This is a genomic window from Bacillus sp. FJAT-29814, assembly GCF_001510715.1.
In the GTDB taxonomy this organism is placed as follows: domain Bacteria; phylum Bacillota; class Bacilli; order Bacillales; family Cytobacillaceae; genus Neobacillus.
The window spans coordinates 115343-230685 of the sequence record NZ_LMTJ01000004.1; the positions used below are offsets into that span (position 1 = coordinate 115343).

The 115343-nt window shown below is 48.3% G+C and carries 114 protein-coding genes and 2 pseudogenes; 25 read left to right on the plus strand and 91 right to left on the minus strand.

Annotation, left to right across the window (positions count from 1 at the left end; translation table 11 throughout):
- Window positions 1-277: 277 nt before the first annotated feature.
- On the minus strand, window positions 278-2449 hold the full coding sequence (locus tag AR334_RS10825) for an EAL domain-containing protein (protein WP_066309726.1): 2172 nt from the start codon (window positions 2447-2449) through the stop codon (window positions 278-280).
- Between the two features lie 612 nt (window positions 2450-3061).
- Between AR334_RS10825 and AR334_RS10835 the strand changes: the two genes are divergently transcribed.
- From AR334_RS10835 to AR334_RS10840, 3 genes are all read left to right on the plus strand, one after another.
- Entirely contained in the window at window positions 3062-4687 is a 1626-nt protein-coding gene (locus AR334_RS10835) for an SWIM zinc finger family protein (protein WP_066309730.1), read from the plus strand.
- Window position 4688: 1 nt separating this feature from the next.
- Window positions 4689-4826 carry a hypothetical protein gene (locus tag AR334_RS30145; RefSeq protein ID WP_216638023.1) on the plus strand — a complete coding sequence of 46 codons (138 nt, stop codon included), beginning with the start codon at window positions 4689-4691 and terminating at the stop codon, window positions 4824-4826.
- A 405-nt stretch (window positions 4827-5231) separates the two neighbouring features.
- Window positions 5232-8354, plus strand: coding sequence for a DEAD/DEAH box helicase (locus AR334_RS10840; RefSeq protein WP_066309738.1), 3123 nt, complete (start codon window positions 5232-5234; stop codon window positions 8352-8354).
- A gap of 168 nt (window positions 8355-8522) precedes the next feature.
- Here the strand turns inward: AR334_RS10840 and AR334_RS10845 are convergent, their stop codons facing one another.
- The 5 genes from AR334_RS10845 to AR334_RS10865 form a co-directional block, all read right to left on the minus strand.
- Window positions 8523-8837 carry a hypothetical protein gene (locus AR334_RS10845; protein WP_066309742.1) on the minus strand — a complete coding sequence of 105 codons (315 nt, stop codon included), beginning with the start codon at window positions 8835-8837 and terminating at the stop codon, window positions 8523-8525.
- Window positions 8821-9123 carry a hypothetical protein gene (locus AR334_RS10850; RefSeq protein WP_066309749.1) on the minus strand — a complete coding sequence of 101 codons (303 nt, stop codon included), beginning with the start codon at window positions 9121-9123 and terminating at the stop codon, window positions 8821-8823. The genes AR334_RS10845 and AR334_RS10850 overlap by 17 nt, the downstream gene beginning before the upstream one ends.
- A gap of 181 nt (window positions 9124-9304) precedes the next feature.
- Window positions 9305-10399: a 3D domain-containing protein gene (locus AR334_RS30630; protein ID WP_066309752.1), complete on the minus strand. Its 1095-nt coding sequence runs from the start codon at window positions 10397-10399 to the stop codon at window positions 9305-9307.
- A 382-nt stretch (window positions 10400-10781) separates the two neighbouring features.
- Entirely contained in the window at window positions 10782-11030 is a 249-nt protein-coding gene (locus AR334_RS10860) for a hypothetical protein (protein WP_066309755.1), read from the minus strand.
- A gap of 130 nt (window positions 11031-11160) precedes the next feature.
- Window positions 11161-11598, minus strand: coding sequence for a hypothetical protein (locus AR334_RS10865; RefSeq protein ID WP_066309758.1), 438 nt, complete (start codon window positions 11596-11598; stop codon window positions 11161-11163).
- A 255-nt stretch (window positions 11599-11853) separates the two neighbouring features.
- Here AR334_RS10865 and AR334_RS10870 point away from each other — a divergent pair, with 255 nt between their 5' ends.
- The 8 genes from AR334_RS10870 (at window position 11854) to AR334_RS10905 (ending at window position 19889) form a co-directional block, all read left to right on the plus strand.
- Window positions 11854-12639 (plus strand): transporter substrate-binding domain-containing protein, encoded by a 786-nt coding sequence (locus AR334_RS10870; protein WP_066309761.1) that lies wholly within the window; start codon window positions 11854-11856, stop codon window positions 12637-12639.
- Window positions 12640-12645: 6 nt separating this feature from the next.
- Entirely contained in the window at window positions 12646-12774 is a 129-nt protein-coding gene (locus AR334_RS30635) for a hypothetical protein (RefSeq protein WP_301337162.1), read from the plus strand.
- Window positions 12749-13396 carry an amino acid ABC transporter permease gene (locus tag AR334_RS10875; RefSeq protein ID WP_066309764.1) on the plus strand — a complete coding sequence of 216 codons (648 nt, stop codon included), beginning with the start codon at window positions 12749-12751 and terminating at the stop codon, window positions 13394-13396. Before AR334_RS30635 ends, AR334_RS10875 begins: the two co-directional genes overlap by 26 nt.
- 50 nt (window positions 13397-13446) lie before the next feature.
- Complete coding sequence (locus AR334_RS10880) at window positions 13447-14169, plus strand: amino acid ABC transporter ATP-binding protein (RefSeq protein WP_066309773.1); 723 nt, start codon at window positions 13447-13449, stop codon at window positions 14167-14169.
- A gap of 306 nt (window positions 14170-14475) precedes the next feature.
- Window positions 14476-15159 (plus strand): response regulator transcription factor, encoded by a 684-nt coding sequence (locus AR334_RS10885; RefSeq protein WP_066309776.1) that lies wholly within the window; start codon window positions 14476-14478, stop codon window positions 15157-15159.
- A 1-nt stretch (window position 15160) separates the two neighbouring features.
- Complete coding sequence (locus tag AR334_RS10890; protein ID WP_066309779.1) at window positions 15161-16162, plus strand: sensor histidine kinase KdpD; 1002 nt, start codon at window positions 15161-15163, stop codon at window positions 16160-16162.
- 458 nt (window positions 16163-16620) lie between these two features.
- Complete coding sequence (locus tag AR334_RS10900; RefSeq protein ID WP_066309789.1) at window positions 16621-17304, plus strand: ABC transporter ATP-binding protein; 684 nt, start codon at window positions 16621-16623, stop codon at window positions 17302-17304.
- Complete coding sequence (locus AR334_RS10905) at window positions 17301-19889, plus strand: ABC transporter permease (RefSeq protein ID WP_066309795.1); 2589 nt, start codon at window positions 17301-17303, stop codon at window positions 19887-19889. The genes AR334_RS10900 and AR334_RS10905 overlap by 4 nt, the downstream gene beginning before the upstream one ends.
- Window positions 19890-20439: 550 nt before the next feature.
- On the opposite strand, the gene AR334_RS10910 is transcribed toward AR334_RS10905, so the two are convergent.
- Window positions 20440-20622 (minus strand): hypothetical protein, encoded by a 183-nt coding sequence (locus AR334_RS10910; RefSeq protein WP_066309798.1) that lies wholly within the window; start codon window positions 20620-20622, stop codon window positions 20440-20442.
- Complete coding sequence (locus tag AR334_RS30355) at window positions 20612-21256, minus strand: single-stranded DNA-binding protein (protein WP_082692899.1); 645 nt, start codon at window positions 21254-21256, stop codon at window positions 20612-20614. The genes AR334_RS10910 and AR334_RS30355 overlap by 11 nt, the downstream gene beginning before the upstream one ends.
- Window positions 21257-21536: 280 nt before the next feature.
- On the opposite strand from AR334_RS30355, the gene AR334_RS10920 reads away from it, so the two are divergent.
- The gene (locus AR334_RS10920) at window positions 21537-21968 is read left to right on the plus strand and encodes a YwpF-like family protein (RefSeq protein WP_066309801.1); all 432 of its coding nucleotides are present in this window, start codon (window positions 21537-21539) and stop codon (window positions 21966-21968) included.
- 103 nt (window positions 21969-22071) lie between these two features.
- Window positions 22072-22326, plus strand: a complete 255-nt coding sequence (locus AR334_RS10925; protein WP_066309805.1) for a hypothetical protein — start codon at window positions 22072-22074, stop codon at window positions 22324-22326.
- Between the two features lie 42 nt (window positions 22327-22368).
- Here AR334_RS10925 and AR334_RS10930 read toward each other — a convergent pair whose 3' ends face one another.
- The 6 genes from AR334_RS10930 to AR334_RS10960 all read right to left on the minus strand — a co-directional run bounded on the left by AR334_RS10930 (window position 22369) and on the right by AR334_RS10960 (window position 27057).
- Entirely contained in the window at window positions 22369-22746 is a 378-nt protein-coding gene (locus tag AR334_RS10930; protein WP_066309812.1) for a hypothetical protein, read from the minus strand.
- 231 nt (window positions 22747-22977) lie between these two features.
- A complete protein-coding gene (gene fabZ, locus AR334_RS10935) occupies window positions 22978-23412 on the minus strand; it encodes a 3-hydroxyacyl-ACP dehydratase FabZ (RefSeq protein WP_066309815.1) in 435 nt (144 codons plus the stop codon).
- A 105-nt stretch (window positions 23413-23517) separates the two neighbouring features.
- Window positions 23518-23901, minus strand: a complete 384-nt coding sequence (locus tag AR334_RS10940; protein ID WP_253701279.1) for a DNA-directed RNA polymerase subunit beta — start codon at window positions 23899-23901, stop codon at window positions 23518-23520.
- Between the two features lie 284 nt (window positions 23902-24185).
- Entirely contained in the window at window positions 24186-25187 is a 1002-nt protein-coding gene (locus tag AR334_RS10945) for a rod shape-determining protein (protein WP_066309825.1), read from the minus strand.
- A gap of 479 nt (window positions 25188-25666) precedes the next feature.
- Window positions 25667-25942: a sporulation transcriptional regulator SpoIIID gene (spoIIID, locus tag AR334_RS10950; protein ID WP_066309827.1), complete on the minus strand. Its 276-nt coding sequence runs from the start codon at window positions 25940-25942 to the stop codon at window positions 25667-25669.
- 548 nt (window positions 25943-26490) lie between these two features.
- Window positions 26491-27057, minus strand: a complete 567-nt coding sequence (locus tag AR334_RS10960; RefSeq protein ID WP_066309831.1) for a dihydrofolate reductase family protein — start codon at window positions 27055-27057, stop codon at window positions 26491-26493.
- 144 nt (window positions 27058-27201) lie between these two features.
- Between AR334_RS10960 and AR334_RS10965 the strand changes: the two genes are divergently transcribed.
- Window positions 27202-27540, plus strand: a complete 339-nt coding sequence (locus AR334_RS10965; protein ID WP_066309833.1) for an MGMT family protein — start codon at window positions 27202-27204, stop codon at window positions 27538-27540.
- 340 nt (window positions 27541-27880) lie between these two features.
- Here AR334_RS10965 and AR334_RS10970 read toward each other — a convergent pair whose 3' ends face one another.
- On the minus strand, window positions 27881-29941 hold the full coding sequence (locus AR334_RS10970) for a penicillin-binding transpeptidase domain-containing protein (protein ID WP_253701280.1): 2061 nt from the start codon (window positions 29939-29941) through the stop codon (window positions 27881-27883).
- A gap of 445 nt (window positions 29942-30386) precedes the next feature.
- On the minus strand, window positions 30387-31274 hold the full coding sequence (locus AR334_RS10975) for a M23 family metallopeptidase (RefSeq protein ID WP_066309839.1): 888 nt from the start codon (window positions 31272-31274) through the stop codon (window positions 30387-30389).
- Window positions 31275-31448: 174 nt separating this feature from the next.
- On the opposite strand from AR334_RS10975, the gene AR334_RS10980 reads away from it, so the two are divergent.
- Window positions 31449-31877 (plus strand): VanZ family protein, encoded by a 429-nt coding sequence (locus AR334_RS10980; RefSeq protein WP_066309842.1) that lies wholly within the window; start codon window positions 31449-31451, stop codon window positions 31875-31877.
- An 88-nt stretch (window positions 31878-31965) separates the two neighbouring features.
- On the opposite strand, the gene AR334_RS10985 is transcribed toward AR334_RS10980, so the two are convergent.
- From AR334_RS10985 to AR334_RS11015, 8 genes are all read right to left on the minus strand, one after another.
- Window positions 31966-32928, minus strand: a complete 963-nt coding sequence (locus tag AR334_RS10985) for a nuclease-related domain-containing protein (RefSeq protein WP_066309845.1) — start codon at window positions 32926-32928, stop codon at window positions 31966-31968.
- Window positions 32929-33516: 588 nt separating this feature from the next.
- Window positions 33517-34563 (minus strand): stage II sporulation protein D, encoded by a 1047-nt coding sequence (spoIID, locus tag AR334_RS10990; RefSeq protein WP_066309851.1) that lies wholly within the window; start codon window positions 34561-34563, stop codon window positions 33517-33519.
- A 277-nt stretch (window positions 34564-34840) separates the two neighbouring features.
- Window positions 34841-34996, minus strand: coding sequence for a hypothetical protein (locus AR334_RS29485; RefSeq protein ID WP_156431260.1), 156 nt, complete (start codon window positions 34994-34996; stop codon window positions 34841-34843).
- Window positions 34997-35024: 28 nt separating this feature from the next.
- Window positions 35025-36338 (minus strand): UDP-N-acetylglucosamine 1-carboxyvinyltransferase, encoded by a 1314-nt coding sequence (gene murA, locus AR334_RS10995; RefSeq protein WP_066309853.1) that lies wholly within the window; start codon window positions 36336-36338, stop codon window positions 35025-35027.
- 32 nt (window positions 36339-36370) lie between these two features.
- Complete coding sequence (locus AR334_RS11000; RefSeq protein ID WP_156431261.1) at window positions 36371-37237, minus strand: YwmB family TATA-box binding protein; 867 nt, start codon at window positions 37235-37237, stop codon at window positions 36371-36373.
- Between the two features lie 304 nt (window positions 37238-37541).
- Complete coding sequence (locus AR334_RS11005) at window positions 37542-37775, minus strand: DUF1146 family protein (protein WP_066309865.1); 234 nt, start codon at window positions 37773-37775, stop codon at window positions 37542-37544.
- Window positions 37776-37956: 181 nt separating this feature from the next.
- The gene (locus tag AR334_RS11010; RefSeq protein WP_066309872.1) at window positions 37957-38136 is read right to left on the minus strand and encodes a hypothetical protein; all 180 of its coding nucleotides are present in this window, start codon (window positions 38134-38136) and stop codon (window positions 37957-37959) included.
- 122 nt (window positions 38137-38258) lie between these two features.
- Window positions 38259-38579, minus strand: a complete 321-nt coding sequence (locus AR334_RS11015) for a general stress protein (RefSeq protein WP_066309876.1) — start codon at window positions 38577-38579, stop codon at window positions 38259-38261.
- A 131-nt stretch (window positions 38580-38710) separates the two neighbouring features.
- Here AR334_RS11015 and AR334_RS11020 point away from each other — a divergent pair, with 131 nt between their 5' ends.
- On the plus strand, window positions 38711-39049 hold the full coding sequence (locus AR334_RS11020; protein ID WP_066309879.1) for an IDEAL domain-containing protein: 339 nt from the start codon (window positions 38711-38713) through the stop codon (window positions 39047-39049).
- 91 nt (window positions 39050-39140) lie between these two features.
- Window positions 39141-39395, plus strand: a complete 255-nt coding sequence (locus AR334_RS11025; protein WP_066309882.1) for a GlsB/YeaQ/YmgE family stress response membrane protein — start codon at window positions 39141-39143, stop codon at window positions 39393-39395.
- Here AR334_RS11025 and AR334_RS11030 read toward each other — a convergent pair.
- The 3 genes from AR334_RS11030 to AR334_RS11040 form a co-directional block, all read right to left on the minus strand.
- The gene (locus AR334_RS11030; RefSeq protein ID WP_066309889.1) at window positions 39392-39607 is read right to left on the minus strand and encodes a hypothetical protein; all 216 of its coding nucleotides are present in this window, start codon (window positions 39605-39607) and stop codon (window positions 39392-39394) included. The two genes, AR334_RS11025 and AR334_RS11030, sit on opposite strands and share 4 nt — an antisense overlap.
- Window positions 39608-39691: 84 nt before the next feature.
- Window positions 39692-40525 carry a protein-glutamate O-methyltransferase CheR gene (locus tag AR334_RS11035; RefSeq protein WP_066310755.1) on the minus strand — a complete coding sequence of 278 codons (834 nt, stop codon included), beginning with the start codon at window positions 40523-40525 and terminating at the stop codon, window positions 39692-39694.
- A gap of 182 nt (window positions 40526-40707) precedes the next feature.
- A complete protein-coding gene (locus tag AR334_RS11040; protein WP_082692901.1) occupies window positions 40708-43608 on the minus strand; it encodes a CHASE3 domain-containing protein in 2901 nt (966 codons plus the stop codon).
- 168 nt (window positions 43609-43776) lie between these two features.
- Here AR334_RS11040 and AR334_RS11045 point away from each other — a divergent pair, with 168 nt between their 5' ends.
- The gene (locus tag AR334_RS11045; RefSeq protein ID WP_066309901.1) at window positions 43777-44241 is read left to right on the plus strand and encodes a Dps family protein; all 465 of its coding nucleotides are present in this window, start codon (window positions 43777-43779) and stop codon (window positions 44239-44241) included.
- Window positions 44242-44547: 306 nt separating this feature from the next.
- Here the strand turns inward: AR334_RS11045 and AR334_RS11050 are convergent, their stop codons facing one another.
- From AR334_RS11050 to AR334_RS11070, 5 genes are all read right to left on the minus strand, one after another.
- Window positions 44548-45681, minus strand: coding sequence for a PP2C family protein-serine/threonine phosphatase (locus tag AR334_RS11050; RefSeq protein ID WP_066309906.1), 1134 nt, complete (start codon window positions 45679-45681; stop codon window positions 44548-44550).
- Between the two features lie 155 nt (window positions 45682-45836).
- The gene (sigB, locus tag AR334_RS11055) at window positions 45837-46634 is read right to left on the minus strand and encodes an RNA polymerase sigma factor SigB (protein WP_066309910.1); all 798 of its coding nucleotides are present in this window, start codon (window positions 46632-46634) and stop codon (window positions 45837-45839) included.
- Window positions 46600-47082: an anti-sigma B factor RsbW gene (gene rsbW, locus AR334_RS11060; RefSeq protein ID WP_066309913.1), complete on the minus strand. Its 483-nt coding sequence runs from the start codon at window positions 47080-47082 to the stop codon at window positions 46600-46602. Before rsbW ends, sigB begins: the two co-directional genes overlap by 35 nt.
- 4 nt (window positions 47083-47086) lie before the next feature.
- The gene (locus tag AR334_RS11065; RefSeq protein WP_066309920.1) at window positions 47087-47398 is read right to left on the minus strand and encodes an STAS domain-containing protein; all 312 of its coding nucleotides are present in this window, start codon (window positions 47396-47398) and stop codon (window positions 47087-47089) included.
- Between the two features lie 159 nt (window positions 47399-47557).
- Window positions 47558-48430, minus strand: a complete 873-nt coding sequence (locus AR334_RS11070) for a magnesium transporter CorA family protein (RefSeq protein ID WP_066309923.1) — start codon at window positions 48428-48430, stop codon at window positions 47558-47560.
- Between the two features lie 260 nt (window positions 48431-48690).
- Between AR334_RS11070 and AR334_RS11075 the strand changes: the two genes are divergently transcribed.
- A complete protein-coding gene (locus AR334_RS11075) occupies window positions 48691-48960 on the plus strand; it encodes a hypothetical protein (protein ID WP_066309926.1) in 270 nt (89 codons plus the stop codon).
- 101 nt (window positions 48961-49061) lie between these two features.
- Complete coding sequence (locus AR334_RS11080; protein ID WP_066309928.1) at window positions 49062-49748, plus strand: TrkA C-terminal domain-containing protein; 687 nt, start codon at window positions 49062-49064, stop codon at window positions 49746-49748.
- 75 nt (window positions 49749-49823) lie between these two features.
- Here AR334_RS11080 and AR334_RS11085 read toward each other — a convergent pair whose 3' ends face one another.
- Both AR334_RS11085 and AR334_RS11090 read right to left on the minus strand, forming a co-directional pair.
- On the minus strand, window positions 49824-51122 hold the full coding sequence (locus AR334_RS11085; RefSeq protein ID WP_066309931.1) for a hemolysin family protein: 1299 nt from the start codon (window positions 51120-51122) through the stop codon (window positions 49824-49826).
- 84 nt (window positions 51123-51206) lie between these two features.
- Entirely contained in the window at window positions 51207-52703 is a 1497-nt protein-coding gene (locus AR334_RS11090; RefSeq protein WP_066309939.1) for a mechanosensitive ion channel, read from the minus strand.
- A 267-nt stretch (window positions 52704-52970) separates the two neighbouring features.
- Between AR334_RS11090 and AR334_RS11095 the strand changes: the two genes are divergently transcribed.
- The 3 genes from AR334_RS11095 to AR334_RS30150 are packed head-to-tail and all read left to right on the plus strand — an operon-like array spanning window position 52971 to window position 54476.
- Entirely contained in the window at window positions 52971-53219 is a 249-nt protein-coding gene (locus tag AR334_RS11095; RefSeq protein ID WP_066309945.1) for a hypothetical protein, read from the plus strand.
- 51 nt (window positions 53220-53270) lie between these two features.
- Window positions 53271-53441 (plus strand): CsbD family protein, encoded by a 171-nt coding sequence (locus AR334_RS11100; RefSeq protein WP_066309947.1) that lies wholly within the window; start codon window positions 53271-53273, stop codon window positions 53439-53441.
- Between the two features lie 48 nt (window positions 53442-53489).
- Window positions 53490-54476, plus strand: coding sequence for a general stress protein (locus AR334_RS30150; protein ID WP_082692903.1), 987 nt, complete (start codon window positions 53490-53492; stop codon window positions 54474-54476).
- Between the two features lie 98 nt (window positions 54477-54574).
- Here the strand turns inward: AR334_RS30150 and AR334_RS11110 are convergent.
- The 46 genes and pseudogenes from AR334_RS11110 to AR334_RS11345 form a co-directional block, all read right to left on the minus strand.
- Window positions 54575-54874, minus strand: a pseudogene (locus AR334_RS11110) (diguanylate cyclase); the annotation flags it as partial.
- A gap of 103 nt (window positions 54875-54977) precedes the next feature.
- The gene (locus AR334_RS11115) at window positions 54978-55574 is read right to left on the minus strand and encodes a hypothetical protein (protein WP_066309955.1); all 597 of its coding nucleotides are present in this window, start codon (window positions 55572-55574) and stop codon (window positions 54978-54980) included.
- A gap of 368 nt (window positions 55575-55942) precedes the next feature.
- Window positions 55943-57463, minus strand: coding sequence for an NADH-quinone oxidoreductase subunit NuoN (gene nuoN / locus AR334_RS11120; protein WP_066309957.1), 1521 nt, complete (start codon window positions 57461-57463; stop codon window positions 55943-55945).
- A 6-nt stretch (window positions 57464-57469) separates the two neighbouring features.
- Complete coding sequence (locus AR334_RS11125; RefSeq protein ID WP_066309961.1) at window positions 57470-58975, minus strand: NuoM family protein; 1506 nt, start codon at window positions 58973-58975, stop codon at window positions 57470-57472.
- Window positions 58972-60840: an NADH-quinone oxidoreductase subunit L gene (gene nuoL / locus AR334_RS11130; protein ID WP_066309964.1), complete on the minus strand. Its 1869-nt coding sequence runs from the start codon at window positions 60838-60840 to the stop codon at window positions 58972-58974. The genes AR334_RS11125 and nuoL overlap by 4 nt, the downstream gene beginning before the upstream one ends.
- A 64-nt stretch (window positions 60841-60904) precedes the next feature.
- On the minus strand, window positions 60905-61219 hold the full coding sequence (gene nuoK, locus AR334_RS11135) for an NADH-quinone oxidoreductase subunit NuoK (RefSeq protein ID WP_066309967.1): 315 nt from the start codon (window positions 61217-61219) through the stop codon (window positions 60905-60907).
- Complete coding sequence (locus tag AR334_RS11140) at window positions 61216-61740, minus strand: NADH-quinone oxidoreductase subunit J (RefSeq protein WP_066309969.1); 525 nt, start codon at window positions 61738-61740, stop codon at window positions 61216-61218. Before AR334_RS11140 ends, nuoK begins: the two co-directional genes overlap by 4 nt.
- On the minus strand, window positions 61737-62156 hold the full coding sequence (gene nuoI / locus AR334_RS11145; RefSeq protein ID WP_066309974.1) for an NADH-quinone oxidoreductase subunit NuoI: 420 nt from the start codon (window positions 62154-62156) through the stop codon (window positions 61737-61739). Before nuoI ends, AR334_RS11140 begins: the two co-directional genes overlap by 4 nt.
- 106 nt (window positions 62157-62262) lie before the next feature.
- Window positions 62263-63267, minus strand: a complete 1005-nt coding sequence (nuoH, locus tag AR334_RS11150; protein WP_066309980.1) for an NADH-quinone oxidoreductase subunit NuoH — start codon at window positions 63265-63267, stop codon at window positions 62263-62265.
- The gene (locus tag AR334_RS11155; protein WP_066309983.1) at window positions 63267-64367 is read right to left on the minus strand and encodes an NADH-quinone oxidoreductase subunit D; all 1101 of its coding nucleotides are present in this window, start codon (window positions 64365-64367) and stop codon (window positions 63267-63269) included. The genes nuoH and AR334_RS11155 overlap by 1 nt, the downstream gene beginning before the upstream one ends.
- A 3-nt stretch (window positions 64368-64370) precedes the next feature.
- Window positions 64371-65747 (minus strand): NADH-quinone oxidoreductase subunit C, encoded by a 1377-nt coding sequence (locus tag AR334_RS11160; protein ID WP_066309988.1) that lies wholly within the window; start codon window positions 65745-65747, stop codon window positions 64371-64373.
- 3 nt (window positions 65748-65750) lie between these two features.
- The gene (locus AR334_RS11165; RefSeq protein WP_066309991.1) at window positions 65751-66263 is read right to left on the minus strand and encodes an NADH-quinone oxidoreductase subunit B family protein; all 513 of its coding nucleotides are present in this window, start codon (window positions 66261-66263) and stop codon (window positions 65751-65753) included.
- On the minus strand, window positions 66254-66628 hold the full coding sequence (locus AR334_RS11170) for an NADH-quinone oxidoreductase subunit A (protein WP_066309994.1): 375 nt from the start codon (window positions 66626-66628) through the stop codon (window positions 66254-66256). Before AR334_RS11170 ends, AR334_RS11165 begins: the two co-directional genes overlap by 10 nt.
- A gap of 849 nt (window positions 66629-67477) precedes the next feature.
- Window positions 67478-67882 carry a F0F1 ATP synthase subunit epsilon gene (locus tag AR334_RS11175; RefSeq protein WP_066309997.1) on the minus strand — a complete coding sequence of 135 codons (405 nt, stop codon included), beginning with the start codon at window positions 67880-67882 and terminating at the stop codon, window positions 67478-67480.
- Window positions 67883-67903: 21 nt separating this feature from the next.
- Window positions 67904-69325: a F0F1 ATP synthase subunit beta gene (atpD, locus tag AR334_RS11180; RefSeq protein ID WP_066309999.1), complete on the minus strand. Its 1422-nt coding sequence runs from the start codon at window positions 69323-69325 to the stop codon at window positions 67904-67906.
- Between the two features lie 84 nt (window positions 69326-69409).
- The gene (gene atpG / locus AR334_RS11185) at window positions 69410-70267 is read right to left on the minus strand and encodes an ATP synthase F1 subunit gamma (protein ID WP_066310001.1); all 858 of its coding nucleotides are present in this window, start codon (window positions 70265-70267) and stop codon (window positions 69410-69412) included.
- A 96-nt stretch (window positions 70268-70363) separates the two neighbouring features.
- Window positions 70364-71872, minus strand: coding sequence for a F0F1 ATP synthase subunit alpha (gene atpA, locus AR334_RS11190; RefSeq protein ID WP_066310003.1), 1509 nt, complete (start codon window positions 71870-71872; stop codon window positions 70364-70366).
- Between the two features lie 24 nt (window positions 71873-71896).
- On the minus strand, window positions 71897-72433 hold the full coding sequence (locus AR334_RS11195) for a F0F1 ATP synthase subunit delta (RefSeq protein WP_066310006.1): 537 nt from the start codon (window positions 72431-72433) through the stop codon (window positions 71897-71899).
- Window positions 72430-72987: a F0F1 ATP synthase subunit B gene (atpF, locus tag AR334_RS11200; RefSeq protein ID WP_066310011.1), complete on the minus strand. Its 558-nt coding sequence runs from the start codon at window positions 72985-72987 to the stop codon at window positions 72430-72432. Before atpF ends, AR334_RS11195 begins: the two co-directional genes overlap by 4 nt.
- A gap of 137 nt (window positions 72988-73124) precedes the next feature.
- The gene (gene atpE / locus AR334_RS11205; protein ID WP_053368380.1) at window positions 73125-73337 is read right to left on the minus strand and encodes a F0F1 ATP synthase subunit C; all 213 of its coding nucleotides are present in this window, start codon (window positions 73335-73337) and stop codon (window positions 73125-73127) included.
- A gap of 53 nt (window positions 73338-73390) precedes the next feature.
- Complete coding sequence (gene atpB / locus AR334_RS11210; RefSeq protein WP_066310012.1) at window positions 73391-74101, minus strand: F0F1 ATP synthase subunit A; 711 nt, start codon at window positions 74099-74101, stop codon at window positions 73391-73393.
- 27 nt (window positions 74102-74128) lie between these two features.
- The gene (locus AR334_RS11215; RefSeq protein WP_066310015.1) at window positions 74129-74500 is read right to left on the minus strand and encodes an ATP synthase subunit I; all 372 of its coding nucleotides are present in this window, start codon (window positions 74498-74500) and stop codon (window positions 74129-74131) included.
- A 6-nt stretch (window positions 74501-74506) separates the two neighbouring features.
- Window positions 74507-74725, minus strand: coding sequence for an AtpZ/AtpI family protein (locus tag AR334_RS11220; protein ID WP_066310017.1), 219 nt, complete (start codon window positions 74723-74725; stop codon window positions 74507-74509).
- A gap of 387 nt (window positions 74726-75112) precedes the next feature.
- Complete coding sequence (locus AR334_RS11225; protein ID WP_066310021.1) at window positions 75113-77392, minus strand: S8 family serine peptidase; 2280 nt, start codon at window positions 77390-77392, stop codon at window positions 75113-75115.
- A 329-nt stretch (window positions 77393-77721) separates the two neighbouring features.
- Window positions 77722-78351 (minus strand): uracil phosphoribosyltransferase, encoded by a 630-nt coding sequence (gene upp, locus AR334_RS11230; protein ID WP_066310024.1) that lies wholly within the window; start codon window positions 78349-78351, stop codon window positions 77722-77724.
- Between the two features lie 173 nt (window positions 78352-78524).
- Window positions 78525-79766, minus strand: a complete 1242-nt coding sequence (gene glyA, locus AR334_RS11235) for a serine hydroxymethyltransferase (RefSeq protein ID WP_066310026.1) — start codon at window positions 79764-79766, stop codon at window positions 78525-78527.
- A 146-nt stretch (window positions 79767-79912) separates the two neighbouring features.
- Entirely contained in the window at window positions 79913-80479 is a 567-nt protein-coding gene (locus tag AR334_RS11240) for a TIGR01440 family protein (protein ID WP_066310061.1), read from the minus strand.
- A 12-nt stretch (window positions 80480-80491) separates the two neighbouring features.
- The gene (rpiB, locus tag AR334_RS11245; protein WP_066310065.1) at window positions 80492-80938 is read right to left on the minus strand and encodes a ribose 5-phosphate isomerase B; all 447 of its coding nucleotides are present in this window, start codon (window positions 80936-80938) and stop codon (window positions 80492-80494) included.
- Window positions 80939-81093: 155 nt separating this feature from the next.
- A complete protein-coding gene (locus AR334_RS11250; protein WP_066310068.1) occupies window positions 81094-81537 on the minus strand; it encodes a low molecular weight protein arginine phosphatase in 444 nt (147 codons plus the stop codon).
- A gap of 57 nt (window positions 81538-81594) precedes the next feature.
- On the minus strand, window positions 81595-82152 hold the full coding sequence (locus tag AR334_RS11255; protein WP_066310070.1) for a manganese efflux pump MntP family protein: 558 nt from the start codon (window positions 82150-82152) through the stop codon (window positions 81595-81597).
- A gap of 164 nt (window positions 82153-82316) precedes the next feature.
- Window positions 82317-83360, minus strand: coding sequence for an L-threonylcarbamoyladenylate synthase (locus AR334_RS11260; protein ID WP_066310075.1), 1044 nt, complete (start codon window positions 83358-83360; stop codon window positions 82317-82319).
- Between the two features lie 178 nt (window positions 83361-83538).
- Window positions 83539-83985 (minus strand): GNAT family N-acetyltransferase, encoded by a 447-nt coding sequence (locus tag AR334_RS11265; RefSeq protein ID WP_066310078.1) that lies wholly within the window; start codon window positions 83983-83985, stop codon window positions 83539-83541.
- 111 nt (window positions 83986-84096) lie between these two features.
- Window positions 84097-85095 carry an ABC transporter permease gene (locus AR334_RS11270; RefSeq protein ID WP_066310081.1) on the minus strand — a complete coding sequence of 333 codons (999 nt, stop codon included), beginning with the start codon at window positions 85093-85095 and terminating at the stop codon, window positions 84097-84099.
- Entirely contained in the window at window positions 85092-85961 is an 870-nt protein-coding gene (locus AR334_RS11275) for an ABC transporter permease subunit (RefSeq protein ID WP_172799209.1), read from the minus strand. Before AR334_RS11275 ends, AR334_RS11270 begins: the two co-directional genes overlap by 4 nt.
- A gap of 662 nt (window positions 85962-86623) precedes the next feature.
- Window positions 86624-87130 (minus strand): annotated as a pseudogene (gene spoIIR, locus AR334_RS30360) (stage II sporulation protein R); the annotation flags it as partial.
- 158 nt (window positions 87131-87288) lie between these two features.
- The gene (gene prmC, locus AR334_RS11285) at window positions 87289-88236 is read right to left on the minus strand and encodes a peptide chain release factor N(5)-glutamine methyltransferase (protein WP_066310088.1); all 948 of its coding nucleotides are present in this window, start codon (window positions 88234-88236) and stop codon (window positions 87289-87291) included.
- Complete coding sequence (prfA, locus tag AR334_RS11290) at window positions 88229-89302, minus strand: peptide chain release factor 1 (RefSeq protein WP_066310089.1); 1074 nt, start codon at window positions 89300-89302, stop codon at window positions 88229-88231. Before prfA ends, prmC begins: the two co-directional genes overlap by 8 nt.
- A gap of 657 nt (window positions 89303-89959) precedes the next feature.
- Complete coding sequence (locus AR334_RS11300; protein ID WP_172799210.1) at window positions 89960-90430, minus strand: hypothetical protein; 471 nt, start codon at window positions 90428-90430, stop codon at window positions 89960-89962.
- A gap of 272 nt (window positions 90431-90702) precedes the next feature.
- Window positions 90703-91332 carry a thymidine kinase gene (locus tag AR334_RS11305; protein ID WP_066310101.1) on the minus strand — a complete coding sequence of 210 codons (630 nt, stop codon included), beginning with the start codon at window positions 91330-91332 and terminating at the stop codon, window positions 90703-90705.
- Window positions 91333-91449: 117 nt separating this feature from the next.
- The gene (gene rpmE, locus AR334_RS11310) at window positions 91450-91656 is read right to left on the minus strand and encodes a 50S ribosomal protein L31 (protein ID WP_066310103.1); all 207 of its coding nucleotides are present in this window, start codon (window positions 91654-91656) and stop codon (window positions 91450-91452) included.
- Between the two features lie 190 nt (window positions 91657-91846).
- Entirely contained in the window at window positions 91847-93112 is a 1266-nt protein-coding gene (gene rho / locus AR334_RS11315) for a transcription termination factor Rho (protein WP_066310105.1), read from the minus strand.
- Between the two features lie 285 nt (window positions 93113-93397).
- A complete protein-coding gene (gene glpX, locus AR334_RS11320; protein WP_066310112.1) occupies window positions 93398-94357 on the minus strand; it encodes a class II fructose-bisphosphatase in 960 nt (319 codons plus the stop codon).
- A gap of 96 nt (window positions 94358-94453) precedes the next feature.
- The gene (locus tag AR334_RS11325; protein ID WP_066310115.1) at window positions 94454-95740 is read right to left on the minus strand and encodes a UDP-N-acetylglucosamine 1-carboxyvinyltransferase; all 1287 of its coding nucleotides are present in this window, start codon (window positions 95738-95740) and stop codon (window positions 94454-94456) included.
- A gap of 244 nt (window positions 95741-95984) precedes the next feature.
- Window positions 95985-96635, minus strand: a complete 651-nt coding sequence (gene fsa, locus AR334_RS11330) for a fructose-6-phosphate aldolase (protein ID WP_066310119.1) — start codon at window positions 96633-96635, stop codon at window positions 95985-95987.
- A gap of 118 nt (window positions 96636-96753) precedes the next feature.
- Window positions 96754-97611, minus strand: a complete 858-nt coding sequence (locus tag AR334_RS11335; protein WP_066310121.1) for a class II fructose-bisphosphate aldolase — start codon at window positions 97609-97611, stop codon at window positions 96754-96756.
- A gap of 313 nt (window positions 97612-97924) precedes the next feature.
- Window positions 97925-98302, minus strand: a complete 378-nt coding sequence (locus tag AR334_RS11345) for a response regulator (protein ID WP_066310127.1) — start codon at window positions 98300-98302, stop codon at window positions 97925-97927.
- 201 nt (window positions 98303-98503) lie between these two features.
- On the opposite strand from AR334_RS11345, the gene AR334_RS11350 reads away from it, so the two are divergent.
- Window positions 98504-99034 (plus strand): DUF2529 domain-containing protein, encoded by a 531-nt coding sequence (locus AR334_RS11350; RefSeq protein ID WP_066310130.1) that lies wholly within the window; start codon window positions 98504-98506, stop codon window positions 99032-99034.
- A gap of 112 nt (window positions 99035-99146) precedes the next feature.
- On the opposite strand, the gene AR334_RS11355 is transcribed toward AR334_RS11350, so the two are convergent.
- The 10 genes from AR334_RS11355 to AR334_RS11395 all read right to left on the minus strand — a co-directional run bounded on the left by AR334_RS11355 (window position 99147) and on the right by AR334_RS11395 (window position 113404).
- Entirely contained in the window at window positions 99147-100742 is a 1596-nt protein-coding gene (locus AR334_RS11355) for a CTP synthase (protein WP_066310131.1), read from the minus strand.
- A gap of 409 nt (window positions 100743-101151) precedes the next feature.
- Entirely contained in the window at window positions 101152-101727 is a 576-nt protein-coding gene (gene rpoE / locus AR334_RS11360) for a DNA-directed RNA polymerase subunit delta (RefSeq protein ID WP_066310132.1), read from the minus strand.
- A gap of 147 nt (window positions 101728-101874) precedes the next feature.
- Window positions 101875-102048: a hypothetical protein gene (locus AR334_RS29490; protein WP_156431265.1), complete on the minus strand. Its 174-nt coding sequence runs from the start codon at window positions 102046-102048 to the stop codon at window positions 101875-101877.
- Between the two features lie 159 nt (window positions 102049-102207).
- Window positions 102208-105468: a fused isobutyryl-CoA mutase/GTPase IcmF gene (icmF, locus tag AR334_RS11365; protein WP_066310140.1), complete on the minus strand. Its 3261-nt coding sequence runs from the start codon at window positions 105466-105468 to the stop codon at window positions 102208-102210.
- Between the two features lie 57 nt (window positions 105469-105525).
- Window positions 105526-106158, minus strand: a complete 633-nt coding sequence (locus AR334_RS11370; protein WP_066310143.1) for a TetR/AcrR family transcriptional regulator — start codon at window positions 106156-106158, stop codon at window positions 105526-105528.
- 141 nt (window positions 106159-106299) lie between these two features.
- Entirely contained in the window at window positions 106300-107439 is a 1140-nt protein-coding gene (locus AR334_RS11375) for an acyl-CoA dehydrogenase (RefSeq protein WP_066310146.1), read from the minus strand.
- Window positions 107440-107580: 141 nt separating this feature from the next.
- Window positions 107581-108711 carry an acyl-CoA dehydrogenase gene (locus tag AR334_RS11380; RefSeq protein WP_066310153.1) on the minus strand — a complete coding sequence of 377 codons (1131 nt, stop codon included), beginning with the start codon at window positions 108709-108711 and terminating at the stop codon, window positions 107581-107583.
- A gap of 87 nt (window positions 108712-108798) precedes the next feature.
- On the minus strand, window positions 108799-109650 hold the full coding sequence (locus AR334_RS11385) for a 3-hydroxybutyryl-CoA dehydrogenase (protein ID WP_066310155.1): 852 nt from the start codon (window positions 109648-109650) through the stop codon (window positions 108799-108801).
- Between the two features lie 186 nt (window positions 109651-109836).
- Window positions 109837-111024, minus strand: a complete 1188-nt coding sequence (locus tag AR334_RS11390; protein ID WP_066310157.1) for an acetyl-CoA C-acetyltransferase — start codon at window positions 111022-111024, stop codon at window positions 109837-109839.
- Window positions 111025-111292: 268 nt separating this feature from the next.
- Window positions 111293-113404, minus strand: coding sequence for a (Fe-S)-binding protein (locus tag AR334_RS11395; RefSeq protein ID WP_066310160.1), 2112 nt, complete (start codon window positions 113402-113404; stop codon window positions 111293-111295).
- A 186-nt stretch (window positions 113405-113590) separates the two neighbouring features.
- Here AR334_RS11395 and AR334_RS30365 point away from each other — a divergent pair, with 186 nt between their 5' ends.
- Window positions 113591-114946: a phosphatidylserine/phosphatidylglycerophosphate/cardiolipin synthase family protein gene (locus tag AR334_RS30365; RefSeq protein ID WP_066310163.1), complete on the plus strand. Its 1356-nt coding sequence runs from the start codon at window positions 113591-113593 to the stop codon at window positions 114944-114946.
- A 141-nt stretch (window positions 114947-115087) separates the two neighbouring features.
- Here AR334_RS30365 and AR334_RS11405 read toward each other — a convergent pair whose 3' ends face one another.
- Window positions 115088-115267, minus strand: coding sequence for an H-type small acid-soluble spore protein (locus AR334_RS11405; RefSeq protein ID WP_066310166.1), 180 nt, complete (start codon window positions 115265-115267; stop codon window positions 115088-115090).
- Between the last annotated feature and the right edge of the window lie 76 nt (window positions 115268-115343).

Below are 115343 nucleotides of genomic sequence, written 5' to 3' on the forward strand. Positions count from 1 at the left end.
TTGCAAGGGGCTATCCGGGAAATCGCAAGATTTCCTTATATCTACTTTTTCGTTGTGTTCTCTTTGTTTCAAAGATGTCGCTGGTTCGTCCTTCACAACCCCGCTCTATTCTCGGAATGGGTATATAACATACCCAGAGTCAAGTACACCTGCCAAGGTTCATTTTTCAATCATTATTCTTCGTTACGAATTGAGCAAATAAAGTTCGGGGGGACCCAAAAAAGAGGTAACTTTTCTCCATATTTGCAGAGAAAAGTTACCCCTTTTTAAGAACATCTCAGTAAGAGTTCTCTAGTAGTTTTTTAAATTCCTCCGCCGGTAGCGGCTTGCTGAACAGGTAGCCTTGGGCGCAGTTGCAATGGTATTTGCGCAGGATGTCGAGCTGGTCGGTGGTTTCGACACCTTCGGCGATGACGTTCAGGCCGAGGTTGTGGGCCATGAGCAGGATCGCGGTGGCGATGTTTTGATCGCAATTGCTGTTGGCGATATCCTGGACAAAGGATTGGTCGATTTTCAAGCTGTCGATTGGGAAGGTCTTCAAATAGCTGAGCGAGCTATAGCCGGTGCCGAAATCGTCAATGGAAATATTGACGCCGAGGTCCTTTAATTCCCGCAGAATTTTTGATGCGGTTTCGACATCTATCGTCATGCTTTCGGTGATCTCAATCGTCAGGTGTGCGGGGTTAATCCCCGTCTCGTTTAGGGCATCAGCAATCACAAAAGCCAAGTTCTTTTTGTAAAATTGGCGAATCGAGATGTTGACGGCCACCGACAAGTCGAGCCCCTCCTGCTCCCATGCCTTCAGTTGCCGGCAGGCGGTGTTCAGGATCCACTCGCCAATCGGCACAATCATCCCCGTTTCTTCGGCGATGGGGATGAAGCGGTCAGGTACAACATGGCCGAGCGTCGAATTTTTCCAGCGCAGCAGCGACTCGGCGCCGACTATGGTATTGGTGGAAAGGTTTATGATTGGCTGGTAATGGAGCTCAAATTCTCCCTTCTCCAGCGCTTTTCGCAGCTCCTTTTCGATTTCGTGACGGTCGTACAACTCCTTGTCCAGGACGGCGTCATAAAACTGATAGTTGTTGCGCCCTTTGTGCTTCGCCTTGTACATGGCAATGTCAGCCTTCCTGAGCAGGTCACCCACGGTATCGCCGTCAGAAGGATACAGGCTGATGCCGAGGCTCGTGGTGACAAACACCTCATTCCCGTCGACGATTAACGGTTCCTCCAACACATTAATGATCCGCTGGGCGATGCTTGCGGCCTCCTGTTTGCTGACATTATTTAGCAGCAGGGCAAACTCGTCGCCTCCCTGCCTTGAAGCCGTGTCCTCCTCGCGGATGGCGGACTGAAGCCTTCTAGCGACATGTTCCAGCACCAGGTCGCCCATGTTGTGGCCGAGCGTGTCGTTAATGATTTTAAACCGGTCGAGGTCAAGGTACATGAAGGCAATGGCTTGCTGCGGCTTGTCTGTATGCTGTTTAATTGCCTCCGTGGCTCTTTCGTCAAACAGCCGCCGTTTCGGCAGGTTGGTCAGCTCGTCATGAAAAGCCATAAAGTTGATTTTTTCCTCGGCTTGGTAATGGTGGACGGCTAAGCTTGTCAGGTGGACAGCTTTTTCGATGAGCTGGATATCGGCCTCGGTCGGTTCACACGGCTGGTTGTAATAGATTGAAAAAACAGCAATCGGCTCCTCCTGGCTGTTGAACACAGGTGTCGACCAGCTGGCTCGGAGTCCGCATTTGACCGCGATGTCCCGGTGCTTTTTCCATAAGGGGTCATTGGCGATGTCGCTGACGATGATTGGCCGTTTATGGTACGCAGCGGCGGCCGCCGCTCCCGACTCCGGACCGACGGGCAAATGGTTGATTTGCTTTGTGTAGGCGGCCGGAATCGACGGTGAAGACGCATTGACGAGGCTTGTGCCGTCTTGTTCTGTTAGATAGATCGAGCATATGCCATCATCGGAAACGAATTCAACCAGACGGATGATTTCGGCGAGCACATCGGTAAGCTTAGCTCCTTTGGCAATCATTTCAAGGACGTGATTTTGACCGTTCAGCATTGTTTCAAGGGTGTTCCTCTCGGTGACGTCGCGGACCATGCCGACGACGCCTTCGATTTTGCCCTCGACCCAGATCGGCACGGCGGTGATAAATAAGTCCAATGCTTTTCCATCTTTTTTATGAATGCTGATGTTAAAACGCTCGCTGACGCCTTCCAGAACGCGCTTGAAGTATTGAGTGGCCACTTCCGCTTCGTCCAGGTTCATTAGCTCGTAAAAGGACATCTGCAGGAGTTCTTGTTTGTCGTATCCGACTAGTTCGGCAGCCGCGTCGTTGACGAGGATGAATTTTCCTTTCAGGTCGAGCGCGTAGCAGGCGTCATGGTTATAATCGAACAGTGATTGATAGATATCCGATTTTGGGCCAATAATCGAGTTCATCTTACCGAATCCCCTCATGGTGAATTATTATTTAGTCTACTAAATTTTGTTAAGGTTATCAGTATTATGAGGGATTTGGATAGTGGGAAATTTTAGCGGGTTGAGGCGAGTCTGTGGTGCGCCGGATGCGAGGGTTAACAACTTTATCATTTTTTTGGTCAGTTTTTATATTTTATTGGTCGGTTTTTCAATTTTATTGGTCGGTTTTTCAATTTTATTGGTCGGTTTTGAGGTTTTATTGGTCGGTTTTGATATTTTTCTGGTCTACATCCCATAATGGGGCTAATTCTGTCAAACCCTCATAGATTATTTGTCGGAGTCAAGGCCTGCGTTCATTTTTCAAAAGGCTCTTGGGTTTGTCACTCCTCTAAAGGCCGATTTTTGGGTATAATAGAGGAATATGGATTTTTTGGAGGAAAGGGGCGGAGCGGCGCGCATGTGTATCTGTTGATTCAAGTTAAGGGGCAGGTATACTTTTTTATGGCTTGAATTAGGCTTGCTTAGCTCTGCTCACACCGCCTTTATTGGCAAGGTCTGATTGTTTGTATCATTTTTTTAAATATATAGGGTGCTGATACGCAGGATTATTTTTGAGTAGAGGAGGCGCGGACGATGGAGTCGTTTCCTGGGAGTGAGAAGGTTCAGGAGCTGGCGGATGAGCTGCAGGATTTGTTGATTGCGCATTCGTCGGAGGATGCGCGGATGGTCCAGAGCGGGATGATGTTGTTTCGGCAAGGGCTGGTAACGCAGCTGCGGTATGAGGGCGGCGAGTTTTATGCGACTGTGCAGGATGTGACGCCGGCGAAGGTGCGGCTCGATCCGGAGTTTCTCGGCTTGAGTGAGTGTTCGTGCCCGGGCGAGGGGCTGTGCCGGCATCAGCTGGCGGTGTTTTTTGCCGTGTATTCGAAGGTCGGCAGTGTGAGCGATTGGCTGGCGGAGTGGCGTGAGCCGGCGCGGGAGACGCGGTCGGCGGCGGTGATGGGGCTACAGATGGCGAAGGACCTGATGAAGGCCGGGCGGCTGCCGAAGCCGGATTACGACAAGTGGCTGCAGCTGTTTGAGTCGAGTTTCGATACGCTGGTGGGCGGCAAGAAGTATACGAATCCGTATGTGATTTCGGAGCTGTTCGGAATTTACCAGCGGCGGGTGATGGCGAGTGCCCCGATGGAGCAGGAGTGGCGCCAGTTGTATGGGCTTGTGGCGGCGGTTGTGTCGTTTCGGAAGCTCGCAGTGCTGACGGATGAGCTCGGGTTTGCCGAGGAGGCCGTGCGCCGGGCGTATGGGCATTGTTTTCATAATTTGTTGGATGATGCTGACGATTTGTCTGGAAAAATTAGTGCCCAGGCGCTGCCGTTTGCGTTTGATGCGTTTATTGAGCGGTTGAAGGATGAGGTGTTTGCGGCGCTGACGTGCAGTGCCGGGTTCGTTCAGGAGCGGGTGTATTTGCACCGGGTACTGTGGACGGAGGTTTTTCGGAAGAAAGAGTGGCGGCAGGAAGAGGCTTTGCGGATTGGCACGCGGTTGAAGGATTTGGACGACGAAGAGAATCCGCTGGCGCTTGAGGTGACGATGATTCATTTGTACTTCCTGCTCGACAATGATGAGCTGGCGTTGAAGCTGGCCGGGCGGATTGATGATCCTGCTTTGGTTCCGTTTATGATTTACTGGATTGATTTTTTCACAGTCGCGAAGGCATGGCGTCGTGTCGGGCCGGTGATTGACATGTTCTTGAGTAAGCTGAAGGGGTATTTGGAGCGGCTCGCGTCGTATCATAGCCGTTCGGCGTTTGTGCGCACGGCACTGCGGGCGATTTCTGGTTATTGCACGGAGAATGGGCGGTTCGAGGTGTTTGAGCGGGCGATGTTGAGCGGTTTGCCCTATAGTTATGCTGATTATGAGTACTTATTGTTTGAGCGCGGCGATTATGCGCGGTGGGCTGAGCTGCAGGCGTTTGTCGGGATGGAGTACGCCGACTTGCCGAAGGAACGGGTAAAGATGGTCGAGAAGGAACGGCCAGATTTGCTGCTGGGCATGCTGCATCAGGTCGCGCAGAAGGAGATTGATGCCAAGAATCGGAGTAGCTACCGGTTGGCAGTTCGGCACCTGAAGAAGCTGCGCACGCTGTACAAGAAGCTGAAACGGGTTGACGACTGGGAGTATTTTTTGGATGGGTTGATGGAGCGGACCAAAAGGCTTAGGGCGTTTCATGAGGAGTGTCAGAGGAGTAAACTTATATAGTGTGTTGGAAATGGTGTTATTGGTGTCAGGCACCGCCCGTGGACAGTTTGGCGATTTTGTCCACGTGGAGCGGACAGTTGGGGGTTGTGGGTTGAAGTTAGGTTTGATGCGGGCGGTACCTGAGGGCGGGCGAAAATAAAAGTGGGATTTGTGCAAATAAAACCCTAATGACTACATCTAATGCATAGAATTAGGTTTAGATTGTGGGTCTTGTAGAGTGCTCATTAGCAAAAAAAGAGTAATTTTTATCTTTTAAAGAGATTTCGGCAAATGCTGCTGCTAAATTCTTTAAAGATACTATTTTTAGAAAGTACATATTGGATACCCGCACTATTTTTTTGAGGAAGGTGCCGGTAAAGTGTTATAAAGTGCCGGTAAAATCGGAATATCGCCGGTAAAGTGCCCAAATCTGCCGGTAAAGGGTGCGATCTAGTCTGAAAAGAGAGAGTGTGCCGGTAAAGTGTTGAAAAGTGCCGGTAAAATGAAAAAAGCGCCGGTAAAGTACCTGTAAGCGCCGGTAAATGGCAAAAAGGAGCATGTTTCGATGCTTAGAACCAAGTTTTTGAAATTAAATACAACTAAATTAGCGGACGGCCGCTTTCTTCTTTCTGCTGAGGATGAGCATGGGCGGACGATGGCCCCGTTTCGGTGGAAGAACCTTGTGTTCAGTAGTCATGAGGAAAGTTTTTTCGGGACGGTGCTGGACGAGGCCGCGGTGGACGGTGTCGAGGGTGTGGCCGTGAATGGCTGGCAGCTTGTGTCGTTGTTTGCCAAGGAGTCGTTCAACCGCTTTCTTGAGTGGGACTGGAATGAGGAGTCCGAAATTTGCTTAGCGGCTGGCAACTCGCTTTATGAGGGCATCGTCGAAAAGGATTGGCATCCGGACTTTTCAGTGTGGGGACCTGAAGGCGAATTCCGCTGGAAGCTCCCCGAGCGGGTCAAGGATGAGTTTGGGCCCGAGTTTTGGGAACAGGATGTCGAGGATCCAGGGATTGAACACGAATCCCCCGCCCCAACTGCCCGCGAGTACATTTCCGATTTGTTCAACGAGGCGATGGATTCTTTTTTAACAAGAAATGCGGCGATGAAGGAGCTATTCGGGCCAAAGCTGGACCTGTTGAAAAAGCAAAACATTTCTGGTGTTGAGCTTGCGCGGTATTTTGATGAGGAAAGTTGGCTTGAGTGGGTCGGAATCAAGGAGAGCGATGCGCCATTTACGATTGGGCTGCGGCTCGATGAACCCGAGGACGGCGAGGGCGACTGGAGTCTGGATGTGTTTTTACGCGGAAAGAAAGATGTCGACCAAGTGGTGGATGTCGAGGATGTGAAGCGGATTCCCGCCAAGTGGCGGTCATTTTTGGATAAGGTGGACCGCGAGCAGGCCCGCTGGGTGCGGCTGATTCCATGGCTTGGCGATGACGCTGGGGATGTGGATGCTGAGGGGATTGCCCCGTTGAAAACCGAGCTGACCGAAGAAGAAGCGTGGATGTTTTTGACCGAGGCTAGCGAGACGTTGTTGGCGCTTGATGTCGAAATCCTCCTCCCTTCGTGGTGGCAGGCGATGAAAAATGCCAATTTGAAGGTGAAGGCGGCGGTCAAGGGGACCGGGAGTCACCGGCCGTCATTTGTAGGTTTACAGCAGATGTTAGATTTCAACTGGCGTTTTTCGATGAATGGCGTCGATTTGGACGAGGATGAGTTTAACAAGCTTGTCGAGGAAAAGCGTCGGCTTGTCTATATTCGCGGGCGCTGGGTGAAGCTGGACCCGCAGTTTATTCGACAAATTCAGGATTTGATGAAGCGGGCTGAAAAAGAAGGCTTGCATGTCCGCGATTTGCTTGAGCAGGAGCTGGTGGCGTCCGGCGAGGGTGAAGAGGATGCGGAGAATCCGAAGGCGTTCGCCAAGATTCAGATTGAACTGAACCGGCAGTGGAAGCAAATGATGAAGCAGTTGTCGGAGACGAACGAGGTGCCGATTGTCGAGGTGCCGGATGGGCTGAACGGCGAACTGCGGCCTTACCAGCAGCTTGGGATGAGTTGGCTTTGGTTCCTGCGGCAGTACGGGTTTGGCGCTGTGTTGGCCGATGATATGGGCTTGGGGAAAACCGTGCAGCTTATTTCGTATCTGTTAAAGGTGAAAGATGAAGTTGGCGATCAAATTGGGGTTGTGCTTGGTCAGGATGTTGGTGGCGGTGGAAGTAGCAGCGGTGTAGCTGACGTTGAGACTGTTGACATTGTGGAAAGTCAGCAAATGGTGCCTGACACCGATGGCGGTGTAGACACTGTTCCAAACGTGGAAAGTCATGTATTGGTGCCTGACACCGAGACAACTGACACCACGACTCAAGCCATCACCCCTCGTAAGAAGGGTTCTACTCCAACCACCCCATCGAAGGTGCCAACAAAGGCAGCGTTGATAATATGCCCTACTTCTGTTCTGGGGAACTGGCAGAAGGAGCTGGAGCGTTTTGCGCCTGAGATGAAGGTGCATTTGCATTATGGGTCGAACCGCCTGAAGGAGGATGCTTTTTCCAAGAAGGTGCAGGATGTGGATGTCGTGCTAACCTCCTATGGTTTAACCCATCAGGACTCTGAGGAATTGGAGTCGTTGCTGTGGAGCACGATTGCGATTGATGAGGCGCAGAACATCAAGAACGCTCAGACCAAGCAGTCGAAGGCAGTGCGCAGGCTGCGTGGCCGCCATCATATCGCGCTGACAGGGACCCCGATGGAAAACCGGCTGTCCGAGCTTTGGTCGATTTTTGATTTTACCAATCACGGCTATCTCGGAAGCTTGGGACAGTTCCAAAAGCGGTTCATCATCCCGATTGAAAAGGATGATAAGAAGGATAAGATTCAGCAGCTTCAGTCGTTGATTCGCCCCTTCCTGTTACGCCGGACGAAAAAAGATGAAGAGGTTGCGCTTAATTTGCCTGATAAACTCGAACAGAAAGAGTATTGCCCGCTAACGGCCGAGCAAGCATCACTGTATGAGCAGCTGATTCACGATACGTTTGAGCAAATTGAAAAACTGACCGGCTTTGAGCGCAAGGGGTTAGTGTTGCAGATGCTTAGCCGGTTGAAGCAGCTGTGCAACCACCCTGCTCTCTATTTGAAGGAAAAGTCGGCGGGACGGCAGCTGTTGGACCGTTCCAATAAATTGGAGAAGCTTGTTGAGCTGGTTGATGCGGTTTTGGACCAGGGCGAAAGCTGCCTGATTTTTACGCAATATATCGAAATGGGCGAGATGATTCGGAGTACGGTGAAGAAGAAGTTTGGCGTGGATGTGCCGTTTTTGAACGGGAGTGTTTCGAAGACACAACGTGATGCGATGATTGAGCGGTTCCAAAATGGGGAGTTTCCGGTGTTTTTGCTGTCGCTGAAGGCGGGCGGAACCGGATTGAACCTGACTGCGGCCAATCACGTCATCCACTACGATCGCTGGTGGAATCCGGCTGTCGAAAACCAGGCGACGGACCGGGCCTACCGGATTGGGCAGTCACGCTTTGTGCATGTCCACAAGCTCATCTGTACTGGCACACTTGAGGAAAAAATCGATGCCATGCTTGAGAAAAAACAATTCCTCAACGATCAGATCATCCAGAGCGAAAACTGGATCACCGAGCTTTCGGATGATGAATTGAAGGATTTAGTGTATTTGGGGTAAGAGATTTGGACAGTGGCTTTACGGACCACTGTCCTTTTTTGAATATCTTTTGGAATATTATAATGTAGACCAAGAGGATTGATTTTTGTAGAAGCAATGTAGCTAGAGGCTTGTCAAAGTTGTTATAAACATGGAGAATCCTTAGTTTTAAATATTGTAAACATATTCTTAATCTTCATCGGGTTCTATGCCCCAAAATATTTGCACTGTTTCCTCCGTATTTGCGTAATAACAAGCATCAATAAAAACTCTTTTTTGTTCATCTGAAACTCTATAAATTATTACAACATTATTAATCAGAATCCAAAAATACCCGTTTAGGTAGAATCCAGGGTAATCAGCAACCCCAAATGCCTTTTTCCGTGGTTCTTTAGATAAAATATTTTTCGATTTACTATAAACCATTTTATGATTAATATTAAATAACCTTGCTAACGCTTGGACGGCTGCTCTACTCCAACTAACTCTAAATTTCACTTCCATTACCAGCAGCCTCTTTTATTAATCTCATAAATTCTTCCTCATCATCTATATAATCATCATCAGATTCTTTAGATGATTCACTAAGCTGTTTTAAAACACCCTCGTTACTAAAGATTAAATCGGTCATTTTTCTTTTTTGTATTTCTGAAAAATCACCTCCATTCTTTTCTTCTAATTTCACCGAATAACCAAATTCATTTTCTATAACCATTACAAGCTCTTCAAGGTCGATTTTGTCCTTGCCCTTGACTATTTTTTCAAAACGTTCCCTGGTTATATATTGCATATGAACATCCCTCCAATTTCCAATATTATACCACGAAATATTGTGATAGACACTTCACATGAAAGTTTGTCTATATAGGGAGGCTAATTCTCCGAAAAACGCTTCCTTTCTTTCAATCAGAGAATTTTTAATATAAAAGGACCCAGCCTGAACCGGGTCCTTCAAATTATTTCTATCGATATTAGTCTAAGATTACAATTTTAACCGTTTTTCTTCCCCACTGAATGGCTTGGGCATAGGTTGGCATGAGTACGTCGATTTTGTGGCCTTTGATGGCGCCGCCTGTGTCGCCGGCGATGGCCACTCCGTAGCCTTCCACCCAGACTTTTTTACCGAGCGGGATGACTCTTGGGTCGACTGCGATTAGCTTCATGTTCGGATTGGCCGCGATATTATAGCCCAACTTTGTGATGGACCCGGACTCTTCCGGACTGTAAGCGGTTGCGGAAACGTATAGTTCTTGTCCCGAAATGGCCGCTCCACCCCCATCATTTGTTGCTGATGCAACCTGTGGCCTAGGCTGTGGCGCCATGGCTGCCTGGATATTGGCAATTTGGGATGCGACTGCCGCCTTTTCCTTTTCGGCTAGTGCAACCTGCTGTGAAATCTGATCATATTTTTCCTGCGCTACAGCTAGTGTCTGCTGCTGTTGCTGCATGTTGTTGTCAAGCTCGGCCTGCTGGCTGGCTAAGGTTTGTTGATGTTCTTCTAATACCTGCTCCTGCCGATCAATCACTTGCTTGTCCTTTTCAATCTGCTGCAGGTCTGTCTTTTGTGCTGTTAAAATATCTTTATCCGCATCCATCAGTGCTGATGCCGCACTGGCACGCTTCAGGAATTCGGCAATGCTATCGGATTCAAAGAAAATGCTGATCATTAAGTTGACATTGTCATTTTGCTGGAGCGCCACGGCCCGCTTTTTCATGATGTCATTACGGCCAAGGATTTTATCCTCCAGGACGACAATTTCTTCTCTTTTTTGTTGGATGAGCCTGTTAACCTCATCAATTTCTGCTTGCGTTTTGGCCATTTCTTCTTTGTTTTTTGAAATGGAATTATATAATGAATCGAGTTCTGCCTGGATTTTCTTTATTTCTTGATTGACAGCTTGCTGTTGGTCCCTTTGTTCTTCTAGCAATCTTTGTTTCTCTTGAAGCTGCCTATTTGCATTATGTAGGGCTTCATTATTGGTTTGTGCATATGTAACGGCTGTGCCGGTTCCACATAACACGAATGTAAGTACCACGAGAACTATGCGCTTAAACGTATGCTGCATACACTTCTCCCTCCTTATATGTCAGTTATAACAGAAAAACGTGCCTGTTATGTTACAAAAACATTAAAATAACATCACAAATAGACCTAAAACTGCAAAAAACAACCAAAAAATGGATAAAATGTGGCGTTTTGGGAAGTAATTTGGTAATAAATAGGGGGTTAGTGGGGATAGTCGCATTGGTACAGTGTAAATGTCGCTATTGGTGTCAGGCACCACTCGTGGACATTTGTCCGTGTGGGGTGGACAAATCCTTTTGCAGTTATATAACAAGATGGTAATAAACAACAAGCCGAAAGGTTCCGGCTGAAAACCGGAACCTTTCGGCTTGTTGCAGGGTAATTCTAGGAGGGAATCTTGCGCAAATTAATAGGAGTTAGGGTTAGCTCTCCTCTGATAGTTTTCTTAGTTCTTCGACTGAATAAGGTGTATGTTTGGCAACCTCTGATAACGGCAACCCGCTAGCCAACAGGCTCCTTACAACTGATAAAACTCCCTTCTCCCTAGCATCTTCCAACCTGCTTCGCTCGTCTGATAGGGCCTTTTCCCTTAGTTCATATTCCCGTCTTGTTTCTGGGGAGGCGCTCAGCCGGTTCAGTTTTTCTTCCGCCTGATTCAGAATTCCGTCCATGCATATAACCTCCTTCAACAATTTTCCGAAATATCCTCTTTTAAGAATAATAGCCAGCGATGCAGTGGATTATTCAGGTCGTGTACTATTTACTATAATGTCGGAGTTTCTATTTTGATTCTAAACCACTTCAAATCTTAACCCTTATTTTACCATAAACCTTCCGTTCATCGCTTTCCCTAAGTTGTTTTGCCGCTGACAGGTTGCGTACCTTGATTCTTTTTGGAAAGCAGGTTTGGTGCACGGGATATCTCAACAGGAATGAAACCCATGGTCCCTCCTGTACAACAAAGTGGCCCAGTGCTTCAAAAATTTCCGCTTCAGGTACTTCACATTCGGATTCAACTTTTAATGAATACTGGTTAAAGGTAATGTGGAAATTCATATTACAAAAATAAATCGGCTCTTTTTCAATGTCCCTAAGGGGGATATATTGATAAGAAGAATTTGTTAACGAGGCTGACTGATGTGATAGTTTGATAGCATCTGAAAAATTAGGTTTCCTACTAACCGTCCATTCTTTGCTGCTGGTTACGTCTCCGATAAACACCAGGAATACATCATCCATTCAACACCTCCAAATTATGACATAAACATACATTTCTCCTAATTATTCGACCAAATTCTCCAATCTCCTTTCCTGTAAAAATGACGTTTTCGTGTCATTTCAATCGTACAGTGCGCAACTTGATGAGGGTGTGAATGTTGCGCCCATGTAATCCCCCGGCAATCGTAACCGGGGAGTTTTTTTGGCATTTTTCAAAACTGGCTTACATAGGAATACAAAGAGGGATGTCCAAATTTTAAAGGGGGAATTTTTCAAATGAAGCATGTTGGAAAAGGATTGCTCATTGTTGTGTTGATGTTTGTGCTCGCAGCCTGCGGGGGCGGCGGCAGTTCGTCCAGCGGAATGAAGCTGGTGGAGGACGGCAAGTTCACGTTTGCGGCTTCCGGTGAGTTCAAGCCATTCAGCTATGTGGCGAACGACGGCACGATGTCCGGATTTGACATCGATGTCGCCGAGGCAGTTGCAAAGGAGCTAGGCCTTGAACCGGTTCAGAAGAAATTTAAGTTTGGCGGAATTGTCGAAGGCGTCAAGTCTGGCCGCTTTGATGCCGCTGTCGCCAGCCATACCATTACGGAGGAACGCTTAAAAGCGGTAAATTTCTCTATCCCCTACTACTACTCAGGCCCGCAAATCTTCGTACGCCCGGACAGCACCGTTCAAACCCTCGATGACCTAAAGGGCAAGGAAATTGCCGTTTCAAAAGGATCCACCTATGCGGAAATGGCCGCGAAAGTCACGGATAACATCATTCTCCTCGACAGCGACGTCGTGGCGCTTGAGGCCCTGAGCAAAGGCAAGCACGACGCGGTCATCACCGATTTCGTCACCGGGAAGGAAGCGATCGGCGCCGGAATGAAGATTGTCGGCAAGGATATGCTGGGCCGAAGCGAGCAGGCAATCGCGGTCGCTAAGGGCAACGACAAGCTGCTTGAGGAAATCAACAAAGCCCTCGAAAAGCTTCGCAGCAACGGCACCCTGACAGTCATCAGCAAGCGCCACCTCGGCGAGGACATCACACTGGATCCAGAGAAGCAGGAGTAATTGGAAATGACCCGAGTTGGCGTGAAAAATGGCGAACCGGAACCAAGAGTAATTTTCACCCCAGGGCGAATCGGCGTATTTGCCCTTTTTTCAAAGAAAGGAGTGTGTCATGAACTGGCTGCAAAAGTTTATTGATTCCTATCCCGTGTTTTTGAAGGGCATGCTGCTGACGTTCGAGCTGACCGTTGTGGCCATTTTCTTCGGCATTTTTGTCGGGCTGTTCTTTGCTTTTTTAAAAATTTCCAAAATCAAACCGCTCGAGTGGATTGCCGACACCTACATCTTTCTCGTCCGTGGCACGCCGCTCATTGTCCAGATTTTCGTATTCTACTATGGTTTGACATCGCTGAATATGTCGCAGTTTCTCGCTGTCGTGCTCGGCCTCGCCTTCCACAACGGTGCCTACATCGCCGAGATTTTCCGCGGGGCAATTCAGTCAATCGACCCCGGGCAGATGGAGGCAGGCCGCTCGCTCGGGATGAGCGTCAAGCTCACGTACCGGCGCATCATCATGCCCCAAGCGTTTCGGCGCGCGATGCCGCCGCTCGGCAACCAATTTATCATCGCCCTGAAGGATTCGTCGCTCGCCGCGTTCATCGGAATGTACGAGCTGTTTAACGTCGCGACCACCTTCGGCTCCAACACTTTCGACTACATGACCTACCTACTGGTCGTCGCGGTTTACTATCTCATCCTGGTGTTTATTTTCTCAGTATTGTCAAACCGGGTGGAGAAGCGACTCGCTGTCAGCGATTGAGAGCGGTGGCCGAATCTAGAGATGAGCGTTTACGAAAGGAGGTTTGCACAATGATAAAGGTAGAAAAATTGAATAAATCATTCGGCGATTTGCATGTGCTGCACGACGTCGATTTGACTGTGAACGAACGCGAAGTGGTGTGCCTGATTGGTGCCAGCGGGTCTGGAAAAAGCACACTGCTCCGCTGCCTCAATTTTCTTGAGGTCAAGGATAGCGGCACCGTCACCATTGCCGGCGAGGTAATTGAGCCCGATACCCATAACCTCGATCAGGTCCGCTCCCGGGTCGGGATGGTGTTCCAGCACTTTCACCTGTTCCCGCATATGACTGTGATTGAAAATATTATCGAAGCGCCCATTCATGTGAAAAAAATCCCTCGTGATCAGGCTTTGCGTGAGGCAAAGGAGCTGCTTGCGAAGGTGGGCTTGAGCGACAAGGAAAATGTCTACCCCGGCAAGCTGTCTGGCGGACAAAAGCAGCGGGTCGCCATCGCCAGGGCACTCGCGATGAAGCCCGAAGTAATGCTGTTTGACGAACCAACATCCGCCCTCGATCCCGAGCTCGTCGGCGAGGTCCTGGCCACAATGAAAAAACTGGCCTTGGAGGGCATGACAATGGTCGTGGTCACTCATGAAATGGGCTTCGCCCGCGAAGTCGCAGACTCGGTCATCTACATGCACGATGGCCGCATCGTCGAGGTTGGCCCTCCGGAAAAATTGTTCGGCAACCCTTCCGAGCGGCGAACAAAGGAGTTTTTAGATTCGATCCTGTAGGCTTCTAACTAGTGAGAAAAGACGATTGACCAATAAAAGTTGAAAACTGACCAATATATCAGGTAAAGAGACCAATAAACTTCGCAAATTGACCAATAAAAGTATAAATCCGACCAATAAACCCGCAAAACTAGCCAATAAAGTAAATATACGGAATACTTTGATCGGCGATCCGTAACTTTTTCAAAGAAAACATGACCTAGCCAGGCATCCGCCTGGCTTTTTTGCTATAAACCTAAGGCCAATCCTCCCATCTTCACAGACTGTGCTGTATTATAATGGTAAGAGAAAGGCGGGAGAAGAAAGATGAAAATTTTGCTTGTAGAAGATGATAAAACGATTGCCTCCGGGCTTGAATATTCGCTACAGCAGGACCAGTTTTCCCCGATTGTTTGCCATACGGCAGCCTCTGCGAAACAAGTCATCGCCGAACAATTGCCCAACATCGCATTATGCTTGTTTGATTTGGCCCTGCCGGACGGAAGCGGCTATGAATTATGCAAACTGGTGAAGCAGCGGAGCGATGTGCCAGTGATTTTTTTAACAGCAGTCGATGACGAGGTCAATGTGGTCATGGGACTTGATATGGGGGCAGATGATTATATTACCAAGCCATTTCGGATTCGCGAGCTCATCTCAAGGATCAAAACGGTGCTGCGCCGCTACCAAAAGCAGCCGCCGGCCAAGACCATCATCGATATCCAGAACGTCCAAATCAATACGCTTGAGGGAAAGGTGTATAAAAATGAGGAAGAGGTCCTGCTGACCGCGCTGGAATACCGGCTCTTCCTCATTTTTGCCACTCATCTTGGACAAGTTCTCACCCGAAGTCAATTGCTTGAGCGAATTTGGGACGTGGCCGGCGACTTCGTCAACGATAATACCTTGACGGTTTACATAAAACGACTGCGCGAAAAATTGGAGGACCAACCGGGGCAGCCGCAAATCATCAAAACCGTGCGCGGGTTGGGCTATAAGGTCGGTGATTAGCATGCTCCGTCATCGTGAAATCCGGCTTCTCTTATTGGCGCTCGGCCTCATCACCTTCGTTGGCATCCTGGCAGCGGCGTTTTTTTCACCGGCCGTCATGCTGCTCGTAGCCATCATCTGTATGTTATTCATTGGCTGCATCTTGCTGTTCACGGGCTGGCGCTATCGCGAACTGGCCAAGCTGTCACAATATCTGCAACGCATCAGCGGCGGCGACTATAAACTGGATGTACGTGATAACCGGGAAGGCGAGCTCAGTATTTTAAAAAATAATATTTATAAGGTGACAACGCGATTATCGGAGCAGGGGTCCCTTTTACAAGAAGACAAAATCCAACTGACCAATGCCATTTCCGACATCTCGCATCAGCTGAAGACGCCGCTGACCTCGATGATGATGATGGCCGATTTATTGGAGGATGACGGGCTCCCGGCCGCAAAACGAGCGGAGTTTACCCACAATATCCAGGTTCAGCTCGAACGGATGGAATGGCTTGTATCTTCGTTATTAAAACTGTCCAAAATCGACGCCGGAACAATCCAGTTCAAGCGGGACAGGCTCTCTGTTAAGGCGCTGATCGAAAAAGCGCTCGAGCCCGTGCTCATCCCGATGGATATTAAAGAGCAAACCGTTTCCCTGACCGGCGATGACACCGTCACTTTTACGGGCGACTTGAATTGGACTGCCGAGGCGATCATTAATATTTTAAAAAATTGCGTCGAGCACACCCCTGCTGGCGGTTCGCTAACGATTTCCTTCGCCGAAAACGCCCTGTTCACGGAAATCACCATCGCAGATAACGGGAAAGGCATCGCCAAAGAAGATCTGCCCCATCTGTTTAAACGTTTTTACAAGGGGAAGTCGGCCAGCGAGGAAAGCGTTGGCATCGGCCTCGCCATGGCCCACCGCATCATCGCCAGCCAAAACGGCACAATTGAGGTGAAAAGTACGCCGGGAGCCGGAACGCAATTTTTGATCAAGTTTTATAAACAGGTAATCTAGTGTTTCTGAACGTACAACCGGGGCTACTCGTGGATAAACCAGGTTTAGCGGCGCTTTCGACCGGTTTACCGGCACTTTTACCCGGTTTACCGGCGCTTTTTACCCGGTTACCGGCGTTTTTTACCCGGTTACCGGCGCTCTACCTGATTTGCCGCGCTTTCACTCGGTTTACCGGCGCTTTCGACCAGTTTACCGGCACTTTCATCCGGTTTATCGGCGCTTTTACCCGGTTACCGGCGCTTTTACCCGGTTACCGGCGCTCTACCTGATTTATCGCGCTTTCACTCGGGTTACCGGCGCTTTCACCCGGTTTATCGGCGCTTTTACCCTGTTTATCGGCACCCCCATCGGTGACGCGGTCCATGTTAAGTGACTAAATTGTCATTTTACAGTCACTGGAAAGTCATTTTAGTCGGATAGACTTAGAATCATCAAGGAACGATGGAGGTTATACCACAATGGATATAGTAAAAGTTGAACATCTGACTAAAATGTACGGCAAGGGCGAGACGGCGGTGAAGGCGCTGGATGATGTTTCTTTTTCCGTGAAAAAAGGAGAGTTTGTCGCGATTATCGGACCGTCCGGCTCCGGAAAGTCGACCCTGCTCCATCTGCTTGGCGGTGTCGACCGGCCGACGAGTGGCAAGGTTACGATTGACGGAACCGACATTTACAGCCTGAACGAGACCCAGCTCGCGATTTTCAGGCGCCGTCAAATCGGCCTCATCTATCAATTTTACAATCTGATTCCCGTCCTGACTGTGGAAGAAAATATCACGCTGCCGCTGTTGCTCGATGAACACAAAGTCGACAAAAAGCAATTCCAGGACATCGTCCGGATTCTGAACCTGGACAATCGCCTGCACCATCTGCCAAACCAGCTCTCTGGCGGGCAGCAGCAGCGGGTTTCCATCGGCCGAGCGCTCATCAGCAATCCGGCGATCATGCTGGCCGACGAACCGACGGGAAATCTCGATAGCAAGAATAGCAGCGAAATCATCGATCTATTAAAAATGTTTAATAAAACGTTTAAGCAAACGCTGCTGGTGATCACCCACGATGAACGGATTGCCCTCCAGGCCGACCGGGTCATCTCCATTGAAGATGGCAGAATCGCCAAGGATGAGGTGATTCGGCCGTGAATATTGTCCATAAATTAACGCTGCGCCACTTAAAGCAAAACAAACGGCGGACATTGGTCACTATTATCGGCGTGATTATTTCTGTCGCGATGGTGACAGCAGTAGCCACCCTCTTCGTTTCCTTTATGAAACTGATGCAGCAGCAGACGATTGCCGATAAAGGCGAGTGGCATGTCCTCTACCATAATGTTAATAAAGAGCAGCTGGACACGATCCAGCACGACTCCGACACGAAGACGGTGGTGCTGTCCCGTGACCGCGGCTATGCCCTACTCCCCGGCGGAAAAAATGAAAGCAAGCCCTATTTGTTTATTAAGGAATATAATCCACAAGGCTTCAACCATTTTCCGGTCGAACTAACGAAGGGGCGGTTGCCAAAGGCTTCCAATGAAGTCGTTCTGTCCGAGCATATCGCCACAAACGGAAAGGTCGAATACAAGATTGGCGACACGCTGGCGCTCGAAGTCGGAGATCGTTTTTTAAAAAATGAGGCTGTGCAGTTCTTTCAAACGGAGTCACTACAAACAGAAGACGACCAAGTGACGGAAACGTTAAAAAATCTCACACCGGCTAGCTATACGGTTGTCGGTTTTATCAAGCGGCCAAACTGGGAGCCGACCTGGTCGCCCGGCTACACCGTAATCAGTTATCTGGATGAAAGCTCAATCGGGGACACTCAGCCCGTGAATGCCTCGGTCATCCTGAAAAAGGTTGATAAATCGCTGTACGCCCATGCGAAGGAGCTGGCGCAAAAAAATAACATCGCGCCGCCGCAATTCAATAGTGAGTTATTGCGCTATTACGGGGTCACCAACAACGACAGCCTCCAGCGCACGCTAACCTGGTTATCAGCGATTATCATGGCGGTGATTATTATTGGTTCTGTGTCCTTAATTTACAATGCGTTTGCCATTTCGGTCTCGGAACGGGCGCGCCATTTGGGGATGCTGGCCAGTGTCGGGGCCACGAAACAGCAGAAGCGCAACTCGGTGTTTTTTGAAGGGGCAGTCATCGGGGCCATCAGCATCCCGATCGGCATCCTCGCCGGCCTTGCCGGAATCGGGATTACCTTTTATTTTATTAACTCGATGCTTCACGAGGCATTGGGAACAACGGAGAAATTGACTCTGACCGTGACGCCGCTCTCGCTTCTGGCTAGCTGCGGGATTTCATTGGTGACGATTTTTATCTCGACCTACATCCCGGCCCGAAGAGCCTCCCGAGTTTCGGCGATTGACGCCATCCGGCAAACACAGGATATCAAGCTGACCCAAAAAGCCGTGAAAACATCCAAAATCACGCGCCGGCTGTTTGGCATTGAAGCGGAAATCGGCTTAAAAAATTTGAAACGCAACAAGCGCCGCTATCAGGCAACCTTGTTTTCTCTTATCATCAGTATTGTGTTGTTTTTAAGCGTATCGTTTTTTACTGCCAACTTGAAAAAGTCGTTGGATTTGTCACAGGAAGGCACGAATTTCGATATTCAAGTGATGGTTGGCAGGGACGATGAAATCGATGAGCCATTGATTCAGAGGATTTCCTCGCTTGATTATGTTACGGAGTTTAGCGTGGTTACACAATTAAGTCTGAACAGTCGGATTAACAAGGCAGCAGCAGCCGACGAGTTCCATAAGCCGGTCTACCAGGAAAGCTACAAGGAAGGGAAATTCCCGTATTTTATTCAGCTGCACGCTTTAGATAAGGCTAGCATAAAGGAATATGCAAAAATGGCTGGTGCCGATTATGAACAGCTTGCTGATTCGGATCATCCTGCTGGTATTGTGATTGATACCATTTCCTATCAGGACCCAAACTCGGGGAAATATGTTGAAACTAAAGCAATTCACGCAAAAGCTGGCCAAAGTATCGACCTAATTAATATAGATGGGGAGACACAACAAGAGGTCATGTTGGACACAATGACCATCGCCGCTTTAACCGATCAATTTCCAATCGGAATTTCTCCTGCAGGACTCGGCGGCCTTGATATCATCGTTTCGGAGCAGACGATGAACCGGTTGGCGGGCAACGAGAAGCTGGCGGATCGGCCTCAGACCTTTGTATATCTAAAAAGTACAGACCCAATGAAGACCCAGCAGGAAATCGAGGATTTAAAGGATACCAAACTGGCGATTTACAATGCTTATCAAAGCAGGCAGCGCAGTGAACAGATGATTATGCTGATGTCTGTGTTCACCTACGGGTTTATCGCTTTAATAACCGCCATCTCGATTGCAAATATTTTTAATACGATTTCGACATCGATATCGCTACGGAAACGCGAATTCGCGATGCTAAAATCAGTCGGCATGACGCCGAAGAGCTTTAATAAAATGATCAACTACGAAAGCATTTTTTACGGAATCAAATCGTTACTTTACGGCCTGCCCATCAGCATTGCCATCATGTACTTGATTTACCGGGGGATGATGTACACGTTCAGCTATGGCTTCACCCTCCCGTGGCTGAGCATCGTCTATGCGGTCGCCGCCGTCTTCATCATCGTCGGGTCCGCCATGCTTTACTCCGGCGCCAAAGTCAAAAAACAAAACATCATCGACGCCTTGAAACAGGAAAGTATCTAAGTAAGGTGAGAGTAGTAGAAATGGTGTCAGGCACCATGTGAAGTTAGTTTCATAAGCAAATGTAAATAAAGGTTGAAAAGTTGTAAATAAAAATCAAAAGTTGTAAATAAAACTTTAAAAGTCGTAAATAAACCACCCAAATTTGTAAATATCTCGGCGTAAAGCAAAATATAAGCACGAAGAAGCCGCTGACACTTAGGTTCAGCAGCTTCTTTTTAAAAAAACAGGGGGTTTTAGTAAAATTCTGCCCTTTCTAAAGATTTTTATACCAAAAAGAGGGAACTTTCTTTTTAAAATACTCTTTCTGAGGGTTTTGATTTTTGCTTCTTAGTGACCAGTGCCCATCCAGCACCCCCACTTTTCACCCCACAAAAAAATCCCGGCTACTCCAGACCGGGATTCTACAAGCGAGGCTTAGAAGGGGAACGTTGGATTATCTTTTTCTCAACGGAGGCGGTTTCGGGGCACTAAAAGCTGGTTCCATCTCTGGAGCTTATGACGAGGTTCCGCCCCACACCTTCCTTAATGAGGCGGAACTTTACATTTCCTTTTATGAAAACACCCTGACCCGGCCGTGTTCCCTGCACTCCATGTGCTGCTCACGCAGGACCGATTCGAGCTGGGCGACTCGTTTTTGAAGGTTTTCAACGTTGTTATTGGCTTTTCCGACCATTTTAATCAGGCTTTCCAGCAGCTGCTCGAGGTTGCCCATGTCTTTTTCATCAAAATGCATATTCAACCTCTCCCCTTTTCTCGGCAGGCGGCGTAGGGGAACCCATCGAAGCTGCATTCTGGGTTGTCGCCCCGCCTGCGCTTCCCGTAAATGGCGCACATTGGTTGCCTGGTTGCATGGGTGCAGACTGGGCTCCGATTTGCGAACCAGTCTGGCCACCCGCCATACCCCCTGCTTGAGACACAGGCTGACCTCCCTGCGGTACTGCCATTCTACCTGTATGCATGGCCTCCGCCTGGGCGGCGATAGCGGCTGCTTGTGCGGCCGCGGCCTGGGCTGCCGTTTGAGGCTCTGTAGGATGGGCCGACTCCGGCACCCTACCGCTCAGGAAGCGCACCGATTCCGCGACTACCTCCGTGACATACACCTTTTTCCCGTCCCTGCCCTCATAATTCCGTGTCTGCAGCCGGCCTGTAATGCCGATTACAGCCCCTTTTCGACAATAGTGGTGGGTGTTTTCCGCCGCTTTCCGCCATAATGTACATTGCACGAAGTCCGTGTCGATTTCCCCGTTATGATTGCGAAAATTCCGATTCACCGCTAACGTAATATGAGCAACCGCCGTCCCATCCGATGTGCTCTTTAGCTCCGGATCCCTAGTCAACCTGCCTACAAGCGTAACCTGATTAATCAAAACGTCATCTCCCTTACCATTTATGCCTCCATCATAATCTCAGGCCGGAACCCATGTAAAATCGACAAAAGCCTACTTTCCAAGCTGTTTTTTCGCGAAAAAAGGTTTTTCTGGGGGGTTTTTGTCAAATACTGTTGACGATTCACAATGAAAAAGTGCGTTTCCCCATTTCGACAATTTTTTTTCGACATTTAGCCTGCTGACTCCTAAAGCACCCGCCCCGGCCATTTGCTTCTCTCCCCCATATGTTATAATAAGGAAAAAGAACAGGAGGCCTGCGATGAAAACGTTTAAGTTAATCTCATTGGATATTGTGGAAAATGACAATTCCGTGGAGGTTCCGCTAGAGGACGGCCTGATTCTCAACAAAGAGGACGAACATTCCACCTGGCTGATTGAGGCCTATACCGACCTTTCCAAGTACGATTATTTTAAAAAAATCTATGAGACGGGCCGGGAGATTATTGTCGAAGCCGTGATCACCAAGAAGGATAACGCCCCGGCATACTTCCAGACAAGAATTTCCTCGCTGCAGAAATTCGAACAGCACATCAGCGTCTTGTTCCAAGGCGTGCTGCGCCGCAACAAAAGCGACTATTCCGAACTGCTTCTCGACAATCTCATCCAGAAAGGCCTGCAAGGCGAGGCCCTGCTGAACGAATTCAAAGAAAAAATGAAGAGCAAGCCAAAGCTCAAGGTGAAAGACTCATAACGCTCTAGGCTGGTTTTTCCAGCCAAAAAAGTAAATAAATATTGCTTTTTCGACAAATCCTCGACATACTAAACATAACGATATTGGGGGAAGGCGGAGAAGCATGGAGTTTGCAAGCAGTTTAGTTATAAATATTCTTGTCGTAGTTTTCTTAGTGATTGACGCGCCGAAACACGGGAAACGGGCCTGGCTTTGGGGCGTGTTGGGGTTTTTCCTCGGTACCATCGCACTCGGGATCTATTTGATTCAAACCGACCGCAAAGTGCTCGGCTGGGTTATATTAATCGTTTCGGTCATTGGCTATATTTTGCTGATCATTTTCATCTTGATTGCCATCGCATTCATTTTTAGCTTATGATGAGAATTGGAAAAGGACAGGCGCGCGGCCTGTCCTTTTTGCTTATTCGTCTTTGCGGTCGCGGTCGTTGCTGTCAATGTCATCCTCGATGAACTCTTCCCGCTTTGTGTTACTGTCTTTTGCCGGGTCTTTATCGGTATCGGTATTAATATCTTCTCTCGGACTGTAATGGTCACCATTTAAATCCATGTCATTGTCATTCAAGTTGTTGCGGTTATTGCGATTTAAATTACGGTTATTGTTATTGTCGTTCAAATCAAAATCGCGGTCGCGATTCAAATTGTTGTTCAGGTTGTTATCCCCAGGGTTATTGACATTTGGCGCTGGCGGATTTTGATCATTATTATCATTGTTACAGCCAACTAACAGCATAGTCGAAAGCAAAGACCCGGTAAGCAGCGTAAACAGCTTCTTCTTCAAGCAAAAAAACTCCCTTCACTATTCAATTTGGCCTAACACCCTTAGCATTTCCGATTACCCCAAAAAATATTTCCATGAAGTTTTTTGAAAAAAAAGCAGCTGGTACCAACCTGCGACGATGAAATCGCCCACGCAAAATAAAAATGCAGCACCATGATGGCGCTCCGTCAATCCTTGCCGACACAATAATTAAAAAAGCCGACACCCCAAAGGGCGCCAGCCTTGTTGAACCTATTCCTTCTTTTCTCCCAACGCAAAGGTGATTTCCGCTTCGCAGGCGATTTCGCCGTCAACAGTTGCGACCGCTTTACCCCTGCCGATTGGTCCGCGCAGGCGAGTCATTTCGACCTCGAGGCGAAGCTGGTCGCCAGGCTTGACCTGCTTTTTAAAGCGGCAATTATCGATTCCTGCAAAAAATGCCAGTCGGCCGCGGTTCTCCTCTTTTTTCAACATGGCGACAGCCCCAACCTGCGCTAGCGCCTCGACAATCAGCACCCCAGGCATGACCGGGTAATCAGGAAAGTGCCCGTTGAAAAATTCCTCGTTGGCAGATACATTCTTGATCCCAACCGCGCGTTTGCCTTCTTCCACTTCTAAAATCCGGTCCACCAGCAAAAACGGATAGCGGTGCGGGATAATTTCTTTGATTTCGTTTATATCAAGCATAAGTATTAGTACCTCCTACTAGTAATTACTCATTATTTTACTATTAAAGGCATGCAAAAGGGAAGGGCTGTACGATCCCCTTCCCCCATTTTTTATAAAAATACCTTATTTCTTCTGCACCAAATCGCGAATATGCGTCCAGGTTGATTCCTTCAGCACATCCGACGGCTTCCCGTCCCCGACGACTCCGTAGCCGATCGCCGCCCCGGCCACCAGGCTCACAACGGTAAAGACCGCCAGTAACAACAGCCTAAGCCAAATCGGAATAAGTCTTATGCGAATCCGCTCATTTTGGCGCGGCGTTGCCTTGGTCTTTTCTTTCTCTAAGACCGCACTGTTTTCTCCTCTAACCTGCTCCAGCGCATCGACCTTGGCCTTTTTATATTGCTCTCGCGTTTGAATCTGCTGTTGATTCAGATTATTAACAGACATGTTCATTTCCCCTTTAACCGCATCCGCATAAAGCCTAGCGGAACTAGAGTTACACATATTATAACCATTTTTTATTTTAGTCTCGAAAAATTTCATTTCCATTTATTCTATTATACAAAAAATATTCCAAACAACATCAATTTTTTACAGGAAATCGACACTCAGTGGAAGAATATTGCTAAAAATAGGAGAAATTGGGTTAATTTATTGTTTAATAAAAGCAGAAAAATAAAAAAGTCTAATGCCAAAGGCGTGCGCGGCCAGTTACATTAGACTTTGTTTATTGGTGTGATTCAACCGACAATTTTTTGAAAAATTAGCCACGAACCGAATTAGATAAATTACCCTAACTTCCGCCCAGGAATCCGGTCAATGTTGTCCAGCATGATGCCTGTACCGATTGCCACGCAATCCATTGGATTTTCCGCTACAAGAACCGGTACCTTCAATTCTTCCGCCAGCAGCATGTCGATGCCGTGCAACAAGGCGCCGCCGCCGGTCAAGATGACGCCGCGGTCGATGATGTCGGCAGAAAGCTCTGGTGGAGTACGCTCAAGCACACTTTTTGCAGCCTGAACAATGACCGAAACCGATTCGCGCAATGCCCCCTCGATTTCTTCAGAACGAACTGTAATCGTGCGCGGCAGCCCGCTGACCATGTCACGGCCACGAATTTCCATTTCTTCCGAACGTGATCCCGGAAATACGGTGCCGATGTTAATTTTGATATTTTCCGATGTACGCTCACCAATCAATAGCTTGTACTCGCGCTTGATGTAGTTGAGAATTTCCATGTCGAACTTGTCACCGGCCATCTTAATGGAAGAGGAAGTAACGATATCGCCCATTGACAGCACGGCCACATCGGTCGTTCCACCGCCGATGTCGACAACCATGTTCCCGCTTGGCATGAAAATGTCCATGCCGGCGCCGATTGCCGCAACCTTTGGTTCTTCTTCCAGATACACCTTTTTACCGCCGCTTTTTTCAGCCGCTTCGCGAATCGCTTTTTGCTCCACGCTCGTAATGTTCGTCGGGCAGCAAATCAGGATGCGCGGCTTCGATAAAAAGCCCTTAACGTTCAACTTGTTGATAAAATGTTTCAGCATTGCCTCGGTCACATCAAAGTCGGCGATGACGCCGTCCTTTAATGGGCGAATCGCCACAATGTTCCCCGGTGTCCGTCCAACCATGCGGCGGGCTTCTTCGCCGACCGCAAGCACTTTATTTGTATTCTTGTCTATCGCTACGACTGAAGGTTCATTCAACACAATTCCGCGGCCTTTAACGTGAATCAGCACGTTGGCCGTTCCTAAGTCAATCCCAATATCCCTTGCAAACATTCCTAATCCTTTCCTCCTATAAGACGGATTCCACATTCTTTTCCTAATTGTTTATTCTATCACATTCATTAAAATATCCATAACAATTTAACAGGAAACGATGTAAAAATTTGAAGAATCCTGTCGTACAATCTTTTCGGAGGGATTCTGTGCCATAGGGGCGGCTCCCTGGCTGATTTTCCTGCCGTTTTTTTAAAATTTGGATCTGCCACAGGTGGGTCATTTTCTTGCCGTTTTTTTAAAAAGTTGGGTTACCGCGGGTGAGTCATTTTTCCTGCGGTTTTTCCAAAAAAGTGGATCTGCCACGGGTGGGTCATTTTTCCTGACGTTTTTCTAAAAGTTGGGTTGCCACAGGTGGCTCATTTTTCCTGCAGTTTTCTAAAAAGCAGGTCTGCCACGGGTGGCTCATTTTCCGCTGTTTCCCCTAAAAAGTTGTACAAAAAAAGGCTATGGTGCTGACACCATTCGCCCGTTTCTGGCTATTTTTGGACAGCCTCTCCTTCTTTTTCTTCCTTCTGGTACTTCATTTTCGTTGCCTCGCCGCCCCGTAAATGGCGAATGGATTTATGATAATCTAAAATTTCTTTGACTTCGTTTGCAAGCTCCGGATTAATTTCAGGAAGTCTTTCTGTTAAATCCTTATGGACTGTAGATTTGGATACGCCAAACTCCTTCGCAATGACGCGAACCGTTTTTCTCGTCTCCACGATATACTTTCCAATCTTGATAGTCCTCTCTTTGATGTAATCGTGCACACTCTCGCCCTCCCTAAATTGGATGTGAGTAGTGTGAAATGAGACTCGCTTATCACTTCGACCAATACTGCTATCCGCGTGAGTCATGCCTGGGCTTCGCGATTGTTGAAGCCGTCTCTGTTTTTTGCGTTCGGATGTACCATGGATGTTCCAAACGCCAGCGATTCACACGGCAGAAAGTTAACTACTTTCTGAATTATACAATGAATAAATCATGTCCCCGACTAAGTTCCCGTTAACCTCAAACGATTCCTCACCTCAAACACTCTCTTTGTAAAGGTTTGTAATCATTCTATTAGCTTGGATACGGGTTTATGCACAAAATAGCCAAACAGGACAAGGTATTCGTTTATTTTCAGATAAGTCAGAAAACATACGACTATTCGACAACTAGTAAAAAATGCCCAAACCCTTGCCACGCCTTAGTTTCGCGAGGAAATGACGGGGATTGGCGTTTATTTCCCAAGAAATTTGTCGGAGGAAAGTTTTGTACCGAATCAACAGACCTCTTCGTATTTCACGGGCAGCAGCAGCTGTTTGATTTTTTTTTAATGACCATTCCAATGATAAATTAGTTGCACAACACCAGAGGAGAACGTTCTTGTATGAAACAATTGTAAATTCAACCTCTGTTTTATATCCATAAACAACGGTTTTCCTTCTCCTAAAATGACAGGGTGAACGGATAATCGAAATTCATCAACAAGCCCTAAACGGATAAATTCAGTAATAAGACTTGCTCCGCCATAAAGCCAGATGTCCTTTCCAGGCTTATTCTTCAGTTTTATTACTTCTTCAAGAAGATGATCATTTATAAAAATGGCTTTGCTGTTACTCCCTTTTTGTGTTTTGGAAAACACATATTTTTCTTTACTATGGACTATGCCCCACATTTCTTTTTCAGTTTCATCAGTCGTCTCCGGATAAAATTGTCCCCATAAATCGTAGCTTTTTCTTCCATACAGAATCGTGTCGATTTGGTTTAAGAAATGAATAAACCCCATCTCAGAATCCATAATGCACCAATCAACCTCTCCATTTTTCCCTTCAATAAAACCATCTAAAGTAACGGCTAAATCTAAAATGATTCTTCTCTGTCTTCCGTTAATTGACATAACTGGCCCTCCCTTTATAATTCGGGTCTTGTTTTTAAACCGATCTTTTACCTTTATAGGCTAAAACTATTATAAAATAAGTTTATTGTCTTGTTCGAATTTACTCCACTAGATCAAGAAACTTGACCATGAAAGGACCCAACTATGACACCATTTACCGAAACCGTTATTGAAATTATCAAAAGCATACCGGCTGGCAAGGTGGCCACCTATGGGCAAATTGCTGGGCTCGCCGGGAGTCCCCGTGCCGCCCGCCAGGTCGTGCGCATCCTTCACTCAATGAGCAAGAAACACAGCCTGCCCTGGCACAGGGTCATCAACGCCAAAGGCCAAATCGCCCTCCAAGACGATGAATCGTACAATGAGCAACGGCTGTCGCTCGAAGCCGAAGGTGTTGAAGTCGGCCTAAACGGCACTATTGATTTAAAAAAATATCAGTGGCAGCCCGCAGTCAAAAGAAAAAGCCAGGAAGACCATTTTTAATGGGATCCTGGCTAATCATAGCCGAGTTAGAAAAACGAAAACGTCTTTTTTACCGTGGCCGCGACTTTCCGGGATCAACGGGTAATATAAACGGCTCTTTTTTACCGTGACTGCAATTTTCCTAGCTCAATGGGTAAAATAATCGCCCCTTTTTTACCGTGGCCGCGATTATTCTCGCTCTACGGGTAAAATAAACCCTTCTTTTTTACCGTGACTGCAAATTACCCAACCCTACAGGTAAAATAAATCTATCTTTTTCACCGCGCCATCATTTTTTCCTACTCCACGGGCAATATAAACCACGAGATCCATAACATAATGACCGCCTCCAAAGTAGCCCTTATTTTAGCTTCATAAAAATATCCTTCACCATCGTGACCGGCACCTTCGATCCGCCCCGATCCTGGACGCCTTCGACCATCATGGCAACCAGCAGATTGGGAGACCCATCTGCATTCCAGGCCACAAACCAGCCGTTTTCGGTCCCGGTCTCGCCCTGCTTTTGCTTGATTTCCGCCGTCCCGGTCTTCCCGGCCAGCGTCATATCCGCCATCTCCGCTACATGCGCTGTGCCACCTGGATCGCTAACCACCTTGCGTAAATACCCTGCAATAAGCCCAGCATTTTCCGCAGAAACCACCGCCTTCTTCAGCAACTGCCCCGATTCCTCTTCCGCAAGCAAAATCGGCTTCATCATATCGCCGCTGCCATTGACGAACGGTGTATAGGCCGACAACAAATGCACGATGCTCATCTCCACCTGCCCCTGTCCATATCCGGAATCAGCCAGCGCGATATCCCGGCTCAAATCGCCAATCTTGGACGTCTCGAGCGGGTATGCATATCCCGGCTTCTCTTCAAAGCCAAACTGCTTCAAGCCCGCAGCAAACGCCTCTTTCCCCGTCTTCAGTGCTGCCTGTGCAAAATAAATATTATCGGAGTACACGAACGCTTTTTCAAGATTGATTGGGCTGCCCTCGTGGACCCGGGTCACAAAATAACCGCCCCACGACGAGTCCTTTTGCCATTTTGGCCCTTGGATTTCCACGGCCTCCTCCGGCCTGATTGCGCCGTTTCCAAGCGCCACAGCGGCCGTCACAGGCTTGAGCACCGACCCAGGCGCATAGGTCATCTTAAACCGCGTCAGGAGCGGCTGCCGAGCGTCCTCCTGCACCGACTTCCGCTCGTCCGCAGAATAACCGAGCATCGCCTGATTCGGGTCAAACGACGGGCTGCTGACCAGTGCTAGGGTCTCCCCGGTCGTCGGGTTCAACGCCGCGGCGGTTCCCACCTCGCCAGCCGTTGCTACTGTTCCTCCCGATGCCCTCGAGCCGCCGCTCATCTCGTCAAAGATCACACTCTGCAGATTGGCATCAATCGTCAGCTTCACGTCCTTGCCATCGGCCACCGGTTTTTCCGCAATCACTTTCTCGCCGCCGACCTTCTTTTTAATAACAATCTTTACGCCGCTTCCGCCCTTCAACTGTTCGTCGAGCACCTGCTCCAAGCCGCGCTTTCCAATCACATCCTTGCTTGTATATCCCTTGTCTTTCAATTTCTCGAGCTCATCGGCGGTAATTGGCCCGACATAGCCAATCAAGTGGGCGGCAGACTCCCTATAAGGATAAATCCTTGCGTCCACTTTGCGCGTCTTCACCGACTCCAGCGCCACCAACTGGGCGATTCGCTCTTGGTCGTCCATTGGCACTTTCTTCAGCGGTACAAACATCCCCGGCTTCACCCAGCCCGCCGACAAGGCCTTTTCAATCGACTCACGCGGCATCTTCAACAATGCCGACAGCTGTTCCATCACAGGCGCCGCCAGTGTGGCACCTGCGTCCGGGGCCGACACGCCCACCTCGTACACCTGGCCGTTCACCGCGAGCCCTGAGCCGTTGCGATCAAGGATTTCGCCCCGTTTCGCCGGCACCGTGCTTAAACTTATTTTGTCGCCCTCCTGCATGCCTGGAAAAATGAACCCGGGATTCCAGTCGACATACCAGTTCGCCTTATCATCTTTTTCTTGTTTTTTCAAAGTGGCATCCTGGGTGAAGGTAATCGGTCCCGCGATGCTGCTCATTTTGGCTGTGTAAGTATACTTGGCTTGCTCCTGATCAGCCTGTTTATCTTCTTTCGGTTTTTTGAAGTCAATCTTGAGGTCAGTAATTTGCAGATCATCGTAGATTTTCTCATAGCGACTGGTGAATTCTTCTTGGGAGATGTTCTTCTTCGCATCATTCGAAAGGTAACCATACATCTTATCAAACTTACCTTCATTCCACAGCGATATATACTCGGCAAAACGCTCCTGCGGCGTCGGCTCCTTACTGCACCCCGCAGCCGTTAATCCCGCCCCCAGCACAACCAAAAACAACAACCACACCTTCAATCCTCTACTCAAAACAAACTCCCCTCCCTTTATTTCATTCTACCACCTATTGGTATTTTGTGTCATTTGGTGTCAGGCACCACCCGTGGACAATTCCCCCATTTTGTCCACCCCACGTGGACAAAACGCATCAGTTTTCCAACCTTAGATTTTTATGAATTCTTTCATGTTTTATTCATAGTTTGTTCATACTTTGGGGGTAGTATAGAGATATGAAAAGGACAATCTCTTTCTCTTTTTCATTAACCCCCCTTTATAATATTGCTTGTTGTCCGGCCGTGGGTGCCGGATATTTTTTTGACTAAATGAGGATATTATCGATTTCTCCATCACGTCAAAACCTTGGTGAGACCACTCGGCTCACCGCCTGGCGCAGCAGTAGCACACCCTGCTCTCCCAAAAAAGGCACAAAAAAAAGAGGAAAGCATTCCCCTTCCCCTTTGGTACATAATTGATATTAAGAATTTTTCTTTTCGGCTTTGTTGCTTGACTGATCGTCTTGGTCAGTGGACTTGCCGCCATCTTCTGATTTCTTATCATTTGAAGGCATGTCGTCTGACTTCTCATCTTCTGCAGGTAACCCTTCATCGGCAGGCTGTTCGGAATCGTCTTCATACAACTCTTCCTGCTTCTTCAATTGTTGCTTTTCGATTTTTGCTTCTTGCAACGAACTCAACGATTTGTCAAAATACTTGTTAGGATTCACCGCGACGCCATCTTTGCGAATTTCAAAATGGACGTGAGTTCCAGCTTTTTCATTCAACATGCTTTTTCCAGCCTTGGCAAGCACATCGCCTTGCTTCACTTTGTCGCCGACTTCAACTTTAATGTCTTTCACCGACGAATATTGTGTTACAATATTTTTGTCGTGCTCAATTTCGATCACATTTCCAAGAACGGAATCTTCTTCGACTCGAGTGACAGTACCGCTCAATGATGCGGTAACATCAAAGCTTTCACCGTTTTTCATCGTGACGTCGATACCCGTGCTTGGCGAGTACGTATTGTTGTAGAATACTAATGCTGCTTCCTGCTCCTCAGCTTTAGCGTCGAAATCATAGAACTTTGTCTTGATGACAGCATTTGCGCTGTCAGCCACCGGCATTTTGAAATTTTCCAGTGCGGAGTTAACCTCAACGGCTGGTGTTTGGTTCTTTTTACCAGCAATATCAGTAGACTTGTAGTCATATTTGTCTGAGTCGCCTGCGCTGGATTGATACCAAAGAACTCCTGTTAAAATGATTGCTGCACTTGCAATATAGATGGCTGGAAATACCCAACGCTTTTTGAAAAAGCGTTTTACGCTGGAACCTTGAGAAGATCGTTTGTTTTCTTCCTCTCTCATTTTCATCACCTCAGCAATCATTCTGAACAGATAACTAGAATTATATACACAAGCTTGAAAAAATTTTTTGAAAAACTTATTTTTCGTTATGCTTGTGGATTTTATGCATGAATTTTTGAAAAACATTAGGAAATTTTGCATGAATCATTGAAAAATCTTTCGGAGGTACCCATCATGAAATGGATATTACGAGCGTTGCCGCTCCTTTATATGGCCGCCATTTGGATCCAGTCCAGCCTGCCGTCCAATCATTTCGTCGAGCTTCCTGACTCGTCGCTCGACCGAACTATTAAAGAGTCCCTGCATTTAATAGAATTTGCGATTTTATATGTATTGCTGGTGATTGCGTTGTTAACCCGCCGCGGCGCTTTCACGCCAGGTTGGAACTTCGCCTGCGCCGTGTTCGCCGCCTTCTACGGCATCAGCGACGAAATCCACCAGTCGTTCTACCCCTATCGCTCGGCGTCGGTGTTCGACCTCGTGAAGGATTTCACCGGAATTCTCGTCTGCTATTACTTTATCAGCGGGGCACTGTTCCGCGGGAGATTTAGCGGGCTTGTAAGGATGCTGGGGCGCGTGCGGTCAATTAGCACAGACAAATGAATGAGCCATTCCGTGAAATTAAGGCACTTGCAGCACAACAACCACCGTCAACTTGCGGTGGTTTTTTTATTTTTTAACTTATGTTGAATTACTTTTTCAAAAAATATACCCTATTTCTGAAAGTTCCTTTATGATCGAGGTTCATTGAATGGATTATGCGAATCATGCATCTCGGGGAATCAACGTGTAGAAATCTCCTCAGTTCGGCGCTGGTGACTAAGGGACCATAAAGAAGAAAACAATCATGAATAGCCTGAATATGGGCAGTTTTAGACTGGATATCGCATTTTTGACACCACCATTTTCCATTTGAATATACCATCGGCAAAAATCTGCATTTGGGGCAATGAACTCCAGTGGGAATCTCATTTGGGGACAACTGAAAGTAATCTAGCAAGTCGGGATTATCAGGAGTGTGTTTTGTTATTAGGAGGCGTTTCACTTTTTTTAATTCTTTTGCATCGAATTTGTCCTTATTTGGATTATTTTCAATAACGTTGATTTTCTCCAGCAAGCTTTCCGCATGACAAAGGGTGGCAAGGATATGTTCACAGCCAGGATCTATCCTGAATGTCGCCCGCTCATTGCTATTGACAAAAAGATAATAGATTGGCACATCGGGACAATTATGTTTTTTCATCCATATTTTTAGTTTTCGCGCCTGAATCCTTGCTTGTTGAACCGGATTTTTGATCCTTTCTTCCGACTCTTTCATTTTTAAAATGGTCTCGTTCGTTTCCTTCTTAAAGTGATACTCGCCTTTTCTATTTTTAACTTCTAGAACGAGGCCAAATGACGAGCACAGAAGGAGAAAATCAATTTGAAAGAAGTATTTGCCCAATTTAAGGCGAAGATCGTGGAAAATATGATATTTCTCTTCGGGGAGCAGACTTAAGTAAAACATAATTGACTTTTCTCCTTTGTAACCAGCCAGCCAACTCTTATATTCTGCATCAAGTTTAGGTCGGATTGGATTATTAAAGGGAACTCTCCCATCCAATACTGCAAACTTTTGAAGCCTTACTGAAGGAAGGCATTCCTTTGCAATCATCCATATCAATCCTTTCGATTTTTTTCTACATACTTCCCCTTACCCTCCAGTATATCCTGTTAAAAATCCCCCAATATGTTACACCTTTTTGAACGTTTTGTTTTTGATGGCAGCAAACTGAAAAAATAACAATCGTTTTTCGATCCAATCCAGCGTCCGTCACCATTAAAAATTCTTCTAAATCAGCGTTTATTAGGCACTTAACTGGCACCTCTCTCTCTTTTCAATTGAAACCTCACTCCTTATCGGCGGAAACCTGCTCTTTACCGGCGCTTTTTGGTACTTTACCAGCGCTTTTTTCATTTTACCGGCGCTTTTCTCCTGTTTACCGGCACTCCCTGTATTTTCTCACTAGACCATGCCCTTTACCGGCGGATATTACCACTTTACCGGCGTTTTTTCCATTTTACAGGCGTTTTTTCCCTCTTTATCGGCACCCCCTCTATTTTTACATTAGACCATGCCCTTTACCGGCGTCTACCGGCTCTTCAACCGGTCTCCGACCCCACCCCAACCAAAAAGCCAGGCATCCATGCCTGGCTCAGGTAACATTCATTAAGTTTTTCGCCGCGGCCAGAGGCCCCAAACCTATTTCTTCGCCGTAATCGTCGCCAGCATGCTCTCCGCTGAGGTAATCTCGATCCCTTTGTAGTAGTGCATCACGATGTCCTGGTAGTTCTTGCCCTCCTCAGCCATGCCATTAGCACCGTACTGGCTCATCCCCACGCCATGACCGAAGCCGCGGGTGGTAATCACAATATTGCCCCCCTTACGCTCCCACGAAAAGTCGGACGACCTTAGGTCCAGCTTCTCGCGGATCTCTTTGCCGGTCAGAACCTTGCCGCCGAAATCGACCTTGGCGACACGCTTGCCTTCAGTCCGAGCGACTATTTTTCCAATCGCCCCGCTAGAGCCGACCTTCACGCCCAGCGCCGCCTCAAAATTCTTCACCGAAATCACCTTTTGGCTGTTGAACTTTGGCGAGTTCTTATCCCACGGGCTTGAAACACTGCGCAAATACGGGATATTGCCGGACCAATACTCCTCAGAATTCTCGGTAAAGCCGTTACTCGTTGAAAAAAACATCGCGTCTATTGGTTTTCCGTCATATGTTAGAATCTGCCCGCTTGTGGCTCGAACGGCTTCGATGATCTTTTTCTTTTTCCAATCATAATCAGCGCCCCACTTTTTGCGCTGCTCGTCGTCGCTTAGGTACACCTGATGGTTTTGGGTATCCGTCACCTGTGCCCCCTGCTCTAGAGCACTTTTCGGAACACCCATCGTATTCTTGTTTAGCATCCGGCTAACGATATATGTTCTCGCTGTCAGCGCCTGCGCCTTCAATGCCTCCTGATTGAACTCGGCTGGCATCTCGGCTGCCACCACGCCAACAAGATAGTCTTCCAACCCGACATTTTCAATCACGGACTTTGCTGAGCGAAATACAGCGACCTCCACGGCGGCATCCGCTGTCGGAGCAGCATTCTCCCCCGCTGCCTTGGTCTTCTTTAGTTCTTCACCCAACCTTCCGGCCGCCTTCTCGCCGGAAAACGGCAAAACCATAACAGCCGGGATAATCAATGTCAAGGCAATGAGAAACGATACTAGTGCGATGAGTGGTTTGATCTTAATCATGAATGTGCCTCCAGAATGTAAATTCACAGCCCACCTAATCTCGGGATGCGTACAATAAAACATATGGAAGCGGACAAGCATTTATTACATTTTTTTTAAATTGGGTGTCAGGCACCATCCGTGGACAAATCCCCATTTTGTCCATCTGGGGCGGACACCAACGGCCCCAGGCCCATTCAAGCAAAAAAAACCAAAATAAAAACAGGACCCGCGTTCCAGGCCCCGTTGCTTTGGTTTTGATCACATTTATTTGGTTGTTGCCCAGTTCACTAGTGGCTCATGATGTACAGTCCACAACGGGCTGGTCATGTTGCCCCGTTGACAAACGGGTCATCATCCCCAGTTCACAAACGGGAGGAACATGTCCTCCAGTTCGCGGACCATAGCCATCCCTAACCGGCCACCAATGACAGCGCGGAAACCGAATAAGCAAACCATCCGGCTCCCGACCCTGCCCTCACTTAGGCATTCATATCAGATACATATTTTCCCAGTTCGATGAAGTTTTCTTCGTCTGCTTCCGCCACGCGTTCGATGTCAGCGCCCAAAGCCGCCAGCTTATGATGGAAATCCACATAACCGCGGTCTAAATGCTTCAATTCGGTCACACGTGTCACGCCTTCCGCCACAAGCCCCGTCAAAATCAACGCTGCCGCTGCACGAAGGTCGGTCGCAGCCACTTCCGCTCCCTGTAAATCCGAAGGACCCTGCAGAATCACCGAACGGCCTTCAATCTTGATATCGGCATTCATGCGGCGGAACTCCTCCACATGCATGAAGCGATTCTCAAACACCGTTTCCGTAATCATCGAGGTACCATCAGCACAAAGCAATAAGGCCATCATTTGCGATTGCATATCGGTTGGGAAACCAGGGTGCGGCATTGTCTTGATATCTACCGCCTTCAAACGATCAGGACCGATGACACGCAAGCCATCCTCTTCCTCGATAATCGTTACACCCATTTCCTCCATCTTTGCAATCAACGAAGACAAGTGCTCAGGCACAGCGCCTCGCACAAGCACATTTCCGCCCGTAATCGCTGCAGCCGTCATAAACGTACCCGCCTCAATCCGGTCCGGAATAATCGCATGGTCCGCGCCAAACAGCACATCGACACCCTCGATTCGAATCGTACCGGTGCCGGCACCCTTTACGCGCGCGCCCATTTTATTCAGGAAATTTGCCAAATCCACAATTTCCGGTTCTTTTGCCACGTTTTCGATAGTCGTCGTACCCTGAGCCAGAGTCGCAGCCATCATAATATTTTCCGTAGCCCCGACGCTCGGGAAATCCAAATAAATCTTCGCTCCACGCAAGCGGCCATTAACCTCCGCCTCGATGAAGCCATTGCCCACCTTCACCTTCGCACCCATGGCCTCAAAGCCCTTCAGATGCTGGTCGATTGGGCGGGATCCGATTGCGCAGCCACCAGGCAAAGCCACCCGGGCACGGCCATTACGCGCCAATAACGATCCCATCACAAGCACAGACGCCCGCATTTTTCGAACGTACTCGAACGGCGCCTCCTCTTTCAACACTCTGGATGCATCAACAACAACAGTATTATTGTCAAAACGAACCTCCGCATTCAAATAGCGAAGAACCTCATTAATTGTGTATACATCGGAGAGCGTAGGTACATCACGTATCACACTTTTTCCATCACTTGCTAATAATGTTGCAGCGATAACAGGCAGGACGGCGTTTTTTGCACCTTCCACTTTAACCGTTCCATTTAGCCTTTGTCCGCCGCGGACGATAATCTTTTCCAAGAGTATTCCCCTCCGCGTCCATTTTCTCTATATTAATATTCAATCGTAATGATAGGGGTTCCTACCACAATGGTAGTCTGAGCGCCCAATCCTTCGGAGCGTAATCCAATTTGCAAATTCATGTTATTTTTCTTTGTATCTAAGCTGCCTGAAAACATCGGCGACGCGGCCGACACAGACATGAAATTCTCCTCTTTTAACGCTTCGAGCTCTCTCGCATTAAAATCAGACAAGATCTGGTCCAATTTTAATCCTAAAGCCGTATCAATCTTATCACTGAAAATACCCTTCATACAAGAAAAAACTGTTGGTTTTCCTCGAAATATGTCATTTAGCCTATCCTGAAAATCAGACGTCGCGAAAAACCGCTCCGAGGACTCGTTCCACTGCTTACCCCTGACACTATATACTATATACGCAGCCGGAGGTTGATTTGTGCGGGTTGCCAAGAATTGGAGCTCTTCCGTGTGGTGTGTAGATGTTGGAGATACTGCCGTCATTTCCCATTTCTCACTGGTTTCGTTTACTTTCCACTCCCAGTCAGGAAACTTCTGCCGAAGCTCGTCTGCGTATTCCTTCACGTCCGTCTCACCTTTGAAACCTGTCACCTGCTCACGTGCATAAAACGACCATTCCTCGAGCAAAATATTTTCGGCGTACAAAATCTCGCCGATCTTCCCCAAGTCACTTTTTTCTTTTTTGAAAAATACCTGGCGGACGCCGTCCCCGCTGGCGCTTTCGGACAAAGTTCCACTAACGCCAATCGCGGTCAGCACGCGATCAAGCTGCCCTGAACCAAATGCAGCCAGCACGCGGTCAGCTTTCAAGCCGCCGTACAAAACAAAAAACAAACTGATTACCGTAATCAGACATATATACAACTTACCAATTGGTTTCATCTCTCTCATCTCTCCCTTACTACCATTGTCTCCAATGGGGGAAAGAGCATACATGGGAATTCTCGTCACTTTTTGACAAAGTCCAAGCAGTTTTCGTCCGAAAACCCATGATTGGTTATACGTCTGACAAGTACTATTTCAAAAAAATTTATAGCCCTACCTCAAATACAGAAGTATTATGATCTCTTGTTATCAGATTCACAAATAATGCGCTTGGTTTTTGCCAGCACACAAAATTGATTGTACTCAATATCTTCTTATTTGGGAACACGTACGAAGACCTAAAATTTTACCAAATTCCGTCCTACTGTAACAAAAGTGGCAACTGCCGGGACCATTGCAGGTAGTCTAGGAAAAAATTACTAACCGTTGAGCCAATGAAAATGGCCAATAATATGTATAACAATCTGGCCTGGAACACGTGGTTTGCCTTCAGTACCTTTTCAAGCCGGATTGCCTGAAGTGCCCACCAGGTAAGCGCGATAAACACCAAATGCGATAAAATGCTGATTAACGCAATTTGCCCAAAATCCTCCATGTTCAGCCCTCCTTTATTACACAAAGACTATTTTAACACGGAGTCAATAAAAGTTCATCAAATTTCCTGATTTTGGAATGCTTTTAGAAAATTCAAATAGGTATACGCTTTCACAAAAGATTAGCTGCCTAAACACCGTTTACGAACCCGCTTTTTAAACGGTGTTTAGGCAGTTAATAGGTTACCCCTCCATCCAAGCCCGTTGTAAATTAAGCGGCACATATACTTTGCCTCCATGTATCTCCTTATGGATGATTGGATCCTCGAAAAAGTCCTCCAAGCTGCCGCTGCGTCCCACCTTGCGTCTGGCCCTTGTGCGCACTCCCAACAAACTCTCCAAGCTTACAGTTGAATATTTCATTTGCGATTCTCCTCTCTCCCGTTTTTTTATTTTGGGCGGGGAGGTAACCCCCCGCCGACTTGCTTTTTTAGTTAGATTTTGGCCTAGGGGCATCCCCCGCCGTCTTGTCCTTTAGCCGCATACTATTTAGCCGCGACCACTATCACTTTGCCTAGGTCCATGTCCCTTTCATATCGCTCTGCTGCTTCCTCCGAGAGCCCTAGTGACTCGAGCTTCGAGCGCAGCTCATCGCCCCGTGTCCGGAATACGTTGGCGATCGAATCCAGCACCCCTTGTTCAGGAACGCCGATTCCGTTGATATCTAAGCCATCGGTTAAGTCTTCCGAGCGATCCTTGTCGTGTGCCAACAAATAGATTTCATCCTTTGTATATCCCTGCATGATCATTTCTTCGATACACTTTTTTGCTTGTACCCCATTTTCTACTACTTTCACTGTGTTCATCTTTATTCCTCCTATCGTGGTTTACAGGGTATATAACCGCTCTTTGAAAAAACAAAACCCATTCCCGGAATTTTTTTAAAACTGGTTAAAACCAAATTCAACGTGGGTATATAGTAATCGGAGGTGTTCATATGAAGAAATTGGTATGCAAATATTGCGGAAACAAGGAATTTTACGTATTAACTATTCATGAGACGCTGTGCAAATGTGGCTTGCACCTGACAAAACCCAGTGATTATCGCCTGGAGGACGATTACAAGTGGAAGGAACTTTATCAATTAGAGTACAAACGCGAAGCGAGCCTCATTTCAAGAATCAGCCTGCTAAAACGGGCGATTGACAAATGTCTGGATGAGCGGGATCAAGCCGGGTTTCAAAAACTAACCGCAGAGCTGCAGGTTTGCCAAAATTCGCTGCGTAAACCGCGGACCCGCTTGAAAGAGCGCTTAAATGGAAAAAGTTTAACCTAATGGAGGGATTTATTTTTTTGAAAATTACATGTTTCATTTTTGAAAAGGCGGGTATTCAACATTGTACATCGATTGAAAGGAGAGATTGATTATGGGATTTATTTGGTCATTAATTATTGGAGGAATCATCGGCTGGTTAGCAGGACTCATTCTAGGCCGTGACGTGCCGGGAGGAATTATTGGAAATATTATCGCAGGATTTATTGGTGCGTGGCTCGGTTCACTGCTGCTCGGCGGCTGGGGCCCTGTCATCGGAGGCTTCTACTTCATCCCCGCCCTCATCGGCGCCATCGCCCTTGTTTTCATCCTCAGCCTGATTCTCAAAGGCACCAAACACACAGCCTAATATATAAGAAGAGACTGCTGAATAACCGGCAGTCTCTTCTTATTTTGAACCTGTTTTCTTGTTATTGGCGACACTTTTGCTTTCGTTTCCATCCATTTTTGTTGCCAATCCCGTCTATTGGCGACACTTTTGCTTTTGTTCCCACCGCTTTTGTCGCCAATCCCGTCTATTGGCGACACTTTCGCTTCGTTTCCATCCGTTTTTGTCGCCAATCCCGTCTATTGGCGACACTTTCGCTTCGTTCTCACCCGTATTTGTCGCCAATCCCCCATGGCCCCATCTTCACGCCCCCTATTTCACCCACCCAAATTAGGCATCTTCCGGTAAATGCGCTCGTGCGGGTTAAATTCCTCGTAGGCGACGCCTTTTGGCAAAAATAGAATCGATTCTTTGCTTCCGAGGCCGAGGAAGCCGCCCGCCGCTAGGCTACCGTAGAACAGTCGGTGGACTTGCTGCTGAAGGCTGTTGGCGAAATAGATCATAACATTGCGGCAGAGAATCACGTGGAACTCGTTAAACGAGCCGTCGGTGACCAGATTGTGCTGGGCAAAAATCAGGTTGTCGTCCAGCAACGGCTTAAAATAGGCGCACTGGTGATCGGTCGTGTAGTACTCGGAAAACGCCTTCGATCCGCCAGCCTTTAGGTAATTTTTTGTGTATTGCTGCATTTTCTTGAGCGGGAAGGCACCTTTTTGCGCAGCAGTCAGGGCCTTTTCGTTCATATCGGTGGCGTAAATTTTTGTCTTTTCGGCAAGCCCCTCTTCGTGGATGAGAATGGCCATCGAATAGACCTCTTCGCCAGTCGCGCAGCCTGCATGCCAGATCCGAATCTCGGGAAGCTCGCGCAGCAGCGGCACCACCTCAGTGCGAAATGCGGCAAAGAAACTCGGGTCACGGTACATCTCCGTCATTCGAATCGACAAATCATTCAACAATCGCTCCAAAGTCCCTGGCACGTGCAGCACTTTTTCCAATAACGCGGTAATCGTCGGGAGCCGTTCTCCCTTCATCCGATTCAAAATCCTCCGGGTCAGGGAGGCCCGGACATAGCCGCGAAAGTCGTACCCATACATTTGATAGAGGGCCTCGAGTAGCAAATTGATCTCAACTTCCTGAACCTCGGTCAGCACGAACGGCTCCGTCTCATTGGAAAAATCAGCCTCCGGAGTCGTTATTACCGTCGCTTCGTCCCGAGACTGAGACTCTGCTATTGGCTCCACAGCAGGATTTGTATTTTTTTCAAAAGTCGCCTCCGGTTGTCGAGCGTCGACTTCAACTGACTTCCACCCCAATGGTGGCCTTGTTAAACTGTTCACTCCGGCTTCACCTGCTCTGTCAGCCAAACCCGCATCAAGGAGAATAGCTGGTCAATATTCAACGGCTTAGTGATGTAATCGGAGGCGCCCGCCTCCATGCATTTGTCGCGCTCACCCTTCATCGCCTTGGCGGTCAGCGCGATGATGGGCAGATCCAAGAGTCCAAGCTCGCCGCGGATGATCGTCATCGCCTCATAGCCGCCCATGACTGGCATCATGATGTCCATAAAAATCAGGTCAAAATCGGCTTGGTCCCGCAACATTTCGATTGCCCGGCGTCCGTTCTTCGCGACCTTGACCGTGACACCCTTGCGCTCAAGCGCCGTTACCAACGCGAACACGTTGCGGCTGTCATCCTCGACAAGCAGCACTTTCTTTCCATTAAATAACTCATCATCGGAGCTGCATTCCGCCTCAGCCTGCTCAGCTTCAACCGAGTCTTCCTCGAGCCAGGCCACAGACTCAGCCGCCTCCTCCACTACACGTCCGGCAGCGACTTCTTCAAATGCTGAAAACACTTCCTGCTCGACTTCAAGTCTGCTCGGGATATACAACGTAAACGTGCTGCCCTTGCCGACCTCGCTCTCAACTTCGAGGGCACCGCCAAGCAAACGGGTGAATTCACGGCAAATCGAAAGGCCGAGCCCAGTACCGCCATATTGCCGGTTGGTCGTTCCGTCCACCTGCCGGAATGCATCAAAAATAATTTGCTGTTTATCCTCCGGAATGCCAATGCCGGTATCTGTTACCGAAATCACCAATACCGGAGACCCGGCTGGCCATTGTGGCAGGTTCTGGGCCACGTTATCCTCATGCTGGTCGAGTTTTCCAGTTGCATTCGCCGGACCCTGACCCAGTTTTCCAGTTGCACTCGCCAGACCCTGGTCGATTTTCCCATACTCCTCGAACACGCCACCCGGACCCTGGCCGATTTTCCCAGCCTTGGCCAGCGCAATCCGTACCGTCACCGACCCCTGTTCAGTAAACTTGAATGCATTGGACAGCAAATTTTTCAAAATTTGCTGGAGGCGCTGGCCGTCTGTTGAAATGACCGGCGGCACATCCGGTTCGGTCACGACCTCAAACGCCACATTCTTCTTCGCTGCGACCGGGTCGAACAAGCTTTTCAGTGTTTGCGGCAGCTCGGTGACATTGACTTCATCTGTTAAAATTTCAATTTTTCCAGCTTCGATTTTCGATAAATCGAGGATGTCGTCAATCAGCCGCAGCAAATCGACGCCGGACGTGTTAATGACACGGGCGTATTCGCCGACCTCGTCCTCGTCCATATCCGCACCGTTTTCCATCATCATTTGTGACAAAATCAAAATACTGTTCAACGGCGTCCGCAGCTCATGCGACATATTCGCCAGAAAATCGGACTTGTACTGCGAGCTCGCCTGAAGCTTGCGCGAATAATCCTCGAGCTCGTCCTTCGCTTTTTTCAGCTCGTACGCCCGCTGTTCGGCAAACTGCCTCTGCTCCTCCAAATAGTCATTGGTGATTTTCAGTTGCTCCTGCTGCATTTGCAATTCCTCGGATTGAGCCTGAAGCTCTTCGGACTGCGCCTGAAGTTCCTCCGTCATGACCTGCGACTCGCCCAGCAGCCGCTCGACCTCCATCCGGCCGAGTACGCTGGAAATCGAGGAGCCGAACTTGTCCTGCAGCAGGTCAAGCAGGGTCAGGTGCTTTGAGAGAAATGGCTGCAACGCTGCAAACTCGACGACTGCCTCCACCCGGCCCTCGTATAAAATCGGAGCAACCAATAAATTCCTTGGGGACGACGCGCCCAAGCCGCTCGTTACTTTCATGTGCTCCTCCGGTAATTGGTCGATGAGAAAAATCCGCTGATCAAGCGCGGCCTGGCCGACCAAGCCTTCTCCGAACCGGAAACTGGTCTTCACGGTTACCTCATCATCCTCCGTCGCATAACCGGCCACCTTGACGAAATCGACCTCGCCGCCCTGCGTCCGGCGCAGATAGAGGACCCCGTAGCAGGAGTTAAGCAGCGGCGCGAGCCGGGTGATGAACTTCTGCGCCAGCTCATTGATGTCGGTAATCCCCTGATACATCATGGAAATGTCGGTCATGCTTTTTTGCACCCATTGCTGTTTTTCGAGACTGCCAAGCAGGCTGTTCATCGCCTCGGCGAGCTCGCGCGTCTCATCATTCGTCTTCACGCTAATCCTCGTCGCCAAGTCCACCTTTGAATCGGTAATATTCTGAATCGCCCTCACGACCTGCTTAATCGTTTTGACAATCGAATTCGACAGGACCAATGCGGTTGCAATCGTAATCACTGTGACCAAGATGATAATCGCGTATAGAGTAATTTTTAAATTGGTATTGTTTTGTCTGAGGTCACTGGTGTGCTCCTCGGTGAGTTTCTTCTCTTTTTCCAAAAAAGAAGTCAGCTGGGTGCGGAGCTGGTCGGTTACCTTTTTGCCCGTCTGCTGCTCGAAATGCTTGGCCAGCTCCGCGTTATTTCCCTCCCGCTTTAGATTGATTGAGTATTCGCCTGTATTAGTCACCCAGTTTTGAATCAGTGGCTTAATTTCCTCCAGATTGCGCTGCTGGCTGCTGTTATTTTTCAACAAAGAATAGAGCTTGTTGTAGTTGTCGAGCCAGCTGCGGTTGCCCTGATGGTACGGCTCGAGGTACTCCTCCTGCCCGGTCAGCACATAGCCGCGTATCCCGGTTTCCATGTCGAGGACATTTTTATGAATCTGATTAGCCAGGTTGTGAACCTCGAGATCGTGCTTCGAAATGAATTCAACCTCATTCTGAAGCGCCGTCATCCTATTGATCACAATCAGCAGGGACAGGACGAGGCAAACCAGGATCGTCAAATAGCCAGTAATGATTTTGGCATGAATGCTGTAGTTGAAGCCCTTCATCACGGCCACCCCCTTCTGTTTTTTCTATTTCTATCATATCGTTTCTATTAATTTCACCCAATGGGGCATCTGTCCTGGGGCTATTTTCCCTTTGGAAAATTTCCTAGTTTCAAATGGGCGGCCGGCGGGTATGCACAAAGTATCACCATATAATGGAGGTTTTGAAAAATGGCTAGAACAAGAACAAAGAATCAAGCTACTATACTTTCGGAGACGATGAACAAACAGGTGGCGAATTTTTCGGTCCTGTATATGAAACTGCATCATTACCACTGGTATATAAAAGGTGAGAACTTTTTCACCTTGCACGTGAAGTTTGAAGAATTGTATACCGAGGCGGCCCTCCATGTCGATACGATCGCTGAGCGGCTGTTGGCCTTGGGCGGGACGCCGATTTCCACCCTGCAAGGCGCTTTAGAGATGGCTACGATTTCGGAGGCAACCGGCGACGAGTCGACACAGGATATGGTTGGGACACTGGCCGATGACCTGACTGCCATTTGTAAAGAGCTTACCGAAGGAATCACCTCGGCCGAGGACAACGACGACCAACCTACCGCCGATCTCTTCACGTCGATTCGGGCCTCACTGGAAAAACACCGCTGGATGCTGAAAGCGTATCTCGCGGAATAATTGCAGACAACACGACTGGGTGCTGGCTCTTCGCCGGCACCCGTTTTTTAATAGGAATTTGTTCTATGTTGATTTTCGTGTAGGTATAGGAATTCATAAGCGGAGAATTTCCGGCTAATGTATAGAGTCGAGACTTAAGAAGCAGAAATAAGCGGAGAATTTCCGCTTAACTGCTCTAAATAAGGCAAAATCCAACCATTTTTATAAGATAAGCGGAAAAACTCCCCTTATTTTTAGGGAAATATGGATATTTCCCAATTTAAACGGAATTTCTTCGCTTATTTTTCAAACAATTTTTTAAAAAAATCACCTGGTCGAAATCATCACCAAGCACATATCGTCCTTCTGGGTCTGGAGGGGTTCGGCGCTTGGCAGCAGCGCCTCTAACAGGGCCTCAGGATCCTCCGTCGCCCGCAGGCCATCGACCAGCTTCACCCTCGCGTCGTCGTATTCCTCCTCCAACCACTCCGACAGCCCGTCGGTAAACAGCAGAATCCGTGCGTCTTCCTGATAGGGAATTACCCCTTTTGTTACCTCTATTTTTTCGAAAAACCCAAGTGCGCAACAGCCCTGATCCAGCTGCTGCAATTGCCCATCGACCAGCGCAAGTCCCGCCGGGTGACCGGCATTGACATACTCAATTGTCCGGTTTTCGGTGTCCAAAACAAAATAAATAGCAGTAAAATAGTAGTTTATTAGACTTTCCGGCATATGAAGCTGGTTCATGCGCCGGTTCAGCTCCTGCATCACGGCTTCCGGATCACCCAGGCCTGTAATCGTATCCTTCAACGCCGAATATATGTACATGCACACGAGTGACGACGAAATCCCGTGGCCCATCATATCAAGCAAAATAACCCCGTAGCGGTTGGGGCTAATCTGATACCAGATGTACAAGTCACCGGCAAGCTCGAATGATGGCTTGTACACCGCTGAAATCCTGACATCGTCGTTCGTCAGCGGTTTGCTAAGCACGCTGCGCTGGACCTGCTTGGCCAAGTCCAGCTCAAATTGAATTCGTTTATCGCGCTCCTTGCGTAAATTTTTCTCGTGTTTCAGGCGAAGCACCGAGCGCATCCGGGCCAGTAGCTCCACCTTATTGATTGGTTTCATCACATAATCCAGTGCGCCGGCGTCCATGGCCTCGGCCATTTTATAGGAATCACCCATTGCTGTGACAAAAATAATCGGCAGGTCGTGGAACCGCTCGGTGGCGAGAATCGTCCGGCACGCCTCAATTCCATCGATTTCCGGCATCATCAGGTCCATCAAAATCAAGTCGACTGGCACCTCAAGTGGCTTGTCCGCATCTAACTGCAAATAGTCATACAGCTCCCGGGCCGACGTCAGTGACACCAGTTTATCGTAACCGCCCTTCTGCAGGATTTTTTCAATTATCATCAAATTCGTCAAATTATCATCGACAATTACAATATTCATAGCTGCCCCCAATCTTCTTGAGTTGGTGAGATAAATTGTTTACCGCGTTACCACAATGGGGCCTGTCCCCCATCTATTTACCGCAATACCGTATCAAGGGGCTTTCCCCCATCTATTCACTGCAATACCGTATCAAGGGGCTTTCCCCCATCCAGTCACCGCAATATTGAATCAAGGGTCTGCCCCCCGCTCGCCAGCTCCTTCCGCAGTTTTGCCAGCGCTTTTTTCTGCAGCCGCGACACGTGCATTTGCGAAATGCCCAGGTACTCGCCAGTCTCCCGCTGGCTTTTATTCGCAATAAACGTACAATGAATGATCGCCTTTTCCCGCTCTGACAGCACATCCAGAGCGCTTTCGAGCAACAGTTTCTGATCGACTTTCTCAAATCCTTCATCAGGGGTGCCGACGACATCGAGCACTGTGACCGTGCTGCCCTCGGAACCCTGTTCAATCGACTGGTCGACGGAGGCGGCCTGGTAACTCTTCCCCATCTCCATCGCCTCTAACACTTCCTCCTCGGACATCTCCAAATAGGCGGCGATTTCGTGGATCTTCGGTGAGCGTTGATACTGATTCGTCAGCTCATCCACCACCGTTTTCAGCTTCGGCCATACATCCTTGATTCGCCTCGGTACGTGAACACTCCAGGTTTTGTCCCGTAAAAATCGCTTGATCTCGCCAATCACCGTCGGAATCAAGAACGACTCAAACGGCCGGCCGACACTGACGTCAAACCTTCGGATCGCCGATAACAACCCAATCATCCCCACCTGGACGATATCTTCGTGATAATTTTTCCCTTTGGAATACTTTCGGGCAAGGCTCCCGACCAGGGCCGTGTATTGCCCCACTAGGGCATTTTGAGCCTCCGGACTTTCCGTCTCCTGAAACTCCTGAATCAGCGCCTCAATTTCTTCCTTACTTCGTCTCCTGGTTTCCGATGGTTGTGTCATGAATTTCACGCTCCCCACTCAGATACTTCGCCATGAAGACCGTTACTCCGGAATTGTTCAACACTCGGACTTCATCCATCAGCGTTTCTATCAAATATAGGCCTAACCCTCCCTCTGAAAGCTGTTCCACAGTACTACATTCCGTATAAGGGCCAAGTTCCTGTTTCTTCTGCATAAAGTTAAAGCTCTTGCCGCTGTCGGCTACTGCCATTTCCAGCTTGTCCTCGTAAATCCCAAAGCCGACAATTACCTCGCCGCCTTCCTCTTTGGCATACGCGTGCTGAACGGCGTTGGTGATCGCCTCACTTAAGGCAATTTTCATATCCTCTATTTCCTCGTATGTAAAGCCCATCCGGCTGGAAATACCTGACAGTGTCAAGCGCATCACACCAACATACTCCGGCTTGGCCGGAATTTTCATTTCAATATAATCCATCACGTCACCCATTCCCCTATCCTTTCATTTGCATCACATGGCTTAATCCAGTGATTTCAAACAGCCGCTGGAGCCTGTCCGACAGGTTCGTCAGCCTCATCTCGCCGCCATTACTCTTCATTTGTTTAAACAACCCAACGAACACCCCAAGACCGGTACTATCCAAATACGTTACGTCCTGCAGATCGACGATAATTGTTTTGCTATTTCCGTCAGCCAGAGCCGCCAACTCTTCCCGCAGCTGCGGAGCCGTAAACGCATCAATCTCCCCGGCCACTTTTACGACAACCCCCTGATCACTTTGCTTTTTGTTTATTGTGATATTCATCCATCCTCACCTCAAAATGATATTATTGGTTATATACCCACCTTGTTTATGTCCAAAACCTATTTTTTTTAAAAATTTTTATAGTATTATACCAAAATATGCTAATTATCCGAATGACCCAGATGACCTAGCACAATAGTAGGAGTTTTTGGGAGTGCCTTATTGAAAAAATGACCCCTTCTTTTTCCCTTTTAACAGGTCGCCGGTCCAGCCTTTCATTTTTAAATAGGCATACAGCAAGGCCGTCGAGACCCCAATCATGACAAGCGACAGCCCATACCCAAGCGGCCACTGCAGCTCCGGCATGTGCTTAAAATTCATCCCCCACAAGGCACCGAACGCCATCACCGGGGTGAAAACCGTCGTCATCACCGTCAAGGTCTTCATGATTTCGTTGCCGCGATGCGACGAGATCACTTCCTCAAGGTTGATCATCGAATCAAGCATCTGCTCATATTCCCCCAGCAAAGCCTGCGCCCGCTCCATCCGCTTGCAGGTCGCGGTGAACACCGTGGGGCTGGAATGCAGATTGATTTCGTCGATGACCATCCGCAGCTCGTTCAACGGAATCAGCAGCCCCTTCGCCACCATTAATTCATGACGCCGCTTATAGACAAGCTCAAGAATCCCCGTCTCATTCCGATTGCGCACGCACCAGACCAGCTTTTTGAGCTCCGCCTCAAACTGATCAATTTCCACCAGCAGATCATTTACCAACTCCCCCAGGAAAAATAAAAACCCATCAACGGCGGTTTCCATCTGGTCTAGCTGCCGGTGAAACAAATCCGGATTCGGCGCCTCCCAGTCCAAATCTACCGTCACCAGCTCCTCCCTTGTCAATTGAAAATGGAAGATTTGATAATCCTCTTCCTTAGAAAAATCTTGCCTATAAACGAGTGAACCCCTGACCACCTTTTCCCCGTTGTCCAGGCAGCTAACCCGCACACGATTGGTGTCATTGATGGGCATCTCAATCTCCTCAGGCTTGGCCTGCACCCATTTCCACTTGTTCTTACCAAACAAAGTCTCCACCGGAATCCCCCCTTTAGGTCTCAGTATTTCATTCCCGAAACCGGTCTTAACAAAACATTTTGATTTCTTATAAAACAAGCCTCTGCAAAACATGGACAATTTTTTCAGAAAACCGGCCATAGCAAAAGATAGTTTCATTTTTCAAAAAGCCGGCTTTCACAAAATATGGGTTTCATTTTTGGCAAAAAACCGGCCTTAACAAAAACATGGGTTTCATTTTTAAAAGATAGGGTATTTATTAAAAAAAGGAGGTAATAACAATGGCAAAAGCATTAAAAATGGGAACATTGTTAGCTGTTGGTGCTGGTGCGTCGGCCGCGTTGTGGTTATCGAATAAACCGAATCGGGTCAAGGCGGAGACGCTGCTGCGGGACTGGAAACGGAAAATCAAGCCGAATGTATTCCAAAAATCAGAGGAGCTGCCGATTGAAAAAGGCGGCAACCCCCACCCGCGCGATATCGAAGACAATAAAATGGTCGACGAAGGCGCCATGTACTCCGTACAATTCTATAATGAAAAAATTCAGTAACCTGACCTCGGGGACAGTTCTCCTGGCTCCAGCCATGTCATCGCGAATGACCATGGGAGGGGCCACACGGGCTGTCCCCTGCTTTATGTGAGGTGACCTTGATGATATTTTTCCTGCTGATCTACTTTATGATCATTTTTACAGTGATTGAGATCTTTGTAGTTTTGTTTCGCTTGACGAGGCTAAAGGTTGAGGTGTCACGGTTTCAGGTGATTTCCATGATGACGGGCACGGGCTTCACAACGGACGAGTCGGAGTTGATTTCCGGGCACCCGATTCGCCGCAAGCTGGCCACCTTCCTTATCCTGTTCGGCGTCTTTTCGATGGCCGTCATCATCTCCTCAATCAGTGAATTCCTGTCAAACGGGCTCCGGCTGAAGGAAATCGGTACCGCGGCGGCGGCCGTCCTCCTCGTATTAGCTATTCTGAAGCTGAGCAGCGTTCAAAGGCTTTTATTCTATTTTTTTAATCGTAAAATGGAACAGACAATTGAGCTTGCCGATTATCCTATCGGGGAGATTTTTTTAAAAAGCAACCAAGACACGATGATCGGGCTTCGGGTATATGAAGATTCCCAACTTGCCAACCGGACAATCCGGAAGGTCGTCCCTAACATTGATGAGGTGGACCTCACCGTCCTATTCATCAAACGCGGCAACCTCACGATTCGAAAGAATATCTACTATACCACCCTCCATGAAGGCGACCAACTCCTTCTGTACGGAAACAAAAAAGTGATGCTCGAAACGTTCCAGCACGACATTGACGTCATGAAGAAACATTCCTGACCTCGGCTACCCTCCCATATAAAAAGACTGGCAGTTCAGCTTACTGCCAGTCTTCTTTTTATGCTCCTGTTCGCTTCATATCTTTTGAATCTCCAAATATAAAATGTGGTAGCCACTTGCTTCATGAATTTTGAACATACAGCCCTCCGCTTCGACAACGGCACCGGCGCCGATTTGCGCTGCATTGTATTGTGTGAGGAACCAGCCGCCAATCGTATCGACGTCCTCGGCGGTCAGGGTGATGTCGAGCAGCTGGTTGACCGCCGCGATTGGCACTTTGGCATCGACAATATAGTGATTTTCCGCAATCTCGCGGATTTCGGCGACTTCATCGGCATCAAACTCATCGCGGACTTCGCCGACGATCTCCTCGATGATGTCCTCGACCGTCACCAGCCCCGAGGTGCCGCCGTATTCATCCAGCAAGATTGCCATGTGAATCCTCTCCATCTGCATTCTCACCAGCAAATCATGAATCGGAATTGTTTCAATCACCCGAATCACCGGCTGAATATACGATTTGATTTTCCAATTTTCATATAAACCCTTATTCATCAATCTTGCTGTTAAAAACCTTTTTACGTTCATTACGCCGATAACATGGTCCTTATCGCCTTCCACGACCGGATAGCGGGTATACCCCTCTGTCTTCAGCTTTTGCAGGACTTCTTGCACCGGGTCATCGACCGAGATGCAGCTCATTTCCAGCCGCGGCACCATGATTTCCTTGGCTGTGCGCTCATCAAATTCAAAAATATTGTTAACATACTGATACTCGTTCTCGTTAATTTCCCCCTGCTCGAGACTCGCCGCCAACAGCAACCGCAGCTCTTCCTCGGAATGAGCAAGCTCCTGCTCCGAGGCCGGTTTTAAGCCGAAAACACCGGCAAGCGCCCGCGCCGAGCCGTTCAGTGCCCAAATAAACGGATGCATGATTTTGTTAAACCAAATAATCGGCTTGGCGAACAGCAGCGTGATTGCCTCCGCTTTCTGGATGGCGACCGTCTTCGGCGCCAATTCACCGACAACGACATGTAGAAACGTGACAGAAACGAAGGCAAGGACAAAGGAAAATAGCTCGGTCAGCGATTCGTTTAGATGTAACGCTGCGAATAACGGGTGCAGCAATTTTTCCACAGTCGGTTCCCCGAGCCAGCCGAGCCCGAGCGCTGTCACCGTGATGCCCAGCTGGCAAGCCGACAGGTATTCATCGAGGTGCGTAACCACTTGCTTCGCCGCAAGCGCACCCTTCCGCTTTTCCAGGATCAATTCATCAATCCGCGACGGCCGTACCTTGACAATCGCAAACTCCACTGCGACAAAAAAGCCGGTGAACAAGATCAGCAGAACAATCAACAACAAATTCACCATCATCCGGCATCCCTCCTCTCTTTTTTAAAAAATAACAATCCGAAATCGGCTGGCGATTCGGATTGTATTTCGAGCCCTATTCCAAGATTACGGTCTCATATTTTGATCAAGCTTATCATCCAGCTTGCGTAAATATTTTGCGGCGAATTCCTTGCCGCCGAGGCCGAATGACAGTCCAAACGCGAGCGCCAGCCCGCCCAACAAGAGAATGAACGCAGCGTTGACGATGGAATGAGCCACGCCCAACTGGTCGAGTGTCATAAAGATGGTTACGGCGAAAATGGCATACTTGGCTGTGAGCGCAAGTGTCCGGGCATAGCTCTTCTTGACCACATTTTTGACAATCCTTTCGGCCAGATTTCCGGCGTACAGACCGATGCCTAAGATGACCAGTGCGGCGAATACCATCGGCAGGTAGGCCAGCACGGCTGACGCCAGTGTTACCAAGAAGTCTAAACCGACAATTTGCAAGGCTTCCACGGTAAACAACAGGACAATGACTATTTTTACAAGGAGCCCAACAAGCTGCGATAGGCTGTACTTTGGCTGCTGGGGCGTTAAGGAGCCGATTCCCATTTGGTAAAATAGATTATCAAATCGTAGGCGCCACAGCATTTGCGCGACGAAGGTTTCGACCCATTTTCCGAGCCAGATCCCCGCCAAAATCAAGAGCACGGCCACAACAATATTCGGAATCAGCGTCACTACTTTGTGCAGCATTGCAATGGCCGGCGCGGACACGCCTTCCAAATCCAATTTTTCCAAAGCAGTGATGATGGTAGGAATCAAGATTAAGATAAACGCGATATTTCCCACAATACCAGCGAGGTCAAGCTTGCCTGTGACCCCTAACCGTTCCCCCAATTTGTCTGTGCCCATACTGTTTAAAAAATTAGTCAGGATATCACGGACTAATTTCGCTATCAGCCACCCGATAAATAAAATGATCGCCGCGGCAAATAGTTTCGGGATAAAGGACAAGAAGCTTGTCAGAATGCCTTCAACCGGTTCCGAAACACCGTCGATTTGTAGCGCGCCAAGGACTCCAGGTAAGAACAGGAGCAGGACGAAGTAGAACAGCGCGTTGGCGATGTTGGCCACTTTTTCGCGGCCATCCATTTCGGTCTTGGCCATGTTCCATTTTATTAATCGTGCTGGCAAATGGATGGCGGCTGCGCCTTTCTCAAACGCTTTGCGCAGGAGGGTGGCAATGACCCAGGCAAACAGCAGAATCAGCGCCGCTTTTAATACGTTTGGAATCGCGCCGGTGATCGACGACAGCATGTTCACGAGTGGTGAGGCGATAAAACTCAGGTTTAGCATATTAAAGAAGATAATCAACACAAGCACCAGCAATAAATAGTAAACCAGTTTTCCGATGATTTTTTCTGAAGGGTACCTCTTGGTGCCGAAGTTTGAAAAAAGCCGGTCGTCAAAGCTTGTTTTTCTTAGGGCAGCTTCGACAACCTTGCCGAGCTTTTTGGCGACTAGCCAGCCGACTAATAAAATAAGAAGTGCAAAAATCAGGTTCGGCAGCCGGTCGGTATATATGTACCATCCTGCCGTCATATCATGCAAATTCATTTAAACCTCTCCTTTTCTCTGTATTGTTGGTGTTGGTTTATCACGCTCTGATAGGTATATAACCACGTTTGGAAAAATTGAAACTTGTTTTCTAGCAAGTGTGGTTTTTCAATAGAGAATTTCCTTTTTATAACGACAAAGTGGGCTAAATTCCTTCAAAAAAATGTTTCATCTATTTTTCCACTGGGAATATAAGGAGAGCACGGCAAACGAATCGGGAGCTTAGCTGCTTTTGATTCTCATAAAAATTTTTGGGAGGGAAATCGAATGGATTTGAATCGCAAGAATTTAGTCGTTGCCGGTATGGCTGCGTTATTGACCTTTGGCGGTTTGGCCGGCTGCGGTGATGGCGTCGACCAGGATAACGGCATTAGCGATGGCAAGCAAAAGGACCAAATTGACCAAGAAACAAAAGATGATGCTAAAGGTACGATGAAAGAAGCAAAGGAAAATATTAAAGAAGCGATGAAAGACGTCGAAAAGGAACTTAATGAAAAAAGCAAGGATCAGCAGTAATTTTTTTCAACAGGAATAACGGAAAGAAACAAATATAAGGAGGATGTAACCATGAATAAAGATAAAGTAAAAGGCAGTGTTGATCAGGTAAAAGGTGAGCTTAAGGAGCAATGGGGCCGGTTAACCGATGACCAGTCTCAGGTCGCCGAAGGGAAGGTCGACAAGGCGAAAGGGAAATTAAAAGAAGGATACGGTGAGGTCAAGGACAAGCTAACGGATTAATGACCGTGTTCGTTTATAGAAATCTACTATTATAGAGGAGGAACGCAAATGGACAAGCATGAAAAAAATGTTGTCGGAGTTTATGATACGGAACAGGAAGCGATTGCCGCAATTGATCAGCTGTTAAAAAGAGGCTACAGCCAAAATGAAATCTCGGTAATCGGGAAGCGTGTTGATCATGTTACGGAGGAAACTGGGGCGGCCGTAGAAGAGTCGGCGGCGACTGGGGCGATTGCCGGTGGGGCAATTGGCGGTGTTACCGGGTTGTTGGCCGGCGCCGGCGCGTTGGCGATCCCGGGAATCGGCCCGTTAATCGCCGCCGGACCGATTGCGACCAGTATTGTGGGTTTGGTTACCGGTGCAGGCTTGGGCGGATTGACCGGTGCGCTCGTCGGAATGGGCATTCCTGATGAGGAAGCAGAGTACTATGAAAACTCGATTAAGGAAGGGAAAATCCTCGTGCTTGTGGAGAAAAGGTCGGACGATCACATAAATGACCGAAATTATATTCATAATCATATGGAGGACAGCACCGCTACACTAGTGGCTGGTCACCCCAAAGGAGTACGGGAGCATAAGGAGGACGAGTTCATTTCCGAGAAAAGGCCATTTCCGGATGCACCGGGTGCGGGCATTAAATCTCGTGAAATGGGGTCAACGATTGACGAAAATATAGACTTGGAAAGCAGGAGTGCTTTGGACGAGGTCGCTGCTGCCAGGGAGAGCGGTTCAACCTTGGACAGAGGCACGGATGATTGGGAGAATGAGGCAACCTTGAATAAAGGCTCGATTGCGGGGGAGAATGGTTCCGCTCTCAACAATACCTCCGGCTCCTCCCTGAAAGGCGGCTCAACCCCGATTGAGAAGGCCAATAACAGCTCGATGGCCCGAGACTATGAAGAAGTCGAAAGACTGGGGAATGAAATGGAAGAAGCAAAAACAGAACCGGAGCTCCGTAAAGAACACCTCAAGCCCGACCCAATGCAATCAGAAAAGTTGATCGATGAGCACACAAACACTTCAAAATCGCGATAAATACAACAAGACTTTGAAAATAAGCAAAAAGAAGAGGCCCCGTCGCCTCTTCTTTTTCAAATTCATCACTAGGTTATAACGACAAGCACCGCCGCCACTCACCCATAGACTTGAAAATTGTTTCTGCCTTTTTCCTTTGCTTTGTACAAGGCTACGTCCGCATGTTTCAACAAGCTTTTAACGTCTTGGTTGTAATCGTCAAAGAATGAGATCCCGATACTGGCTGATATCTTCCTGTCAAAGCTTTGTATTTTCCAAGTAATTTGCAAGGAATGTATGATCCTTTCAGCTATGTGAATTGCCTCTTGTTTGTCATTCAATTCATTCATTAAGATGACAAATTCATCTCCGCCTAATCTTGCCAATAGATCGTTCTTGCGAATGCATCCCTTTACGCGGTGTGCTAGGGACGTGTTGGTTACCTTTAACCGATGTGGAGCTCCTTGTGACTGTTATCTTACCGTTTACTCTAATCCACACAACGCCCTTGTCTAACCACTTTCAAATCCTTCCTTCCTGAATTTGCTTGTGAAATCGGACGGATGATAATAACTTGAGGCCTCTCAGCTTTGGGATGATGGCTTCGAGCATGGCAATTGCCTCGTCCCGTCTGCCGTCATGAACCGCCTGGTCGACCTCCAGCGTTTTTAGTAAAAAGTGATCCTTTATTTTCCCCTTATGTTGTTTGAATGCTTCGACATCGTCCTCGTTTATGGCAATATACGCAAAGGCATACCACTTGGACTTATTTTCGCGCATTTGGCTTAATAATTCCTTTGCCCTCCCGTATTGCTTTTGCTCAAGGAGCAGCATGATTTCTGCCATCGTTTTGGAACTTCCAGGCCGGATTCTTTCGATTGCCTTTTCTGCTTCTGGCCAATTGAAATCAAGGAAATGGTATAAGAATTGGAAGAACGGCCGTTTTGATTTCCTTAAAGTTGCCAGCATCTTTTCGGGATCTTTTCCGAATAAAAGTGGGTTTCGCATCAAGAAAATAATGAATAAAACGGCGAGGATACCGTACATAATCAAGATTGGAACCTGGAAAAACCCCATCAAAAAAGCCATTATTAAGACAATCAACAAAAACCAAATCATAAAATCCCCCACAAACTTTCTTTATTTATATCTTAAATAAATATTCCACAACGAAGGCCTGTTTCCTTTAAGAAGTGCATTCCTGCGGACATTTCCTCTCCTTTTTCGGTCGGTTTTGTCCGCAGAACCACTTCCTGTGGACATTCCCGCTCCTTCTTCCACCCATTTTGTCTGCAGAACCAAGCCCACAAAAAAAGAAGAGGTCCCCCAACCTCTTCTTTCCCTTTAAAAACCCCTTTATTGACCGTATATACTTAAAGTGTCCACCCCACGAGGACAAATCCCCCAATTTGTCCACGAGTGGTGCCTGACACCAATGAAACCAATGACACCAATAACACCCTTTACACCATTCAAACAGTCGAAACCTACCCCTGACTAAAGAAGTCCATGAGCACGTCCAGGTTGTTGTGCATGAAGTCTAATGCCAGGTTTGGCATGACTCCGAATAGGATGCTTCCGACGACTGCAATGATCAACACAACTAGTATGCCGAATGGGATGTTGAATTTGCTTTCGTCGGCGGCTGGACGGAAGAACATTTGCACCATGATGCCGAAGTAGTAGAAGTACGACACGACCGTGGTCGCGATCATGATCGATGCCAGCACGTAGTGTGGCTGCTGCACCACGAATGTTCCGATAAAGATGTTCAGCTTGCCGATAAATCCTGCTGTGCCCGGGAAGCCGGCAAGTGATACCAAAAGGATACCCATTGCCACGGCCAGCACTGGCGCACGGCGGTACAGCCCAGCAAAATCAGCGATTTTTTCCGAACCGGTCTTCGCCGTTACCACCTGGATGACCGCGAACGCACCTATGTTCATCAACAGGTAGGCGAGCAGGTAGAACCACATCGTATAGAAAATATTCGGTGTCATTGTCGTCAGAGCGACCAACAAGTAGCCGGCGTGGGCGATTGACGAGTAGGCAAACAGTCGTTTGATGTTTGTCTGCTTCAACGCCACGACGTTACCGATGATCATTGTCGCTCCCGCCAAGACAGCAATGTAGTTTTGCATATCGTACATAATTGGCATTGAACCCGGGCCGTCTGTTGCCGCTGAGTAAAACACCGTCAGCATAATCCGCAGCACAATCACGAATCCGGCCGTTTTTGAGACAACGCTCAAGAATGCGGTAACCGGTGTCGGCGCGCCTTGGTAGACGTCAGGCGCCCACATATGGAACGGAGCGGCTGCCAGTTTGAACGCCAAGCCAACCAATACCATCAAGAACGACAACCCGAGCAGGTATGCCTGCTGGCCGTCCATCAACTGCGACAGCTGTCCGGCAATGTTCAATAGGTTTGTCGAACCGGTCAAGCCATACACATAGCTCAGCCCGAACAGGATAATCGCAGAGGAAATACTGCCGTTGATCACGTATTTCATCGCGGACTCGTTGGACTGCAAATTGTTTTTGCGGATGCCCGCCAAAATATAAGAAGAAATCGATAATAATTCAAGACCGATGTACAGCGTGATCAAGTCTCCGCTCGAAGTCATGATCATTCCGCCAAGCAAGGCCGTTAGGAACAGGTAATAGAACTCTCCTTTATAAAGCTCCAGCCCTTCTTTCGCCTCGTAGCTGACAGCGAGGAACAGTACCAAACCGGCACCGCCGAGCAACAGCAGCTTAAACGCGATGGCAAAGCTGTCCAAACGGAACGTGTCGTCGAGAATCGACTCGACCGGACCGCCGGCAAGAGGCACCAAGGACACCATTGCCGCGAAAACGGCGGCAATGCCGATCCAGCCAAGGATTTTTCGGTCCAACGTTTTTGGCATAAATAAATCAAAGATTGTCAACAGAGCAATCACGCCAAGGATGATGAACTCCGGGACCATGACGCTCCAGTTGTATGATAATAATGTATCAAGACTCATCCTTCATCACCCTCCTAACCCAAGCATGAGCGTCTCAAGTGTGGCTTGAAGCGGCGAGCTAAGGACACTTGGGTAAACACCAATTAACACGATTAACAGCATTAATACGATAACCGGCACGAATTCAACGCCTTTTAGGTCAGCCACCCCGACAAATTCGCGGTGCGCCTTTCCGTAGGTCATGCCAAGCACGGCCCGCAGCAGGTAGGCGGCGGTCATGATAATGCCGATGCATCCGACTGCGGCAATCCAAGGTAGCTCGCGGAACAAGCCGAGGAAGGCCATGAATTCGCTAACGAATCCGGACATGCCCGGCAGCCCGAGCGATGCCATCGCAGCAGCGAGCAGAAACCCGGCTGCAATCGGCATCCCCTTGGCCAGTCCGCCAAGGTTGTCGATCAGCGATGTATCGGTACGCTCGTACAAGACGCCGACAAGGAAGAACAATAATGCTGAAATCAATCCGTGAGAAATCACTTGAAAAATCGCTCCCTGGATTCCAGCTTCGTTCATCGCCGCAAGTCCAATTAGCACGATTCCCATGTGGGAAATCGAAGAATAGGCGAGCACCATTTTGAAATCGGTTTGAATGAATGCCAGGAACGCTCCGTACAACAGGTTTATCACGCCAAGGATGGCAATCGCCACGGCCAGCGTTTCAAACTGTTCTGGAAAAATCCCCATTCCGAAGCGGATCAACCCGTAGGCACCGATTTTTAATAGAATCCCAGAGTGAATCATAACCACGGCAGGAGGCGCCTGCACGTGCACGCGCAGCATCCAGCTGTGCAATGGGAAAATCGGCAGTTTGACGCCGAAAGCAACCAATAACGAAATCAACAAGCCAAGCTTCAATGCTCCGGATAAAGGTGCCGTTTCGTCGGTCATGATATTGGCCAAGAGGTCGATATTGGTCGTGCCTGTTTTGGCAAATAGAATCATGATGACGATTAACAATACCGCAGAACCCAATCCGTTGTAGATTAAGAAGCTGTAAGCGGCTTTTTCTTTTTCAAAATAACCCCATTTCCCAATCAGGAAGAAGGTTGGAATCAGCGTAATCTCAAAGAATAGGAAGAACAGAATCAAGTTTTCTGCGGTAAACACACCGAGCATGCCGATTTCAAGCAGCAAGAACAGCATGAAAAACCCTTTCCATTCTTTCTTTACGTATCTGGCCGCAATCGCCGCCAGCGTCGCGACTACTGCAGTCAAGACAACTAGCAGCAGTTGAAATCCGCTTAAGCCAAGCTCGTAATAAACCGAGTAAATCGGCTCATTGACGTTCATGCCGCGGAACTGAATCCACTCGGTCGACACGGCGAAATCGGACAATTCTTTGCCGTCAAGGAAATGCAAGTAGGCAGCAAGCCCAAGTGCCAATGGCGGCAGCGTGGCCAGAAATCCGATTAGCTTGATCAATTTTTCCTGTGTTTTTGGCAGCAGCGCTAGAACGGCAATTCCTGCCAAAGGGGAGAATACGAGTGTTGTCAGTACCCATGATAGATTCATCGTAAATACCCCCCTGTTAACGCAAAGATGACTGCGAGCACCGCAAGTGAGACAAACGCCACCGTACCGTACGTCTGCGTGCGGCCGGTCTGCATTTTGGAGCCCGTCGCCCCAAGACCTTGGACAATTCCTGCGACGCCCTTGACGATGCCTTCGACAATGAAGGTGTCAATGAAGCGCAGCAGATAGCTGAAGACGTTTGTAAAAGCAATCACAGTCTTTTGATAGAACTCGTCAATGTAATATTTGTTGTATAAAACGGTATACAGCATGCCGCCTTGACCGCTGAGCCAGTCGCGGGCAATCGAGCGTTTGCCGTAAATGAGCCATGCCAAGTAGATTCCCGCTAAGGAAATGACGGTGGCAGCGATCATAATCCAGATTGGGCCTTCGATATGGCCGTGGCCGAGGGCTTCGTTGCCGTCAACCAACCAGTCACCGAGGAAGGAACCGAACCATGGCGTGTTCACATAACCGGCGATGACAGCGAGTACGCCGAGTACAACCATCGGCATGGTCATCACGGATGGTGATTCGTGCACATTTTTCTGTTGTCCGCGAGATTCTCCGGTAAACACCATGAAGAACAGGCGGAACATATAGAATGCGGTCATAAACGCCGCGATTAACGCTAACAGGAACAGCACTGGATGGCCGCCTTCCCATGCCGCAACTAAAATTTCGTCTTTCGAAAAGAAACCGGATAATCCCGGAACCCCGGAGATGGCCAGCGTGCCGATCAAGAACAACGGTCCGGTCAGCTTTAATTTTTTCCATAGGCCGCCCATTTCCTCGATATTCTGCGTATGTACCGCATGGATTACCGAACCGGCTGCCAGGAAAAGAAGCGCCTTGAAAAACGCGTGTGTCATCAGGTGGAACACCCCGGCGACATAGCCGGCAGAGCCGAGCGCCAACATCATGTAGCCTAGCTGGCTGACGGTTGAATACGCGAGGACTCGCTTAATATCCGTTTGCACCAAGCCGATGCTGGCAGCGAAAATCGCGGTGAACGCCCCGACCGTCGCCACGGTGAGCATCGCCGTCGGGCTTGCGCTGAACAGCGGGAATAGTGCCGCTACCAAGTACACCCCGGCAGCAACCATCGTTGCGGCGTGGATGAGAGCCGAAACTGGTGTCGGACCTTCCATCGCGTCCGGAAGCCAGGTGTGGAGCGGGAACTGACCTGATTTACCAATCGCCCCGATGAAGATGAGAATGGCGGTCAATGTCAGCATCGTGTTCGATACAGCGCCAGCCTCAACGGCTTGGAAAATTTCGCTGTATTCAAAGCTTTTCGTTTGCCAGAACAGCAAGATCATCCCGATGAGGAGACCCACGTCGCCAATCCGGGTCATGATGAAGGCCTTTTTTGCAGCGGCCTTCGCTTCTTCTTTGTAAAAATAAAAACCGATTAACAGGAACGAACCGACACCGACCAGTTCCCAGAAGATGTAAGTTTGCAGCAGGTTTGGCGAAATGACCAAGCCGAGCATCGCAAACGTAAAGAGTCCTAAATAAGCATAGAATACTGGCATCCGCTCGTCGCCGTGCATATACCCTTTTGAGTATGTATGTACGAGGAAACTGACAAGCGATACGATAAACAGCATTAATGCATTCAATTGATTCACTTCAAAACCCGCTGTTAGATGCAGATCTCCTATCGTGAGCCAGTCAAACTTCTTGAGGAAGGTTGGCTCCGAAAAGCGCTCGAACAGGACGAGAATCGAGAAGACCAGCGACGCCAGCGTGAAGAGAATCCCCACATACGCACTCGCCTCCTTCAGCCGCTTACCGATCAGAAGAAGGATCAAAAACGATAATAGCGGGAAAAGCGGTATAAGCCATGCATTTTCCATCATTATCAAATCCCCTTAATTTTGAGTGGAGAACTTCCCACCCCAAATTTGTAGAAATTACTTTATGTTAGTTCTTCATTGAATCCATTTCATCAATGTTGACGGTTCTCTTGTTGCGGTACAGTGCCATCAGGATTGCAAGGCCAACGGCTGCTTCCGCCGCGGCAACGGCCATTGCGAAGAGGGCGAAGACCTGTCCGTCGATGTTTGGATTCAGCCCGTATTTGCTGAAAGTTACGAGATTGATATTAGCGGCGTTCAGCATTAATTCAATAGAAATTAACACGATAACCGTATTTTTCTTCGTTAACGCACCGTACAGGCCGATGCAGAATAAAATGAGTGCCAATGCCAAGAAGGCTGAAGCGGGGACTGAACTCATTCCTTGTCCGCCTCCTTATCTTCCCGTTTTGCCAAAATAATCGCGCCGACCAAGGCAGCCAACAGCAATACGGATACTAATTCAAATGGAATAATAAATCGTGAGTATAGCGCCTTGCCGATTTCCAGCGTATTATTGACATGCAAGTCGCTAGGCGTCTGATCGATTGGGAAATTGTAAATGCCGATATACACCGCAAAGGCAAACCCGACAACCCCAAGGAACAGAAGGACATTTCTCAGCCTGCCGCCTTTTGATTCACTGCTTTCATCATCGTACGGCTTCGTCAACATGATGGCGAATAGCATGATGATGGTGATGGCTCCGGAATAAATCAGCACCTGGACCGCAGCGATGAATTCCGCCGACAGCAGGACGTAGATTCCGGCGATACTGACAAATGTAAAAATTAAGGCCACGACCATGTGAACGACTTTGTTCAGGTTAAGTAAAAGCACGCCGCCGATGATCGCCACAAGCGCCAAGGCCATAAATGCGAAAAATTCACCTGTTAAGGTCATGCTTTATTCACCTGCCGTACGTTTTCGTCGTTTTCATCCAAATACTCAAGGTTTTTAAATAACATGTCACGGCTGTACTCAGCAAGCTCAAAGTTATTTGTCATAACGATGGCCTCTGTCGGGCACACCTCCGTGCACAGGTCACAAAGAATGCAGATTTCAAAGTTAATATCGTACGTATCGATAATTTTCCCTTTTTTCGTCGGGTCCGGATGCTTCTTGCCAGTCAGCTGAATGCACTCCGTCGGACAAATATTTGCACACTGGTTACACACAATACATTTTTCCGGATAGAACTTCTGAATACCGCGGAACCGATCCGGCAGCGGCAGCGGCTCATTCGGATAATCATACGTAACCTTCTCGCGCGTTAACTGCTTCAGGGTATACTTCAAGCCTTTCGCTAATCCAAGCACGTCTTTCACCCCTTTTAAAAATTTTCAAGCTTATATTGATACACGCCAGGATGTCCACCCCACGTGGACAGTGTCCACGGCTGGTGCCTGACACCAAAAACTTTTTTTAAAAGAACAATGATTTAATAATCGCAGTCAAGAAAATGTTCCCCAGCGCTACTGGCAGCAACACTTTCCAGGCGAATTCCATCAGTTTGTCTGCGCGCATCCGCGGGAATGTGGCACGGAACCACAGGAAGAGAAACAGGACGGCGCTAAATTTCAAGGCAAACCAGACGGACCCCGGTATGAAGTCGAGGAATCCAATTGGCGCGAGCCAGCCCCCGAAGAACAGCACGACGATTAATGATGTCATCGCAAACAAGTACACATACTCGGCGAGCATGAAGAACGCCCAGCGGAATCCAGTGTATTCGGTATGGTAACCGGCAACAAGCTCCGACTCCGATTCTGGCAGGTCAAACGGAATCCGGCTTAACTCTGCGGTCGCTGCAATCAGGAACACAATAAACCCAATCGGCTGCAGCAAAATGAACCAGCCGTGCTCCTGCGCATGGACAATCTCATTCAAGTTCAAGCTGCCTGACAATAACACGACACCAAGCACCGACATGACCAGCGGAATTTCATACGAAATCATCTGTGCCGTCGCCCGTGCGCCCCCTAACAGCGAGTACTTGTTGTTAGAGGCCCAACCGCCTAGCAGCATGCCAAACACGGTCATCCCGGAAACGGCCACATAATACAGCAGCCCGACGCCGATGTCGGCAAACTGCAAATGATCCGTAAATGGAATCGCCGCCACAACCATGAAGGATGGTGCGAAAGCAATGACCGGTGCCAAAATGAACATCGGACGGTCAGCTAATTTCGGAATAATATCTTCTTTTAATAAAAGCTTTAAGACGTCCGCTACCGTCTGCAGCAACCCGAAGCGGCCGCCGAGCTGGTTCGGGCCGTGCCGGAGCTGGATATACCCCAACACCTTCCGCTCCGCCAAAATACCGAAGGTTACGAACCCCAAAATGACCAATAACAGGACAAGTCCTAAAACAAAGAAAATCAAAAAGTTAAATAATCCGGGACTCGACTGCAGCATATCTTGTATCATCAGCCGTCCACCTCTCCAAGAACAATATCAATCGCTCCCAAAATCGCAATCATATTCGCGATGTTTTCTCCCTTCAACAGCTTCGGAAGAATTTGCAAATTGTAGAACGATGGTCTTCTAAACTTCATGCGGTACGGTTCTTTTTTCCCGTCGCTGTAAATGTAGCAGCCGATTTCGCCGCGCGGTGACTCGATACGGACATATGCTTCCCCTTTTGGCGCCTTGATAATTTTTGGCACCTTGGCGAGAATTGCGCCTTCCGCCGGGAATTGTTCGACAGCCTGCTCGAGGATCTTTAGGGATTCCTCGACCTCCGCCATACGGCATTGGTAGCGAGCCCAAGCGTCGCCGCCCTCACGTGTCGGCACCTCGAACTGGAATCGGTCGTAAATCGAATACGGCTCATCCTTGCGCAGGTCCCATTTCACGCCGGTACAGCGCAGGTTTACCCCGCTCAACGAGTAATGAATCGCATCTTCCTTCGTGTATTTCCCGATACCTTTTACCCGGTTCAAGAAAATTTCATTCCCGGTCACAAGGCTGTGGTAGCCGGCAAGCTGCTCGCGCATGTACGGGATAAAGTCTCTTACTTTTTCAATCCAGCCTTCTGGAGCATCCCACTTGACGCCGCCAACGCGCATATAGTTGAACGTCAGGCGGGCACCGGAAAGCTCGTTCAGCATATTGATAATCATTTCACGTTCACGGAACGCATAAATAAACGGACTCGTCGCCCCAAGGTCGAGCAAGTAGGTGCCCCACCACACGAGGTGGCTCGCCACCCGTCCGAGTTCCATCGCAATTACCCTCAAGTATTCGGCCCGTTCCGGCACCTGAATGCCCATCATCGTTTCAACGGCGTGGCAGATGACATAGTTGTTCGTCATCGCCGACAGGTAGTCCATCCGGTCGGTGTACGGAATGATTTGCGTGTATTGCAGGTTTTCCGCCAATTTTTCCGTTCCGCGGTGCAAATAGCCGATGACAGGCTGGGCGTCGGTAATAATTTCCCCGTCCAGTTTGACCACGAGCCGGAACACGCCGTGGGTACTCGGATGCTGAGGACCGACGTTGAGCATCATTTCTTCTGTTTTGATCATTGGCTATACCTCCACATCATAAGGCTCATAGTCTTTTCTTAGTGGATGGCCAACCCAATCTTCGCCAAGCATAATCCGATGCAAGTTCGGATGTCCGGTAAATTTAATGCCAAGTAAATCGTACGCTTCACATTCTGGCCAGTCTGCGCCTGCCCAGATTGGCTGCAAGGATTCGATTGTCGGGTCATCACGGTCAATCTTCACTTTGACAGCGACCGATTGACGGTTTCGGTATGAGTATAAGTGAACATAAATTTCCATATGTGTTTCAAAGTCTGTCCCATGAAGCTCTGACATGTAGTCAAATCCCAACAGCTCATTATATTTCAAAAATTGAGCCAGCTTGTAGTACTGCTCGCGCTTGACCACTAGAGTTGGAACATCCTTTGAGAGTTTATTAATATAAGAATCTTCGAGAACATCAGGTCCCATATTCTCTCCGATTACCTTGAGATACTTATCTAAGTATGGCTGGTTCGGTGATGGTTGGGCCGCTGCTGTTTCAGCTGCGTCTGAGGCTCCCGCTGCGCCACCTTTTGCTGCTGCGGCTGCTTTTGCCTTCGCTGCTGCTGCCGCTTTCGCCTTAGCTTTCGCTGCGGCGATCGCTTTGGCTTTTTCATCGTCACCGGCCGGCTCTTCTGCTCCGCCTTCACGGGCTGCCTTCGCTTTGGCCGCTGCCGCTGCTTTCGCCTTGGCTGCTGCTGCCGCCTTTGCTTTTGCCGCCGCTGCCGCTTTCGCCTTGGCGTCGTCTCCAGCTGGCTCCGCTTCGTCCGCTGCGCTTACGCCCGCATCCGCGCCGCCCGCAAGCTCCATCGCTTTGCGTTTGGCCGCTGCCGCTGCTTTTGCTTTCGCTACTGCTGCTGCCTTTTTCTTGGCAAGGTCATCGGCGTCATCAGAAGCCGCACCGCTCGCTTCTGCCGCCGGTGAATCCGTTTCGTCTGCGATTCCTTCGCGTTTCTTTTTCGCTAATGCTGCCGCTTTCGCTTTTGCTGCAGCCGCTGCCTTCTTCTTAGCGAGATCGTCTGAGTCCGAGCCCGCTTCCGCTGCTGTCTCTACCGCTAGCTCCTCCACTTTTGGAACCTCTACCGTTGCTGGCTCCTCTTCCACGATTCCCTCGCGCTTTTTCTTAGCTAAAGCTGCGGCCTTTGCTTTCGCTGCTGCCGCCGCCTTTTTCTTGGCAAGATCATCCGCATCCCCGCCTGCTGCCGGAGCTTCCGGTGCCTTAGGTGGTTCAGGCTTCACCTCAGCCTTAGGCGCTTCAGCAGGCTTGTCGCTAGACCCTTGAGCCGCTGCCCGGGCTGCACGCTTTGCAGCTGCCTCGGCCTTTGCCTTGGCCACGGCCTCCCGCTTCAATTGTTCGAGATCTTTTTCCCCGCTCATTTATCAGGTCACCTTCTTCCCAGTCTTCGCCTCGTAGCGAATCTTTTCCTTTAACTTATTAATGCCATAAATTAAAGCAGCCGGATTCGGAGGACAGCCTGGAATATATACATCAACCGGAACAATCTGGTCGACACCCTTAACCACGGAATACGATTTGACATACGGACCGCCGGCCGTCGCACATGAACCCATCGCGATTACCCATTTCGGCTCCGGCATTTGGTCATACAACCGGCGCAAAATCGGCGCCATTTTTTTCGTCACCGTACCGGACACAATCATGCAGTCGGACTGACGCGGCGATGGACGGAAGAACGAGCCAAACCGGTCAAGGTCATAGTGCGCCGCACCGACACCCATCATTTCAATCGCACAACAAGCCAGACCAAATGTCACCGGGTACAGCGAACTGCTTCGCGCCCAGGCCTTCACTTGCTCCAGCGAAGTCATAAATACATTCTGCTGCAACTCTTTCAATTCCAAATCGGTAATGCCATCCAGTTTTAAATCCATCGTAGCACCTTCTTTTTCCAAGCATAAACCAGGCCGATTAACAGCATAACCACGAAAATTAACATTTCGATCAATGCAAATACGCCCAGCTTGTCATAGGCCACCGCCCATGGATATAAAAATACTGTTTCTACGTCAAAAATAACAAACATCAGGGCAAAAATATAATAGCGGACATTGAACTGCACACGTGAATCGTGAAAAGGTTCAACACCGCTCTCATATGTGGTCATCTTCGCGTCGCTGGGCTTAGACGGACGCAGAAGCTTCCCCAAATATAATGCCACCACTGGCAGCAAAACCCCAAGACACAGAAACACAAACACTATCAGATAATTATTCTGATATACATTTAAAAGTTCCATGTCTATCCCCTCCAATGTTGTAAATTTTCATACTAATGAATATTGTAACCGAATTCATTATAGCATTGTTACAAACTTGTGTCGACAAGCCAAACCAGTTAAAATTTGAATTCTATTCGCCGCAAAATTTGCTATTTTTTTGCCCTTGTGAGCTCGCTCACAAAAGGGTGGAAAACTAGAGAATTTTGCAATCTGAAGCGGTATCTGAAGCGCAATGTGTGTAGGCACATGGCACTAAAATTCAAATTTTCACTATCCTTGTCAAGAGACAAAAGCCTCCCACCCCTGAGCATTTGTGCAGCAAATGCGAATTGCCCTATGTACATGCTAAAAAATTCGGATACCTTACTACTATAATAACAAACCGTCAACCCTGTCAGTGAGAATTGTTAATATTTGTTCATAATTTCACGTGTCTTTTTTTAAAAACAAAACCAAAACGTCGGGAAAAAGCCGCCGTACACCAATTTCACCGAGAAAAGCGTTCGTCACACCCAACCCTTCACCCTACAATTTTATTCAGCAGCACTCAATTCATTCAAAATAACGCAAAACTGGTCCAAAACTCACAGAACTTGGCCGCGCGGCTGACCTCATAGCACCCCTTTCTACTTTCTTTGATCAAAGTTGTGGATGATTCTTGTCATTTTACGAATATTATTGGTCAGAATGCAACATTTATTGGTCACTTCAACAAATTTATTGGTCGCTTTAACAAGTTTTCTGGTCAGATTCCCGATTATTATGGTCAATCAGTCCAACAACACAAAAAACCCCTCCAGCCGACTCCAAAAAGCCAGCCAAAGGGGTTTTCCTATAAACTCGGTTGCCCGAGCAAAAATTTAGAAATTATTTACTTTCCGCTACCGTCAAACGATTGATGGCACGGCGCAGCGCTAGCTCGGCACGCTTGAAATCGATATGCTCGAGTTTCGCATCCTTCATTCGCTGCTCGGCACGTTCCTTCGCTCTAGAGGCGCGTTCCACGTCGATCGCAGATGCCATTTCAGCAGCCTGTGCCAACACGGTCACCTGATCCGGGCGAACCTCGAGAAATCCGCCACTGACGGCGATAAACTCGGTTTTGCCATCCTTTTTCAGGCGGACAGAGCCAATTTCGAGCGGAGCGACCATCGGCACGTGACCAGGCAAAATCCCTAGCTCACCGGTAAGAGCTTTTGTACTAACCATTTCCACATCTGATTCATACACCGGGCCATCGGGAGATACAACACTGACTTTCATCGTCTTCATTTTTTACCCTCCCTGACAGGATTAAACCTCTACGCCCATGCGTTTTGCGGCTTCAACCACATCTTCAATGCGGCCGACAAGACGGAACGCATCTTCTGGAAGATGGTCATATTTACCTTCGAGGATTTCCTTGAATCCGCGAACTGTTTCCTTAACAGGAACGTATGAACCCGGCTGACCAGTGAACTGTTCAGCAACGTGGAAGTTTTGTGATAAGAAGAACTGGATTCGGCGGGCACGGTGCACGACTAACTTGTCCTCGTCACCAAGTTCATCCATACCGAGGATTGCGATGATATCCTGCAATTCACGGTAACGCTGTAATGTTTGCTGCACTTTACGAGCTACCTCGTAGTGCTCTTCGCCAACAACCTCAGGTGTTAATGCACGAGAAGTTGAAGCAAGTGGATCCACCGCAGGGTAGATACCCATTTCAGAAAGCTTACGCTCAAGGTTTGTTGTTGCATCCAAGTGCGCGAAAGTTGTTGCTGGAGCCGGGTCAGTATAGTCATCGGCTGGTACGTAAATCGCTTGGATGGATGTAACAGAACCTACGTTAGTAGATGTAATACGCTCTTGCAATTTACCCATTTCCGTAGCAAGTGTCGGCTGGTAACCTACCGCAGATGGCATACGGCCAAGTAGCGCGGAAACCTCGGAACCTGCTTGCGTGAAACGGAAGATGTTATCGATGAAGAACAACACGTCTTGTCCTTGCTCATCACGGAAATATTCAGCCATGGTCAAACCAGTCAAGGCAACACGCATACGTGCTCCCGGCGGCTCGTTCATCTGACCGAATACCATCGCTGTTTTGCTGATAACGCCTGAATCTGTCATTTCATGATACAGGTCGTTTCCTTCACGAGTACGCTCGCCAACGCCGGCGAATACGGAAATACCGCCGTGCTCTTGGGCGATGTTGTTGATTAACTCCTGAATTAATACGGTTTTACCTACACCGGCACCACCGAACAGGCCAATCTTACCACCCTTAATGTACGGAGCAAGCAAGTCTACTACTTTAATACCCGTTTCAAGAAGTTCTACCTGTGTAGAAAGATTTTCAAATGTTGGTGCTTCGCGGTGTATCGAATCACGGCGCTCGCTTGCTGGAATTTCTTCCTTAAGGTCGATTACATCACCTAACACGTTAAATACACGGCCTAATGTAGGATTACCAACCGGTACAGAAATCGGTCTGCCCGTGTCCTCTACCTCCAACCCGCGAACTAGCCCGTCAGTAGATGACATCGCGATTGTACGAACCGTGTCATCACCTAGATGAAGAGCGACTTCAAGGGTTAAGTCGATATCAACCTCTGACGCATTGTGTGCTTTATTGACAATTCTTAATGCATTATAGATCGCAGGCAGATGACCATTTTCAAACTTAACGTCAACAACCGGACCCATAATCTGAAGAACATGTCCTTTGCTCATCGTTTTCCCTCCTAACTTACTCTGTTAAAACCAAACCTGTATAGTAAAAACGAACATTTATTTTTCAAAAATCATTGTCCAGCTCTACTCAAGCGCTGCGGCGCCGCCGACGATTTCGGTGATTTCCTGTGTGATGGCGGCTTGGCGCGCGCGGTTGTAGCTCAGCGTGTAACTGCGAATCAGTTCGCTGGCGTTATCGGTAGCGTTGCGCATCGCGGTCATCCGGGCAGCATGCTCACTGGCTTTGCTGTCAAGCAGGGCACCGTAAATCAAGCTCTCTGCGTATTGCGGCAGGAGAACTTCGAGAATCTCTTCGGCATTCGGCTCAAATTCATAGGAAGTGAGCTTGTGAGAAGTTGTCAGATCCGTTAACGGAAGTAGCTTCTTCTCGGTAACTTCCTGTGAAATCGCGCTGATATAGTGACTGTAATAGATATATAGTTCATCGAATGTGCTGTCCTCGAACATGCCAACGGTTGCGCTTGTCAAGTCTTTGATGTCCTGGAAGCTTGGCTGGTCGGAAACCCCGACGATTTCCAGCGCTACGTTATAGCCGCGCTTGACAAAAAAGTCACGCGCAACCCGGCCGATGGCGATGATGGCGAACTCATCATTCGATTTATGACGACTTTGGATTGTTTGATGGACTTTACGGATGACGTTACTGTTGAACGCTCCAGCCAGTCCACGGTCGGATGTCATGACGATATAGCCGGTCTTTTTTACCGGACGATGCTGCAGCATTGGATGAACTACGCCGCCTGCGCCGATTGCGATCGATGCCGTAACCTCCTGGATTTTTTCCATATAAGGCACGAACGATTTCGCATTCAGGACGCCGCGGTTCCACTTCGCTGCCGAGGTCATCTCCATCGCTTTGGTAATCTGACTCGTCTTTTTCGTCGAATTAATCCGATTTTTAATATCGCGTAATGATGCCATTGGTTCTCACCACCCTCATTTAAAGAAATGTTGGGCTCGGGGAACGACGCGAATACGCAATCGCCCACCCAAAGCCATTCTAAAAATTAGACTCTATTATTCAGAAGCGGCAAACGTCTTTTTGAAGGCGTTGATTGCTTCAGCCATATCTTCGTCAGCCGGAAGGTTCTTCGTTTTCGTGATATGGTCTAACAGGTCTTTGCGGTTGTGGTCTAACCAATTATGGAATTCAGACTCAAAACGACGAATGTCCTGCAATGGAATATCATCAAGGAATCCGCGTGTTAATGCGTAAAGGATTGCAACCTGCTTCTCAACAGAAAGCGGCTTGTTCAAATCTTGCTTCAGAACCTCAACAGTACGGGCACCACGAGCAAGCTTTGCTTGTGTCGCTTTATCAAGGTCAGAACCGAACTGAGCAAACGCCTCAAGTTCACGGTAAGAAGCAAGGTCAAGACGAAGTGTACCGGCAACTGCCTTCATTGCCTTGATTTGCGCCGAACCACCTACACGGGATACGGAAAGACCTGCGTTGATCGCTGGACGTACACCGGAGAAGAATAGGTCGGATTGCAAGAAAATCTGTCCATCAGTGATGGAGATAACGTTTGTTGGGATATAAGCAGAAACGTCACCTGCTTGTGTTTCGATAAATGGCAATGCTGTGATCGAACCGCCACCAAGTGAATCATTTAATTTTGCAGCGCGCTCAAGTAAGCGTGAGTGCAAGTAGAAAACATCCCCTGGATATGCTTCACGGCCTGGAGGACGGCGAAGTAACAAGGAAAGTTCACGGTAAGCAGATGCTTGCTTTGTTAAGTCATCATATACAATTAATACGTGCTTGCCGTTGAACATGAACTCTTCACCCATAGCAACCCCTGCATATGGTGCCAAGAACAGCATTGGAGCAGGCTGTGATGCAGATGCAGACACAACGATGGAGTATTCCAACGCACCGTTTTTACGAAGAGTTTCAACCGCGTTACGTACAGTTGATTCTTTTTGTCCGATCGCTACATAGATACAAATCATGTCTTGACCTTTTTGGTTGATGATTGTATCGATGGCAACGGATGTTTTACCAGTTTGACGGTCACCGATGATCAACTCACGCTGGCCGCGTCCGATTGGCACAAGGGCGTCAATCGCTTTAATACCAGTTTGCAGAGGCTCATGAACGGATTTACGAGCCATAACGCCTGTCGCTACTTGCTCAACAGGGCGGGTTTTTTTCGCATTGATTGGACCCATGCCATCAATTGGTTGTCCCAATGAGTTAACAACACGTCCAATTAGTTCCTCACCAACCGGAACCTCCATGATGCGTCCTGTACGACGAACCTCGTCACCTTCTTTAATTTCAGTGAAAGGTCCAAGAATGATAATACCGACGTTATTTTCTTCAAGGTTTTGTGCCATGCCCATAACGCCGTTTGCGAATTCAACAAGTTCTCCAGCCATGACATTGTCAAGGCCATGAATACGTGCGATACCGTCACCGACAGAGATAACAGTACCAACATCGGTCACGTGAATTTCTGCCTGATAGTTTTCAATTTGCTTTTTTATCAGGGCGCTGATTTCTTCAGCTTTGATGCTCATGAGTTTCACCCCTATCTATGATTCTTAGCCTAACAATTTTCTTTCAAGACGGTCTAACTTGCCACGCAATGACCCGTCATATATACGATTTCCGATGCGAAGCTTTAAGCCTCCGAGCAACTCGGAATCCACGTAGTTTTCAATCTTCAGTGAGCTCTTGCCAATTTTTGCAGCAAAAACAGCCGATAATGCCTGGCGTTCCGCGTCAGAAAGCGGACGAGTGCTTGTCACTTCAGCCTCGGCAATACCCAGTTCCTGATTGGCCAGCTCAATGTATTCGTTTGCCACATTGACGATTTCGCCTTCACGGTGGCGGTCAATCAAAATCAACAAAGTATTTAACACATACTGATTAACTGCTGCAAATGCCTGCGTCACAATCTCTTTTTTCTTATCAATCGTAAGCTTGGAAGATTTCAAGACAGCATTTAGCTCCGGTGTGTATTGGAGGACTTCCTTAACAACACGAAGCTCCGCCTCTAACTCAGTCAGAAGCCGCTGTTCTTTGGCGATTTGTAAAAGAGCAAGCGCATAGCGTTTTGCTACCATCGAGCTGCTCATCGGATATCTCCCGCCTCTTGAATGTATTCGTTAATGAGTTTATCTTGGTCGGCTGCATTCAATTCTTTCTCAATTACCTTAGAGGCAACCAAAATTGAAAGATGAGCCACTTGTTCGCGAATCGCTGCAACTGCTTTTTCCTTCTGCTGCTCGATTTCAAGCTTCGCGCCCTCTTTCAAGCGCTCTGCTTCTGCACGGGCGGCGGCAATGATTTCTTCACGCTGCACATCGCCTTGCTTTCTCGCATTTTCCATCATAGATTGCGCTTCGTTGCGCGCTTCTTTTAAAAGATTGCGTTGTTCTTCCAATAGTTTTGCTGCTTCTTTGCGGCTATTTTCCGCGGCTGTGATTTCGCCAGCCACGTGCTCTTCACGCTGTTTCATGATGCCCATCAACGGACCCCATGCAAACTTTTTGAGCAAGAGCATTAACACGATAAACATCGCAAGCTGGAACACGATATCACCAGTATTAATTCCACTGTGTTCAGCCGCAGCACCTAAAACTAGACTGCTTGTAGTTAACACCTCGGGTTCACTCCCTTCAAGAGTCATTCCTCTATATCAGATCGATTATTTTCATTTTTAAAAAATAATTTCGCGACTAATGGCCGCACCTCTAAAAGACATAAACGAATGGCGAAGGTTCTCACGAATGATCTTCGCCATTTTTTGACCAACGTAAGCGTTGATTATTGACCTTGAACCATGAACGCGATAACAACCGCGATGATCGGAATCGCCTCAACTAACGCTACCCCGATGAACATTGTTGTTTGAAGCATACCACGAGCTTCTGGCTGACGTGCGATACCTTCAACTGTTTTAGATACGATAAGACCGTTACCAATACCTGCACCTAGTGCGGCTAAACCGATTGCAATTGCTGCTGCTAAAAGACCCATTAGAAAATTTCCTCCTTTAAATGTATGAATAAATAAATTTTATTGGGTTTATATTAATGGTCGCTGCTCACTTTGTGAGACAAGTACACCATTGTTAACATTGTAAAGATAAACGCTTGGATTGCGCCTACGAAAACAGAGAAACCTTGCCATGCCAGCGTCGGTAAGATTGCGGCGATTGTCCCGCCCACACCAGTAGCTAGCCCGCCGGCGAGTAATCCCAACAGAATCTCACCCGCGTAAATGTTACCGTAAAGACGGAGACCGAGAGTCAGAGTATTCGCAAACTCCTCGATAATTTTAATCGGGAACATGAACCAAAACGGTTTAAAGAATTCCTTACCGTAAGCGGCTGTTCCTTTCAGCTTAACGCCATAGTAGTGGGACAGACCCACGATTAATGTTGCCAGTGTCAGCGTAACCGCTGGATCGGCGGTTGGAGATTTCCACCATAGTACGCCGTCAATCACGACAGCAAATGGAAGTCCCAGCATATTCGCCACAAAGATATACATGATGATGGTGATTCCAAGTACATGGAACCGGCCGCCATCCTTCCAATCCATTGTACTGTTGATGATATTTTTCACAAAATCCATGATCCATTCCATGAAGTTTTGCATGCCTGTCGGCTTCATCGCCAGTCGTCTTGTTGACAAAACGGCAAGTAAAAAGACAATTGCAGACGCAACCGTAATCATTAACACGTTTGCCAGGTTAAATTGGAGACCCAGAAATGTAACTATCGGATTTTCATGATGCAACAGTATTCACCTCGCTTCCCCCGCTATTTATGTATTTTTTACTGAGTGTATAAAAAAATCTATCATAATGACAATATAGGATGTCATTAATCCTATAACCACGCTGATGAGGTGAAACTCTTCAGGATACCTCATCGCTACGACAACAGCGAGTGCCCCTGTTGCCATTCTTGAAAATGAGCCAAGCGAGCGGACTTTTTTCCTTTGCAGGACTTTTTCGCCGAATTGATCCGTTTTTCTGACCATTAACCACAAATTAAAAAGGCTCAAACTCGTCCCAAAAATCAACCCCAAAAAGATTGATTTGTAAGCGGTGAACCCCCAGCCAAGTACATAAATAGACAATAAATAAAAGATCCATCTTCGTTGTCTCGAGAACATCGCTTGTAATTCGGGCATGGCTGCTTAATCTCCTGAAAAGAAATGACGGACTGACACCAACATCGAGTATATGCCTGCGGCAAGCCCAATGAACAATCCGATTATTAAGAAAATTGGTTCTGTGTCCCAGTGCTTATCCAGCCACTTGCCAGCAAAAACACCGACTAAGGTGCATCCAGCCAGACTGGCGAGAATCGTGGACATAAGAGCCATCGCCGTAAATGGATTGCGGTCTTTTTTCATAAGAAAATCATCCTCACGATCAGAGAATGAAGTGCTATGTAAAGTGGTAATTGGGAATTAGAATTGCCGGCTTTGCGGCAGGTAAAAATGGCAGAATTCCTATGAAAACCCTATCATTTACACCCTTTGTTAGCATACAATAGGCACCCAGCAATGTCAATGAATTTACGTGAATTAATCCACAAACAATTTCCCGAAACTTTTACCAATTTACTGTGACTTACATCACTTTTATTTTATTGGAAAAAATGGCTGTAATTTGACTAATTTGTGTCTATTTTGTGAACTTTTCAGTTTGGTGTCAGGCACCAATGTGGATAATTCTAACAATGTGAATTTGTGGATATGTTTAATTTCAGTTTTATTTCCCAAGCAGAGGCCCTGATTTTAGGGGCCTCCGATGAAGATCATGGTTTCGATGAAGTCTTCCTTGCCGGCCTTTTTGGCGAAGACTTTGGCCAGGAAGGTTCCTTTGTACGGCAGGTCTGCCTCGTTGAATTCCTTTTGGATTAACCCCTTTCTAACGTTGGTGCTAGTGTCGAGATAGCCAATGAAACGGTAATCATTCGGGTTGAACAGCGCGATGCCAAACTCCTCCGCTCCGCCCGGGACATAAACCTCATAGCGATAAGTTCCCGGCTGATCCCCTTCGCCAAAGTCAAAGCCCATAATCCTCGGATACCCCGGCTCCTCCAACACATATAAAAACGGGACATGAATAGTCTCGGACCCCGCCTGCAATTTAAGAAAGCCATCGTGGATTTTTTCCTTAAAAACCATCGGGTCAACGGCAAGCTCCACTTTCACATCCCGAGTTTCTCCCGGCCCAAGCGTGAAGGACAGCGGCATCCGCCATTCCAATCCAGCAACATGCTGAGGAACCTCAAAGGAATAGCGCTGTGGCTTGCCCCCCACATTCTCAACCTGCAGCACGGCCGTATGGACATTGCTGCTGTCAGTAAATTTTCCAAACCGGATGCTACCCGGTGTAACGAGCGATTGTGTCTTGATTGCTTCATCGACCTGAATTCGACCTGCCCCTTGCTCATAGGTACGGTAATATGGGGCAGAGGTTGGGGCAGGGTCCTTTTTACCCAGGTCAATCTTAATCTTGGGGCTGGACCCGCCGTTGGTCCCAGCTTCCCCCTTCACCAACGGTTTTGCCGTATTCATCAGCGCTGCCTTGATTTGCTCGGGTGACCAGTCGGGGTGAGCCTGCTTAATTAACGCACAGGCACCGGCGACATGCGGTGCGGCCATGCTCGTCCCCTGCAGCGACAAATACCCGCCCGGAACTGTCGAATTGATCGCCACTCCCGGAGCGACAAGGTCGGGCTTAATTTCCCATGTTTCGGTCACCGGCCCGCGCGAGCTAAAGTCCGCCATCCTGTCCCGTTCCTCCTTGACCGTAACCCTTGCCCCCAGCTCCTTCGCCTTAAGTTCTTTTCGTAAAATTTCCCCCTCACGCTTGGTGATTGCCCCAATCGGAATATCGGTGGACGAATCTAAATTGCCGATAAAGCTGCCGCTCATGTTGTTGGCAACAATTACGGCCCGTGCCCCCGCCTCTCTGGCATTTTCAGCTTTTTCCTGAAAGGTTATTTGGCCCCGTTTCATCAGGACAATTTTCCCCTGAACGTTCTTTAACTCCGTCCTTTTGCCGAACCCGCCGTCAACCAACTGAAGCGAGCGGTCAAGGTTCCATTCCGCCGAGCCTTCCATCGGCTGGACCACAACCGGTTCGCGGATTCCTTCTATTAATAAATGCGGAATGCCCATTGTCGGGGTCGAGGCCCCGACGGATATCGCCTTAGTTGATGTCCCCGGGGAACCGACGGTCCAAACATTCGGACCGGAATTACCCGACGCCGCCACTGCAACAATCCCTTTGTCGACCGCATTGTCCAGCGCCTGGCTGATCGGCAGGTCCGGACCGTTGATGCTGTTCCCGAGCGACAGGTTCATAATGTCGACCTTATCTTTAATGGCCTGTTCAATCGCCGCCAATACCTGTTCCGTCGTGCCGCCGCCTCCCGGACCAAGTGCCCGGTATGCTAGGATTTTTGCCTCTGGCGCGACGCCCATGATTTTTCCATTACCGGCAATAATGCCAGCCACATGGGTGCCATGAATCGTCGCATGCCCGGCCGTAAGTGTCTCCATCGGGTCGTCGTCATTGTCAACCAAGTCGTGCCCGCCCCCATAGCTTCGCCGCAGGTCGGGGTGGGTATAATCGACACCGGTATCAATCACCGCCACCGTTACACCCTTTCCAGTCAGCCGCTCATTCTTTTTTGAAAAAATACCGCGCGCACCATGGCCGCCAATGATTTTGACACTTTCTTCTGTTTCCACCCGGTACTCGGACACGGGCGAAACATGGGTAACCGTGGCTTGTTTTGCGAGCTGGTCGATTAGCTCTGGGCTCCCTTCAACGGAAAACCCGTTAAGCGCTTCTTGAAAAATTCGTCTCAGTTTGATGTTTTTATAGGGTTGCAGCAGCTGTTTGATTTCCTGTTCGGACTGAGGTTGGTCCAACATCACAATCGCCACGGTTTTTTCCGTTGATGTTTTCGGAATCGGCGGATGATTCAGGCTGCGTGTATGTGTGGTTGTGAGGGTTATTGAGGTTTGCAAAGCTAAAATAAATGCAAGAAGCAGTTTCATGATGGAAATTTCCCCTTTTTAGATATCCTTTTCATCGGGCGGGGAAAGTATGCGGGGATATAGTGCGGTTTTCTGGTCTGGTTTTGTGATTTTCTGGTTGGTTCAGGTTTTTGCTGGCCACTTTTCCCACCTATCTTGACCCTTCGCAAATTTATTTACGACTTTTACAGTTTTATTTACAACTTTCCTTATTTTTTTACATCTTTTTAAACTTATTTACACCTTTCCCTCTTTTATTTACAAGTTATCAGATTTATTTACATCCCCCATTTTCCCCACAAAAAAAGCCAGGCGCTTCTCAGCCTGGCTTAGGTAACTTTTCTTTAAAATTATTTCGTTCCGAATAACCGATCTCCAGCGTCGCCCAGTCCTGGCACGATGTAGCCGTGGTCGTTCAGCTTTTCGTCCAAAGCGGCAATGTAAATGTCGACGTCAGGGTGCTCCGTTTTCACTACCTCGACACCTTCCGGGGCGGCAATCAAACACATAAATTTGATATTTTTGGCACCGCGCTTTTTCAAGCTGTTAATCGCTTCAACTGCGGAACCGCCTGTTGCCAGCATCGGGTCCACAACGATGAAATCACGCTCTTCAACGTCGCTTGGCAGCTTCACATAATATTCAACCGGCTTCAGTGTCTTCGGATCGCGATATAAGCCGATATGACCGACTTTCGCCGCCGGAATCAATTTCAAGATTCCGTCCACCATGCCGATGCCAGCGCGTAAAATCGGAACGAGGCCGATCTTTTTCCCGGACAAAATCTTCGACTTCGTTGGGCACACAGGGGTTTCAATGTCAGTTTCTTCAAGCGGCATGTCTCTCGTGATTTCAAACGCCATCAACGTAGCAACCTCGTCAACAAGCTCGCGAAACTCCTTTGTGCCGGTATGTTTGTCGCGTATGTAAGTAAGTTTGTGCTGAATGAGTGGATGGTCAAAAACGTACACCTTGGCCACAATCATCGCCCCTTTTATTAAATTTAGATTTATACAGTCGTCTCATTTTACAGAAAAAACACACTATGGGCAACTCATAACCCTAAGTTAGATTTTTCAAAAAAATCACCTGGCCTCGGTCTCCTCAAATCCAAAAAAATCGGCCTCACTATTAGTAAGGCCGATTCCTGCTGTTAATATTCCGGATAAAGCGTAAATCTGCTTGTTAACGCGTCAACACGTCCCCGTGCCTCGTCAAGCTTGGCTTCATCTTCATGATTTTTCAACGTAAACGCGATGATCGAAGCAATTTCGTCCATGTCTTCTAGACCAAAGCCGCGGCTAGTGACAGCTGCTGTCCCGATGCGGATGCCGCTGGTCACGAATGGACTGTTCTGGTCAAACGGAATCGTATTTTTGTTAACGGTAATCCCGATTTCGTCGAGCACTTTTTCAGCGACTTTTCCTGTCAAACCAAGCGTCGTCACATCCACAAGCAGCAAGTGGTTGTCCGTACCGCCAGAAACAAGCTTCAGGCCTTCACCCTGCAGGCTCTCGGCCAAGCGTTGGGCATTGGCGATAATCTTACCTGCATACTCTTTAAAGCTGTCCTGCAGTGCTTCGCCAAAGGCCACGGCCTTCGCGGCAATCACGTGCATGAGCGGACCGCCCTGAATGCCAGGGAAAATCGATTTGTCGATTTTCTTGCCCCATTCTTCTTTGCAAAGAATCATCCCGCCGCGCGGACCGCGAAGGGTTTTATGGGTTGTGGTCGTAACAAAATCGGCATATGGCACCGGATTTTGGTGCAGGCCAGCTGCCACCAGACCAGCGATGTGCGCCATGTCGACCATTAAATAAGCGCCAACCTCGTCCGCGATTTCACGGAACTTGGCAAAATCGATTTCACGTGGGTAGGCAGAAGCCCCAGCGACAATCAGCTTCGGCTTGTGCTCAAGTGCTTTCGTGCGAACATCCTCATAATCGATGCGGTGTGTTTCCGCATCAACACCATATTCAACAAAGTTATATTGAATACCACTGAAGTTGACCGGGCTACCGTGTGTCAAGTGGCCGCCGTGGGACAGGTTCATGCCGAGCACTGTGTCTCCCTGCTCAAGGATGGTGAAGTAAACTGCCATGTTCGCCTGGGCGCCAGAATGCGGCTGAACATTGACGTATTCCGCTCCAAAAATTTGCTTAGCGCGCTCGCGGGCCAAATCCTCGACGATATCGACATACTCGCAGCCGCCATAATAACGGCGCCCCGGATAGCCTTCTGCGTATTTATTGGTTAAAACAGATCCTTGCGCCTCCATAACCGCTTCGCTGACAAAGTTTTCTGAGGCAATCAATTCAATTTTTGAACGCTGACGGCCCAATTCTTGCTGAATCGCTTGAAAAACCTGCTCGTCCGCTTTAGACAAATGCTTCATGCTCCAATCCCCCCATTATGTATAAATCAAAATGTGTGAAAATTCCTTCTTTATTGTATCAGGGTTTTCAGTTTTCGTACACACGGAAGTTTTCTAAATTATCACAATTAATGTTCGTGTTTTCTTTTTAAAAAAGAATTCCCCAATTAGCTGCAGCTCGTATTTTCCTTGTTTCGTTCGTATACCGCTCGAGTGCCGCCGATGAGCTTTGGACGCGTTTTCGCCAACGTCACATAGGCGTGTCCAACGGTTTTCTGCTTGACACGGACCGGGACGGCAACATGCTTCAAGTGCATACCGATTAACGTGTGGCCGATATCGATCCCCGCCTCGGCCTTAATAAATTCGACCACAACCGCGTCGTCCAATTTTTCAAACGCATAGGTGGCCATCGCCCCGCCGGCATTGCGGACCGGTACAACTGACACCTCGTCATAGCCTCTCTGCAAAGCAACGGACCGCTCCAGCACAAGCGCCCGATTCAGGTGCTCACAGCATTGAAACGCTAGGTGAATCCCGGTGGCGGCCTGAAGTTTCCGTAGCTGGCGAAAGATCATTTCCGCCACTTCCAAGGTGCCGGCTGTTCCGATGCGCTCACCAATGACCTCGCTTGTGCTGCAGCCGACCACCAACAGCTGGCCCGCCATGAGCGATGCCTGTTCTTTAAACTCTGTCAACAGTTGTTCCAGTTCGGTTTCCCATTTTTCAATCATAAGTCTTGCCCCCTAGAGGTGCTTGTTTTCATACTCGGTAATTTTTCCAACGCGGTTGGCGTGGCGGCCGCCTTCGTATTCCCCGGTTAGCCAAATTTGGGCAATCTCCCGTGCCAGGCCGGGACCGATCACGCGCTCGCCCATCGCAAGCATGTTGCTGTCATTATGAGCTCGGGTTGCTTTCGCACTAAATGTATCGTGCACAAGGGCGCAGCGAATGCCTTTCACCTTGTTGGCGGCAATGCTCATGCCAATGCCGGTGCCGCAAATCAGGATTCCGCGGTCAAATTCACCGCTCGCCACTTTTTCCGCAACCGGCAGCGCATAGTCTGGATAATCGACCGATGTCTCACAATCACAGCCAAAATCCACATATTCAATCTTCAATTCATCCATCAGGCTGGCGATTTCCTTACGGATGTTTATTCCGCCATGATCAGATGCCAATGCTACTCTCATTAAAACTACCCCCTGTCAATCATTCATACCCTTAATTTTGACATAGCGTCGCAAAAATATAAAGGGACAAGTGTAAATAATGGCAACTCTCGGACCTGAGCGATTGACGAGGCGCAGTGCAAATAAAAAACCCCCTTTTCACTTAAGGAGGCCTGTTATTGCTTCAATTTTTCAATCACTTTGTCGATCAGTTTTTCAAGTTGCTTATAGGTATATTCGTAGGTGGTCTTACTGCCGCCATACGGGTCGCTGACATCTGGATCCCCGGGCTCGTCAACGTATTCCTTTAGGGTGAAAGTTTTTTCAATCGCCCGCGGATGCTGCTGCCCGATCGCGTATTTATGCGAGGCTGTCATTGTTAAAATCAAGTCGGCCCAGTCCACCTCGTCTCGTGACAATAGAGTCGAGCGATGGTTATGGGAAATGTTGTTGTCATCAAGCACCTGTTTTGCGTTGGGCGATGCCTCGCTGCCGGATGCCGCATAAATCCCTGCGGACTTCACTTCAATTCCCTCAAGCCCTTTATGCTTCAAAATCGCCTCGGCCATCGGACTGCGGCACGTATTTCCCGTGCAAACAAAAAGAATTCGATGCTGCAAAATGACACCCCCTTTTTCCCTATTATAAAACACTTTCTTCTAAATCCAAACCCCCTGTTACCAGAAGATCATAATCAACTTAACCCCAAACCCGAGCAGGATCGCCCCGCCCAACGCCTCGCTGTAAGAGCCAATCCAGCCGCGCACCTTTCGGCCAAGGAGGAGGCCCGCCCATGTTTGCACGGTAGCCATAATGCCGAAGCACAAAAGCACCAGCACCGTCTTGGCGCCGTAAATCCCAAGGGTCAGCCCTACCGAAAAGCTATCTAGGCTGACACTGAGGGCAAACAATAGCAAGCCAACACCAACCGGGGTAATGACTTTTTCATCATCCTTTTTCAGACTCGCCCAAATCATCTGCAGGCCCAGCACAACGAGCAACAGTCCGCCAATAAACGTGGCCAGGGCGCCAAACTTTTCCGACAAAAATCTTCCTGCCGTTATTCCAGCGAGCGGCATCATCACGTGAAACAGCCCGATTGTGATTCCAATTTCAAAAATCTTGCGCAGTCGCAGCTTGTACATTCCCATGCCAAGCCCCACCGAGAACGCATCCATTCCCAGTGCCGCCGCCATCAAGATGAGTGTTACAATTTCACCAACCATCCCTGCCATTTTTGCCTTCACCCCTTGGACTAACTAATTAAGCATATGCACGTCCAAAGTGATTTAGAAGCTGAATGGGGGGAAATGGATGTAGGTGCTCGTCTGAGGGCCCCCAAAAAAAGAATAAACACCAAGCCCCTCATAAAAAAAGGAACTTGGTGCCCATCTCGCACTCATTCAACAATTACTTTATTCCCCGCCGCTTTCTGCAGCCGGTTCATGATCGCATGCCCGACGCCATCCACCGGGAACATTTCGCTAAAAATGACATCGACACCATGCGCATTAAACTTGCGCAACACATCATAGAGTGCGGCTGCCACCGTCTCCAGCTCCGCCCGCTTCCCGCAGGCCAGGACGACGTCCGCGTCATACCGCTCCGCCGACTCTTCGGTCGCCAGCACCCCGACCCGCAAGCCTTCAACACGCTTTTCCGCCACCAGCTCTTGCAAAAACTCCCTGCTGCCTGACACCAAATACAGGGGTGCGTTCGGCGCATAGTGGGTGTACTTCATCCCCGGCGATTTCGGCCGCGAACCTTCGCCTGCCAGCGCCGGGTCGACCCGAACCTCGCCAACCACCGCTTCCAACTGCTCCCTTGTCACTCCGCCCGGGCGTAAAATCACCGGAATACCCTCCGTGCAATCGACCACCGTCGACTCCACGCCAACGCCGGTCGGCCCGCCATCAACAACACCGGCAATTTTTCCAGCCAAATCATCGAGCACGTGTCTAGCAGTCGTCGGGCTCGGTTTCCCCGAACTGTTCGCGCTAGGTGCGGCAATCGGCAGGCCGGACACCCGCAAGAGCGCCAAAGCTACCGGATGATCTGGCATCCGTACCGCCACCGTCTCTAGGCCAGCCGTCGCTTTTTCCGACAACACTCCATCCTTCTTTTTAAAAATAATCGTCAGCGGCCCGGGCCAAAACGCATCCATCAGCACCGAAGCCGTCTCGGGAACCTCCGCCACAAATCCATCCAACTGACCGCGATCGGCAATGTGAATAATTAACGGATTATCCCCAGGCCGACCCTTGGCAGCAAAAATTTTTGCCACCGCCTCATCGCTTTCGGCATTTCCAGCAAGGCCATAAACGGTCTCCGTCGGCATCGCCACCACTTCATTATCCCGCAAAAAATCGGCGGCATCCACAACTTGTGGATTACTCTCCAATTTATCCACATACTTATCCACTTTCCACACTTTTGTATCCATGATTTATCCACCCTTAAAATCTGTAAATCTTTTATCGAAATTTGACGAATTTACGCTGATTTTTTGACTAAGCACGTTTGCAAGTATAAAAGAAGGTGGGCACAAATACAAGTGTTATCCACAAATTGTGCATAACTAAGCGGAAAAAGTGGATAACTTTGGAGTTGTATCCACATTATTAGAGACTAAAGCGCAAAAACAACGAGTTATCCACATTAAGAACTTGTCGAATGTGCTCAGATTGGTAAAACGCCACCGGCAATTCACCGCGCCCAATCTTCTTAAAGCCCATCAATTCAAAAAACGGTAAGGCCGCAGTTTTATTAGTTGCCAAAAACAAGCCCGTCAATCCCTTTTCTTTGGCGAGCGCCACCATCCGATCAAACAAAGTCAAAATTTCCTTCTCCGCTTGTCCCGCCGACACGACCAATGAGCGCAGCAGCCCAAACTCCCCGTATACATCCATGCCAAGCGTACCTTTTAGATCACCTGCACCATCCTCCAGCAGTAAAAACGACCCCATACTCTCCTCGGTCAGTCCATCCGTCCCAAGCTTTGCCCTTGTCAGAAACTCACGCAGTCCTTCAAGATCCTCTTTTCCAGCCTTGCGAATCAATGCCTGCATCCACTACACCCCATTTTTTCGATTCTACTCTATTACTATGAAAAAATAGAGGAAGTAGAACAAAATCTACTAAATTTCCAATTCCGTGATACGGCGAACCTGCCGTTTTTCCTAGGTATGATGTCGCTGCAATGTGAAATCCGAACTAGTCGGCCGATTCTTGACTTCTCTTGTTTTCTCCTTTGCTGTTTTCTTTTTAAGAGAAATGCCCGCTATATTTGGATCCAACCCTATTTCAAGTTCTTTTTTTATCATATTGATAATTAGGATAATAAAAAAGTAGGAAAACAGCGGAGCTAACACAATCCACGGTGCCCTTGTAAATTCCCCAAAGTTTTGTCCAATTAAGCCGGCCCATTCCTTTGTATAAGAATTCGGGACGTCTAATCCAAGCACCTTTTCCATAGAGTAGCCGCCAATATAAACTCGAAACGCTCCAAGAAACATCATCAGCCCTAGCGAATTGATGAAATGCTGCAGCCCAATCAATAAACCATAAGATTTTATAAAGGGCTTAAGCTGCGTTTTCAAGACATGGAAATGGCCTGCTCCCATTAGATAAGAACTTTGAATAAACGTTTCCCCTTTTAGTTTTTCAATGATATCCGTCGTTACCGTCATAACTGCCGGGATGCCAACGATAACTAGAAGGATCATTTGGTAGAGCAGGAAACTATAAATGAAGTCTTGATTGGTCATTGACAGAGAAACAAGCGGCAAAATCAGGACAATTGGCGGCACAAGCTGAAAGACGAGCAGAAAATCCTTCACGGCCGGAAGGATCCGACGAAGCCGTAAGGAAAGGACAATCCCGATGATTCCGCCAAGTATTACCCGTAACAACGTCACCCCAAAAGCCATGATCAGCGTATATTTCGCTCCCGAAATCATCATAAGAAGAATGTCCTGTCCATTGCGGTCAACACCAAATGGATGGTCTAGTGAAGGCGGAAAGGGTGCACGGGCAATTAAGGTCCCTTCGTCATTATAGATAAACATCACCTTGCTATAGTCCTTTGGGCCGGACACCGGATACAAAAAACTCAGAATCAACAAGGCTGCCAAAATGGTAACTCCCACGATGGTTCGTTTGTATTTTAGTAGGTTCATATTGTAATCTTTTCCTTTCGATTTAATAAGAAGGTACCCACCTTACCTAGGCCATTGGCCAGCAGAATCGGAACCGCAAACATCAGCAGCCCAATAAGATAGCCCGCATCGGAAAATTGGAACAGCCCGAGCATAAAGCCTTTTAATGAAAAAAGATATTCCATCACATAAATATTGGTCAGTAAAAACCATATGACAATCCGAAAATGGATGAAACAGAACGGGGTGATGTTGCGTAATATATGTTTCAAATAAATCATTTTATGAGTAAGACCCTTCGCTCGCGCAAACAGAACATACTCCTGCTGCTCTTCCGTAAAAAACTCCCTCACGATTAACTGAATGTAAAAAACAGCCGGAAGAAATGAGGCAATGAAAATGGGAGCGAACTTTGGGGATGCACCAAAAAAACCATATAAACTGAACAACTTGATATGATACGTCCTATAAATATAAATGACTAAAAATTGAAGCAGGAAAATAACCAGCAATTCTGGTGCTGTAGCCGTGAAATTGACCAGGCCAACGAGTGGTTTGCGTAATTTTGGCGGAAGCAGCATAATGGCGACTGCCCCGACTATGCCAACAATCGCCACCACAAGGATCGATATCGATAATATATCCATCGTGTATAAATAGCTTTTTAGCCCCTCACCTGCAAAATATAACTTAAGCTCCGCAATTCCATCCATATCAATGAATGATTTGACAGCGGCGCTATATGCTTCAGTAAAATCAGCAAAATGGAGCTCCGTCCTTCCCTGTTTACTATTGAACGCCAATAGGGAAGGTAATTTTACAACAAATAAAAACCCCGCGATGATCAAAATGAGCCGCACCGGCAGATACAAGATTTTTTTCAGCAAATTCAACATTCCTCTCTGTAAAAAAGACCTATATTAAATTCTCCAAAAAAATCCATTTCCCTTTTTTAACGTAAAAAAAAACACACGGTGCCTTGCCAACCCGTGTGTCTTTCCTACATTTAATTAAACATTTTCTCCCACATTTCCACTACAAAAAACTTCACTTCAAGCGGCTGTTCGTCTTCAGAAACATACACCTTTTTGTCTTCTTTTTGGGTCGGCTTCTTTTTAACAGGTTTCTCAACCGCAGCTGTTTTTGAATCAGCCTCATCCACTACCGTTGCTTCCTCTTCAAACAAGGCTTTCTGTTTCTTTAATTCGCGTTCGGTCTTGGCAGCGGGCTTAACTGGTGATTTTGCTTGGGACTTTTTCTGAGTTTGCTTCGGCTTTGTCTCTTGTTCAACCGGTTTCTTTGCGACTTGTTGCTTCTCTGTTTTTTCTGTCGCTTTCGGCTGTGGCTGCTTGTCCGTCTTTTCAGTAGCTTCTAGCTGTGTTTGCTTGTCTGAGGTTTCTGTTGCTACTGGCTGTGGCTGCTTCACTGAGGTTTCCGCTGCTACTCGCTGTAGCTGCTTTTTTGAGGTTTCCTCCTCTTGTTTAGTCTCAGCCTTCGCAACATCAGCGGCACTTTTTTTAGAGCCTTTCTTCTCGTCGAACCCCTCGCTTACGGCAACCCCATTTGAAAAATCAAGGAAGCATAACGGCGGGTACAGCACGCACCACCAGTTCGCCCCTTCGCCCTTGCCAAGGGTGATCAAAATCGCCTGGTATTTTCCGGCCGGATAAAGATACTGGCCGTACAGCTTCGTAGGAAACTGCACCTCTCCGAACTCGACCTTCACCGACTGGTCCGACCCTTGCTCGGCCACCACTTTTTCCGCGATCCCCTGAATCTCAGGCAGCTTGGCATTTAGCACCTCGCGCGCCTTCTCCATTGAGGTCAAGTCCTGCACCCAAAGGGTAATCTGCGCGTTGACCGCGTCACGCACCTTGCGCTTAATGGCCTGATCTTTTTCAAAATCGCTATTGGCGAGAATCCGGAGCCGAATCGCTTCCCCCGGAATCACAATCGACTCCTTCTCGGCCGCCTCCGTTTTTGGCATATATAAATTTAATATCGTGGCTAACGATAAAACAAGCAAATAACTCCAAACTACCAATTTCCCTCTCATCTCTGGCACTCCCTTCCCTTTGCTTTAACATTGTGGACAGAATGCCAGAATCTTAAACTATTAAATTTTACTATTTTTAAGAAAGTGAGAGGGACTTGCCACAATAAAAGGGCCCCGGATTGCGATCCGAAGCCCTGTGGTAGAAAAAGGCCCGGGGTTTACCTCCTGAAGCCAATCTCCGCAAACACCATCCGGTCCTTGCCGTTAATATCATTGACAACCTCCACCTTGACGTCCGTGAAAGTTTTTCGAAAAAGCTCCGCTACCGCTTCGCCCTGACCGGCCCCAATCTCGAAACATACGAGCGCGCTCGGCGCGAGCACCTTTGGAAGCTCCACCATAAATCGCCGGTAAAAATCCAAGCCATCCGCCCCGGCAAACAACGCCCGATGCGGCTCATGCTCCGTCACCACCTCCGACATCGACTCCATGTCGCCAAGCGGAATATACGGCGGATTGGATATGACCACATCAAGCTTTTCACCACGCTCGATGAATGGTCCCAGCAGATCACCTTGGATGAACTCGATGTCCGCTCCCAGGCGACGCGCATTCTCCTTTGCAATCGCAAGTGACGGCTCTGCAATATCAGTTGCCAACACAGACATAGTGCAGACGTCACTTTTGGTGTCAGGCACCGCGCGTGGACAAATGCCCATTTTGTCCGTCTCAGGTGGACACCACTCAAGTTTAAGTGTGATTGCTATTGCTCCGCTGCCCGTCCCAATATCGGCGAGCCTTATTTTCCCCTGCTCGGGGTCACGCACGTCAAACAGCCGCTTCATCCGCTGCAATGTCCCATAGACCAATTCTTCGGTTTCTGGTCGGGGGATAAGAACCTCTGGCGTAACGACGAAGCTACGCCCATAAAATTCCTCTGTTCCGATGATATATTGAACGGGAATTCCAGCTGCGTGGTCGTGGACCGCTTTTTCAAAGAGCTCCCACACCCCCGGCTGGAGGTCGTCGCGCACGTTGGCAAACAACTGCGCCCGCGACATCCCGGTGAAATGGCGGAGCAGCAATTCGCCCGCGTTCTCATCCCGTCCCTTCGCAACTAAAAAAGAAGAAGCCCATTTAAGAGCTTCAAATACCTTCTTACTCATTTGCCGCATTTTCCAATCTTCTCGCCTGATCATCGAGCACCAACGCCTCGATAATTTCATCCAGCTTGCCCTCGATGATTTGGTCAAGCTTTTGGATCGTCAATCCGATGCGGTGATCGGTCACCCGGTTTTGCGGATAGTTGTACGTCCGAATCCGCTCAGAACGGTCACCGGTACCAACCGCCGATTTCCGCACCTGGTCATACTCGGCCTGGGCTTCCTGCTGGAACTTGTCATATACCCGCGCACGGAGGATCTTCATCGCCTTGTCCTTGTTTTTATGCTGGGAACGTTCGTCCTGAGATGTCGCCACAATCCCGGTCGGAATATGCGTCAAACGCACCGCTGACATCGTCGTGTTAACGCTCTGTCCGCCGGCGCCGCTCGATGCAAACGTATCAAAACGGATGTCTTTATCATTTATTTCAATATCGAATTCCTCAACTTCCGGCAGCGTCGCCACAGTAGCTGTCGACGTATGAATCCGGCCACCAGACTCGGTTTCCGGCACCCGCTGCACCCGGTGCGCGCCATTTTCATATTTCAGCTTGGAAAAAGCACCTTGTCCATTAATCATAAAGATAATCTCTTTGTAGCCGCCAAGACCAGTCTCATTGGCATCAATGACTTCTGTCTTCCAGCCCTGCGCCTCCGCATAGCGGCTGTACATCCGGTAAAGCGTGCCGGCAAACAAGGCCGCTTCATCGCCGCCCGCTGCACCGCGGATCTCCATGATTACGTTCTTGTCATCATTCGGGTCCTTCGGAATCAGCAAGATTTTTAGTTTGCCTTCTAGCTCTTCAATCTGCGCCTCCAGCTCATGGACCTCTTCTTTGACCATTTCGCGCATTTCCGCATCGAGCTTCTCCTCGAGCATGGCTTTGGCATCCTGCAGTTGGGCCTTCACTTCCTTATATTGGCGGTACGCTTGCACTGTTTCCTGCATATCCGCCTGCTCCTTTGAATAATCGCGGAGCTTTTTTGAATCATTTATAACTTCTGGGTCGCTCAACAGCTCATTCAGCCGCTCATAGCGATCCTCCACCGATTGTAGACGATCAAACACTGTATTCACCTCAAATTTATTTGAAAACTTCTATATTCACATAAGTCATTTTTTTAAAATTAATTTTGGCTGATGGCGGCAGCCATTTTTGTCCATAACATTATAATTATAGTATAGGTGAAAACTGCAGTCAAAACCAAATTCAACCGGAGGAACTTTTTGGGGCTGTGATAATGTAAAAAAATTTGGCCAAGGGCGAAGATGAATTGTCGGAATTGTTTTGAGTGACCAAAATATTTTAGAAAGTGACCAATAAAATCATTAATTCGACCAATATATATTGGAAACCGACCAAAAAACCCACAAAATTGCCCAGATAAGTCCGAAAATTAACCCAGGTTACCCCAAGCGGGCTCGGTCCAATTTTAGAACTCGCCGGTAATTTCCAAAAAACGCCGGTAAACTTCGAAATAGTGCCGGTAAACACGTAAAAAGCGCCGGTAAAATACCAATTTTCGCAGGTTAAGTGTGCGGTGTTGTCTGAAAAAGGTACAGACGCCGGTAAAGCAGGTAAAAGCGCCGGTAAAGTGTCCTTTTCCGCCGGTAAACCTCAAAAAAGTGCCGATAAAACAAATACCCTCAACAAAAACCCCCAAATAGCACCCCCGAACTTACCAATTCCGCACGAAAAAAACATGCCCTGGTCACCAGAGCATGCTATCTACGGTCCTCTTGTACCCGAACCTCAATATTATAGCGCGGTAGCGCCCTAACCAGCTTCTTGTGCAGTTTGGCTTCGGCCTTAATTTTGTCCTGATTCTTGAGCATTCCTTTTTTATAAACCGAAACCCACATGCGGTCACCGTTAATTGAGACGGAATCAGTTACAAATTCATCAGTATCGGCGATCACCTGCTTGGCCTTGTTAATATCGTTGCCCTGGTTGTTGGAACCCGCCTCACCCCCGCTTCCCGTCCCTTCGAGGTCAAGGAAGTTCGGATTCTGGTTGGTAATATCATCTTCCACATAGTGCTGGCGGTTCTTGCCTCGATTCGTCATGTAATCAGGCGTCCGGTTCTCATCACGATTAGACATAAAATTCGGTTCGGAGCGGTCCGTGCGCAAATTATAAGCCTCATCTTTCTCATCCGCATCATTCGCCTTATGCCCATTCTGACAGCCAGGCATCAATCCTAACATCATCAGCGTAGTAACCGTGAGAAACATCCACTTCTTCACAAAAAAACACCTCCCACTACCACTATCATGCCCTCCCTGGACACAAAACTGCACAAGAGAAATGTTTCCAAACATTTGAACCACTTTAACACCGTGGCAAACCAGCTATTGGTGTCAGGCACCATTCCCCACCTAAACACCATCAAAAAACACAAAAGGTGTCAGGCACCATGTGAAATATTCACAAAGTGCAGCTGACACCCTTCTAAAAACAACATTATTTATACGTTTTCTTCGACCGCTTGAACTGCCTGGACCGTTACACGGTTGACAGGGGTTTTTGGGACTTCGTGGTGGTGGCGGCAGCGCGGTTCGTAGGATTCAGCTGCTCCGACCAAAATGACCGGGTCATGGTAGGAAGCCGGGTGGCCGTCAATCAACCGCTGCGTTCTGCTCGACGGTGAGCCGCATACCGTACAGACGGCTTGCAGCTTAGTAACGGTTTCGGCAATCGCCATCAAACTCGGCATTTGCCCGAATGGCTCGCCACGGAAATCCTGGTCAAGCCCAGCGACAATGACGCGGTGGCCGCTGTTGGCCAGCTGCTGCACGACACGCACGATGCCTTCGTCAAAAAACTGTACTTCATCTATCGCAATAATATCAATGTCGGCTTCGACATGATGCAAAATCTCAATGGAATGGGAAATGGGCCGCGCATGAAACGAAGAGCCATTATGGGATACGACAGATTGGTCGCTGTAGCGATTATCAATTTTTGGTTTAAATACCGCGATTTTTTGTTTGGCAAATTGGGCGCGTCGGACACGACGAATCAATTCCTCCGATTTTCCGGAAAACATACTGCCGCAGATAACCTCAACCCATCCGGTTTGCTTCATTAAATACATAAAACGGCGTCTCCTTCCTCTTACGAACCATGTACTTTCTATATTATGTACAACGCGATTTTTTTAAATAAAAAACAGGCAAGTAGTAAAATCTGCTTGCCTGTTTCGAGCGCAAAATTATTGTTGCTTAAGGCCGTATTTTTTGTTGAATCGGTCAACACGTCCGCCTGCTTCAGCAAACTTTTGACGACCAGTATAGAACGGGTGGCACTCAGAGCAAGTTTCAACGCGAATCTCTTTTTTCACTGATCCGCTTTCGAAAGTGTTGCCACATGCGCAAGTCACCGTTACTAATTTATAATTTGGATGAATTCCTGCTTTCATTCTTGTCATCTCCTTCCGCCCTGAATCATTCGAAACAGAGTTATATAAAGTGCCTGTCTAAAAACAAACACCCAATTACTAAAAACACACTGAAGCTATTATAACAGGCGACCCTGCCATTTGCAAGATGGGACTTTCAGGAACAGCCTGTCTTTTTTTGGGAAAATAAATCCTGTTTACGCCGTAAAAGCTACGAGCGGCGCATTTTCAATTCTTCTCCGATTTGATCAAAGAAGTCCTGATTCGATTTTGTCTGGCGCAATTTTTTCAGGAAGCGCTCGGCGAAATCAGGCGAGTCGGACATCGATTTGCGAATTGCCCATAACTTGTCCAGATGATCCTTCGGAATCAACAGCTCTTCCTTACGCGTTCCGGAACGGCGGATATCAAGCGCAGGGAAAATCCGGCGCTCAGCAAGCTGACGATCAAGGTGCAGTTCCATGTTACCAGTGCCTTTGAATTCCTCATAAATGACGTCATCCATCCGTGAGCCGGTGTCGACTAATGCTGTCGCAAGGATGGTCAAGCTGCCGCCTTCCTCGATATTACGGGCAGCCCCGAAGAACCTCTTCGGACGGTGGAACGCCGCTGGGTCAATACCACCCGATAGAGTCCGGCCGCTTGGCGGAATCACCAGGTTATAGGCACGGGCCAAACGAGTAATACTATCCATAAGAATCACGACATCGCGCTTATGCTCCACAAGGCGCATCGCCCGGTCCAGCACAAGCTCAGCAACCTTGATATGGTTTTCCGGAACCTCGTCAAACGTGGAGCTGACGACATCGCCAGCAACCGAACGCTCGATGTCGGTTACCTCTTCCGGACGTTCATCAATCAGAAGTACAATCAATTCGACATCAGGATGGTTGGTGGTAATGCTATTGGCAATTTCCTTCAGTAGCATCGTTTTACCAGCTTTCGGCGGCGCGACAATCAGACCACGCTGGCCAAAACCGACTGGGGCGACGAGGTCCATAATCCGAGTCGACAACGCCTTTTGACTTGTCTCCAACCGCATCATCCGGTTCGGATAAAGCGGGGTCAAGGCCGGGAAGTATACGCGTTCCTTTGCCGATTCAGGGTCTTCCCCGTTGACCGCTTCCACATGCAGCAAACCAAAATAGCGTTCATTTTCCTTTGGCGGACGAACTTTACCTGATACCTTGTCCCCATTCCGCAGGTCAAAACGGCGGATCTGCGATGCGGAAATATAAATATCCTCCGAGCTTGGGGAATAGTTGATTGGTCGCAAGAATCCGAAGCCTTCCGATTGAATGATTTCGAGGACGCCTTCCATGAAGAAATAACCCTGCTGTTCGGCACGGGATTTCAAAATCGCAAAAATTAATTCTTTTTTCGTTAATTTGCTGTAGTAGGTCACTTTATATTCGCGCGCAAGCTCGTAAAGCTCCTTCAGCTTCATGTTTTCTAAAATTGAAATTGTTAAGTCCATGTGTACACCACTCTTTTTAATTTTTCCGTCATATCTGTTCGTTTTCACGGCGAGAAATGATTGTTAATATAGTAGATTCGAGGAAATGAAATTGAAGTGAAAAGAAATGAATAGAATAGCAGAAAAAAACAACTAAAACAATTCCTATTTTACCCTCTTTTCAAAAAATTAATCAACCAAATTTTTTATGAACATTTAATTGGAAATTCATTCTGGAAGGAATTGATTGGGAGTTGTTATTTTTTGTGTGAGGCATCCTACCAGAGGATGCCTCACATAAGATACTTAAAGTACCAGGTTTGGTTTCTTTTTCAAACTGTGGCGGCCTTCGATGAAGCGAACAGTTCCAGATTTTGCGCGCATGACAACGGAGTGAGTCGATGCGTAGGCACCTTTGAACTGGACGCCGCGTAGCAGTTCGCCGTCGGTGACACCTGTTGCGGTAAAGATGGCATCGTCACCCTTGACGAGGTCTTCCATGCGCAGGATGCGTGTGACATCCAGACCCATCTTTATGCAGCGCTCAAGCTCGGCATCATTTTGCGGCAGGAGTTTTCCGATTAGTTCACCGCCGAGACATTTCAGAGCTACGGCTGAAATAACACCCTCAGGCGCACCGCCTGAGCCAAACAGAATATCCACACCGGTGTTATCAAAAGCGGTGTTGATAGCACCGGCAACGTCGCCATCGTTAATCAGCTTAATCCGGGCACCGGCTTCGCGAATCTGGGCAACGATATGCTCATGGCGCGGACGGTTTAAAACTGTCGCCACGACATCCTCAATGTCCTTGTTTTTCGCCTTTGCGACAGCCCGCAGATTATCAATCACAGGAGCGTTTATATCAATCAAACCGACGGCTTCAGGCCCAACGGCGATTTTTTCCATATACATATCCGGAGCATGAAGCAGGTTTCCATGGTCGGCTACTGCTAAAACGGCCAGGGCATTCCAGCCCCCAGAGGCTAAAATATTGGTTCCTTCAAGCGGATCCACGGCCACATCGACGCGCGGGCCATAACCCGTTCCAAGCTTTTCACCAATATACAGCATCGGCGCCTCGTCCATTTCTCCCTCGCCAATCACGACAGTGCCTTTCATTGGCACGGTGTCAAACACATCGCGCATCGCAGAAGTTGCGGCACCGTCGGCTTCATCCTTTTTCCCGCGGCCCATCCAGCGCGCGGAAGCCAAGGCTGCTCCTTCGGTAACGCGAACCAGCTCCATCGTTAAACTTCTTTCCATGCTTTCATTCCCCCATTTTTTCTACTTAACTTTTGCTTCACTTTGTCACCAATAATAATATAACACAATTAGGGGATTAGTATAGCATATATATTGTTACGTATTTTTCATTTGTTCCACTTCTTCTTTAGTCAACGCTTCGCGCCAAACCGTAGCGCCCAGTCCGTTCAATTTTTCAACAAGATTGCTGTAGCCGCGGTCAATATGTTCAAGGCCGGTTACCTCGGTAATCCCTTCGGCCATTAGCCCGGCAATCACAAGTGCCGCGCCGGCCCTTAGGTCGCTGGCCTTCACTTTGGCGCCCTGCAGCTGTACAGGTCCGTTTATGATTGCGGAACGCCCTTCCACCTTAATGTTGGCATTCATGCGGCGAAGCTCATCAATATGCTTAAACCGGGCACCATATATCGTATCGGTAACCACACTCGATCCGGTCGCCCTTGTTAACAGCGACGTAAACGGCTGCTGCAGGTCGGTTGGAAATCCTGGATACACAAGCGTTTTGATATCGACTGTTTTCAGTTTGTCCGTACCGCTGACAAACACTTGGTCATCACCAGTCTCCACGGTGACGCCCATTTCACGCAGCTTGGCAATCAGCGATTCCAAGTGCTGCGGAATGACGTTATCAATCAATACGCCCTCGCCCACGGCAGCCCCGAGAATCAAATACGTTCCCGCTTCAATCCGGTCAGGGATAATTGTGTGGCGGCAGCCATGCAGGCTATCGACACCATCGATCCGGATGACATCAGTTCCGGCACCCTTGATTTTGGCCCCCATATTCGTTAACAGCGTGGCCACATCAATAATTTCCGGTTCCTTGGCGGCATTTTCGATAATCGTCCGGCCTTTGGCGCGAACGGCAGCCAGCATGATATTAATCGTTGCGCCGACACTGACGACGTCAAGGTAAATCCGCGCGCCGCGAAGCTCGTCCGCTCGCAGGTAAATCGCGCCTTGCTCGTTGGTAATTTGCGCACCAAGTGCCTCAAAGCCTTTGATGTGTTGGTCAATTGGTCGCGGGCCCAAGTGGCAGCCCCCGGGCAGGCCGATGACCGCTTTTTTGAAGCGACCAAGCATCGCGCCCATTAAATAATAGGAAGCACGCAACTTTTTGACCTTGCCGTTTGGCAGCGGCATTGAAATCATGGTGGAAGGGTCGACGGTCATTTCATCATCAGTAATCGTGACTTTGCCGCCGATTTCTTCCAGCAAGTCCTTCAAAATTTCCACATCTGAAATATTTGGCAATCCTTCAATTGTTACTGGTGATTCAGCTAATATAGTGGCAGGAATCAGCGCCACTGCGCTATTTTTCGCGCCGCTGATTCGAACGGTTCCCTTTAACGGATAGCCTCCGGCAATTTTAAGTTTTTCCATTTTCGACTCCCTTCTACGCCCTGTAAACTAGTGCAGTTTAAATCGATAGGTCGTTGGCGGATTTTTCCAAAAAATCTGCCCGGCACACGGCATGTTTTCATCTATTATAGCCAATGGTAAATTTTCCTAACGTAAAAAGTCAAATTCCGACAGTTTGTCCTATTTTCTAGTTTACACGAAATTATTATTTTCATGTATCCAAATTATAAAAATTTACCTCAAAAATGGAAAAACTTGCCTTGCCCTATGCTTCTGTGCGGGAATTCCAGTCCTTCAGGAAGGCCTCGATGCCTTTATCGGTTAATGGATGATTGCACAAGCCCATTAACACCTTGTACGGAATCGTGGCAATGTGGGCGCCGCGTAATGCCGCTTCGGTCACATGGAGCGGATGGCGGATGGACGCCGCAATGATTTCAGTTTCAATGCCATGGACGGCAAAGATTTCTGCAATGGTGGAAATCAGGTCAAGTCCATTTTGGCCAATATCGTCAAGACGGCCAAGGAATGGAGATACATAAGTTGCTCCTGCTCTCGCCGCAAGCAATGCTTGGTTGGCGTTGAAAATCAACGTTACGTTTGTTTTAATGCCTTCTTTAGAAAAAGCATGAACGGCCTTCAGTCCATCCGGTGTCATCGGTACTTTAACGGTAATGTTTGGGGCAATCGCAGCCAGTTCGCGGCCTTCTTTGATCATGCCTTCCGCATCAAGTGCAATGACTTCGGCGCTGACTGATCCTGGGACTAATGCAGTGATCTCGCGCAAACGGTCATGGAAAGAGACGCCTTTTTCTTTGGCAACTAGGGTTGGATTGGTCGTAACACCAGCCAATAAACCTAATTCATGCGCTTCGCGGATTTCATCAAGATTCGCTGTATCAATAAAAAACTTCATTAGTTATGCCTCCTGATTCGACTCAATTTTCATTCTATTTTTAACACACTGAAACCGCCCCAATGATAGGGCGGTTCAATTTTATCACAATTACAAGAAAATACCAAAATCTGTCTTTTTACGCTTTGCCAGAAGATCCGAATTCGCGCATTTTGCCAGTAACGGTTTCTTTGATGGCGTCACGAGCTGGACCGAGGTATTTGCGTGGATCGTATTCGTTTGGTTTTTCAGCCAATACTTGACGAACGACTTTCGCAGAAGCGATTTGGTTCTCGGTATTAACGTTAATTTTTGCGGTTCCTAAAGAAATCGATCTTTGGATGTCCTTAGTCGGAATACCAGTACCGCCGTGAAGGACTAAAGGAACACCAGTAAGGTTTCCGATTTCTTCCATTTCCTTGAAACCAAGGTTTGGTTCGCCTTTGTATGGGCCATGAACGGAACCTAATGCAGGAGCAAGCGTATCAATGCCAGTACGTTTAACCAGTTCCACACATTCTTGCGGGTCTGCATAGATTACGCCGTCAGCCACTACATCGTCTTCCTGGCCGCCGACTGTTCCTAATTCCGCTTCGACAGAAACGCCTTTTGAATGGGCATATTCTACCACTTTGGAAGTAATTTCAATATTTTCTTCAAACGGATGGTGTGAAGCGTCAATCATGACGGACGTGAAACCGGCGTCAATCGCTTCTTTACACTTTTCAAAGCTGGAGCCGTGGTCGAGGTGAATCGCCACAGGGACTGTAATATTTAAATCTTCCATTAAGCCCTCAACCATTTTTACGATGGTCTTGAAGCCAGACATGTAACGGCCTGCGCCTTCGGAAACACCAAGAATAACTGGTGAGTTTTCCGCTTGTGCGGCCTGAAGAATCGCTTGGGTGAATTCCAGGTTATTGATGTTAAACTGCCCAACAGCGTAGCCTTCCGCTTTCGCTTTTTTCAGCATTTCTGTCATGGAAACTAAAGGCATGAATATTCCTCCTTAAATTTCGGTCAATATCTTTTGGATTTAGGTGCATCATATACATGATTTCCCACCAATTTACTGAATATGTATCATTTCCAAAAAGATACCGGCCAGTTAAATTCCAATATGTATCATATCAAAATGGCGCATGAATTGCCATTAATCCGGCGGAGTTTTGAAAAGTGTCATAATGAAAGCGACACCATTCCCTATGTAAGCGCCACTACTTTTATGTTTGAAAAAAAGCAGCCCCTAAGAGGTTGCTTTTTTTCATCATACATTCATCTTTAAGGGAGTAAGCTAGCGACTCCCATTATTAGTTTGTTTTCTGCGGAATATGTTTGCGGACCGCAGCGCGAATATCGTCAATATCGAACGGCTTGGCAAAATGCGTAATCGCCCCAAGGTCCTTGGCCTCCTGAATCATATCCAGCTCGCCATAAGCCGTCATGATAATCACACGAATATCCGGGTCGATGACCTTCATCCGTTTTAAAATCTCAATTCCATCCATGCCGGGTATTTTCATGTCCAAGAGAACAAGGTCCGGAGCGTGATTTTTCACGATCTCCAGTGCCTGGACGCCATTGGCCGCCTGGAATGTCTTATAGCCCTCTTTTTGAAAAACTTCATTTAACAAGATTCGAATTCCAAACTGGTCATCCACGATTAATATTTTCTCTTTCTCTTTCATAAATCCACCTCTTCCCTATGTAATAGACACAAAATATGTATAGTTCAATTATAGATTCTACTACCACTAGTAAAACTCCTGCATTTCCCTCGTGTATTTTTTTGGAAATGGCAAGAAGTTTGGCATTTGTTTAAAAAATACTATAATAAGAGCAGCAAACTCGTTGTAAAGGGCCGCTTGTGGCTCGAAAGGAGAATTTTCATGTTAAAAATGTTTACGACCCAGCTAACCGGGGTCTTTAAAAAAATCGCCGACCAAGAGGAATTTTCCTTTGAAGACGGTGCCCGCCTGCTCGCCCAGGCTCCTGCCGGCGATGGCTCTATCTACTTATTCGGCATCAACGAGATGAAGGCAGTTGAATTTGAAGCCTTGCATGGGGTCGAGCCCTTAAAAGGCGCAAAGGCCTTAACAGAAGAGGCACTGCCTGAGCTCAGCATAGCGGACCGGGTGCTGCTCCTTTCACGGACTGCCGCCGATAAAGAGGCGGTTAACCTAGCGGCCCGGCTTCAAGAACGAGGAATCCCCTTTGTCGCCGTATCCACGGTGATGGATGAAAGTACCGGTGGCTTGACCGAGCTGGCTGACGTCCACATCGATTTGCGCCTGACAAAAGGCCTGCTGCCAGATGAGCTGGGAAATCGCTTCGGCTACCCAACGTCGATGGCGGCGTTGTACACTTACTACGGCTTGAAATTTAACATTGATGAGATATTGGCGGAATATGAATTGTAAGTGAAACGGCCTTTTATTGGGGCCGTTTTTTCGATTCGCCAATAGAACCTCGATATCCGCCAATAGAGGGCAAAAAAGACCAGTCCCACGAATGAAACTGGTCTTAAAAAAACTATTTCTGAACCGATGCCCGTACAAATTCACGGAATAGCGGTTGTGGACGGGTTGGACGTGAGACGAATTCCGGGTGGAACTGGGAGGCGACGAACCATGGGTGGTCCTTAAGCTCGATAATCTCGACCAAACGGCCGTCAGGGCTTGTCCCTGAGAACACAAAGCCAGCCTCTTCCATTTCTTGACGGAAGTGATTGTTAAACTCATAACGGTGGCGGTGACGCTCATAAATCACTTTTTCCTCATAAGCGGCAAATGCCTTCGTGCCTTCGACCACGCGGCAAGGATAAAGGCCAAGTCTTAGTGTGCCGCCGAGGTCCTCGACATCCTTCTGCTCCGGAAGCAAGTCGATGATCGGATGCTTTGTATCCGGCACAAACTCGGAGGAGTGGGCATCAGCGTAGCCCAATACGTTGCGGGCATACTCAATCGTTGCCAGTTGCATGCCAAGGCAAATGCCAAGGAATGGCTTTTTCGTCTCGCGAGCATAACGAGTCGCTTCAATTTTCCCTTCAATGCCGCGGTCGCCGAAGCCTCCCGGCACTAGAACTCCATCAACATCATCTAGCTGCTCGGCGACATTTTCCCGAGTCACGCAATCAGAATTGATCCATTTCACTTCAACATCGGCATCAAACGCATAGCCCGCATGCTTCAGGGCCTCGACAACGGAAATATAGGCATCTTGCAGCTCAACATATTTTCCGACCAGCCCAATGCGCACTTTGCCGGAAAGGTTGGTTACCTTTTCAACCAAGGCATTCCACTCTGTCATATCCGGATCATTAGTTGCCAGCTTCAAGTGGTCACAGACGATTTGGTCCATATGCTGCTCCTGAAGCGCGAGTGGAATCGAGTATAACGTCTCGGCATCACGGCATTCAATGACCGCTTTTTCATCAATATCACAGAACAAGGCAATTTTATCCTTCATATCTTGTGACATCGGCATTTCTGTGCGGACCACGATGATATTTGGCTGAATGCCAAGGCTGCGCAGTTCTTTGACGCTGTGCTGGGTCGGCTTTGTTTTCATTTCACCGGCCGCTTTAATGTAAGGCACTAGCGTACAATGAATGTACATCACGTTATCGCGTCCGACATCATTTCTAATCTGGCGGATTGCTTCTAAAAATGGCAACGACTCGATATCGCCGACTGTCCCGCCGATTTCAGTGATGACCACATCGGCATTCGTTTCATTGCCGGCGCGGAAGACGCGGTCTTTAATTTCGTTGGTAATGTGGGGGATGACCTGAACCGTCGCACCCAGGTAATCACCGCGGCGCTCTTTGCGAAGAACGGATGAGTAGATTTTTCCGGTAGTCACGTTGCTGTACTTATTAAGATTAATATCGATAAAACGTTCATAATGGCCCAAGTCCAAATCTGTTTCAGCGCCGTCATCGGTCACGAACACCTCGCCATGCTGATAAGGACTCATCGTTCCTGGATCCACGTTTATGTATGGATCAAATTTTTGGATGGTGACGCTCAAGCCGCGATTTTTCAATAATCGTCCCAAGGAAGCGGCGGTAATGCCCTTTCCAAGTGATGAAACGACACCGCCGGTTACGAAAATATACTTTGTCATTTAATACTCCTCCTCAACTATAGATTGTGCATTAATTGGATTGTTAAAGGACTTTTTAAAAAAATTTCACCCAAAAGCGAAAAAACTCCATGAAGACAGAGTTTTTTGTTCGAAAAGCGTAAGCGCCTTGCTCAGCCCCGACAAGCGCTGGAGGGCCTGACGATGAAGTCGTTCTTTGACTTCATTGGCAGGACCGAAGCGACCTCGAGGGGCTAGGCGCTGAAGCTAGACATGACAAATAAAAAGCGCTCCGCTTACGCAATGTAAGGGAGCGCATATTGGTTAAATACATTCGTTCCTTTTTTAAGGAGCCCAAAAAAGATAATACAAGGGGCTGATGAAAAAGTCAAGCACGCAACTTGATAGACAGCCAGCTTCTTAGGCGGCCAAGTTTAGCGGACGTACCCGATTACAGGTCTTCATCCTCGTCTTCATCCAATTCAAGCTCTTCTTCCTCGTCGAGTTCTTCGTCAAGCTCTTCTTCCTCGTCGAGTTCGAATTCCTCATCATCTTCCAACACTTCTTCGTCCTCAAACTCATCGACTTCATCGATTTCATCAAAAACTTCTTCTTCATCATCAAGAAGATCGTCCTCATCGTCAAAATCGTCGATGTCATCGAATTCCTCTTCTTCAATCTCATCAAAGTCTTCGATTTCATCCTCGTCGACAACCTTCTTAAGCTTCTTCTTCTTCGGCTTGACCGCGGTCACAACTTCCTCTTCCTGGGTATCAACTGGATACCAAACGCGAAGTCCCCAACGGTTTTCACCCAAAGAAAGGAAACGTCCGTCGACATTTAAATCGGTATAAAATTGAGCCAGACGAGCGCGCATTTCCTTTTCAGAAAGACCGGTAGCCGCAGTAATTTCGCTGACCAATTCACTAAAGGAAATCGGCTGCTTGCTATTTTTCATGTATTCGTAAGCCATTTCGATGAGGGATAACTGTTGTAACTCCTCTTTTGAGTATTGTGCTAAACTCAATTTTGGCACTTCCTTTCTCTATTTAACACTCTATTATGAGTGATTAACGGGCAATGTATGGATTTGTCCCCAAATTTAAACATATTCTTCATTATAAACAAATTCTTCCGGTTTATGCTAGTTCCATCTGCCGTTTTGCTTGATTTTTTACTCAGGCGGCTTTTCTTCATGTTCTTTGCTGAGTTTAATCTCCTTAATCGCGATCATCAAGAAGAAAATGGCTAGCAGCAGAAAGGAAACTGCCCCCAATTGCCGCTCGTAAAGATAATATAATGGCCAGGCTGTAATGAGTAAAATAATGATAATCCGACTTGCCTTCACACGTTGACACCTGCCCAACCGTTATCTTGGTAAATACTATCCTGATTATAAAGGATATAGCTTAATATTGGAAAATATTTTTTAATACAAAAGGACCGGGCATTTAAGCCCGGTATCCTTTAAAAATTCCGGCACCAATTAGGTGCTTTCGCCGTTCTGTTACATATTTCTTCGGTACTGACCGCCGACTTCGTATAAGGCCCTGGTGATCTGCCCGAGGCTGGCAACTTTGACGGTTTCCATCAGTTCAGCAAAAATATTGCCGCCGCTAACGGCCGCTTCCTTCAAACGCTTCAAAGCGGCCGTGGATTCATCCTTGTGCGCTTCCTGGAATTCTCGCAAATTGTGAATCTGCAGCTCCTTTTCCTCCGTTGTGGCTCGCGCCAATTCCATGTTGTCAATCTCTTCTAGGGACGGAGGATTTGGATTCAAATATGTGTTAACGCCGATGATCGGCAGCTCGCCCGTATGCTTTTTCATTTCATAGTACATTGACTCATCCTGAATTTTGCCGCGCTGATACTGGGTTTCCATCGCTCCTAGCACGCCGCCGCGGTCGTTGAGACGGTCAAATTCCTGAAGGACCGCCTCCTCCACAAGGTCGGTCAGCTCCTCAACGATAAACGAACCCTGAAGCGGATTTTCGTTTTTCGTCAAGCCATGCTCTTTTGTGATAATCATCTGAATGGCCATCGCCCGGCGCACCGACTCTTCTGTCGGGGTCGTGATCGCCTCGTCATAGGCGTTCGTATGCAGTGAATTACAGTTATCATGCAGTGCCATCAACGCCTGAAGCGTCGTGCGGATGTCGTTAAAATCAATCTCCTGGGCATGCAGCGAACGTCCGGAAGTCTGCACATGGTACTTCAGCTTTTGACTGCGTTCGTTGGCACCGTACTTATCGCGCATCACCGTTGCCCAAATCCGGCGGGCTACGCGGCCGATCACGGTATACTCCGGATCGAGTCCGTTCGAGAAGAAAAACGACAGGTTTGGCGCAAAGTCATCAATATGCATGCCGCGGCTCAAGTAATACTCGACATAGGTAAATCCGTTCGACAGCGTAAACGCCAGCTGCGAAATCGGGTTCGCGCCCGCTTCGGCAATATGGTAGCCGGAAATTGACACCGAGTAGTAGTTCCGGACTTGATGGTCAATGAAATATTGCTGGATATCGCCCATCATCCTAAGGGCAAATTCTGTTGAAAAAATGCACGTGTTCTGGCCTTGGTCTTCTTTTAAAATATCGGCCTGCACTGTACCGCGGACCGTTTTTAACGTATAGGCTCTGACTTCTGTGAATTCTTCGACTGTCAGGGTGCGGCCGAGTTCTGCCTCTTTCCGTTTCACCTGCTGATCAATCGCCGTGTTCATGAACATCGCCAGAATGATCGGCGCCGGCCCGTTAATTGTCATTGATACGGATGTTGACGGATGGCATAAGTCAAACCCGTCGTATAGTTTCTTCATGTCGTCTAATGTACAAACGCTGACGCCGCTTTCGCCGACTTTGCCATAGATGTCTGGGCGATAATCCGGATCCTCACCGTAAAGAGTAACCGAGTCAAACGCGGTGCTGAGGCGCTTCGCCGGATCATCCTTCGAAAGGTAATGGAAGCGGCGGTTCGTCCGTTCCGGCGTGCCTTCACCGGCAAACTGCCGTTTCGGATCCTCGCCTTCGCGCTTGAACGGGAATACCCCGGCAGTGTATGGGAACGAGCCCGGCACGTTTTCGCGGTACACCCAGCGCAAGATTTCGCCATAATCCTTGTATTTCGGCAAGGCGACTTTTGGAATCTTCAAGCCGGATAGGCTGGTTGTTTTTAAAATCGTGATAATTTCTTTGTCGCGGATTCTGGTGACGAATTGATCGCCCGAGTACGCCTCTTTCGTTTTTTCCCAGTTGTCGAGAATGCGCTTGGACTCTGGCGTCAGCTTGGCTTCTGTTTCTTGCTTGACCGTTTGGAGAGCTTTGACCACTTCTGGCTGGTCCATGACCGCATCGATTGCCCCTTCGAGCTGGAACAGTTTCCGGGCGATGTTCGCCTGCTCTTCGGCTTTTTTATGATAATTGCGCACCGTTTCGGTGATTTCTCTTAAGTAATAGCGGCGGTCAGTCGGGATAATGACGTTTTGTTTTTCGACTTTGGCCTCTTTGCTGTAGGAGGTTACCCAGTCTGTCCCCGCTTTTTCGTTGATTTTTTCGACAAGCGCGGCAAACAACGCGTTTGTGCCAGGGTCGTGGAACTGGCTAGCAATCGTGCCATAGACCGGCATCTCGGACGGATCTTTTTCAAACAGCATATGGCTGCGCTGGTACTGTTTCTGCACCTGGCGCTGGGCATCCTCCGAGCCCTTCCGCTCAAATTTGTTGATGACAATCAGGTCGGCAAAATCGATCATATCGATTTTTTCAAGCTGTGACGGCGCGCCGAACTCGCTCGTCATGACATAAAGGGAGACATCGCAAATATCGGTAATGCCGGCGTCACCTTGGCCGATTCCGCTTGTCTCGACGATGACCATCTCAAACCCGGCGGCTTTGGTAACCGCGACCGCGTCTTTAATGGCTAGTGACAGTTCCGATTTCGACGCTCGTGTGGCGAGGCTGCGCATATACACATTCGGTGAAAAAATGGCATTCATGCGGATGCGGTCGCCCAATAGTGCGCCACCTGTTTTCTGTTTCGTCGGGTCGACCGACAGGATGGCGACTTTTTTGTTCGGAAATTCATTGATAAAGCGGCGAATCAATTCGTCCGTGAGGGAGCTTTTTCCCGCCCCACCCGTTCCGGTGATGCCGACAACCGGAATTTGCTGCTCAAGTGTTTTTACTTTTTCCAAAACTTGCTCAGCGGTTGCCGCTGCTTCGTTTGTCAGATCAACATGATTTTCCGCCAGCGTGATCAGCTTGGCAATCGCGTTTGTATCGCCGGCAGGCAATTTTTCAATTTGGTCAGCGATGGTTTCGGTGGCAACTGTTGAAAAATCGCACTCCTCAATCATCAGGTCAATCATGCCCTGCAGGCCCAAGATGCGGCCGTCTTCCGGCGAGAAGATCCGAGCGATGCCGTACTCGTGCAGCTCGTTGATTTCGCGTGGGATAATGACACCGCCGCCACCGCCGTAGATCCGGATATGCGGTGCGCCTTTTTCTTTTAACAAGTCATGCATGTATTTAAAGTATTCCACGTGTCCGCCCTGGTAAGAGGAAATGGCGATCCCCTGAACGTCCTCTTGAATCGCGGCGTTGACGACCTCCTCGACCGAGCGGTTGTGCCCGAGGTGAATGACCTCGGCTCCGCTCGCTTGAAGGATGCGCCGCATGATATTAATCGAAGCATCGTGACCGTCAAACAAACTCGACGCCGTCACAAAGCGAATATGATGCTTCGGCTTGTATTTTCCCGTAGTGCTCATCCATATGGCCCCCTTTGTTATTTTAAAAACCGTGAAGATCCCTTTTTTAAAAAGCGATTATTTCGCCCCTTTGACCCCAAGTCCTTTAAAAATAAATTCCGTTTGTAGCTCGATGTATTCGTCCAGTGTGAACAGCTTGCGGAGCGCCCAGCGGCGGAAGCCCCACATTTGACCCTGGACAAAAATATCGTGAGCGATGATTTTGACCTGTTTTTCCGACAGCGCAAGCTCGCCGTTTTCGATGCATTTATTGAGCAGGTTCTCAAACATCGCCACCATTTCCATTTCCTTTTTCAACACATATGGAAGCGCGTCTTTGGACAATGACTTGACCTCCTGGTACATGACCAGCACTTCCGCCTGCATTTCGTCCATGACATGAAAGAAGTTGGCAATCCCGAGCTTCAAGCTTTCCAGTGTCCCCTCTTTACCATGCAGGTCCTCCTCCAGCCGCTCCTTGACGTGGTCATATATGCTGTCGCAGACCAGATATAAGACATCTTCCTTCGTGCGAATGTATTCATATAAGGTACCGATGCTGAACCCGGCCGACTTCGCTATCTCCCGGGTCGTCGTCCGGTGAAACCCCTTTTCTTTAAAAAGTGCAACCGCCCCTTTGATCATTTGGTCACGCCGCTTTTGCACCAGGCGTTCGTCCTTGACCGAGGCCTGAACCTCCCGCTTTGTCATCCCCGTTCAACCGCTCCCTGTCTAGCTCCGTTCGCTAGCCCCTCGAGTCGCTTCGGTCCTGCCAATGAAGTCAAAAACCGACTTCACTGTCAGGCCCTCCAGCGCTTGTCGGGGCTGACCAAGCGAACTCCGCTTTTCTATTTACTTAGTCAGCATTCTAGAAATAACGAGGCGCTGGATTTCCTGCGTGCCCTCGTAGATTTGTGTGATTTTGGCGTCGCGCATGAACCGCTCAACCGGGTAATCCTTTGTATAGCCGTAGCCGCCAAACACCTGGACCGCTTCCGTGGTGACCTTCATGGCCGTGTCGCCGGCAAACAATTTGGACATCGCTGACTCTTTTCCATATGGAAGACCATTTGACTCAAGCCAGGCAGCTTGGTAGGTTAATAGTCTCGAAGCCTCAATGCTAGTGGCCATATCGGCAAGCTTAAAGCTGATGCCCTGGTTCGCGGCGATTGGTTTTCCGAATTGGTGGCGTTCCTTCGCATAAGCAACCGCCGCATCCAATGCGCCTTGCGCAATCCCGACTGCCTGGGCAGCAATTCCGTTTCGGCCGCCATCAAGCGTCATCATCGCAATTTTGAAGCCTTCACCCTCTTCACCAAGGCGGTTTTCAACCGGAACCTTGCAATCTTCAAAAATAATTTCGGTTGTAGGTGACGAACGAATGCCGAGTTTCTTTTCTTTTTTACCGACAGAGAAGCCCGGAAAGTCTTTTTCTACGATGAATGCCGTTGTGCCGCGCTGCTTGCTGGACGGGTCCGTTAAAGCAAATACGACATAAATGTCGGCCTCGCCGCCGTTGGTGATGAAAATTTTTGAACCGTTCAGGACATAATGGTCACCTTCGAGACGGGCATTTGTCCGCATTCCGCCGGCGTCCGAACCGCTGCCTGGCTCAGTTAAGCCATAAGCCCCGATTTTCGAGCCTTCCGCCATCGGACGAAGATATTTTTGCTTCTGCTCTTCGTTACCGAACTTGTAAACCGGCCAGCCGGCGAGTGACGTATGAGCAGACAGGGTAACCCCGATGGATGAGTCGATGCGGGACAGCTCCTCAACGGCGATGCAATAGGCAAGATAGTCACTGCCGATGCCGCCGTACTCCTCTGGCCACGGAATTCCGGTCAGCCCCAGTTCCGCCATTTTGTCAAAAATCTCTCGGTCAAAGCGCTCTTCCTCATCGCGTTCCGCTGCAGTCGGGGCAATCTCGTTCAACGCGAAATCGCGCACCATTTTGCGAATCATTTCATGTTCTTCGGATAGTTTAAAGTACATTTTCGGTGTCCTCCTTAGTTTTATCTACAATTTTTGGGACGATATCTACAAATTTTTAAATATATCTACAAAATTTCGAAGGATATCTACAATTTTTAAAATATATCTACAAATGTAACAATTTAGTCACAATTCCCTCACTTAAAGGTGCTTGCTGATCACAATCCGCTGAATCTCGCTCGTGCCCTCGTAAATTTCCGTCACCTTGGCATCGCGGAAATAGCGCTCGACCGGGTAATCCTCGGTGTAGCCGTAGCCGCCGAACACCTGAATCGCTTCGGTGGCAACCTCCACCGCCGTCCGGGTCGCAAACAGTTTCGCCATCGACGCTTCCATGCCGCATTTCACCCCGCGCTGGCGCAGGTCGGCGGCACGATAGACTAATAGTTTCGCAGCCTCGACGCTCGTAGCCATGTCTGCCAGTTTAAAGCCGATTCCCTGCTGGGCGGCAATTGGCTTTCCGAACTGGTGGCGCCCCTTGGCATATTCGGTTGCGGCCGACAGCGCGGCTTCGGCAATCCCAAGCGCCTGTGCGGCAATCCCAATGCGGCCGACATCAAGGTTCGCCATGGCAATCTTGAAGCCTTCGCCCTCAACTCCAAGCAGGTTCTCCGCCGGAACGCGCATGTCCTCAAACGTCAGCTGCACTGTTCGCGAACCATGCAGTCCCATCTTCTTCTCGTCCTTGCCAACCACGAGGCCCGGGGTGTTTTTTTCAACAATAAACGCCGATACCCCTTTGCTGCCTAATTCCAGATTTGTTTTGGCAAACACGATGTAAACGTCTGCCTCGCCGCCGTTGGTGATGAACACCTTCGAGCCGTTGATGACATAATGATCGCCATCGCGAACCGCCCGCGATTTCAAACTGGCAGCATCAGACCCGGCGCTCGGCTCAGTGAGGCAAAACGCCCCAAGGTATTCACCGGAGGAAAGCTTCGGCACGTACTTCTGCTTCTGCTCCTCTGTGCCAAAATAAAGAATCGGATTCGTGCCGACCGATGTATGCACCGACAAAATCACGCCAATCGTCGCGCTGACCTTAGATAGCTCGTTAATCGCGATGATGTAGGAGGTGAAATCCATTTCGGCGCCGCCGTATTGCTCCGGCACCGGGATGCCCATCAGCCCGAGCTCCCCCATTTTGCGAAGAATCTCACGCGGAAACTCGCCGTTTTCCATTTTTTCAATAAATGGGGCAATTTCGCTGGCGGCAAAATCGCGCACCATTTTCCGCATCATTTCTTGCTCTTCTGTGAAGTGTAAATTCATGGTGAACTCCCCTTTTGGAGATTGTATAGCGGCCGTACTCATCTTAAAAACCCCTTTCCCGAGGTTGATTCTTGAAAAAATGTCCCCCTACTCGTAAACGTAGAACCCTCTGCCGGTTTTCTTCCCGAGCCAGCCTGCTTTTACATATTTACGCAGCAGTGGGCATGGGCGGTACTTGTCATCGCCAAACCCTTCATGCAACGTTTCCATGATGTAAAGGCAAGTATCCAAGCCGATAAAGTCAGCCAACGTGAGTGGCCCCATCGGGTGGTTCATCCCAAGCTTCATGACTTCATCAATCGCTTCCTTCGTCGCCACGCCCTCGTACAACGTATAGATGGCCTCATTGATCATTGGCATTAGTACGCGGTTGGAAACGAATCCTGGGAAATCGTTGACCTCCACCGGGACTTTGCTGAGGGTCTTGGTCATGTCTTCGATCACCTGATATACTTCGTCGGCCGTCGCCAATCCGCGAATGATTTCCACCAGCTTCATCACCGGTACCGGATTCATGAAGTGCATGCCAATCACCTTTTCAGGACGCTTCGTGGCTGCCGCAATTTCCGTAATTGGTAGCGATGATGTGTTGCTCGCTAGTATCGCGTGTGGTGGGGCAATTTCGTCAAGCTGGCCAAAAATTTTCGTTTTGATTTCCATATTTTCAACTGCCGCTTCGATGACGAGATCAACCCCGGCTGCATCTTGCAAATCGGTTGAGGGGGTCAAACGTCCTAACACTTCCTGCTTTTGTTCCTCCGTCATCCTTCCTTTATCGACGTTGCGCGCAAGGTTTTTGTTGATCACCCCAAGGCCGCGCTCAACATATTCCGGTTTTAAATCATTTAACACCACCGTATATCCCGCTTGGGCGCACACCTGAGCTATCCCCGAGCCCATTTGTCCCGCACCGATCACCATTACCTTTTCAACCTTCATGATTTCCCCTCCGTTTTAAAGCATTTATTTTTAAAAATTTCTCATCCGACAGTTACACCACTTTATACGACAATTGGATGCCGCCATAAGACAGTTACGTCACCTTATACGACAGTTGGACGCTACCATGCGACAGTAACCACATCCTATGGGACAGTTAACCCGCCACATGACAGAAAACCCTACTTACCCCTTCGGCACCTCAATCATGATTGCGTCGCCCTGGCCGCCACCCGAGCAAATCGCCGCCACTCCGATGCCGCCACCGCGGCGCTTCAATTCGTGCATCAATGTGATGATGATCCGTGCTCCGCTGGCGCCAATCGGGTGGCCGAGGGCAACCGCACCGCCGTTGACATTGACTCTTTCCGGATCCAAACCGGCGATCTGACCGCTTGCCAAGGCTACAGCGGCAAACGCCTCGTTGATTTCAAACAAGTCAATCTCCGCTAAACTCCGCCCAGTTTTTCGCAAAATTTCATTTATCACAAGGCCCGGTGTCTGTGGAAAGTCCTTGGCCTCCACCGCAATCGCGGCCTGACCAATAATAACTGCTTCCACCTGCCGGCCTTCGCGCTCAGCCCGTTCTTCGCTCATTAAAACTAGCGCGCCGGCGCCATCGTTGATTCCAGGTGCATTTCCCGCGGTAATCGTTCCACCCCCGCCAAACGCCGGGCCAAGTTTCGCCAATTTTTCCAACGACGTATCCTTGCGAGGCGCTTCATCATGTTCAACCACAATGGCCGAACCCTTGCGCTGTGGCACTTCAACTGCAACAATCTCCTCGGCAAACTTGCCGCTTTCAATTGCCTCAATTGCACGCTTATGGCTTCTCAACGACCACTCATCCTGTGCTTCGCGGCTAAGCCCCATTTCCTCGGCCGTTGAATTTCCGTACGTACCCATGTGCACGCCGGTAAAGCTGCAACTTAAGCCATCATGGATCATCAAATCCTGAACCGAAGCATCGCCCATCCGCAGCCCCCATCTTGCTTTTGGCAGAATATAAGGCGCGTTCGACATGGACTCCATTCCGCCGGCCACAATCAACTCTTCATCGCCCGCCCGGATGATTTGATCCGCCAGCGTCACACTGCGCAGGCCGGAAGCACATACCTTGTTGATGGTTTCCGTTTTGACCTCCCACGGCAAGTCGGCATGACGCGCCGCCTGACGTGACGGAATCTGCCCCTGTCCGCCTTGCAAAACCGATCCGAAAATGACTTCCTGAACGTCCTCCGGCTTCACACCCGCGCGCCCCAGCGCCTCTTTAATCGCGATGCCACCCAGCTGTGATGCAGTGAAGCTGCTTAGCCCACCGCCAAACTTGCCAAATGGCGTGCGGACCCCGCTTAAAATAACCGTTCTCCCCATCCATAACATCCCTTTCCGTTTGGTTTTATCCCCATGACAATTCCCAATTTTCAGTCACAAACAATCACATTGACTGAACGCTCGCTCAACACAACAACAAAAACATACGCAGAGGCCCGAGTCACAACCCTGCTAATTCAAGTAAACAAATGTAAGCGTTTTACCCATCTATTCTATTTTACATAAAAAATAGCAGAAGTTGAATTATTTTACACAAAATATTTTTAAAATTGTGCATTTCCCCAACCTCTGCTATTTCATTTAAAAATTAAGAAGCTACTGCAGCCGGCTCGCCGCAAACAGCTTTTTCGAGAAGCTCGGCTACATCATAGGTGGCAACCTTGTCTTCAACTTCTTTCGCTTTCGTGCCGTCAGACAGCATGGTCAGGCAGTACGGGCAGCCGGAGCTGATCACCGATGGATTGACGGACAGTGCCTGCTCGGTCCGAGCTACGTTGATGCGGTGTCCGGTTTCTTCCTCCATCCACATCAAACCGCCGCCGGCGCCACAGCACATGCCCTTTTCGCGGTTGCGCTCCATTTCCAGCAGCTTGACGCCAGGGATGGCCTTCAAGATTTCACGCGGCGGATCATATACGTCGTTGTAACGTCCTAAGTAACAGGAATCATGGAACGTGATCGTCTCGTTCACGGCATGCTTCGGCTTCAAACGGCCGTCTCGGACAAGCTCGAACAGCACTTCGGTATGGTGGTAAACTTCAGCCTCCAAGCCAAAATCAGGATATTCATTTTTGAAAATATTGTAGGCGTGAGGGTCAATCGTGACGATTTTCTTCGCGCCTGCTTTTTCAATTTCGGCGACGTTATTAGCGGCAAGCTCCTGGAACAGGAACTCGTTGCCGAGACGGCGCACGGTATCGCCGGAGTTCTTTTCTTTGTTGCCAAGGATGGCGAACTTTACGCCAGCTTCGTTCAGCAATTTCGCAAATGACAAGGCAATCTTCTGACTGCGATTGTCATACGAGCCCATCGAGCCAACCCAGAAGAGGTATTCAAACTCTTCGCCGGCCTTGTTCATTTCCTTAACGGTTTTCACTTTCACATCCTCGCGAGCTTCGCGCCAGGTTTCACGCTCTTTTCTGTTCAAGCCCCACGGGTTGCCCTGACGTTCAATGTTGGTGATGGCGCGCTGGGCGTCAGCATCCATTTTTCCTTCTGTTAAAACTAAATAACGGCGCAGGTCGATGATTTTATCAACATGCTCGTTCATGACCGGACATTGGTCTTCACAGTTCCGACACGTTGTACAAGCCCAGATTTCCTCTTCGGTAATGACATCGCCAATTAGGCTTGGGTTGTAAGCGACTGCTGCTGCAGACTCTTGCGCACCTTGGCCAGCTGCCGCAAGCGCAAGTTGATTTCCTTGTGTATTCGCAAACGCGAAGGTCGGCACCCATGGCTGCTTTTGCGTCACCGCAGCCCCATAGTTGGTGAGATGATCGCGCATTTTTAAGATTAAATCCATCGGCGACAGCATTTTTCCGGTGCCGGTGGCCGGACACATGTTGGTACAGCGGCCGCACTCTACACAGGCATAAAAGTCAATCATTTGCAGCTGGGTGAAGTCTTCAATTTTTCCAACCCCGAAGGTTTCTTGCGTTTCATCTTCAAAATCAATTTTCTTCAGCTTGCCCGGTTTTTCCAACCGGTTAAAGTAGACATTCACCGGTCCGGCAATTAAGTGCATATGTTTTCCCTGCGGTATGTAAACCAGGAAGGATAACAGGAAAATTAAGTGAATCCACCAAGCGATGTAGAAAATCACAATGGAAGCCGTTTCGCCAATTCCAGCGAGCGCCATCGCAATCAGCGAAGCCACCGGTTCGGACCAAGTCGGATCTTCGCCGTGCCAGATAATGCCCATGCCGTTTCCTAATAGGACGGAAAGCATCAAGCCGCCGATAAAGATGAGGACAAGGCCGGATTTAAAGCCTCGCTTTAAGCGGACCAATTTTTCGATATAGCGGCGGTAGAAAGCCCAAACAACTGCCACCAAAATCACCAACGTAACGATTTCCTGGAAAAAAGTAAACCCAGAATACAGTGGTCCAAGCGGCAGGTGGGAACCTGGCGCAATTCCCTTCCAGATAAAATCAATCGCCCCGAATTGGACGAGGATGAAGCCGTAGAAGAACATGACGTGGATTGCACCGCTCTTCTTATCCTTTAACAGCTTCTTTTGGCCAAACACGTTGACCCAAATTTTTTCCAGACGTGCCTTGACGTTGTTATCAAACTCGACTTTTTTTCCAAGCTTGATATATTGGATCCGTGTTTTCACCACATACACGAACAGGCTGACTGCGTAAGCGGTTACAGCCAAAAATGCAATAAGGTTAAGCCATAAAAGTCCATTCATGTAAAACGCCCCTTTCTTTGATTTCTCCCCTGTAATTGTTCCAACTACTAGAAAATAGATAATTTTCTGAACATCTTACCTCTATTATATTATGAATGAGCATTCAGTCAATTAATTTTTACAAACTTATAGAAATGATTGTCGTTGGTAAAACTAAAAACCACTGATTGGAGGAAGGTTTTTTGGATGAAATTGTTGATTGGATTGGCCGGGATTTTATTATTTATGATTATATGGCTTGTTTTAGATTTTAGATTGGGCCGAAAGAAGCATCTTTCCTCTGTTGTTAGGACGCAATCACCCATTCATCATGGCGATTTTGAGATTTTCACGCATGGCAAGGAGCTGTTTGCTGATTATTTCAACGAGCTCCGAGCTGCGAAGCACTGTATCCATGTGTTGTTTTATATCGTTAAAGATGATGAGTTCGGTCAGGAATTTCTCAGTATTTTAATGGACAAAGCACGTGAAGGGATCGAGGTCAGGCTGCTGCTTGACCGGCTTGGCAGCTGGAAGATGAATAATTCGCGGGTCAAAATGCTGCGGAAAGCCGGGGTAGCTGTGGCGTTCAGCGATCCGATTCGCTTTCCGTTTCTGTTCTATACGTCACAGGTGCGCAATCACCGAAAAATCTCGATTATTGACGGAAAAATTGGCTATCTCGGCGGGTTCAACATCGGCAAAGAGTATGTCGATGGCGACCCTAAGCTTAGCCCATGGCGGGATTATCATCTAAAAATAACTGGAGAGAGTGTAAATTATTTGCAGAGTGAGTTTCTGCTCGATTGGAAGCGAAACATTAAGCGAGGGTTAGAGGCCAATTTATTTCATAAAAAAGCCAATGTACCAAACCGGGAGTTTCCGCAAAAAGGAGCAGCCAATGTCGGATTGGGTGCCGAGTTTAGTGCGGGAACAGAGTCAGTCGAATTTGGCGGAGAATTAAATACGGGAATCGAGACAGCCCCATCTTCTGCATCCGTGGGCTTACCAAAGCTTTCACATGAAGCGGTCCGTCATCAATTCATTCCTACAGAGGCTCATCAGCTTGAAGGCTTGTTTCTTAATCTGATTCAACTAGCGGAAAACACGATTACGATTGGCACACCATATTTTATTCCCAGTCCCAGAATCTTGGAGGAATTGCTTAAAGCCGTTCAGAGGGGGATCTGTGTGACTGTGATTGTGCCGACTGTAGCCGACCATCCGCTCGTCAAGGAAGCTTCCTTCCGTTATCTGCGCCCGTTGATTCGCGCTGGTGGATTGGTTTATCAATACCAAAAGGGATTTTATCATGCCAAAACCATCGTGATTGACGACAAGCTCTGTGACATTGGCACCGCCAACTTCGATAAACGAAGCCTTTACCTAAACAAAGAAATTAATTGCTATGTCTATGATCCAAACTTCATCGCCAGCTTAAAGGAGATCCTGACCAAGGACATTCATGACTCCAAACCGCTGACACTGGCAGCCCTGGATGCGCCCAGCTTGAACAGATCCGTGAAAGAGGCTGTAGCCCGAACTATTTCCTATTTTTTATAAAGAAATAAAGATTGGTGTCAGGCACCAAAGAAAGACAAAACTCCCAAATTGTCCATCTGTCACGGACAATTTAGGAATTATTGTAACCACCCCCTCTTGGAGAATGAAAAGGTCCCCGAAAGTTAATATCGGAGACCTTTTTTATTCTTCAATCAGGTTGAGGACAGGGACGTCCTGCTCGTTTTCTGGTTCTTTTCTTGAATAGATCCGCGCCATTTTTGTCGTTTCATCGACATGCTGAATGATGACCGGTGTCCCCTCATATGTCACGTTGATCATGTCCGCGGAATCAAGAATTTCCTTCGCTCTTCCCACATTCATTCGTACCATTCACTCCTCATAGGAAATTACTCTAATAATATTTGCATTTTTTGGGACTTTATACACATATTAGGGG

Excerpts from the sequence above, each read along its gene's own strand:
- AR334_RS10825 (WP_066309726.1), bottom strand. The coding sequence starts at position 2,449 with ATGAACTCGATTATTGGCCCAAAATCGGATATCTATCAATCACTGTTC.
- AR334_RS10835 (WP_066309730.1), top strand. The coding sequence starts at position 3,062 with ATGGAGTCGTTTCCTGGGAGTGAGAAGGTTCAGGAGCTGGCGGATGAG.
- AR334_RS10840 (WP_066309738.1), top strand. The coding sequence starts at position 5,232 with ATGCTTAGAACCAAGTTTTTGAAATTAAATACAACTAAATTAGCGGAC.
- AR334_RS10845 (WP_066309742.1), bottom strand. The coding sequence starts at position 8,837 with ATGGAAGTGAAATTTAGAGTTAGTTGGAGTAGAGCAGCCGTCCAAGCG.
- AR334_RS10850 (WP_066309749.1), bottom strand. The coding sequence starts at position 9,123 with ATGCAATATATAACCAGGGAACGTTTTGAAAAAATAGTCAAGGGCAAG.
- AR334_RS30630 (WP_066309752.1), bottom strand. The coding sequence starts at position 10,399 with ATGCAGCATACGTTTAAGCGCATAGTTCTCGTGGTACTTACATTCGTG.
- AR334_RS10860 (WP_066309755.1), bottom strand. The coding sequence starts at position 11,030 with ATGGACGGAATTCTGAATCAGGCGGAAGAAAAACTGAACCGGCTGAGC.
- AR334_RS10865 (WP_066309758.1), bottom strand. The coding sequence starts at position 11,598 with ATGGATGATGTATTCCTGGTGTTTATCGGAGACGTAACCAGCAGCAAA.
- AR334_RS10870 (WP_066309761.1), top strand. The coding sequence starts at position 11,854 with ATGAAGCATGTTGGAAAAGGATTGCTCATTGTTGTGTTGATGTTTGTG.
- AR334_RS30635 (WP_301337162.1), top strand. The coding sequence starts at position 12,646 with ATGACCCGAGTTGGCGTGAAAAATGGCGAACCGGAACCAAGAGTAATT.
- AR334_RS10875 (WP_066309764.1), top strand. The coding sequence starts at position 12,749 with ATGAACTGGCTGCAAAAGTTTATTGATTCCTATCCCGTGTTTTTGAAG.
- AR334_RS10880 (WP_066309773.1), top strand. The coding sequence starts at position 13,447 with ATGATAAAGGTAGAAAAATTGAATAAATCATTCGGCGATTTGCATGTG.
- AR334_RS10885 (WP_066309776.1), top strand. The coding sequence starts at position 14,476 with ATGAAAATTTTGCTTGTAGAAGATGATAAAACGATTGCCTCCGGGCTT.
- AR334_RS10890 (WP_066309779.1), top strand. The coding sequence starts at position 15,161 with ATGCTCCGTCATCGTGAAATCCGGCTTCTCTTATTGGCGCTCGGCCTC.
- AR334_RS10900 (WP_066309789.1), top strand. The coding sequence starts at position 16,621 with ATGGATATAGTAAAAGTTGAACATCTGACTAAAATGTACGGCAAGGGC.
- AR334_RS10910 (WP_066309798.1), bottom strand. The coding sequence starts at position 20,622 with ATGCATTTTGATGAAAAAGACATGGGCAACCTCGAGCAGCTGCTGGAA.
- AR334_RS10920 (WP_066309801.1), top strand. The coding sequence starts at position 21,537 with ATGAAAACGTTTAAGTTAATCTCATTGGATATTGTGGAAAATGACAAT.
- AR334_RS10925 (WP_066309805.1), top strand. The coding sequence starts at position 22,072 with ATGGAGTTTGCAAGCAGTTTAGTTATAAATATTCTTGTCGTAGTTTTC.
- fabZ (WP_066309815.1), bottom strand. The coding sequence starts at position 23,412 with ATGCTTGATATAAACGAAATCAAAGAAATTATCCCGCACCGCTATCCG.
- AR334_RS10940 (WP_253701279.1), bottom strand. The coding sequence starts at position 23,901 with ATGTGTAACTCTAGTTCCGCTAGGCTTTATGCGGATGCGGTTAAAGGG.
- AR334_RS10945 (WP_066309825.1), bottom strand. The coding sequence starts at position 25,187 with ATGTTTGCAAGGGATATTGGGATTGACTTAGGAACGGCCAACGTGCTG.
- AR334_RS10960 (WP_066309831.1), bottom strand. The coding sequence starts at position 27,057 with ATGTCAATTAACGGAAGACAGAGAAGAATCATTTTAGATTTAGCCGTT.
- AR334_RS10965 (WP_066309833.1), top strand. The coding sequence starts at position 27,202 with ATGACACCATTTACCGAAACCGTTATTGAAATTATCAAAAGCATACCG.
- AR334_RS10975 (WP_066309839.1), bottom strand. The coding sequence starts at position 31,274 with ATGAGAGAGGAAGAAAACAAACGATCTTCTCAAGGTTCCAGCGTAAAA.
- AR334_RS10980 (WP_066309842.1), top strand. The coding sequence starts at position 31,449 with ATGAAATGGATATTACGAGCGTTGCCGCTCCTTTATATGGCCGCCATT.
- AR334_RS10985 (WP_066309845.1), bottom strand. The coding sequence starts at position 32,928 with ATGATTGCAAAGGAATGCCTTCCTTCAGTAAGGCTTCAAAAGTTTGCA.
- spoIID (WP_066309851.1), bottom strand. The coding sequence starts at position 34,563 with ATGATTAAGATCAAACCACTCATCGCACTAGTATCGTTTCTCATTGCC.
- AR334_RS11000 (WP_156431261.1), bottom strand. The coding sequence starts at position 37,237 with ATGAAACCAATTGGTAAGTTGTATATATGTCTGATTACGGTAATCAGT.
- AR334_RS11005 (WP_066309865.1), bottom strand. The coding sequence starts at position 37,775 with ATGGAGGATTTTGGGCAAATTGCGTTAATCAGCATTTTATCGCATTTG.
- AR334_RS11010 (WP_066309872.1), bottom strand. The coding sequence starts at position 38,136 with ATGAAATATTCAACTGTAAGCTTGGAGAGTTTGTTGGGAGTGCGCACA.
- AR334_RS11015 (WP_066309876.1), bottom strand. The coding sequence starts at position 38,579 with ATGAACACAGTGAAAGTAGTAGAAAATGGGGTACAAGCAAAAAAGTGT.
- AR334_RS11020 (WP_066309879.1), top strand. The coding sequence starts at position 38,711 with ATGAAGAAATTGGTATGCAAATATTGCGGAAACAAGGAATTTTACGTA.
- AR334_RS11025 (WP_066309882.1), top strand. The coding sequence starts at position 39,141 with ATGGGATTTATTTGGTCATTAATTATTGGAGGAATCATCGGCTGGTTA.
- AR334_RS11040 (WP_082692901.1), bottom strand. The coding sequence starts at position 43,608 with ATGAAGGGCTTCAACTACAGCATTCATGCCAAAATCATTACTGGCTAT.
- AR334_RS11045 (WP_066309901.1), top strand. The coding sequence starts at position 43,777 with ATGGCTAGAACAAGAACAAAGAATCAAGCTACTATACTTTCGGAGACG.
- AR334_RS11050 (WP_066309906.1), bottom strand. The coding sequence starts at position 45,681 with ATGAATATTGTAATTGTCGATGATAATTTGACGAATTTGATGATAATT.
- sigB (WP_066309910.1), bottom strand. The coding sequence starts at position 46,634 with ATGACACAACCATCGGAAACCAGGAGACGAAGTAAGGAAGAAATTGAG.
- rsbW (WP_066309913.1), bottom strand. The coding sequence starts at position 47,082 with ATGGGTGACGTGATGGATTATATTGAAATGAAAATTCCGGCCAAGCCG.
- AR334_RS11065 (WP_066309920.1), bottom strand. The coding sequence starts at position 47,398 with ATGAATATCACAATAAACAAAAAGCAAAGTGATCAGGGGGTTGTCGTA.
- AR334_RS11075 (WP_066309926.1), top strand. The coding sequence starts at position 48,691 with ATGGCAAAAGCATTAAAAATGGGAACATTGTTAGCTGTTGGTGCTGGT.
- AR334_RS11080 (WP_066309928.1), top strand. The coding sequence starts at position 49,062 with ATGATATTTTTCCTGCTGATCTACTTTATGATCATTTTTACAGTGATT.
- AR334_RS11085 (WP_066309931.1), bottom strand. The coding sequence starts at position 51,122 with ATGATGGTGAATTTGTTGTTGATTGTTCTGCTGATCTTGTTCACCGGC.
- AR334_RS11090 (WP_066309939.1), bottom strand. The coding sequence starts at position 52,703 with ATGAATTTGCATGATATGACGGCAGGATGGTACATATATACCGACCGG.
- AR334_RS11095 (WP_066309945.1), top strand. The coding sequence starts at position 52,971 with ATGGATTTGAATCGCAAGAATTTAGTCGTTGCCGGTATGGCTGCGTTA.
- AR334_RS11100 (WP_066309947.1), top strand. The coding sequence starts at position 53,271 with ATGAATAAAGATAAAGTAAAAGGCAGTGTTGATCAGGTAAAAGGTGAG.
- AR334_RS30150 (WP_082692903.1), top strand. The coding sequence starts at position 53,490 with ATGGACAAGCATGAAAAAAATGTTGTCGGAGTTTATGATACGGAACAG.
- AR334_RS11115 (WP_066309955.1), bottom strand. The coding sequence starts at position 55,574 with ATGATTTGGTTTTTGTTGATTGTCTTAATAATGGCTTTTTTGATGGGG.
- nuoN (WP_066309957.1), bottom strand. The coding sequence starts at position 57,463 with ATGAGTCTTGATACATTATTATCATACAACTGGAGCGTCATGGTCCCG.
- AR334_RS11125 (WP_066309961.1), bottom strand. The coding sequence starts at position 58,975 with ATGAATCTATCATGGGTACTGACAACACTCGTATTCTCCCCTTTGGCA.
- nuoL (WP_066309964.1), bottom strand. The coding sequence starts at position 60,840 with ATGATGGAAAATGCATGGCTTATACCGCTTTTCCCGCTATTATCGTTT.
- nuoK (WP_066309967.1), bottom strand. The coding sequence starts at position 61,219 with ATGAGTTCAGTCCCCGCTTCAGCCTTCTTGGCATTGGCACTCATTTTA.
- AR334_RS11140 (WP_066309969.1), bottom strand. The coding sequence starts at position 61,740 with ATGACCTTAACAGGTGAATTTTTCGCATTTATGGCCTTGGCGCTTGTG.
- nuoH (WP_066309980.1), bottom strand. The coding sequence starts at position 63,267 with ATGATACAAGATATGCTGCAGTCGAGTCCCGGATTATTTAACTTTTTG.
- AR334_RS11155 (WP_066309983.1), bottom strand. The coding sequence starts at position 64,367 with ATGATCAAAACAGAAGAAATGATGCTCAACGTCGGTCCTCAGCATCCG.
- AR334_RS11160 (WP_066309988.1), bottom strand. The coding sequence starts at position 65,747 with ATGAGCGGGGAAAAAGATCTCGAACAATTGAAGCGGGAGGCCGTGGCC.
- AR334_RS11165 (WP_066309991.1), bottom strand. The coding sequence starts at position 66,263 with ATGGATTTAAAACTGGATGGCATTACCGATTTGGAATTGAAAGAGTTG.
- AR334_RS11170 (WP_066309994.1), bottom strand. The coding sequence starts at position 66,628 with ATGGAACTTTTAAATGTATATCAGAATAATTATCTGATAGTGTTTGTG.
- AR334_RS11175 (WP_066309997.1), bottom strand. The coding sequence starts at position 67,882 with ATGAAGACGATGAAAGTCAGTGTTGTATCTCCCGATGGCCCGGTGTAT.
- atpD (WP_066309999.1), bottom strand. The coding sequence starts at position 69,325 with ATGAGCAAAGGACATGTTCTTCAGATTATGGGTCCGGTTGTTGACGTT.
- atpG (WP_066310001.1), bottom strand. The coding sequence starts at position 70,267 with ATGGCATCATTACGCGATATTAAAAATCGGATTAATTCGACGAAAAAG.
- atpA (WP_066310003.1), bottom strand. The coding sequence starts at position 71,872 with ATGAGCATCAAAGCTGAAGAAATCAGCGCCCTGATAAAAAAGCAAATT.
- AR334_RS11195 (WP_066310006.1), bottom strand. The coding sequence starts at position 72,433 with ATGAGCAGCTCGATGGTAGCAAAACGCTATGCGCTTGCTCTTTTACAA.
- atpF (WP_066310011.1), bottom strand. The coding sequence starts at position 72,987 with ATGACTCTTGAAGGGAGTGAACCCGAGGTGTTAACTACAAGCAGTCTA.
- atpE (WP_053368380.1), bottom strand. The coding sequence starts at position 73,337 with ATGGGTCTTTTAGCAGCAGCAATTGCAATCGGTTTAGCCGCACTAGGT.
- AR334_RS11215 (WP_066310015.1), bottom strand. The coding sequence starts at position 74,500 with ATGCCCGAATTACAAGCGATGTTCTCGAGACAACGAAGATGGATCTTT.
- AR334_RS11220 (WP_066310017.1), bottom strand. The coding sequence starts at position 74,725 with ATGAAAAAAGACCGCAATCCATTTACGGCGATGGCTCTTATGTCCACG.
- AR334_RS11225 (WP_066310021.1), bottom strand. The coding sequence starts at position 77,392 with ATGAAACTGCTTCTTGCATTTATTTTAGCTTTGCAAACCTCAATAACC.
- glyA (WP_066310026.1), bottom strand. The coding sequence starts at position 79,766 with ATGAAGCATTTGTCTAAAGCGGACGAGCAGGTTTTTCAAGCGATTCAG.
- AR334_RS11240 (WP_066310061.1), bottom strand. The coding sequence starts at position 80,479 with ATGATTGAAAAATGGGAAACCGAACTGGAACAACTGTTGACAGAGTTT.
- rpiB (WP_066310065.1), bottom strand. The coding sequence starts at position 80,938 with ATGAGAGTAGCATTGGCATCTGATCATGGCGGAATAAACATCCGTAAG.
- AR334_RS11255 (WP_066310070.1), bottom strand. The coding sequence starts at position 82,152 with ATGGCAGGGATGGTTGGTGAAATTGTAACACTCATCTTGATGGCGGCG.
- AR334_RS11260 (WP_066310075.1), bottom strand. The coding sequence starts at position 83,360 with ATGGATACAAAAGTGTGGAAAGTGGATAAGTATGTGGATAAATTGGAG.
- AR334_RS11265 (WP_066310078.1), bottom strand. The coding sequence starts at position 83,985 with ATGCAGGCATTGATTCGCAAGGCTGGAAAAGAGGATCTTGAAGGACTG.
- AR334_RS11270 (WP_066310081.1), bottom strand. The coding sequence starts at position 85,095 with ATGAACCTACTAAAATACAAACGAACCATCGTGGGAGTTACCATTTTG.
- prmC (WP_066310088.1), bottom strand. The coding sequence starts at position 88,236 with ATGAGTAAGAAGGTATTTGAAGCTCTTAAATGGGCTTCTTCTTTTTTA.
- AR334_RS11300 (WP_172799210.1), bottom strand. The coding sequence starts at position 90,430 with ATGCCTGGCTGTCAGAATGGGCATAAGGCGAATGATGCGGATGAGAAA.
- AR334_RS11305 (WP_066310101.1), bottom strand. The coding sequence starts at position 91,332 with ATGTATTTAATGAAGCAAACCGGATGGGTTGAGGTTATCTGCGGCAGT.
- rpmE (WP_066310103.1), bottom strand. The coding sequence starts at position 91,656 with ATGAAAGCAGGAATTCATCCAAATTATAAATTAGTAACGGTGACTTGC.
- rho (WP_066310105.1), bottom strand. The coding sequence starts at position 93,112 with ATGGACTTAACAATTTCAATTTTAGAAAACATGAAGCTGAAGGAGCTT.
- glpX (WP_066310112.1), bottom strand. The coding sequence starts at position 94,357 with ATGGAAAGAAGTTTAACGATGGAGCTGGTTCGCGTTACCGAAGGAGCA.
- AR334_RS11325 (WP_066310115.1), bottom strand. The coding sequence starts at position 95,740 with ATGGAAAAACTTAAAATTGCCGGAGGCTATCCGTTAAAGGGAACCGTT.
- fsa (WP_066310119.1), bottom strand. The coding sequence starts at position 96,635 with ATGAAGTTTTTTATTGATACAGCGAATCTTGATGAAATCCGCGAAGCG.
- AR334_RS11335 (WP_066310121.1), bottom strand. The coding sequence starts at position 97,611 with ATGCCTTTAGTTTCCATGACAGAAATGCTGAAAAAAGCGAAAGCGGAA.
- AR334_RS11345 (WP_066310127.1), bottom strand. The coding sequence starts at position 98,302 with ATGAAAGAGAAAGAGAAAATATTAATCGTGGATGACCAGTTTGGAATT.
- AR334_RS11350 (WP_066310130.1), top strand. The coding sequence starts at position 98,504 with ATGTTAAAAATGTTTACGACCCAGCTAACCGGGGTCTTTAAAAAAATC.
- AR334_RS11355 (WP_066310131.1), bottom strand. The coding sequence starts at position 100,742 with ATGACAAAGTATATTTTCGTAACCGGCGGTGTCGTTTCATCACTTGGA.
- icmF (WP_066310140.1), bottom strand. The coding sequence starts at position 105,468 with ATGAGCACTACGGGAAAATACAAGCCGAAGCATCATATTCGCTTTGTG.
- AR334_RS11370 (WP_066310143.1), bottom strand. The coding sequence starts at position 106,158 with ATGACAAAGCGGGAGGTTCAGGCCTCGGTCAAGGACGAACGCCTGGTG.
- AR334_RS11375 (WP_066310146.1), bottom strand. The coding sequence starts at position 107,439 with ATGTACTTTAAACTATCCGAAGAACATGAAATGATTCGCAAAATGGTG.
- AR334_RS11380 (WP_066310153.1), bottom strand. The coding sequence starts at position 108,711 with ATGAATTTACACTTCACAGAAGAGCAAGAAATGATGCGGAAAATGGTG.
- AR334_RS11385 (WP_066310155.1), bottom strand. The coding sequence starts at position 109,650 with ATGAAGGTTGAAAAGGTAATGGTGATCGGTGCGGGACAAATGGGCTCG.
- AR334_RS11390 (WP_066310157.1), bottom strand. The coding sequence starts at position 111,024 with ATGGGGAGAACGGTTATTTTAAGCGGGGTCCGCACGCCATTTGGCAAG.
- AR334_RS11395 (WP_066310160.1), bottom strand. The coding sequence starts at position 113,404 with ATGAATGGACTTTTATGGCTTAACCTTATTGCATTTTTGGCTGTAACC.
- AR334_RS30365 (WP_066310163.1), top strand. The coding sequence starts at position 113,591 with ATGAAATTGTTGATTGGATTGGCCGGGATTTTATTATTTATGATTATA.
- AR334_RS11405 (WP_066310166.1), bottom strand. The coding sequence starts at position 115,267 with ATGAATGTGGGAAGAGCGAAGGAAATTCTTGATTCCGCGGACATGATC.